Below are 111,509 nucleotides of genomic sequence, written 5' to 3'. Positions count from 1 at the left end.
TTCCTGCACGTCTCGACGCACGAGGTGGTGTGGCGATCGGACTTCGCCGTGCACCGGATCGACCTGGTGAGCGGCGCGTTCGCCGACGTGTGGACCGGGAAGCCGACACCCGAGAGTCTCAGCGCTCTCCTTCCTGTGGATGTGCACGACTCGACGCAGTACTGGGGGAGCCTCGATGGCGCGGTCCCGGCCCTGGGTGGGCCGGCCCCTAGGCTCAAGGCGGACCACCGGCCAGCGGTGACGCTCCCGGAGCTGGAGTCCTGGGGGCGGCTCAGCGCCGATGGCTCCTTCCTGCTGGCACCCTGGGAAGGGCGCGAGCCGCCCTCTCATGGTTCGGCGCTGGTGGACACCCGGACCGGAAGGATGTGGGTCCTGCCGGAACGGAACGCCTACCACTACCTCTCGTGGTCCTACGGGCACCTCGCCCTCGCGCTCGTGCATCACGACGACGGGAGTGGTGACGTGCTCCTGGCCTGCGACGGTGTCACGCACGCGTGCGACCGGCTCGTGCCCCGAGGCGAGGTGCTGCTGCCCGCCTCCTGACCCCCGCGGCTCCCGGCAGATGGTTTGGTCCTCGAAATGTCGACTCCGCGCGCCGCCGATCGACGTCGTGGTGGAGGCTGGGACCGACCCGGCCGGCACCCCAAGGAGTTCCGATGCGCTACCTGATGATTCACAAGATCGACGAGGCCCGCCCCGAGGCCTGGAACCCGAGCCAGGAGTTCCAGGACGCGATGGCCGACCTCATGAACGAGTGCGCCGAGTCGGGCGTGCTGCTCGCCGCCGAGGGCGTGACCCAGACCAAGGACGGTGCCGTCATCCGCAAGACGGAGGGCGCCGGCGTCTCCGTCACCGACGGGCCGTTCAGCGAGGCCCGCGAGGTCATCGGCGGCTTCGCCCTGGTCAACGTGTCGAGCAAGGAGGAGGCCGTCGAGCTCGCGTCGCGGTTCGCCTCGCTCTTCGACGAGGTCTCGGTCGAGGTGCGCCGCGTCTTCGAGTTCGAGGACGCCCCGCAGGGCTGAGCACGTATGCCGTCGGGCGGGGTCGCCGTCAGGCCGGCGCAGGCCGTGGCGTCGAGGCGCCCGGCGTCCCCGCGCGCCGGGCCATGAAGGCCGTGACGAGCTCGGCGACGCCGATGAGGACGAGCATGACGCCGGCGAGCCGCGCGAGCAGCACGAGTGACGAGCCGGGGAAGATCGCGACGACGAGGCCGGCGAGCACGGAGACGACGCCGCTCGCGACGAGGAACGTGCGGGCCGTTGCGCTGCGCCCGGCGCGCACGCCCTGCGCCACGGCGGCGACGCCCTCCGAGAGCCAGCCGGCGGCGATGACGATCGCGACGACGAGCAGCGAGGTGCCCGGCCGCAGCAGGCAGATGATGCCGGCGACGACCGACAGGGCGCCGAGGACCAGCGACACCGGCTTGAGCCAGGCGGGCTCGGTCGGCAGCAGCCGGCTCGTGGAGATGCGCAGCGCTCCGGCGACGACGAGCTCGAGACCGAAGGTGATCGCGACGACGAGCAGCGTGACGCCGGGCCACGCGAGCACGAGGACGCCGAGCACGATCGAGAGGATGCCGAGCGCGACCAGCGGCAGGGTCCAGTGGGACTCCTCGAGGGTGGCGCGGTGCCTGCCTCGGGCGCGAGCGACGCCGGCGCTCTGGCGCTCGGGGTCGGGCGACGTGGCGTCGGGGACGGTGCTCGACATGGTTGCTCCTGAGGGGTGAGGGCGGCCCGAGGTGCGGTCGCTCCCAGTCTGACCCCGTCATGGGTCGCGAACACCCCAAACCGCGCAGATCGCGCCACACCCACCAACGCCCGAGCCGTGGCATCCGCACAGGCCTACCGATAGCGTCGGCGAGGTGAACATCATCTTCGTGGAGCCGTCGTTCCCGGCGAACCAGCGCCGCTTCGTGCACGCGCTCGCCTCGGTGGGGGCCAACGTCTACGGCATCGGTGAGTCCGAGGAGGGGCACCTCGGCGACGAGGTCCTCGGGGCGCTGCGCGGCTACTACCGCGTCGGGTCGGTCACGAACGTCGACCAGATGGTCGAGGCGGTGCGCTTCTTCCAGGACAAGGTCTGGATCGACGCGCTCGAGGCGACGGTCGAGGCGCACACGATGCCCGCCGCCCAGGTGCGCGAGGCGTGCGGCATCCCCGGCACGAGCGTCCGCACGACGTGGTTGTGCCGCGACAAACCGTCGATGAAGGAGGCGCTGCGCCAGGCGGGTGTGCCGACGGCCGCGAGCGCTGCCGTCGACTCGGCCGGCGAGGCGCGGGCCTTCGCCGAGCGCGAGGGCTACCCGCTCATCCTCAAGCCGCGCGCCGGCGCCGGCGCGCAGGGCACGGTGCGCGTCGACGACGATCGCGAGCTCGAGGACGCGCTGGCGGCATACGGCCGCGAGGGGGCGACGTCGATCGCCATCGAGGAGTTCGTCGAGGGCCACGAGGGCTTCTACGACACGATCACGCTCGACGGGCACGTCGTGCACGACTGGGCGACCCACTACTACCCGAACGTGCTCGAGGCGATGCGCCACCGCTGGATCTCGCCGCAGTTCATCACGACCAACCGCATCGACGAGCCCGGCAACTCCTTCTACGCGGAGGTGCGCGAGCTCGGCCGGCGCGTCATCTCGGCCCTCGGCATCGAGACGTCGGCCACGCACATGGAGTGGTTCTACGGCCCGAAGGGCCTGAAGTTCAGCGAGATCGGCTGCCGCCCGCCGGGCGTCGGCGCGTGGGACGTCTACTCCGCCGCGAACGAGGTCGACGTCTACCGCGAGTGGGCGCACGTCATCACGCACCGCGCCCCCGAGCAGCAGATGAAGCGGACGTATGCCGCCGGCATCGTCGCGCTGCGCCCTGATCGTGACGGGTCGATCACCGGCTACAGCGGCATCGACGAGATCCAGGCGCGCTACGGCGAGTGGGTCATCGACGGCCACTTCCCGCCGGTTGGCCACGCCACGCAGGGGGTCGAGGCCGGCTACATGGCCAACGCATGGGTGCGGTTGCGCCACCCCGACTACGACACCGTCAAGGCGATGCTCGACGACGTCGGCAGCACCATCCGCGTGCACGCCGGCTGACGCGCGCACTCGATGACGACGATCCTGCTCGGGCCCCAGCGGTTCACGACGACCGTGGGCGCGATCGTGCGTTCCCTCGGCGTCGACGGGCCCATCGCCATGGTCAACTCCGGCTGGGAGGAGCGCGAGTCCGACGACGCCGAGCTCGCCGGCCACCTCGCCGGGCGGGGCGTCAACCTGCGCCTCTACCGCCGGGCGTTCGAGCTGCTGCAGGCCGACCACGAGCTGCGCGCCGTCGTGCTCGACCACCGGGCCCGGCACGACGAGCTGCGCGCCTTCTACGGCCTGCGCCTCCAGTCGGCCTGGGACACCGTCTTCGCGGTGCGCCACCGCACGTCGCGGCACGGCATCGGCGAGGGGGCGGAGCGGTCCGCGCTGCAGGCGCTGCGTGACGTCGACGACTGGTACGCGTACGAGGTGGCCCGGCTCGTCGAGCAGACGGCGGCCACCGACGTTCTCCGGGGCAGCGCGGCGCTCGCGGCCCAGCGCGCCGAGATCGCCGGGCTGCTGTCCTCCGCGGCGGCCGTCGTCGTGGCCGGCGGGCACGTCGGCCTGCTCATGGAGACCCTGCGGCTCTTCGCCGTCTCGATCCCCGCGACGACACCCGTCGTCGCCTGGTCGGCCGGCGCGATGGCCGTGTGCGACCCCGTCGTCCTCTTCCACGACTTCGCGCCGCACGGGGTGACCGCCCCCGAGGTGCACGACCGCGGGATGGGGCGCGTCCGCGGTCTCGTGCCGCTGCCCCACGCCCGTCGGCGCCTCGACCTCGACGACCGGGACCGGATGGCGGTCTTCGCGGCGCGCTTCCCGGCCCACCGCCTGGTGCCGCTCGACCCCGGCACGGTCATCCGGCTCGGCACCCACGACGCCGACGGTCGCGCCGTGCTCCCGGACGGTACGCGTGTGCTGACCACCGCAGGCACCGTCGTCACCGAGGGGGCCGCGTGAGCACCCAGGCCCGCACGGCGCGGCTCGCCGTCAACCAGCTGCGCCAACGGCTGCCGCTCGACGGGCCGGCCATCGACCGGTTCATCGAGCGGTTCGGCTGCCCCATCATCGAGGGCGAGCGCGCGACGTTCCTCTACCGCGGCGACGTCGACGAGGTGTGGGTTCGCCACCGCGTGGTGGGTCTGCCGGACCCGTTGCCGCTCAAGCGCATCGGCGAGTCGGACCTGTGGGCGGTGACGACGGTCCTGCCCGAGGGCTCACGGGTGGAGTACCAGATCGAGATCCGCAAGGGCGACCAGTACGAACGCTTCAACGACCCCCTCAACCCGCGCCTCGCGCACAGCCCGATGGGGTCGTCGTCGGTGTGCGCCGCGGTCGGCTACCGGGTGCCCGACTGGGTGGCGTTCGACCCCGAGGCGCGGCAGGGCACGCTCGTCGAGGAGCAGATCCGCAGCAAGGCCTTGCGCCGCGACCAGCCGGTGCAGATCTACCTGCCGGCGCGCTTCAACCGGGCCCAGCGCTACCCGCTGCTCGTCGTGCACGACGGCACCGACTTCCTCCAGTTCGCGGCGATGAAGACGGTGCTCGACAACCTCATCCACCGGCTCGACATCGACCCGCTCGTCGCCGTCTTCGTGCCGCCGCGCGACCGGCTCAAGGAGTATCCGAACCACGCACCGCACGCCCGCTTCATCGCGCGCGAGCTCGTGCCGCTGCTGACCCAGCGGCTGCCGCTCTTCGACACCCCGGAGGCCCGCTGCCTCATGGGCAGCTCGTTCGGCGGGATCGCCTCGCTGTCCACGGCGGTGCGCTACCCGGGCTACTTCGGCTCGCTCATGCTGCAGTCGGCCTCGCTCGTCTTCACCGACATCGGCTTCGACCACGGCGGCGGACCCGCCTTCGACCCGGTGGTGAAGTTCGTCAACCGCTTCCGCGAGAAGCCCTCCGCCGTCGTCGACCGCATCTTCATGACGTGCGGCGTCTACGAGCCGCTCATCACGCCGAACCGGTCGATGGTCCCCGTCTTCCGGCACACCGGCATGAAGGTGCGCTACACGGAGTCGCGTGACGGCCACAACTGGGAGAACTGGCGCGACCGCCTCGGCGACGGCCTCTCCTGGATCTTCCCCGGACCCCAGAAGTTCGTCTACGAGTGACGGGCACAACCCAGAAGGAAGGCAACCCATGAAGGTGACCGACCGGTGGCACTCCGACCGTCTCGGCCAGGACATCACCGTGGCCCGGTGGGGCACCTACGGGATGCCCGTGCTGCTCTTCCCCACCGCGGGCGGTGACGCCGAGGAGGTCGAGCGGCACAAGATGATCGCCCACCTCATGCCGCTCATCGACGCCGGCCGCGCCAAGGTCTACTCGTGCGACAGCGTCGCTGGCAAGGCGATGGCCGAGCGGGTCGGGTCGACGGAGTACCGGATGGCTCTCTTCAACGCCTTCCACGACGCCGTGGCCTCCGAGGTCATCCCCGCGATCCACTCCGACGTGGGCGGCAACCTGCCTGTCGTCGTCGCGGGGGCCTCGATCGGTGCCTTCAACGCGCTGGCCATCACCTGCCGCTACCCGCACCTTGTCGACTCGGCCGTCTGCATGAGCGGCACGTACGCCGTCGACAAGTTCATCGGTGGCCGCTTCACCGAGGACCTCTACTTCAGCTCGCCGCTGCACTTCCTGCCCGACCTCGACGGCCCGGATCTCGACGCGCTGCGCCACCGCATGGTCATCCTCGCGTCGGGCAGCGGCCGGTGGGAGGACCCGGGCGAGGCGTGGGCGGTCGCAGAGGTGCTCGGCGCCAAGGGCATCCCCAACCGCGTCGACGACTGGGGCCCGGCCTACGACCACGACTGGCCGACCTGGTGGGAGATGCTGCCGACGTATCTCGACGACCTGCTGCCGTGAGCCGCCGGCCCTTCCTGCTGCTCACCTCCCGCGTCGACGACGCCCTGGCCGAGCAGGAGCGCGAGGCGTTCCTGCGCCTCACCGGCCTGGGCGACGACGACGTCGTGCACCTGCGCATCGAGCAGGGCGCGTTCCTCCCCCTCGACGTGACGGCATACGCCGGGGTGGTGCTCGGGGGCAGCCCGTTCACCGTCAGCGAGCCGCGCGACTCCAAGTCGCCGGCCGAGCGCCGCGTCGAGGAGGAGCTGACCGTGCTCATCGGCGAGCTCGTCGAGCGGGAGGTGCCCTACCTCGGGCTCTGCTACGGCATCGGCGCGACGAGCCTCGCCCTCGGCGGGGTCGTGGACCGCACGTACGGCGAGCCCGTGGGCTCCACGACCGTACGCCTGACCGCCGCCGCAGCCGACGACCCGATCTTCCGCGCGCTGCCCGACACCTTCACCGCCTTCGTCGGGCACAAGGAGGCTGCGACCGAGCCCCCGCCGGGTGCCGTCGTCGTGGCCACGAGCGACCCATGCCCCGTGCAGGCCTACCGGGTGGGCCCGTGCGCGTGGGTGACCCAGTTCCATCCCGAGCTCGAGCTCGAGACGTTCGTCGAGCGCATCCGCGCCTACGCGCACCTCGGCTACTTCCGGCCCGACGAGCAGGACGCGATCATCGAGTCGGTGAGGGCGGCCGACGTGTCGCCGGCGCACGACGTGCTGAGGAGGTTCGTCGCCGAGTTCGCCTGACCCCAGGAGGCGCCGGGGCTACGTTGGGCCGGTGGAGGACCTCACGGCCATGGTCGGGCGGCTCGTCGAGGAGCACGGCTTCTCCGGAGTGGTCCGCGTCGACCGCGACGGCGTGATCGAGCACGCCTCGGCGCACGGTCTCGCCGAGCGGGCCTTCGAGGTGCCGAACACGCTCGACACGCAGTTCGGCGTCGCCAGCATCGCGAAGAGCCTCACCGCCATGACCGTCGTCAGCCTCGTGGCCGACGGCCGCGTCGGCCTCGGCGCCCGGGTGCGCGACCTGCTCGGCGACGAGCTGCCCGACATCGCGCCCGATGTCACCGTCGAGCACCTCCTCGCGCACCGCTCCGGCATCGGCGACTACCTCGACGAGGACCTGGACTTCGGCCCGTCCGACTACGTCATGACAAGGCCCGTCCACGAGTTCGTGACGACCGACGACTACGTGCCGTCGCTGCGCGGTCACCCGACGAAGTTCGCTGCCGGAGAGCGGTTCTCGTACTGCAACGGCGGCTACGTCGTGCTGGCCCTGGTCGTCGAACGCGTGACCGGGCGGCCGTTCCACGACGTGCTGGCCGAGCGGGTCTGCGTGCCGGCGGGACTCGAGCACACGGCATACCTCCGTTCCGACGAGCTGCCGGCGAGCGTCGCCCGCGGCTACCTCGACGACCACGGCCTGCGCACTAACGTGCTGCACCTGCCCGTGCGTGGCAGCGGTGACGGCGGCGTGCACACGACCGTCGGCGACCTCCACGCGCTGTGGGACGCCTTCGTCGGCGGACGGGTCGTCGACGAGCGCTGGGTCGCCGAGATGCTGCGGCCGCGCAGCGTCGACCCCGGGGACGGGCGCCGCTACGGTTTCGGCCTCTGGCTCGCGCCCGCCGGCGACGGCGTCGTCATGAACGGCTACGACGCCGGCGTCTCGGCACGCACGGCGCACGTGCCCAGCCGGTCGCTCACGTGGACCGTCGTCGCGAACACCAGCAACGGCATACGGCCGCTCGTCCGGCACCTGGGCGAGCGCCTCGAAGCCTGACGGCAGGCCCGTATCACCGGGCGCCGCGGCGCCCTCTGAGGGAGAGGCCTGTTCGCGGGGGCGGGCCCTGCTCCGAAGGACGGGCCCACCCATGAGCGTCACCGACGTCTTCCCACTCATCAAGGCGCCCGACGCCTGGCCGGTCCCCGTGGTGGCGACGATCGCGATGGTCTGCCTCGCCGGCCTCGACCTCGTGGGCGCGGTCCTCGCCAAGGAGTGGGCCGAGAACGGCAGCGTGCGCGCCCTCGTGCTCGGCGCGGGCGCCTTCCTCGTCCTCTTCTGGGTGTACGCGTCGTCGCTCCGGTATGCCGAGCTGGCCCTCGTCACGATGGGCTGGGTCGTCATGCTCCAGGTCGGGCTCGTGCTCGTCGACCGCTGGCGCTACGGCGTCGAGCTGCCCGTCGGCAAGTGGGTCGCCATCGGTGTGGTGCTTCTCGCACAGGCCTACCTCGTGCTGGCGCCGAGCGCCTCGCAGGCCGGGGCCACCGCGAGCGGCGGCTAGACTCTGGTGGCACTGGCAGGGGTGCACCGGGTTGCCGCGGCGCCACCTGCCATCAGTGTCTGCCCCTGTCGTTGCGCCCCTGCAGTCCCGTCCGGCACCGTCCCGGGCGTCCTCGAAGGAAGCCCATGCGTCGTCGTCCTGCCCGCCCCGCCCTCGTGGCGGCCGTCGGCGTGCTCACGCTGGCGGCGGCGGGCTGCACGACGAGCACGGCGCAGTCCTCCTCGACGGCCGGCGGCACCCCGGCGGCGACGTCCACGGTGTCGACCCCACCGGCCACGCCGACCACCCAGCAGAAGCAGCTCGTGGTCGGTGCCGTCTTCGACCACACGACACTGGACCCGACGCGCCAGTTCGACCGCACCGGAGCGATGCTCACGCACGCGCTCTACGAGACGCTGACGACCCTCGACGCCGACGACCCGACCAAGGTCGTCCCCGGCATGGCCGAGTACACCATCTCGCCCGAGGGCAAGTGGCTGACGATGCGGCTGCGCAAGGACCTCGTCTTCTCCGACGGCACACCCGTCACCACCGACGACGTGGTCTTCACGATCGAGCGGGCCAAGGGGCTCGGCGGACCCACCGCAGCGATGCTCGGCACCGTCGGCGTCACCAAGGTCGACGAGCGCACCTTCACGCTCACCTCGCCCGGCTCCAACTTCGCCCTGCCGGCGATCCTCGCCAACCCGGCCTTCGGCATCCTCAACGCCGCCGCGGTCAGGTCGCACGGCGGCACGATCGGGCCCGGCGACGAGGCCAGCGGCTACCTCTCGCAGCACTCGGCCGGTTCGGGTCCCTACGTCATCGAGAGCGTGCGCGGCACCTCCGAAGTGCGCCTCGCCGCGAACCCGATGTGGCGCGGCACCGCGCCCGCCTTCACCACGGTCGTCGTGCGCAACCTCGCGCCCGCACAGCAGCTCGACGCCGTCCGCACCGGCAGGGCGGACCTCGTGCTCGACCTGTCGCCGACGCAGGCCGACGGTGCCACGGCGCGTCCGCCGGCATCGGCGGTCACGGTGACCTCGATGCGGTCGAGCACGCTCACCTACCTCGCGCTCGACCAGAAGGCGGCCGTCAACGCGTGGACGGCCAACCCGCGGTTCGCCGAGGCGATCCGCCGCGGCGTCGACCGTGACGCGCTCGCACAGGCCGTCCCCGGCGCCGCGTCCGCTCCCGGCCTCATCCCGGCCGGCATCGTCGGCGCCCTGGACGACCTGCCTGCCTCGACGGGCGGGAACGGGTCGAGCGGGTCGAGCGGGTCGGGCGGGTCGGGCACGGGCACGGGCACGTCGGGCCCCAGCGGTCCGTCCGGCACCCCCGCGCCCACGACGACCTCGTCCTCGGCCGGCGCCCCGACCGGCGCCACCGCCTCTCCCACGACCCCGAGCGACGGCACGACCACCGGCGCCGACGGCCGCCCCACCCCGGTCGTGACCCTGCCGGTCGTGCCGGCCCACGACCTCACCGCTGCGCGGGCAGCCCTGCGCAGCTCGGGCTACAAGGGCCAGCCGATCCCCCTCACGTATGCCGCCGACGTGCCCATCCAGGGGCTGCCCGCCGGCACCATCGCCGCCGCCGTCGCCAAGCAGCTCGGCGAGGTCGGCATCAAGGTCCGACTCGACCCGCAGCCGGCCCAGAAGGCGCTCGCCGCCTACCGCGCCGGCCTCACGGGCCTCAGCCTGTGGGCGTGGAGCCCCGACTACCCCGACCCGGAGAACTACCTCGCCTTCGGGCCGGGTGGCCTGGTCGGCTCGCGCGCCGGCTTCGTGCCGGGCCTCGACCCGCTCGTCGACTCGCTCACCCAGAAGGCGCGCGACTCGATCGGTGACGACCGTCAGATCGCGTATGCCGCCTGGCAGCAGGCGATGAACAACCGGGGGCCGTTCGTCCCCCTTCTCCAGCCGTCCACGCGCTTCGCGAGTGGCGACCGGGTCGCGGCCGTGCCCGGCAACCCGGTCTGGACCGTCGACCTCGCCCGCATCCGCTGACCGGCGCCGGCATTCTCCCCTCTCCTCTCCGATCGAGAGAACGCTGAGTCACGCGCGTGGCTCCGATCGAGAGAACGCTCCGGCACCCGCAAATGGGGTGACGGAGCGTTCTCTCGTTCAGGGGATCTGCCGAGCGCGGGCCGCGGTCAGGTGGCAGGTGCCGTCGGCGGCGGCGTCGGTGCGGGCGATGCGGCGAGCCGGCCGCGCAGGGCTCGGCCGATCGACGAGCCGACGAGCAGGCCGAGCGAGATGGCGATGGCCACGCCGAGCAGGCCGAGGGCGACGTCGGTGGCCGACTCGCGACCGGCGGCCAGCTCGGTGACCCCGACGAGGCCCAGGCTGCCGGGAACGAGCAGCCAGAACGCGGGCAGGAAGAGGACGAGGCGCGGCAGCTGCGGGCGGCGCAGCTCGACGATGCTCGCCCCGAGGCTGGCCGCGATGGCGCCGAGGAAGCCCCCGAGGGCGATCGTGCCGAGCTGCTGCCCGGCGAGCTGCGCACCGAAGGCGAGGCTGAGGACGAGCAGGACCCAGCCCTGCATGCGCAGCGGGACGCCTTCCATGAGGCAGATGCTCGCGCCGATGAGCACGAGCCCGACCGGGGCGCCGGCCCAGCCGATGTCGTCGACGCGCTGGTTGACGAGGGTCGAGGTGGGCACCCGGAGCAGCGCGGTGGCCATGAGCAGGCCGAGCGCGAAGAGGCCGAGCTGCGCCAGCCCGTAGCTCAGCCGGGCCGACCCCGCCTGCATGTGCCCGGCCGCGAGCTCGGACATGCCGTTGACGACGAGGGCTCCGGGGAGCAGGACGGCGAGCGGCGGCAGCACGGTGCGCAGCGGTCCCGCGAGCAGCCCGGCATCGGCGGCGCCGAAGACGAGCAGCGACACGGCGAACGCGGCGAGGGTCGGGAGCAGCGCCTTGACCACTTCGTAGCGCTCGGCGAGCTGGACGAGCGCGAGGACGACGAGCGCCCCGACGGCCGCCGCGGCGACGTTGGCCCAGCCCGGCTGGAGGATGAGCGCGATGCCGACGGCCAGCACGGGCCAGGCGAGGGCCACGAGCCACGCGGGCTGCTGGACGGGGCGCCCTGTCGTGGCGGCGAGCTCGTCACGGGCGGCGGCGATCGTCAGCTCACCCACGACGAGCTGGTGGCGGATGAGGCGGACGCTGGCGGACTGGTGCAGGCGCAGCCCGGCCGCAGCCGAGCGGTAGGTGCTCGGGCCGCCGGGCGTGAGCGTGACCATGAGACCCGTGGGTCCGACGGCCGTCTGGACCTCGGGGTAGCCGAGGCGGGTGCTCACCTCGGCGAGCTCCTCCTCGATCTCCTGGACCGGCTGGCCGGTGGCGATCATGGCCGTGCCGAGCTCGGCCAGCAGGGCGCGGGTCTCGGTCTGCCCGTCCGCGTCCTCCTGCATGGTCGTCATCATGTCAGCGGACGACGCGCCCCGGAGGACGGTCCACTCGGTCCCGCGCCCTCCCCTCGCTGCGGCGCTCCGATCGAGAGAACGCTCCGTCACCTCGCATGGGTGACGGAGCGTTCTCTCGATTGCAGGAGAAAGGGGTGGGGGGCGGGCCGCGGGTGAGTTGCGTGCTGGGTCAGTCGACGCAGAGGCAGAAGGGGTGACCGGCGGGGTCGAGGAAGACGCGGAACGACTGGCCGGGCTGGTGCTCGTGCTTCGTCGCGCCGAGGGCCACGACCTCCTTCTCGGCGGCGTCGAGGTCGTCGACCATGACGTCGAGGTGCATCTGCTGCGGCACCTGCTGGCCGGGCCACTGGGGCGTCGTGAAGTCCGAGACCTGCTGGAAGCAGATGCAGTTGCCGGTCTCGGTGTCGCGGATCTCGGCCCAGTCGTCGGACGTCTTGATGGTCCAGTCGAGCATGGTGCCGTAGAAGGTGGCGAGCGCCCCGGCGTCGGGGCAGTCGAGGACGAAGCTGGGGTATCGGGCGATGGCCATGTACCGACGGTAGGCGCCCACCCGGACGATCGGCGTCCTGAAGTGGCAGGACCTCTCCCGCCGTTGCCGAGCGGACTCCCAGCGTGCGCCCCTACTCTCGGTCCATGGGTGCCGTCGACTTCATGCTCGAGCGACGCGTCGCTGCGCCCCCGGCCGAGGTGTTCGCGCGGCTGGTCGACATCGAGGCGTACAACCAGTGGATGCCCAGCAAGGGCAGCATCCGCCGGCGCTCAGAGCAGACGTCGACCGGCACCCCGGCGGTGGGCACGACCTACGTCGACCACACCCTCTTCGGCCCGACGCCCGGCGAGATCGCCGAGCTCGACGCGCCGCGCACCCTGACGTACCACTGGTGGGACCGCACGAAGTCCGGGCGGCTCAACATGGAGGGCTGGCCGGCATACACGCTCGAGGATGCCGGTGACGGCGCGACGCTCGTGCGCCACCACGTGTCGCTGCGCACGCACGGCGCGTACCACCTCGCGACCCCCGTGCTGGGCCTCATCGCCCGCCGCGAGCGCACAGCCGTGCTCGACGCGCTCGAGGCGTCTTTCCGGTCGACCAGCTGACCGCGCTCCGACAGGATCGGTGCGAAAAGTCCTGAGACCCCTGTCGAAGCGGCCGGCCGTCGTTCGACGTGGGGGTGAAGGACGGTCGACCGGACCGCCCGAGACAGAGGAGAACTGGGATGACGCACTACCTGCTCGCCGTGCACGGCCCTGCCGAGATGAACGAGTTCGGCAACTACGGCTCGAAGGAGGACATGGAGCAGGCGTTCGCCGACACGGGCGCCTTCAACGACAAGCTCAAGGCCGACGGCTACTGGGTGTTCGCCGGTGGTCTCGAGCCGGTGAGGCAGTCGACCGTGGTCGACGGCCAGGGCGAGCAGCCCGTCGTCACCGACGGCCCCTACCTGGAGGCCAAGGAGGTCATCGGCGGCTTCTGGGTCATCGACGCGCCGGACCGCGACACGGCCGAGCGTCTCGCGGCCGAGGGCTCGAAGGCGTGCCGCGGCAAGGTCGAGGTGCGCCCGTTCGGTGGTCTTGCCTGACGGCTACCTCCGGAAGCGCTGCTGGAGGTCGGCGTAGCCGATCGCCCCGTCGAGGAAGCCGAGCGTGCCGGTGTCGAGGAGCTCTCGGCCGGCGCGCTCGAGCATGCTCAGGGCGGCGCGGGCGAGGCTGCCGCCGAGGCTGACCCGCACGACACCGAGGGAGAAGAGCGTGCGGGCGTCGATGGTGTTGGCGAGGCCGGCGACGATGTTGAGCGGGCCGGGGATGGCCTCGGCGAGCCGGCGGATCGTGTCGGCGTCGACGACACCGGGGACGAAGACGCAGTCGGCCCCGGCGTCGAGGTAGCGCGTCGTGCGCCCGACCGTCTGGGCGAACACGTCGCCCTCGACGCCCGCGAAGTACGTGTCGGTGCGGGCGTTGACGACGAAGCTGCCCTTCGGTGCAGCGGCCCGTGCGGCAGCGATGCGGTCGACGGCCTCCTCGACGTCGAAGAGGCGCCCGCCGGTGATGTCCTCGAGGTTGGCGCCGACGGCTCCGGCTTGGACGGCGAGCTCGATCGTGCGACCGACGTCCTCGGGGGTGGCGCCGTAGCCGGCCTCGAGGTCGGCGGTCACGGGCACGTCGACGGCGGCGACGATGCGGCATACGTGGTCGAGCATCGCGTCGCGGGTCATGGGCCCGCCGTCGGGCACCCCGCTCGCCCAAGCGATCCCGGCGCTGGTCGTCGCGATGGCGGGGAAGCCGACCTGCTCGAGGATGCGCGCCGAGCCGGCGTCCCAGGCGTTGGGCAGCACGAAGCCCGGGCCGGAGTGCAGGCCGAGGAGGGCGCTGGCTTTGTCGGTCACGGGACTCTCGTCCTGCTCCCGGGTCTCGTGGTCAGCCACGCGTGCCTCCTTCGTCGGTCCTGTCTCACCCAGCATGCCGCGCGAGCCGGACGATCGGGTGTCTCGGCTAGTCGGTGGTTGGATCGGGACATGCGCATCTTCTTCACCGGTGGCAGCGGCAAGGCCGGCAGGCACGTCGCGCCGTTCCTCGCCGAGCAGGGCCACCAGGTCACCAACGCCGACCTCGTCCCGCTGGGCCACCCCGCCGTCGACGACCTCGCCGTCGACCTCACCGACGTCGGCGAGACGTACTCGGCGCTCGCGGGACTGGCGCGCTTCGACGAGCTGGAGCTTGCGACCAAGCCGGCATACGACGCCGTCGTGCACTTCGCCGCAGTCCCGCGGATCCTGCTCACGTCGGACGCGAAGACGTACGCGACGAACGTGCTCAGCACCTACAACGTGCTCGAGGCGGCGACGCGGCTCGGCATCCGGAAGGTGATCTTCGCGTCGTCCGAGACGACGTACGGCGTGTGCTTCGCGCAGGGTGAGCGCAGGCCGCTCTACGTGCCGGTGGACGAGGAGCACCCGACGGTGCCGGAGGACTCGTACGCAATGTCGAAGGTCGCGAACGAGGTGACAGCGCGCTCGTTCCAGGCCCGCACCGGCGTCGACATCTACGGGCTGCGCATCAACAACGTCATCGAGCCGCACGAGTACGCCGAGATGTTCCCGCCGTTCCTCGAGGACCCGACACTGCGGCGGCGAAACCTCTTCGCCTACATCGACGCTCGCGATCTCGGCCTCATGGTGCAGCGGTGCCTCGAGGTCGACGGGCTCGGCTACGAGGTCTTCAACGTCGCCAACGCCGACATGTCCGTGGCGGCGACGACCGACGAGGTGCGCGAGCGCTTCTACGACGGGGTCGAGCAGCGGCGGACGATGGGGCGCAACGAGACGTTCTACTCCATCGACAAGGCGCGCGACCTGCTCGGCTACTCGCCGCAGCACTCGTGGCGCGACGTGCTCGACGACCCGCGCGCGTCGTGAAGGCGGTCGTCTACGACGACTACGGGCGTATGCCGGTGGTGCGGGAGGTGCCGCCGCCCGCGTGCCCGGATGGCGGCGTCGTCGTCGCGGTCAAGGCCACGGGCGTATGCCGTTCCGACTGGCACGCGTGGAAGGGGCACGACCCCGTGGCGTTGCCCCACACGCCGGGTCACGAGCTGGCCGGTGTCGTGGCGACGGTCGGGTCTGGTGTGCGTGACTGGGCGGTCGGCGACCGGGTGACGGTGCCGTTCGTCTGCGGGTGCGGGCGCTGCTCGTGGTGTCTCGCCGGTGAGGCGCAGGTGTGTCCCGACCAGACGCAGCCGGGCTTCACGGGCCCGGGGTCGTTCGCCGAGCTCGTCGCGATCCACGGCGCCGACACGAACCTCGTGCGGCTGCCCGACTCGGTCGACTTCGTGACGGCGGCGTCGCTGGGCTGCCGGTTCGCGACGGCGTTCCGCGCGCTGACGACGCACGGACGGCTTGGTTCTGGTGAGTGGCTCGCGGTGCACGGGTGCGGCGGGGTCGGGCTGTCAGCGGTGATGATCGGCGTGGCGCTCGGTGCGAGGGTGATCGCTGTCGATGTGAATCTGGCTGCGCTGGAACGGGCTTCGTCGCTGGGAGCTGCTGGCGTCGTTGACGCCGGGACTGACGACGCGGCGGCGCTGGTGCGTGAGGTCACCGGAGGTGGCGCGCACGTCTCGATCGACGCCTTCGGTTCTCCGGCCACTGCAGTTGCCTCGGTGCGCAGCCTGCGCCGCCGTGGCCGGCACGTCCAGGCCGGGCTGCTGCTCGGCGCTGCGTCGACGCCGCCGCTGCCGATGGACCTCGTCATCGCCCAGGAGCTCGAGGTCTACGGCTCCCACGGCATGCCCGCCCGCGACTACCCGGCGATGCTCAGGCTCATCGAGGAGGGCGCCCTCCGACCCGCCGAGCTCGTCGGACAGGTCATCGGCCTCGACGAAGCCGGAGTCGCGCTCGCGACCATGGACCAGCCTGCATCGACCGGGATGACCGTCGTCCGCGTCTGACCTCAGCTCGAGGTCGTGAGCGTGCGCAGGCCCGCGCCGGTGAGCAGGGGCGTGGCCGCCTCGGTGCGGCCGGTCAGGAGCAGCAGGATCGCCGAGATCGGGCCCGCGATCTCGGGGCCGGTGCCGATCGTCCAGTCGGCGTCGGTTGCCGTCAGCGTGAACGACTCGAGCCGGCGCCTGGCCCCGAAGGCAAACGGCCAGCGGAGCTCCCAGATCCGGGTAGCCGCCGCGGCACCGGCGCGCGGTGGCGTGGGGACGTCGATGTGCAACGGGATCGCGATGTCCTGGGCGTGCACCAGGAGGTCCCACATCACGTTGGCGGGGCTGGCGGGGCGGGGCACCGTGCGCGACCCGGCGGTGCTGCGCAGGTCGTGCACGAGCTGTTCGGGCGTGCGCGTCGCGCGTCGTCGGCTGGCCATGGTGTTGAAGCGGGGGTAGTTGCCGCGAGCCTTCACGAAGTCGACCAGCAGGCTGCTCGGCGAGGGTGCGATGGGGATCAGGGTCACGTGGGCCGCGACGTCACGCACCCGCCAGCCGGCACACAATGACGGCTTCTCCCAGTCCGCTTCCGACAACCCAGCCAGCAGGTCCGCGAGGGCCAGCCGTTGCTCGGCGACCACCTGCCAGCTCTCGTCCATGCTCATGCGCGCCGTGGTGGTCATGATGCTCCTCCGGAGTCGAGCGCCTCACTCCAGATTAGACAGATAATCTGTCTATTGTCGAGGGTTTCGCCCGTCCAGATAGGGGTCGGTGACCTCACGCAACAGCGTCAGCGTCTCGCGCAGCTGCGCCATCCGCTCGGGCCCGATGTGCGCCAGCCATTGCGCCTCCGCCTCGGCGAGGGCCGGCAGGACCGCCTCTCTCGCGGCGTGGCCTCGCGCGGCGATCTTGACCAGCGAGGCTCGGCGGTCGGTGGGGTCGGGGACTCGTTCCACGTAGCCCGCGCGTTCCAGCTGCTCGACCAGGAAGGCGGCCGTCTGCTTGGTCACCTGGGCTGCCTCGGCGAGCTGGGAGACCCGCGACCCGCCGGGCTCAACTCGCGCTGCGATGCGTGCCTGGGCGAGCGTCATGTCGGTGAAGCCGGCGCGGGCGAGCCCTTCCATGTTCGCGCTCTCCATCGCCCGGGCGGCGATGAACAGCAGGACCCCGATGGGAAGGTCCTCGCTGTCCTGCTCGTCGGCCTGCGGCCGTGACGCATCCATGTGCCCGCCCCTAGCGACCGCCAACATCGGGAAGTAGTCAGCACAACCCTACTGGCCTCTCGTCGCCCGACTCCTGTCGTCGGGCGACGCGAGCCCGGGCTTCAGCAGCCGCAGCCCGCCGCCTTCGAGGACCCTCTCGTCAGGATGCCTGAGCCGGCAGCACCAGGAGTGTTCCGTCCTGAGGGCAACCACGAGGCGAATGAGCGGGTCTTCACAGGACGTGGTGAGCGACGAGCTTGTTCAGGTAGGCGACATCAGTCCTGCCGCTGAACTCGAACCTGACTTTCCCGAGACCTGAGAACCAGAGCTCCAGCTCGGCATCCAGGTCGAAGGTGCCTGCGGTCTCGACGGAGAAGGCCTGGATCTTCGTGATTGGGAGAGACGTGAAGTCCTTCTTCTTCCCCGTGATTCCCTGAACGTTCACGGCGATGATGCGCTTGCTGGTGAAGACGACGTAGTCGCGCATGCCCTTGTAAGCCACGAATGCTTGCTCACCCTCGACGAGCAGGGGGTCGATCTGGCCAGCGACCTGTCCGTAGTCGACCTGGCTGAGTTTCACGTAGCTGGCGTTCTGGAAGTCGATCATGCGCGAACCCTAACCCTCCGGTTCATCCGACATTCTTGGCCCACTGCGGCGTAAGTCGAGTCCGCCGTTTTTCATGTTCGCGAAGGGCATTCACCCTACGGTGTGCCCGTGGAGGGGGAAGTCGACGAGAAGCTCATGCGCCTGCGCTACGCGGGAGTATGTCGAGTCTGTGGAGCGGACCTTCCGGCCAAAGCCCAGGCGGTCTACGAGCGTACGAGCAAGACCGTCAGATGTGTCGCCCATGATGAGGGCAGTCCGACACCGGCACCGACCGCAGCGGCTCTTGAGCCACTTGACGTCGACGAGGTTGAGAGCGGCACTGCGGGAGCCTCGGCGCGGCGCGAGTTCGAGCGGCGCAAGGCAAAGCGCGAAGCACGCATACGGGGCAGGCACCCGAAGCTCGGCGGCCTCATCCTCGCGCTTTCCGACGAGCGGCAGTCGACGACTGCCTGGGATGTCGGCGCGGCGGGAGAAGAGCGACTCGGCAAAGGCCTCGACCAGCTGGCATCAGACACAGTTCGGCTGCTTCACGATCGCCGGATCCCGAAGAGCAGGGCGAACATCGACCACATCGCCGTGACCGCCAGCGGCGTCTACGTCATCGACGCCAAGAAGTACCGGGGCCGCCCTCGCGTCAAGGTCGAAGGCGGCTTACTCCGACCTCGCGAGGAGCGGCTGCTCGTCGGTTCGCGCGACTGCACGAAACTCGTCGACGGAGTGCTCAAGCAGGTGGATGTCGTGCGCGGCCTCCTCGACGTCGAGGTGCCCGTGCGCGGTGTGCTCTGCTTCGTCGAGGCGGACTGGCCGCTGATCGGCGGCGCGTTCACCACGCGAGGCGTGCAGGCACTCTGGCCCAGAAGGCTCTATCCGCAGCTGGAGGTCGAAGGCCCTCTGGCCGCCGATGTCATTGCAGAAACGCACCGAATGCTGGCCCGCGCTCTTCCCGCTGCCTGAACGGGCGAGCCGCGGAAGCCGACCGGGCAGCCGAATTGCACCGGATCAGCCGGGCACGTCCATGCCCCACCGGTTCATCACCTCGCGCAGCTCCGACGGGTCCGGTTCCGTCAGGAGGGCGAGCTCCCGGAAGAACCCGTCGATGCCGGGCAGGTGGAAGAAGACGAGTCGACTCGGCCCCTCGCCCGCGGCGGTGAAGCCGTGCAAGATTCCGCGCGGAACGAAGACGAACGACCCCGCAGGTCCGCGACGCAGCTCCGACCCCAGGCGGAAGTCGAAGGCCCCATCCACCACATAGAAGAGCTCGTCCTCGTCTCGATGCACGTGTGGCAGCGGCGCGAACCCTCCCGCCTGGAACGTGCCCTGAACGGCCGAGACCGCACCCCCGGTTCGGTGCGCCGGGACGGCAATGCTGAACGCGTTCGAGAAGACGTCGAGTGTCTCCGCGTCGTCAGGCGTCGACAGGAAGGCGTCGAGGCTCATGTCGCCAGTCTGTCGCCGTCGCGGGCCCGACCACAATGGCCCGGCGTGAGCCGTCCGCGGCGGGTTCGTCCATCATCGGCGGACCGCCCAGCAGATCGGCTACGGTCAGAGGGGACGGACGATGAGTCGCTCACAGTGGACAGTGAACCTATATGGAGGTGACGGTGGCTGGGGCCGGGGAGCTCATCTCGCGCCCGTCGCGGCTGCCGCGAGTCGGTGTGGTGCTGGCTGCCGGCCGGTCCGAGCGGATCAGCGCCCTGACCGGCGGTGGGTCGAAGGCGCTGCTGCGGCTGGGTGGCTTGACCCTGGTCGAGCGAGCGGTGAAGACCCTGCTCGCCGCCGGCATCGAGTCCGTCGTGGTGGTCGTGGGCCACAGTGCCGGGCCGGTCGCGGCACTCGTCGACGGCTTGGCACCCGGCCGGGTCCGGACCGCGTACGCGGAGCGGTGGCAGGACGGGAACGGCGCGTCGCTGGAGGCCGTCGAGGACCTGGTCGCCGGGGAGAAGCTCTTCGTGCTGCTCACCGCCGACCATGTCTTCGGCGACGGAGCCGTCGACCGGTTGTTGGAGGCGGGCGCGCCGGCCGTGCTCGTCGACCCCTCTCCGGGACCTGCCGCCTGGGAGGAGGGAACCAGGGTTCGGGTGGTGGACGGGGCCGTGGTCGCGTTCGGCAAGGCCCTCGACGAGCCCGGCATCGACTGCGGCGCGTTCCTGCTGCCCCCCGACATCTTCCGCTGCCGGGCAGAGGTCGCGCTCGAGGGCGACGACACCTTGGCAGGGGCTGTGACCCGGCTCGCCCAGGAGTCGCCGCTGCAGGTGGCTGCGCTGCCCGACGGCTGCTGGTGGCAGGACGTGGACACTCCCGAGGACGCACGGGCAGCGGCGGCCGCTCTGCGCGGCTCGCTCGGCAAGGATGCGGATGGGCCCGTCAGCCGCTGGCTCAACCGTCCCGTGTCGACCCGGCTGTCGATGCTGCTGGCCAGGTGGCGTCCTGACCCTGACGTCGTGTCGGTGGTCGCTTTCCTGCTCGGCCTGGCGGGCGCGGTGCTACTGGCCACGGGACAAGGCGTCGCAGGCGCGCTCCTGGTGCACGCAAGCTCCGTCGCGGACGGCGTCGACGGAGAGGTCGCCCGACTCCAGCTGCGGGGCAGGCCTCAGGGAGCGCTGCTCGACGGCGTGCTCGACCGCGTGGGCGACGCCGCGATCCTGGCTGGTCTGGGTCTGTGGGCCGTGGAGGCGCACGACCCCCGAGTCGTGCTGGCGCTCACTGTGGCGGCGACGGCCGGGGCCCTGCTGTCCATGGCGACGAAGGACCGCGCCGCAGCACTGGGACTGCCGCCGGCCCCCGAACGGGCGCTCGGTCTGCTGTTGGGTGGCCGGGACGGTCGGCTGTTCCTCGTAGCCATCGGCGCACTCTTCGGCAGCCCTCTGGTGGCTCTGGCGGCGGTCACCGCGACGTCCGCGATCTCCCTCGCCCTACGGGTGGCCTTCCTGCGGCGCCCGTCCTTGACCGGCAGCAGCGGCGGCGTCACCGAACCGACGTCTGAGGCGCCCGTCCCGTCCGAATGACCGGTTAGCCAGTAGGCACCACTCTTGGGCCTAGCGGCGTCGGCGCGTGAAGCGCATCGGGTCGAAGGCGGGAACGCTTGCGGCGGAACCTCGTTCGACGAGATCAGCCACCAGCGTCGCGGTGGGAGCCGCGAGGCTGAGCCCGAGCATGTTGTGCCCGGTCGCCACGACGACGCGGTCCGCGCCCGGTGCACAGCCGATGAGCGGCTTGCCGTCGGGCGTCATTGGACGCGGCCCGACCTGCTCGTCGGTGCTGGCGTCCCAGTCGACGCCGGTCAGGTAGGGCGCCGCCTTGCGCTTCATGACGTCGATGCGTCCGGCGCGCAGCCCCTCTGGCGTCCCGTCGAGCTCGACCATGCCGAGCACCCGCGTGCGGCCTCCCATGGGCGTCACGCCGACGTGGGTGTCGCCGAGCCGCAGCACGTGAGTCGGTGGGTGCTCGGGGTGGATGGTGAAGCTGTAGCCCTTGCCCGGGGTCACGTAGCCGTGGATGCCCAGTGGCCGCAGCAGCTGCTCGGACCAGGCGCCGGCGGCAATGACGGCGTGGCCGGTCTCGACGGTGCCGGAGCGCGTGGCGAGCTCGACGCGCGTGCCTCGCTGGCGCACCGCCAGGACCGGCGTGTCCTCGAGGACGCGTACGCCTCGTGACCTCAAGGACGAGCCGAGTCGGTCCACCAGCCGTGACGGGTCCAGCCACCGGTCGCCGCGATGGACGAAACCGAACTGGGCTGCGTCACCGAGACCCGGTTCGAGGCTCAGCAGCGCCCGCCGTTCCAGGATCGGCTCGGGCGGCGGGCAGAGGCCGCGTCGCGAGACGGAGAGGAGGGATGCCCGGGACGCCTCCGCCTCCTCGCGGGTCGGGTGCAGCATGAGGAACCCCTCGTCCTGCAGGTCGTCGATGACCCGAGCCGCGACCATCTCGTCGACGAGCGTGGCCGTGCGACGGTTGAGCAGGTCGAGATCGTCCCAGGACCGCTTGAACGTATGTCCGCCCGAGCTGGCCAGGAACCGCGCGAGGTAGCCCGCCACCCGCGGGAGCGCTCGCGCGCTCAGCAGGAAGCTGCCTTTCCCGGGCGAGACGAGCGAGCGTATGCCGTCGCGAACGACACCCCACGACGGGAGCGGGTCGCTGCGCGCGGGGCAGACCCAGCCTCCGTTGACGCGAGCCGCACCCCCGCCGAGCCCGCCTCCGGCTTCGACGACCGTGACGGCATACCCTCGCTCGACGAGCTCGTGGGCGCTGAACAGCCCGATCAGCCCGCCGCCGACGACGGCGACCTCACCGGCCGGCATCAGAAGCGCTGGTCCCGCAGGTCGCTCGACACGCGGGGCTCGGCCCGCGCGCTGAGCTCTGCCTCCTTGATCTGGGCGCGCCGGTCGTCGCCGGGTTCAACATCGGCATCCGGGTCGACGTGCGTCGGGTCGAGCACCCGCTTGAGGAAGGTGCGGGTGCGATGGTGCTGCGGGTCGCCGATGACGCGGTCGGGGTGCCCCTCCTCGACGATGACGCCGCCGTCCATGAAGATGACGCGGTCGGCGACCTCTCGCGCGAACGCCATCTCGTGCGTCACCACGATCATCGTCATGCCCTCGGACGCGAGCCGTCGCATCACCGCCAGCACGTCGCCGACGAGCTCGGGGTCGAGGGCCGAGGTCGGCTCGTCGAAGAGCATGAGGTCCGGCTCCATCGACAGCGCGCGGGCGATCGCGACCCGCTGCTGCTGGCCGCCGGAGAGCTGTGCGGGGAAGGCGTCGGCCCGTTCCGCCAGGCCCACCTTCTCCAGGTTGGCGCGGGCGATCTGCTCGGCCTGGGCCTTGTCGCGCTTGTGGACGACCTGCTGCGCGACGGTGCAGTTGTCGAGGACGGTCAGGTGTGAGAACAGGTTGAACTGCTGGAAGACCATCCCCATCCGGCTGCGCACTCGGTCGATGTCGCAGTCGGGGTCGGTGACGTCGATGCCTTCGACGCGGATCCTGCCGCCGCTGGGTTGCTCGAGCAGGTTGATGCAGCGCAGCAAGGTGGACTTGCCGGAGCCCGAGGGCCCGATGACGCAGACCACCTCGCCCTGGCTGATCGAGGTCGTGATGTTCGTCAGCACCTCGACCGACCCGAAGGACTTGCGTAGGTCCGTGATCTCGACGACCGCGTCGCCGGGCGCCGAGGACGTACGCGTGGGGGACGGGTGGGTCGTCATCGGGCCCTCGCAGACTTGGCTTCCATCCGCCGGACCGCGAACGTGAGCGGCAGCGTGATGAGGAGGTAGCAGAGGCCCGCGATGACGAGCGGCGTGAGGTTCGCGTTCGTGTTGGCGAGGTCTCGGCCGTATTTGGTCAGGTCGAACGACGTCGAGGACAGCCCGATGATGTACGCGAGCGAGCTGTCCTTGACGACGAGGATGAGCTCGTTCGTCAGCGGCGGGGTGACGATCCGGAACGCCTGCGGGAGAACGATCTTCCGCGTCGCGGCACCAGCCGGCATACCGAGTGACCTGGCCGCCTCGACCTGCCCCTTCGGCACGGCCTGGATGCCGGCGCGGATCGTCTCGGCCATGTAGGCGGCCGCGACGATGCCGAGCGCGCTCCACACCGTTCCGTAGATGCCGAAGGGGATCTCGAGTCCGGGGAAGGCGAGCGGGAGCAACCCGAAGGCCAGGAGCACGATGATCGCCGGCAGGCCCCGGAAGAACTCGATGTAGACCGTCGCAATCCAGCGGTAGGGACCGACGGACGACAGACGCATGAGAGCGAGGATCGTGCCCAGCACGAGGCCGAGGACGAACGCGCCCAACGCGTACACGGCCGTGTTGAGCAGGGCCCGGCCAAGCCCTTGCGTCAGGGTGTCGACGATCAGGTCACCCCGGAAGAAGACCTTCTGGATCTGGGGCAGGTCCGCGACCGACACGAGAATGACGACGGCGGCCACGAGGACGCCGTACTGGACCCACCGGATGCGCTGGGCCCGCTTGCGGGGCGAGAGCCTGCGCACTCGCCCCGCCGCTGCAGGAGACGTCACGGCAACGACCTCACGGGACGGTCGGCATGACGGCCGGGTCGGAACCGAACCACTTCTTGTAGCTCGCCTTGTAGGACCCGTCCTCGATGGACTTCTTCAGCGCCGCGTTGAAGGCGTCCTTGATCTTGGCGGCGTTGGGGTTGTCCTTCTGGAAGAGGAAGCCGTACTGCTCGCCGGTGTCGAACTCCTTGACCACCGCGAAGTCCGGGTTGGTCTTGGCGAAGTCGAGCAGCGGACCGTTGTCGTTGATCGCCGCGTCGACCCGACCGGACTGCACGCCGGCGATCTCGGTGGGCAGGTCGTCGAAGACGACGGTCTCGTAGCCGTTGGCGTCCTTGTTCTTGTCGCCGTACGCCTGACCGGTCGTGTCGGTCTGGACGCCGAGCTTCTTGCCCTTGAGGGACGACAGGTCGGTGATGCCCGCGGACTTCTTGGCCAGCAGAGCCTGCGTCGCGCTGAAGTAGGGCGTCGAGAACGCCACCGACTGCTTGCGCTTGTCGTTGATGGTGACCGCGCCCATCGCCATGTCGCACTTCTTCGCGGCGAACACGGCGCCAGAGGTCTGCGAGGCGAAGTCGATGTCGACGATGGTGACCTTGGACTGGCCCAGCTGCTTCGCAGCGTTCTGCGCCAGGTCCATGTCGAAGCCGACGACGTTGCCCGAGGCGTCCTTGAACTCGAACGGCTTGTACGACAGGTGGGTGCACACCGTGAGGGCGTCCGAGCTGACGAGCTGCGGACCGCCGGAGGGGTTGCTGCCGGTGCTGCCCCCGGAGTCGGAGCTCGAGCCGCAGGCGGCGAGGGCGAGAGAGGTGGCGGAGACGACCGCCGCGAAGCCGAGAAGGCGGGACCTGACCTGCGACATGAGTGTTCCTCCAAGGTTTGTCGGTAGCGGCGACACTACCCAGCGGGGCCCGGTCCCGGTACGACCACGACGGCACGGTCCGATAACTGGACGTACCGACTCACGACGCCTGTCCCGCCTAGCTTGCGGCGGACGTGTCGTACCAGCGCAGCACCCGCAGTGCCCTCAAGGTGTTCCACCTGCTCGGCGTCCCGTCGGGCTCCTCGAACCGGAAGTGGACCGCGCCGGCGTGGGTGTTCTCGAGCAGCCAACGGCCATCGGGTCGCCGCTGCGCGCGGACGTGCTCGACAGCCTCGGCCAGTCGCGGGTCCGCCCTGCCACCACGCAGGGCGAAGTACTCCGTCGCCTTGAGCACGTCGTAGCGCCAGCGTGGGGGAAACGAGAACAGCATCCACTCGGGGTTCACCACCTCGCCGGTGCGCAGCGACCGGAAGAGGTGGCGCCGGAGCAGGTACTCCTCTCCGTTCCGGCGAGCCAGACGGACCTCGTCGGATCCACCGGTACGGCGCTCCCACCGCAGCAGAGCGTCGATGACGGCCAGGGTGCTTGCGAAGGAGGACGGCGCCGGTCGCCTTTGCGCCCAGCAGTTCCAGCCGCCATCAGGCATCTGATCCGCCAGAAGCCGCTGCACCACGGTGTCGACGTCGACGCCCAGGTAGGTGCCGATGAGGATCGTGCCGGCGTTGATGCAGCAGTCCTCCTCGCCGGCGAAGAACGGGAGCCCGTCGCACTCCCAGCGACAGTTGCGGGCGACCAGGCGGGCGGTCTCCTGCATCACCGCACTGTCCGGGGCGACTCCCAGATGGCACAGGTCCAGCAGGACCTGGTAGGTCGCGGTCCACGGCTGGCCCGTCTCCGTCTCCGACCCGTCGGTCGGGGCCTCTTTGGGATCCTCACTGGCGGCCGGGAACGGCGGCGGCGGTTCACCGGCGGCCAGGGCCCGCGCAGTCTCCTCGGCGAAGGCGGCGGTGTCTGGGAAGCAGGCGCCGTTGGCCCACAGCCCATCAGGAGCGCGCAGCGCCAGCAGCCGAGCGCCCCAGCCCTCGTGCTCTACCCGAGCCCGCTCAGCAACGACCTCGGCCTCCGGGGCATCGACCAGATCGCGCAGCACCTGCCAGCGGATCGCAGAATCGCCCTGTAGCAGCCACCGCACAACGGGGTCGTCCTTGGTCAGCGGGACGGTCTGCGGTCGGTCGCGCCCCCTAGGTTCGCTTCGCTCCATCTTCAAACGTTAGTCGGGAGACGGGCACCCACCTGCCGATCGAAGGCAGCCCTGCTCATCTGGCCATTCACTCGAACCAACCCATCTGCGGCGGATAGACGCGACTGCGGAGACGGGGCCGGTGGCCTGCCGGTCCCTGTCATTTCGCGGTTGGTAGGTCCCAAGCGACGGGCTCGAGTTTGTGTTTTCGCAGGAAGTCATTTGCCTCGGTGAACGGGTGACAATCGATGAACCGCCGCTCTCTGGTTTTGCCCCAGACAGCTGGATGGGCGGATCGAATCACCGTGTGCGGTGGCTCGTCGATCGGGATCGACGTTGCTTTGCGGATGGCTTTTGATCCCCACAAGAGAAACGCGACATGCTCGCAATCCTCGTTAAGGACCTGCAGAACGAGATCGGTGAAATGCTCCCATCGCCGAGCGTGTGACCCGGGGTGGCCGTCCTCGACTGTGAGCGCCGTGTTGAGGAGGAGCACGCCGTTCTTTGCCCACGTGGACAGGTCGCCGTGAAGTGGTCGCTCGATCTGAATCGCTAGGTCGGTCTGAAGATTCGCATAGATGGTCCTGAGCGATCGGGGGATCGACGCCTCCTCCGGGACGGAGAAGGCGAGTCCGTTGGCCTGCCCGGGGCGCGGGTACGGGTCCTGCCCCAGGATCACTACTCGAACGTCCTTCAATCTGGTCAGGTGGAACGCTCGGAACACGTTGGAGCGCGCTGGGTAGACGGCCACAGGAGTCTGCTCATAGGTGTCAGCCACGAGCGCGTCAAGAGCCTCTTGGTCGAGCCCGCGTTTGGCCAGCGCGGTGGCCCAGTCCTTGGGGAGCTTGGACGCGTCCGACCGGGTGGTCATGAGTGCCTCCTTGGGCTGAACCCTCCTTGGCGGAATGGGGTCTCTCCCCATGCTCCTCCGCGTGAGGTGGCGATGAGCGCCCGAGTGCAAGATGTCACCCCGACGGCAGGGCGACAGGCGGCGAAGTGACGCACGTCCCGCCGAACTGGTGAGGGACTATTGCCGAGCGCGAGGTGTGTCGATTTCCGCGAAGGCCCCGCGCAAAGACTCGGTGACGTCGATACCTCTCGCGCACGACTCAATCTGACGGACGTTCACCCGGCGCTTGTGGCTTCTCGGCACTGTGTGGGACATGGCGACGACATCGTCGCGAGGCACTTCTCGCGCCCAGACCACCTCGTAGGACGCGCTATCAAAGATGGCGAAGACGAAAGCATCAGCCGTGTCGGCCTCGTCTTCGTCGACGGCGAACGGGGTGAACTGCTTGGCACGCTTCTCGCCTTCCTCGACGACGCGACACTTGACCTGCAACTTCCGCTTCCCGGCGCGCACGTCCCAACCCGCCTGCGAAGGATGACCTAGCTCGCCGCCATACGCACGAGCGACGATGGTCTCGGCCATCTCGCCAACAACATTGCGGGTGCGGATCACCTCCCGATCCCGAAGTTCAGCAACGACGAGACCTTGTAGACGCAACACCTCCTTCAACGTCAGGTCGGCCCAGGGGACGGCGGAGGAGTCTCGATCGTCAACAACGGCTTCCGCGCCTATTGCCATGACGTCACAGTAGTTCAGCCCATGGCGTCTCCGGCTACATCAAACGGGCTCCTCCCTCGACGATGAAATGCTGGCAGCCGTTCCTTGATCCGGACCCCAGCGGGTAGGTCGTGACGCGGCGAAGTGACGCGGGCCCTAGGGATACTTGGGTCAGAGATCGACTGCAGGGCGATACCCGTTCCCAAGCCCGCGCCATCGTGACGCACTCACAGTTGATGAGTCGCCGGAATATCGAGGTCGAAAACGAGTGGCACATGGTCACTTAGGTCGGTGCCGACCCAATCGACGAAAGCCCCCGACCTCAACAGATCGCAAGCGGTCGCGCCAAGTCTCGGGGATGAAGGCGTAGTCGACGTGGTAGCGCGGGCCGTAGGCCAGACGGTCACGCCAACATGGAAGGACTTTCAAGCCAACGGGGTCGCGACGACTGAACTTGGACAATGAACATGTGCCGACCGTGCTTGTCGGCGCCTCAGCTGCAAGAGCCGAACAAGAGTCAAGCTGTCTCGGACTCAATTGCCGTGATCAGATCTCGAATGAACGTGTAATGATCTGCTGAACTCAGTTCCGTCAATACCTTTACCCGGCCGCCCCCTAAATCAGACACTGTATGGGTTAACAATTCGATCTTCGCTGTCGACTGCCGTCCTGACGTCTTTTCGGTAACGCGCACGTCAATCTCTAGTCGGCGAGCCCCGATAGCCGTGGCATACTCACTCGACCCGGATGCACTTGACCTTGTCACGCCACCCATCTTCTCCGCCAAACCCGCTGGCTGCTTGAGTCCGGCAAGGAAGCTGGTGAAACCTGGCCGAAAAAGTTTGTCGAGAGGGAAGCCGAGATCGACCACAGTGGAGGTCATATAGGCGATCAACTCGACATGGGGCTCAAAATCGCGCCAAACTCGAGCAACGCCTGCGGAAGCCGACACCAGCACTGCAAGGCGCTTACACAAATACTCGGACTCGTCGGAACTGCCGTTCACTGACGCGCTGATGGTCTGTTCGCTGACAGCCAGCGACGAGATGGGGGTTATCCGTGACGTGTCAGGGATACTGAGGTGGCCACCTTGAAAGTATAAGACAGAGTCGTCGTCACTTAAGGTGTGCTTGATGAGTGATGACAGGTCTATTGAGCTGCGGACATCAGGCGGTACGCCTTTAAAGAGTTCGCTGGTATTTAGTTGTGCGCCAAACTCGGTCTGTACTGCCTTAACTAGCGCGCCCGGGTCGATGGACTCGCGCGGTATGAGCGCTGGCCACATGTTTAAGCTCGCACGCGAATATTCGTCCCGGATCACGGCGTTCCGCCCGGCGGACGATGAACGCTCCCGTTCGGCCTCTCGCAATGCCCTTCGAAGGTCATCTGGGGTGCCAGAACCTTGCCCGATGCTGTTGCTCGAAATGGTCATCACATACCCCCTGCCCTGGAGACTTGTTGCCTAACTTCATCTTGGCAAGTTCGGATTCTGGTCTGGGTCTCGTCGGAAAGTCCCGAACTGACTGCTTCACGCAGTAGTGCGACCACCTGGTCTCGCAAGCCATCGTCTAGGTAAAGAAACAAGCGTCTATTCGATATGTAGTCGCTTTCCGAGATGGACCCCTTTTCGAGCGTGTCCTGCAATAGTTCGTGGCACTTTTCTAGTGCATCTATCCTGCGATCCCGTACTGGCTCTAGGAAGCGCATCTCCGCCTCTCGCTTGCGTTGTGAGAGTTCGAGAATAAAGCGCTTCCGGGCGGCAGTCTGGGAGATGACTTGTCCGCAGAGGGCGGCGGCGGCGCCAATTCCCGCCCCGATTATCGTGTAAGCCTGCGGTTCCATCGCGCCCCTGTCTATATCGCGGCCCATGAACCGAGCCCTTCCGTCGACAGCCTAGTGCAGTGGGCATCGCGCAACCGGGATCACGGTGACGTGTGGTAAGTCGCGGCTAGCGTCCGCGGTGCTGGCACAAGGAGCGGTCATACGGTGACAGCGGGTCTCGTGCGGCAGCCCCACCCCGAGCCCACCGGTCCTACGGGAGCCGGGTTGACGGCTTGTCCGCATTGAATGGCTGTCGGCCGGGTAGGGCACGCCTGCCAGTCGTGCTTGCTTAGGCCTGACGAAGTCTCGCGGCTACGTCCGCGGCTCATGGGACGAGAGGCTGGACTTCGATGGTTCCCTGCTTCCCCCGCGCTCAGCCCGTACTGCGAATTGTGGTCGTGGCGTCCAAGGACGCACTTGTCCAGCCGTCCTCCTGCGAGCCGCAGAGTGTGTGGGCTGGGCCGCCTGCTTGGCAGCTCAGTTCGAGAGGGGGGGGGTGCGAACGGCCCGAGCAACACCACCAGCGTTCCATGAACACTAGGATCCCGGGCATGGTCCGTCTAGACGCCGCTGAACAACGTGCGGAACTGCAGCAGCAGCGACGCAGAGTTGACTTCGATTCCTACGACATCACTGTCGATGAACTCGTTCGACGTGTCGCAAAAGGCCGTATCGAGATAGCGCCGGCCTATCAGCGTCAGTTCCGGTGGGGTCCGGAGAGGCAATCGCGGTTGATTGAGTCTCTGCTTCTGGGCATCCCTGTTCCGCCGCTCTTCATGGCCACGAATGTGGAGGAGGACGAGGGCACCTCTTGGGAAGTGGTAGATGGCCTCCAACGGCTTCTCTCGCTCACCAACTTCTTGGGGAACGAACAGACGCGTCGTGTAGCACGCCTTGAGGGCCAGCCATTAAGGCTGCAGGGCCTCGAGATCCTTGCAGGGCTCGACGGATGCCTGGCAGCCGATCTTCCGGCCGACCTACGTGAGGGCCTCATCGATCGTCCCGTCAAGGTGATCGTGCTCAACGACAAGAGTGATCTACAGGTACGGTTCGACCTCTTTGAGAGACTCAACACAGGCGGCGTGCGCCTCACGGACCACGAGGTGCGAGAAGCCGTATACGCGGGCGAATTCGTTGACCTGCTAACAAATCTTGCGAAGACTACGCAGTTCCGGACCGTCGTCACGCTACCGCAGGGTCGGCAGGTAGACGGTACGCCGCAAGATTTCGTCCTGAGATTCTTCGCCTTTAGAGAGCGGTACCGGGAATTCGACCATTCAGTCAAAGACTTTCTGAACGGCTTCTGCCGAGACGCGGCCTCGACGCCCAATGTTGCGGTCCGCAGTGCCGAATTCGAGCGTACATTCCACTTCTTAGCTAAGGTCTTTCCCCGCGGTCTCCGCAGAGGGCGCCAGTCGACTACTCCTGTCAATGTTTACGAGGCAGTGTCCGTAGGTGCCGCCCTCGCGATAGATCAGACAGGAGATCTCGCCATGCCACTATCCACCGCGTGGGTGGAATCGGAGGAATTTCGTGGCCTGACGACGGGGGCAACAAATGACCGGCGGCGTGTTGCTGGCCGGATTGAGTTTGCCCGGGATCGCTTCATGGCAGGACAATGATCACCGTACAGTTGCACCTGGATGCCCTTAGTGACCGCATCGCCGTCGCGAACCGCTTGCTGGACGAAACTCACCCGGGCGGAGGCGGTGTGGGCCCAATCTCCCGTGAGGCCCGAGGGCTAGCGGTTGTTCTTCTCTTTGCAGCATACGAAAACCTGCTCACATCGCTTACGCGCACCCTCATCGAGGGTGCAATTCGATGCCGCGTCGGTAATGGGAGGCTCCGTCCAGGGCTTCGCGCTCTTGCTCTCGAGGGGGCAGCCAAGTCCATCCGAGATGTTTCGGAGAAAAAGTTGCATGTCAATGCCCTACCGACCTTGGTGGACCTTGCCGCGCCAGCGGGCCGACACTGTACGCTCGACCCGAGCAGCTTCCCCAGCGACGGTTCATTCATGAAGAGAAGCCAGATCGAGCTATGGTGCCGGACTTTTGAAGTCCCGCACCCCGCCGCATTGCTGCATCGGACATGGCCGGTGATCGACACGGTCGTGTCTGAGCGAAATGGAGTCGCCCATGGTCGCTTGACGCCGGAAGACGTGGGACGACGATATTCGGAAGCCGACATGCGGCAGTTGATTGCGAACTGGCACGACGATTGGAAGGACTTCCTATTGGCTGTTGCTGCCAGTGCGCAGAAACGCGACTTCTATCGGACTCCTTGAGGTGCATTCGATTGGCATCTCCCTGCACGATCGGGTCCTGCAAATGCTGGTCTAGCGGATGAAGGGCCGCCCTCGGGAAGTGGGCGCGAGTTGTAGGAGGTCGGTAAGGAGAAGGGGGCTGAGCGTCGGGCGGCCTGGAGACCGCACTGAGGGGCGCTGGGAGGTGCCCCAAAGTGGGCGGGGTGACGCGGGTTGCGACGGCAGTTCTCAGGCGGGTTTTCAACCCTCCGCGGGTAGGTTCACGACGTGAGTGACTTCAGAGGTGTGCCCCACGCAGCGGCTGTTTTCGGGCGGGCTGCCCACGTCCGGGGGCTCGTGCTTGCCGCCGGCGCCGGCCGCCGGATGGGCGGACCGAAGGCCCTGCTGCGCCGCAGCCCTGAAGAGCCGACCCTCGTCGAGTCCGCCGTCCACCTCCTCCACGCCGGCGGCTGTGCCGGCGTCACCGTCGTGGTGGGCGCCGCCGCCACTGAGGTGACCGACATCGTGAAGGCCCTCGGCCGCGACGTCGATGTCGTCACGTGCCCCGACTGGGACGAGGGCATGGGTGCCTCGCTCCGAGCCGGTCTCACCGCGCTGGCCCGGTCGACCCACGAGGGCGAGGGGTGTGTCGACGCGGTGCTGGTCACCCTCGTCGACCTTCCCGACCTGACACCCGAGGTCGTGGCGCGCGTCCTCGACGTGCCCGCCCACGTAGACAACGCCCACAGCGACCACGTCGACGAGACCGAACAGCCACACGGGGCACACCACTCGCTCGACCTCCGCGCCACGAGCGACCCCGAGCTGCGCGCGCAGCTCAAGCGGGCGGCATACGGCGGCGTGCCAGGCCACCCCGCGCTCATCGGTCGCGACCACTGGGAGGAGGCCGCTGCGACAGCCACCGGAGACCAGGGCGCCCGCACCTACTTCCGCACGCACGACCACGAGCTCGTCGAGTGCAGCGACCTCGCCACCGGCCGCGACGTCGACACGCCCGACGCGCTCAACACGTCGCGCTGAACGCCCCACGCTTCCGCGAGCAACGATCATCAGCGATGCTCAGGTCATGGACCCCCTCTTCGCGAGCCCCGACGCCGTCACGACCGCCCTCGGCGGCACCGGCTACCTCGCCGACGAGGCGCTCGCGACCGTCACCTTCCTCGCGACGAGGCTGAACCGCCCCATCCTGCTCGAGGGTGAGCCCGGCACCGGCAAGACCGCCCTCGCCGAAGCCCTCGCCCAGTCCCTCGACCTCAAGCTCATCCGCCTCCAGTGCTACGAGGGCATCGACGCGACGCAGGCCCTCTACGACTGGGACTTCCCGCGCCAGATCCTGCACCTGCGCACCGTCGAGGCGCTCAGCCGCGACGAGCACCACGACGCCAAGCAGCTCGAGGCCGAGCTCTTCGACGAGCGCTTCCTCCTCGCGCGCCCCGTCCTCCAGGCGCTGCGCGAGGCGCCGTGCGTGCTGCTCATCGACGAGATCGACCGCGCCGACGACGAGTTCGAGGCCTTCCTCCTCGAGGTCCTCAGCACCTGGCAGGTGACCATCCCCGAGCTCGGCACCATCGCCGCCAAGACCCCGCCGATCGTCGTGCTCACCTCGAACCGCACCCGCGAGCTGCACGACGCCCTCAAGCGCCGCTGCCTCTACCACTGGATCGACCACCCCGGCCTGGCCCGCGAGCTCGAGATCGTCCGTACGCGGCTGCCCGAGGTCTCCGAAGCCCTCGCCGAGCAGGTCGTCACCCTCGTCCAGCGCCTGCGCACGAGCGGCGAGCTCATCAAGCCGCCCGGCGTCGCCGAGACCCTCGACTGGGCGCGCGCGCTCGAGACCGTCGGCGCCACCCGCCTCGACCCCGAGGTCGCCGCCGCCACGCTCGGCGCCGCCCTGAAGTACCGCGAGGACTCCGAGCGCATCCGCGCCTCCCTCGACAAGCTGCTCACGGCCTGACGAGCCCGACCCGACCGCACCATGCCAAGCACCGACGCCCACGAAGACCTCGAGCCCGACGAGCTGCTGCTCGGCTTCGCCCGCGCCCTGCGCGCAGCCGGCCTCGCCGTCACCGCCGACCGCGAGCGCACCTTCCTGCTCGCCGCCGCCACCGTCGGGATGGGCGAGCGCGCGCACGTCTACTGGGCCGGCCGCTCGACCCTGACGAGCACACCCGCCGACTTCCCGGCATACGACGAGATCTTCGAGCGCTGGTTCGGCGGCGAGTCGATCCCCAAGGGCCGCAACGTCGACATCGTGCGTCCTCCGGTGCGCCAGGCTCCCCTCGACAGCGGCGAGGGCGAGGGCAGCAGCGACGACACCGACACCCTCGAGGCCCGCGCCAGCGCCCAGGAGGTGCTGCGGCACCGCGACGTCGCCACGCTCGACGCCGCCGACCGTGCCGCCGCCGCCCGCCTCTTCGCCTCCCTCGCGCCGCGAGCCCCTCAGAGAAGGGCCCGCCGCCACGTCCGCGCAACGAGTGGCACCGTCGACGGCCGCGCCACCCTGCGCGAGCAGCTGCGCCGCATGGGCGAGCCCGGCCGCGTCCACCACCGCCGCCGCGGCGTACGCCCTCGCCGCATCGTGCTGCTCATCGACGTCTCCGGGTCGATGAGCCCGTATGCCGACAGCCTCCTCCGCCTCGCCCACGCCTTCGTGCGCGCGGTGCCCCACGTCGAGGTCTTCACCATGGGCACGCGCCTGACCCACGTGACCCGCGCCCTGACCGAGCGCGACCCCGACCGCGCGCTCGCCGCCGCGGGCCGCGTCGTGCCCGACTGGTCGGGCGGCACCCGCCTCGGCGACTCCATCGGCGCCTTCCTCGACCGCTGGGGCCGGCGTGGTATGGCCCGGGGCTCCGTCGTCGTTGTCTTCTCCGACGGCTGGGAACGCGACGGACCGGAGGTGCTCGGTGAGCAGATGCGACGCCTCGCCGCGCTCTCGCACCGCGTCGTGTGGGCCAACCCGCACCGCGGCAAGGCCGGCTACGAGCCGGTGCAGCAGGGCATCGTCGCTGCCTTGCCGCACATCGACGACTTCGTCGCGGGCCACTCGCTCGCGGCGTTCGAGCAGCTGATCGAGGTGGTCTCCCGTGCGTGAGGTGATGGAAGAGCTGATGCAGTGGTGGTCGGCCGGCGAGACCGTCGGCGTCGGCACCGTCGTCGGCACCTGGCGCTCCGCCCCGCGGCAGCCCGGCGCGTCGATGCTCGTCGGCCCCGGCGGCGAGGCCGTCGGCTCCGTCTCGGGCGGGTGCGTCGAGGGCGCCGTCTACGAGCTGAGCCAGGAGGTCGTCGAGACCGGCACCCCCGTGCTCCAGCGCTACGGCGTCAGCGACGACGACGCGTATGCCGTCGGGCTGACCTGCGGCGGCATCCTCGACGTCTTCGTCGAGAAGGTGAACCGCGAGACCTTCCCCGAGCTGGGCGCCGTCGCCGACGACATCGCCGCCGGTCGACCCGTCGCCGTCGTTACCGTGATCGAGCACCCCGAGCCGGCGTGGGTCGGTCGGCGCGTGGTCGTGCACCCTGAGGCCGAGGGGCCTGACGAAGGCGACGACACGGCATCCGTGCTCGGCTCGCTCGGCAGCGGCCGCGCAGATGACGCCGTACGCGACGACGCGAGAGGGCTTCTCGCACAGGGACGCTCGGCGATCCTCACCTACGGCCCCGACGGTGAGCGTCGCGGCGAGGGCATGCGCGTCTTCGTCGCCGCCCACGCGCCCAAGCCGCGGATGCTCGTCTTCGGCGCCATCGACTTCGCGGCCGCCGTGGCGCGCGTCGGAAGCTTCCTCGGCTACTACGTCACCGTCTGCGACGCCCGGCCCGTCTTCGCGACGAAGACCCGCTTCCCCGGCGCCGACGAGGTGGTCGTCAGGTGGCCGCACGACTACCTCCAGAACGAGGTCGACGAGGGCCGCATCGACTCGCGCACGGTCATCGCGGTGCTCACCCACGACCCGAAGTTCGACGTGCCGCTGCTCGAGGTCGCGCTGCGGCTGCCCGAGGTCGCCTACATCGGCGCCATGGGCTCGAGGCGCACCCACGAGGACCGCCTTGCCCGGCTGCGCGAGGCCGGCCTCACCGACGACGAGCTGGCCCGGATGAGCTCGCCCATCGGCCTCGACCTCGGCGCCCGCACCCCCGAGGAGACGGCCGTCTCGATCGCCGCCGAGATCATCGCGCTGCGGTGGGGCGGGGCCGGCGAGCGGCTCGCAACCACCGAGGGCCCGATCCACCACCACCATCCCGCCCACGACCCGGAACCCTCGCACTGACCTCGCCCCGAGACGATCGAAAGAACACTCCGTCCCGTCAGCGAGGCTGCGCGGTCCCGCTCGCGGGGACGGAGTGTTCTTTCGATTGAACGGTCTCTGCTCAGTTGAGGCGGATCCACTGGTCGCCGGCGCGGCCCAGGCGAGCGCAGCCGCCCCCGTCGAGCACCGCGTCGAAGGCGTTGTACAGCGTGGTGATCGGCCGGTACGTCGCCGTGCACTTCGGGTCGTCCGCGGCGGTTGCGGTCACCCTGCCGTCAGGGGCGACCGACAGCCGACCCTTGCGGTTCCGGTCGGCGGCGGCAGGGTCGCGCACCTCGTACGCGCCCGCTGCCGTGATGGTGAGCACCCGACCCGTTCCCTTCAGCAGCCAGGTGCCCGCCAGGTCGCCCAAGCCCTGGACGGGAGTGGTCGCACGAGCGGCCCACACCGACGACAGGCCTTCGCTGGCGGGAGACATCGGCGAGATCCGGGTGAGGTCCCAGGAGTCACCCTTGGCGAGGTTGCACAGCCGGCCCTGCGTGGGCGTGCTCGTCACGACGGTCGCCCGCATGCGTCCCTCGTCGGTGATAGCGGCCGAGAAGCGTGTGGTGCAATCGGGAGCCTCGGTGTCAGTGGTCGTGAAGCCACCCGGAACCAGACTCAGCCGGTGCGTCGCCGACGGCAGGAAGAGGTCGTTGGGCCCCCCATCTATGGCGAGGGCTCCGGTGCGGAACGTCCAGAGCCACCCGGTCGGGTCCTGGCCCTGCTTCGGTTCCTCGCGCCAGATTCCGGCGAGGTCGGTCATGGTCGGCGTGGGCGCCAGGTCGGACGACGTGGTGGGCGTCGCGGCAGGTGCCGGTGTCGGTTCCGGTCCACTGCGGAGGGCGAGGGCGCCGAGGACCACGCCCGTCACTGCACAGGCAGCCACGGCCGCTTGGAAGATCCTGTTGCGCCGTCCTCTGCTCTGGGCCTGCTTCGCGGCCCGCTTCTGCTCGAGCTCCTGCTCGAGCCGGTTGACGTCCTGGGTAGTCATCTCGAGTCCTTCTCCGTGGCCGCGCAGCAGCTCGCTGACGCGGCGCTCGAACGTGCTCATCGTGATTCCTCCAGACGGGCCTGCAACGTGGCGAGGCCCCGGTGCGCATGGCGTTTGACGGAGCCGACACCGATCTCGAGGAGCTCGGCGGTCTCCCTCTCCGTGAGCTGGAGGTAGTAGCGGCAGGTGATGACCTCCCGCTGACGGCGCGGCAGCCCGCGCACCTGGTCCGCGAGCCGGCTCGCCTCGTCACGAGCCACGACGTCGGTCGCGGCGTCGGCGCCCGCCTGGGCACCGACGGCGCTGAGCTGCAGCTGCGGCTGCCCCCGCCGAGCGCTGTAGAGGCGCCGCTGGTCGGAGCGGCAGCGGTTGATGACGCCGGCGCGGAGGTAGGCCAGTGCCGACGCCTCGTCGCGCGGGGGCCAGTGCCGGAACAGCGAGAGGTAGACCTCCTGGACCGCGTCCTCGGCGCGCTCCCGGTCACCGAGCAGGCAGTAGGCGAGGCGGACCAGCTCGACGCAGTGCGAGCGGAACAGGCCGGTGAGCACCTGCTCCTTCGTGACGTGCGCTGCAGTCGACTCCATGCGGATCGCTCCCGTGGCCACTTCCCACCTCCGACGGACACCGTGTGTCAGAGGAGAAGTCGCTCGTCCTCCTGAAAGGTTGACACTCCCTGCGGATTTGTCGAGTGGCTCGCGAACCACAGGGGCCGCTGCGGGCCGTACGGTGAGGCACCCCCAGGTGACGAGGAGACGGTGATGAGGCGTTCGAGGTGGCTGGTCGCGCTGTCCGTGCTGGTGCTGGGGGCGTCCACCGCCTCGGCCGCACAGGCAGATCAGGGTGGCGTCGACCCCGTCCCCGGGCTGCCCGTCTACCTCGCTCTCGGCGACTCGGTCGCGAACGGCCAGGAGTCGGCGCCGCGTGTCGTCGACTACGCCACGACGGTCGCAGGCTGGCGCGCGAACGGCTACGTCGCCCAGCTCGCCGACACGCTGCGCGACCGGTTCGACTGCTCGCCGGCGCGGAGCGTCAACGCACGCTCCGGCTGCAGGGCCCTCCAGGTCGTCAACCTGGCGCGCTCGGCGGTGCCCGCCATGGACGGCCACCCCGCGCTGCCCGGTGTGACCACCCAGACGGTCATCGACGAGCAGCTGCCGCAGGCGACCGCCCTGCTGCGCGCTCGCAACCACGACGCCAACCCGCGCAATGACGTCGAGGTCGTCACGCTCACCGTCGGCGGCAACGACATCTTCGGCCCGATCACGACGGCCTGCCTCGGGCCCACCCCGGCGACCTGCCCCGCCGCCATCGGGGCGGCCTTCGCCGCCTTCTCCAGCAGGTATGCCGCGGTGCTGGGTCAGCTGCGCGAGGCCGCCGGTCCGGGCACGCCCATCGTGACCATGACGTACTACAACCCGCTGCGCTCGTGCGTGCTCGGTCAGGGCAACCCGGCGGCCGGCGCCTTCGCCGACTGGTTCCTCGAGGGCGGCACCCTGCCTGGGCTCGGCACGCTGCCGGCCGGCTTCAACGACCTCATCACCGCGATCGCGGCGCAGCACGGCGCGCGCACGGCAGACACGTTCGGCATCCTGGCCGGCACGGACCTCGTCGGCGGCGCCGACTGCCTGCACCCGAACCGGTCGGGCCACACGAAGATCGCGGCAGCCTTCGCCGCCCAGCTCGTCGGCTGAGGATAACCGAAAGAACACTCCGTCCCCGACTCGAGACCCGCGCGGGCCCGCTCGAAGTGGACGGAGTGTTCTTTCGATTGGAAGGGCGATCGTGCTCCGCTCCGGGGAGCAAGATCCGAGTACGCGCGCCCTATCTGCGTCGAGTGACGGGCCGGCGGCTCAAGTGCGAGGGCGCCAGCGCTTCCAGAGGGCGGTGGCCTGCGCGCGCACCTTGCCGTCGAAGCGCAGCTCGACCTCGACCGTCATCTGCGGCTCGTCAGCCGCCGTGACCGCTGCGAACAGCTCGACCGTGTCGTGCAGCGGCGCGGGCCGCAGGTAGCGCACGTCGAGCCCGGCCGTCACGTAGGAGAGGTCGGCGCCGGGCAGCGGCGGCCACCCGCCGCGCTCGGCCTCGAGCATGACCGCCGCGGCACTGTGGCAGTCGAGCACCGTGCCGATGATGCCGCCGTTGAGGTAGCCGAGGCCGTTGTCGTGCTCCGGCCACGGCGTGAACGTGGCCGTGACCCCGTCGGAAGCCGCGCCGCCGAGCGGGTAGCTCCTGAGCTGCAGCCCCTTGGCATTGGCCTGCCCGCAGCCGAAGCACGGCAGGTCGGGGTAGAGGCGCTCCTGGATGCTCAGCTGGCTGGACGAGTCGGGCATGGCGCACAACCTACACAGCGGCCTGCGTCACAGAATTGGTCCAACCTCTTGATGAGTTGACCCGTTGCCGGGCACAGTGGCCCCCATGAGTCAGAGTGGATTCGGCCCCGTCGCGCGACGCTCGGTGTCCGACGAGGTGTTCTCCGAGCTGCGCGACGCCGTGCTCACCGGCCGGTTCGCCCCTGGCGATGCCCTGCCACCCGAGCGCGAGCTCGCGGCCTCGTTCGCCGTGAACCGGCACGCCGTCCGCGAGGCCCTCCAGCGTCTCCAGGTCGCCGGCTTCGTCAAGGTCACCCACGGCGGCGGCACCCGCGTGCTCGACGTGCGCAGCAGCGCCGGCCTCGACCTGCTCGCCCACCTCGCCCGCTCCGGCGAGGGCCTCGACCCGACGATCCTGCGCGACGGCCTCGAGATGCGCCGCTGCATCGGCGTCGACGCCGCGCGCCTGGCTGCGACCCGAGGCACCGCGGAAGGGCACCAGCGCATCGTCGCCGCCGCGACGGCATACGGCTGCCCCGACATCGACGACGCCGACCGCACCTTCTGGCTCGAGGTCGTCGAGGCGAGCGGCAACTTCGCCTTCCGGCTCGCCCTCAACTCGCTCACCCACGCCATCGACGGCGCCCCCGGCTCGCTCGACGCGCTGCTCGCGGCCGACCGTGCCGACCTCGTCCCGCACGCGCCCCTCGCCGCCGCCATCGCGGAACGCGACGCCGACGCGGCCGCCCGCCTCGCCGACGCCATCCTCACCCAGGCCATCGACGTGTGGGCCACCCTCACCGACGGCGGCCGCACCCTCGACCACCTCACCAAGGGCGCGTGATGGTCGACCTCATCGTCACGGCAATTCCGTTCTTCATCGCGTTCATCGTCATCGAGGTCCTCTCGCTGTGGCTCGCCCCCGACGACGACGAGGTCGGCTACGAGGTGCGCGACACCGTCACGAGCCTGTCGATGGGCATCGGCAGCGTCGTCGTCGGCATCGGCTACAAGGCCCTGCAGCTCGTCGTCTACGCCGCCCTGTATGCCGTCACGCCGCTGAGGCTCGACACCTCGCTCTGGTGGGTCTGGGTCGTCATCTTCCTCGCCGAGGACCTCGCCTACTACTGGTACCACCGCAGCCACCACGAGGTGCGCATCCTCTGGGCCAGCCACGTCGTGCACCACTCGAGCCAGCGCTACAACTTCTCGACGGCGCTGCGCCAGACGTGGACCCCGTTCGGCGGCATCCCGTTCTGGGCACCCCTCGCGCTGCTCGGCGTGCCACCGTGGGCGATCTTCCTGCAGCAGTCGATCTCGCTGCTCTACCAGTTCTTCCTGCACACCGAGCGGGTCGGAAAGCTCTGGCGCCCAGTCGAACTCGTCATGAACACGCCGTCGCACCACCGCGTCCACCACGGGATGAACAACGGCTACCTCGACCGCAACTACGGCGGCATCCTCATCGTCTGGGACCGCCTCTTCCGCTCCTTCGAGCCCGAAGGTGAGCGCGTCGTCTACGGCCTGACGAAGCAGCTGCGCACCTACAACCCGCTCGTCGTCGCCACCCACGAGTACGCCTCGATCTGGCGCGACGTCAGGGCCGCCCGGTCGTGGCGCGACCGCTGGGGCTTCGTGCTCCGCGGCCCCGGCTGGCAGCCGGACACCGGGAAGCCCTGACGAGAGCGGTGTCGCGGGTCTACCGTGATCTCGCCCTCGGGGGACGAGTCGCGTCATCGCGCACACCCTCGAAAGGTCGCACATGAAGAAGATCTGGCTCACCCTCGTCGCCGTCCTCGCCCTGATGGTCGGCGCCACCGCGCCGGCCGGGGCGGTCACCGACGGCACCCTCGACGGCGACGGCCACCCGTACGTCGGCCTCATGGTCGCCCAGGACGCGGACGGCACGCCGCTCTGGCGGTGCTCCGGCACGCTGCTCAGCTCGACCGTCTTCCTGACGGCGGGCCACTGCACGGAGTCACCTGCCGCGCACGTCGAGATCTGGTTCCAGTCCGACGTCGAGAACGGTCGGCCCGGCAACGGCTACCCCAACAAGGGCCAGGCCAGCGGCACCCCGCACACCATCGGCACCTACGACCCGAACGCGTTCTTCCTCCACGACGTGGGCGTCGTCGAGCTCAGCACGCCGATGGAGATGTCTTCCTACGGCAAGCTGCCGAAGACCAACGAGCTCGACGCCCTCAAACCGCGCCGGTCCACGACCTTCACCTCGGTCGGCTACGGCCTGCAGAAGGCGTTCCCTGACGCTGCCTCGTTCAAGGACTCTGCCCTCAGGATCCGGATGGTCGCCCACCCGCACCTGCTGCAGATCAACACCGGCTTCACCGGTCCGCAGTCGTTGCTGCTGTCCAACAACGCCAACACCGGAGGCACCTGCTTCGGCGACTCGGGCGGTCCGAACTTCCTCGGCACCTCCGACGTCGTGGCCGGCGTGACCTCGTTCGGCCTGAACTCCACGTGCGGCGGCACCGGCGGCGTCTTCCGCACCGACCGCGCCGACGTGCTCGCCTTCGTCAACGGCTTCCTGAACTGAGCCCCTGAACGCCCCTGAACTGACGGCATGGCAGAGGGCGTATGCCGCGTGGCCGGGCCACACGGCATACGCCCTCGGTGTGCGTGGGGTGGGGGAGCGTCAGTGGGCGCTCGAGGTCTTCCAGAGGTTGATGCCGCCCTCGACGGCGTGCTGGTCGATCGTGTCGAGCTCCTCCTGCGAGAAGTCGAGGTTGTCGAGCGAGCCGAGGCTGTTCTCGAGCTGGCCCACCGACGAGGCGCCGATGAGCACCGACGTGACGCGCTCGTCGCGCAGGATCCACGCGAGCGCCATCTGCGCGAGCGACTGTCCGCGCTGCTTCGCCATCTCGTTGAGCGCGCGGATGTGCGTGAGGTTCTGGTCGGTCAGCAGGTCGGTCGACAGGGACTTGTCCTGCGACGCGCGCGACCCCTCGGGCACACCGTCGAGGTACTTGTCGGTGAGCATGCCCTGGGCGAGCGGGCTGAACGCGATGCAGCCGACGCCCTCCTCGCCGAGCACGTCGAGCAGGTCCTCCTCGACCCAGCGGTTGAGCATCGAGTAGCTCGGCTGGTGGATGAGCAGCGGGGTACCCATCGAGCGCAGGATCTCGATCGCCTCGCGGGTGCGCGGACCCGAGTAGCTCGAGATGCCGGCATACAGGGCGCGGCCCGAGCGCACCGCGGTGTCGAGCGCGCCCATCGTCTCCTCGAGCGGCGTCGTCTCGTCGAAACGGTGGGAGTAGAAGATGTCGACGTAGTCGAGGCCCATCCGCTGCAGCGACTGGTCGAGCGAGGCGAGGACGTACTTGCGGCTGCCGCCGCCCTGGCCGTAGGGGCCGGGCCACATGTCGTAGCCGGCCTTGCTGCTGATGATGAGCTCGTCGCGGTAGCGCTTGAAGTCCTGCGCGTAGATCGTGCCGAAGTTGCGCTCGGCGCTGCCGTAGGGCGGACCGTAGTTGTTGGCCAGGTCGAAGTGCGTGACCCCGAGGTCGAAGGCCCGGCGCAGCGTCGCGCGCTGGCGGTCGAGCGGCACGTCGTCGCCGAAGTTGTGCCAGAGGCCGAGCGAGACGGCCGGCAGGTCGAGGCCGGAACGGCCCGTGCGGCGGTAGGTCATCGAGTCGTAGCGGCTGCGGAGCGCCTGGTAGTCGTCGGCGTGGAGAGTCATGCACGACAGTCTTGCGTATGCCGCCCGGTGGGCCGAGAGCGCTCGCCCGGCCGGGTCCGCGGGACGGGTTCTCCCGGTGCCCTTGTGCAGCAGGGGAAGCCGAGCAAGACTCACCGTGGGGAAGTCAACTGCAGTGCGGCAGGAGGACAAACAGCAATGACCCGTATCAATGTGACCGTCGACGGGGTGCGCTACTCCGACGAGGTCGAGCCCAGGACCCTTCTGGTCCAGTACCTCCGCGAAGGACTCGGCAAGACCGGGACCGTCGTGGGGTGCGACACGAGCAACTGCGGTGCGTGCACCGTGCACCTCGACGGAACGAGCGTGAAGTCGTGCAACGTCCTCGCCGTCCAGGCGGACGGTCACGAGGTGACGACGATCGAGGGGCTCGCCACGGATGGCGAGCTCCATCCAGTTCAACGGGCCTTCCACGAGACCCACGCCCTCCAGTGCGGCTACTGCACGCCCGGCATGATCATGCAGGCCTGCGACCTCCTCAAGGAGAACGCCGACCCGAGCGAGCAGGAGATCCGCGAGGGGCTCGAGGGCAACCTCTGCCGCTGCACCGGCTACCACAACATCGTCAAGGCCGTTCAGCAGGCCGCCAAGGACCTCAGCTCGCAGGCGGTGGGCTCATGACGATCACCGAGGACCGGGCATCCGAGACCCCGGCGGCCGAGATCGGCAAGGCGCGCACGCGCAAGGAGGACCAGCGCCTCATCACCGGACGCACCCGCTGGACCGACAACATCCAGCTGCCCGGCATGCTGCACCTCGCCATGGTGCGCAGCCCCTTCGCGCACGCGACGATCAGCGCGATCTCGGTCGACGAGGCCAAGGGGGCGCCGGGCGTCATCGCCGTCTTCACCGGCGAGGACCTCAAGGACATCCAGGGCGTCAACATCACGGCCTGGCCGATCAGCGCCGACCAGAAGACGCCCGACCACCTGCCCGTCGCCGTCTCGCACGTCGCCCACGCCGGTGAGATCGTCGCGGTCGTCGCGGCGCGCTCGTCGGCCGAGGCCCGCGACGCCGCCGAGCTCGTCGACGTCGACTACGACGAGCTGCCCGCGGTGCTCGACCTCAAGGAGGCCGCCAAGGACGAGGTGCTCGCCCACCCCGACCTCGGCACCAACAAGAGCGCCTTCTGGCAGCTCGACTCGGCCGGACAGGGCTCGGGCGGTGACGTCGACGAGGCCATCGCCAAGGCCCGCGACGGCGGCATCGTCATCGAGCGCGAGTACCGCCAGCAGCGACTCATCCCCGCCTTCATGGAGCCGCGCTCGACCGTCGTCGACCCGACCGGCGAGCAGGTGACGATGTGGTCGGCCACGCAGGTGCCGCACGTCCTGCGCTTCTGCATCGCCGCGACGACGGGCCTGCCCGAGTCGAAGATCCGCGTCATCGCGCCCGACGTCGGCGGTGGCTTCGGCGGCAAGCTGCAGACGACGCCCGAGGAGTTCGCCACGCTCGCGGTCGCCCGCAAGCTCGGCAAGCCGTGCAAGTTCACCGAGACCCGCTCCGAGACGATGGTGAGCGGCCACCACGGCCGCGACCAGTGGCAGAAGCTGACGCTGGCCGCAGAGAAGGACGGCACCGTCACCGGGCTCAAGGTCGAGCTAATGGCCGACCTCGGTGCCTACGCCGCCATCGTCGGCGGCGGCGTGCCGGTACTCGGCGCGTGGATGTTCAACTCCATCTACAAGTTCGGCGCCTACCAGTTCAACACGACGAACTACTACACGAACAAGACGTGGGTCGACGCGTATCGCGGGGCCGGGCGCCCCGAGGCGACCTACGCCATCGAGCGGCTCATGGACGAGCTCGCCGTCGAGGTCGGGGTCGACCCGCTCGAGATCCGCGAGAAGAACTGGATCAAGCACGACGAGTTCCCGTTCACCACCGTGGCCGGCATGACCTACGACTCGGGCAACTACGAGGCGGCCACCGCCAAGGCGAAGGAGCTCTTCGGCTACGACGAGCTGCGAGCCGAGCAGAAGCAGCGCCGCGAGTCGAACGACCCGGTCCAGCTCGGCCTCGGCGTCTCGACGTTCACCGAGATGTGCGGCCTCGCGCCGTCCCGCATCCTCGGCGCCCTCAGCTACGGTGCCGGCGGCTGGGAGTCGGCGAGCATCCGCATGCTCGCCACCGGCACCGTCGAGGTCGTCACCGGCACGTCGCCGCACGGCCAGGGCCACGAGACGGCGTGGAGCCAGATCGTCGCCGACCGCCTCGGTGTGCCGTTCGAGAACGTCGAGGTGCTCCACGGCGACACCCAGATCGCGCCCAAGGGCATGGACTCCTACGGCTCCCGCTCGCTCGTCGTGGGCGGTGAGGCCGTCCTGCGCGCCGCCGACAAGGTCATCGAGAAGGCGAAGCCGATCGCGGCGCACCTGCTCGAGGCCAGCGTCGACGACGTCGAGTTCAAGGCCGGCACGTTCGGCGTCAAGGGCACCGACAAGGGCGTGACGATCTCCGAGGTCGCGCTCGCGACGTGGACCGGTCACAACCTGCCCGACGGCATCGAGCCGACCATCGACGCCGATGCGACCTTCGACCCCGACAACTTCTCGTTCCCGCACGGCACCCACCTGTGCGCGATGGAGGTCGACACCGAGACCGGTGCCACGAAGATGCGCAAGTACGTCTGCGTCGACGACATCGGCACCATCATCAACCCGCTCATCGTCGAGGGGCAGGTGCACGGCGGCCTGGTCCAGGGCATCGCTCAGGCCCTGTGGGAGGGCGCCGAGTACGACGACCAGGGCACGCTCGTCACGGGCTCCTTCGTCGACTACACGCTGCCCACGTCGGCCGACACGATCAGCTTCATCACCGACCACACGACGTCGCCGTCGACGTACAACACGTTGGGCACCAAGGGAGTCGGAGAGGCGGGCACCATCGCCTCGACCCCGGCGGTGGTCAACGCGATCGTCGACGCGGTGCGCCACCTCGGCGTCAACGACATCGTCATGCCGTGCACGCCCGAGCGGGTCTGGAAGGCCATCCAGGCCGGTGCCGCCGTCAACACCGAGGGTGAGCGCGACGCGGCGCCGCACTTCGACGAGGGAGCGCCCAACCAGGACCCGGCATCGGGTGCGAGCGAAGGGAGTGGCCAGTGATCCCCGCACAGTTCGACTACGTCGCACCGACCTCGGTGGCCGACGCCGTGGCCGCGCTCGCCGAGCACGGCGACGATGCCAAGGTGCTCGCCGGCGGTCAGTCGCTGCTGCCGATCCTCCGGATGCGCCTCAACGCACCCGGCGTCGTCATCGACCTCGGGCGCATCCCCGAGCTCCAGGGCGTGAGCGAGGACGGTGACCACCTCGTCATCGGTGCCATGACCACGTATGCCGCCGTGCTGGCCTCCGAGGCCGTGTCCACGCACGCCGCCCTGCTCAACAAGGCGATCGCGACCGTGGCCGACCCGCAGATCCGGCACCGCGGCACGGTCGGTGGCGCGCTCGTGCACGCCGACCCCGCCGGCGACGTCGGCGCCCCGGCGCTCGCGCTGGGCGCCGAGCTCGTCATCGCCGGCCCGGGCGGCTCCACGCGTACGGTCGCGGCCGAGGACTTCTTCGAGGACCTCTTCACCACGGCCGTCGGCGAGGGCGAGCTGCTGACGCAGATCCGCATCCCGAAGCACACCGGGTGGGGGGCGCACTACGAGAAGTTCGTGCGCGTCAGCCACCAGTGGTCGATCGTCGGCGTCGCGGCGACCGTGCGCAGCGAGGGCGGCTCGATCGCCGAGGCACGGGTCGGGCTCACGAACATGGGCTCGACCCCGTTGCGCGCCAAGGCGGTCGAGGAGGCGCTCGTCGGCAAGCAGGCCACCGACGAGGCGGTGCGCGAGGCTGTTGCGTCGGTCGCCGAGGGCACCAACCCGCCCTCCGACCTCAACGGCGACGCCGACTACCGCAAGCACCTCGCCACCGTGCTGACGCGGCGTGCGGTGCTCGCCGCGGCGGGAGCGTGATCGCCGGATGGAGCTGACGCACTCCTTCACCGTGCCGACCTCGGTCGACGACGCGTGGGCCCTCTTCATGGACCTCGAGCGCGTCGGCGGCTGCTTCCCAGGGGCGACCGTGACGGAGGTGACCGACGACGGCTTCTCCGGCACGGTCAAGGTCAAGCTCGGGCCGATCGCGCTCGTCTACTCCGGCTCGGGCTCGTTCGTCGAGCGCGACGACGCGACGCACCGCGCGGTCATCGAGGCGAAGGGCAAGGACAAGCGCGGCAACGGCACCGCCGGCGCGACGGTCTCGATCGAGCTGTCGCCCGACGGTGACGGCGCGCGTGCCGACGTCACCACCGACCTCGCCGTCACCGGCAAGCCGGCGCAGTTCGGCCGGGGCGTCATGCAGGACGTCTCCGACAAGCTGCTCCAGGCCTTCGTCGCCTGCATCGAGAAGCAGCTCGGCGCTGGCGGTGGCGAGGAGGTGGCTGCTGCCGCGCCGGCCGCGCCGGCCGCGCCGACTGCGGCGGCCGAGCCGGCCGCAGACGACTCTCCCGCAACGGGATTCGTCGAGACCGGGTCGGACGCGCTGGCAGCCGACACGGGCCCTCAGGCGGCGACGCCCGCGGTCCGAGCGGCACCGCCGCCGCGTCGGGTCACGTCCGACGTCGAGGAGGACGCCCCGCTCGACCTCGGGTCGGCCGTCATGCCCGTGCTCATCCAGAGGTACGCCGGCTACGCCGCAGCCGCCGCCTTCGGCGTCGTCCTCGGCTACCTCATCGGCCGAGGCTCGCGCGACACCTGACCGACCAACCCGATCGAGAGAACGCTCCGTCACGCCCCTGTGCGTGACGGAGCGTTCTTTCGTTTGGAGGGGTGGGGCTCCACTCCGTGATCGAGAGTCGGGCGTGAGCTCGGGGTCAGGGGTGGTGGAGCGGGGTGGCGACGAGGACGCTGATGTCGTCGTACTCCTCGCGAGCCGCGTCCCACCGTCCGCCGCACGTCGCGAGGAAGAGCCGCTCCGGGCCGCTGGTGTCGTAGAGGTGCGCGGTGGCCACGATGCGCGGGTAGTCCCGCTGGGCGTCGACGGCCGGCCACACCTTCGCCACCCGGTACGAGCAGACGGAGCCGTCCGGCTGCACGGTCTGGATGAGCTGCCCGGCCGTGGCCCGCGTCGGGAAGTCCTCACCGAAGACCGCCGACCCGTCGCGGTAGGTGTGCCCGTCGAGCAGCACCGTGCCCGCGCCGCTCCCGGGTCGCGGACCCTCGGCGTACCACCCGACCTGGCTGATGTCGGTCGGGTTCCCGAGACGGTGCACGCCGGTGCCGCCGCTCGAACGGTCCCTCTCGAGGCCGATCCTCTCGACGGCGGCATCCACACCGAGGGCGGGGTAGACGACGCGCTGCGGCGCTCCCGGACGGCAGGCCGTCCCCTCGGCCGGGGTGACGGGCGGGTGGGCTTTCGCTGTCGGATGAGCGGCTGCTTCGGCCTTGGCCAGCGGTCGGTCGACGAGGAACCAGACTCCGCCGCCCGCGAGCAGCGTCACGAGCACGGGCACCGCCGCGCGTCCGACAGACGCACGGCGGTGCTCCCGGTGTCGGCCGCTGATCAGTCGACCTCGACGGTGTCGCGCCGGCGACGGCGGGTCCGCAGGGCGAGCACGCCGCCGGCGAGCGCCAGGGCGCCCACACCGATGACGATGTCGAGCGGGCTCGTGCGGTCCGCCACCTGGCCCATGCCGCCTGTGTCGGGGGCACCCTCACCGAGGGCCGGGACGGGCGCGAACGCGACGGTCGCCGGCGCCTCGGCGACGGCGGCGTCCGCGACGACGGGCGGCGCCGGGTCGATGGCCGGCGTGCTCCTCGGGGCGGTGGCGCCGCCGGCGACGACGGGGCCGCTGCCAGGTGCGGTCGGGGCCGGGCTGGTGGTCACGGTGGCGGTCGGCGTCGGGATGGTGGCGGTGCCAGGGCGTGCGGACGTGCCGGTCGCCTCGCGCTGCTGCGTCGTCGGGCACTCGGTGGCGGGTGCCTCGTCGTCGAGCGACACCACGACAGAGAGGAACTGGCCGTCGGAGAAGGTGTCGCCGAGCGCGGGCGCCACACCGCGGTCGTTGGTCAGCGAGGCGGCGTCGACGTGGATCGGGTTCTTGCCGCCCTTGAGCACCTCGTCCGCACCGGGCTTGTGCACGTACTTGCAGACCCACACCTTGTGCGGGTCGCCGGGGGTCGCCGAGGCGGACGGAGCGCCGAGGCTCCACGTGCCCGCGGCGGCGAAGGTGGTGGCGACGAGGAGGGCTGCGGCGCGCGACGGCACGCCGGCATGGGTGGTTCTGGGCATCAGTGAGTGCGCTTCCGGGCAGGGCGGCACAGACCGATCGGGTCACGAGCCGCGAAGGTGGAGGGTGTTGTGACACAAGGAAACTCAGTGACCGTGAGGGCGGCCGGCGAACCGTGGCGAGGCGCCTGGCGCCTCAGCCGAGGGAGAACATACACGACCCGAACACGCTGCGCTGCTCGGGAGAGTGTCGCGTGCGCCACCCCGCTCGGGAGCGTTCGCGGCGCTCCTCTGCGATGGTGGAGTCATGTCACGAGTCCTTCTCATCGGCGGCCACGGCAAGGTCGCGCTGCTCGCCGCCCCGCTCCTCGTCGCCGACGGCCACGACGTCACCTCCGTGGTGCGCAATCCCGACCACGTCGCCGACGTCCAGGCGACCGGCGCGACCCCCGCAGTGGTCGACGTGGAGTCGGCGTCCACCGAGCAGCTCACCGAGCTCGTGCGCGGCAGCGACGTCGTCGTCTGGTCGGCCGGCGCGGGCGGCGGCAACCCCGCGCGTACGTATGCGGTCGACCGCGACGCCGCCATTCGCTCGATGGACGCGACGGCCGCCGCCGGAGTCAGCCGCTACGTCATGGTGTCCTACTTCGGCGCGGGCCCGGATCACGGTGTGCCGCAGGACAACCCGTTCCACGCCTATGCGGACGCGAAGACCGCGGCGGACGCGTACCTCGAGGGCACCGACCTCGCCTGGACGATCCTGCGCCCGAGCGCCCTGACGCTCGACGCGGCGACGGGACACATCGCCGCAGGCGAGGACGTCACGGCCGCGCAGGTCTCGCGCGACAACGTCGCCCACGTGATCCGGTCGGTCGTGTCGCACCCCGACTCGACGTCGCGGCGCGTCATCGCCTTCAACGACGGGCCGTCGCCGATCGACGAGGTCGTCGGCGGCGCCTGACCCGACTGGCCCGCCGGACCCGCCTCGTCAGTGCCGGGCGACGTGCTCGGCGATGACGAGGTCCTGCCACGCCATGCCGACGCTCTTGAAGACGTTCGGCCGGTCACCGGCTCGCCTGACCCGTCCGAGCACGACCTCCTGAAGGGTCTTCACGTCGTCCCAGTCGATCGCGCCCTGCGCGGCCGCGAGGATGACGTCGCCGGCCTCCCGGTGGGCGGTGGTGATGTCCTCGACGACGACGAGGGAGCGTCCGAGCAGGCCGGAACCCAGCTCACGGCGGTGCGCCTCGTGCGACCCGATCGCCACGACGCACGCGCCGTCGGCCACCCAGTCGTCGCCGAGCACCGGCGTGGCGGCGGACGTTGCCGTGACGACGACCTGCGCCTGCCGCACCGCGTCCTCGACCGCGGCGTCGTCGACGGTCAGGGCCCGCACGTCCAGCCGCCCGCTGCCCCTGAGGCTCGAGACCCGTTGGGCGGTGGACCGGGCGGCTTCGGAGCGCCGCCCCACTACCGTCACCGAGGCCGTATGCCGGATGGCGAGCAACGCCTCCACGTGACCGACGGCCTGCGGGCCCGTGCCGAAGACCACGGCTGCCTCGACCTCGGCCGGCGCCAGCGCGTCCATCGCGACCGCCGAGACGGCCGGCGTGCGCAGCGTCGTGACGGCGGAACCGTCGATGAGCACCGACGGGGTGAGGGTCTCGGCGTCCATCAGCACGTAGAGGGCCTGGATGCGCTCGAGGTCGCGCGCCGGGTTGCCGGGGGCGACGGACAGCACCTTGACTCCGGCCGACCTGCGGCCGACGGACGGCATGAGGAGCAGCTGCCCCTCGCCTGCGGGCACCGCCTGACGCAGCGGGTCGGCGGAGGGGTCGAGGCCGTCGGCCAGCGCCTGCCGCACCAACCGCCGGGCGCGGTCGGGCGTCAGCGACCGGCGAACCGTGGCGGCGTCGACCCAGCGTGGTTGTGGCATTGCTCGACTCTAGGTGGGGGCTGGCAGGAGCGTGCCCGCAGGGCTCGGGCCGGGCTGTGTGCGTGCCTGGCGGCGCTGGACGTACGCTCGACAGGTCGTCCACACCCCGGGCGGCAGCCGTCAGCGACGACACGAAGTCAGGACACCATGGCCCTCAGCGTTTTCGATCTGTTCTCGGTCGGTATCGGGCCGTCGAGCTCGCACACCGTGGGGCCGATGCGGGCGGCGGAGATGTTCGCTCAGCGACTGCGGGAGGACGGCGTGCTGGAGCGGGTGGCTCGGGTGCGCTCGCAGCTGTTCGGGTCGTTGGGGGCGACGGGGCACGGGCACGGCAGCGACAAGGCGGTGCTGCTCGGGTTGACGGGGGAGCGGCCCGAGTCGTGTGACCCGCGAGCGGTCGAGGGCCGGTTGGCGCAGATCCGGGCGAGCAAGCGTGTGTCGCTGTTGGGGGTGCACGAGATCGCGTTCGTCGAGGACGAGGACCTGGTGCTGCACCGGCGCAAGACGCTGCCGGTGCACCCGAACGGCATGACGTTCACCGCGCTCGACGCCGGCGGGCAGGTGCTCGCGGAGCGCACCTACTACTCCGTCGGCGGTGGCTTCGTCGTCGGAGGCGACGCGGACGGCGAGACGAAGATCGTCGCCGACTCGACACCGGTCGCCCACCCGTTCCGCACGGGTGACGAGCTGCTGGCGCACTGCAAGGAGACCGGCAAGTCGATCTCGCGGATCATGCTGGAGAACGAGCTCTCGTGGCGCACCGAGCAGGAGGTGCGTGACGGCCTGCTCGAGATCTGGCGCGTGATGAAGGAGTGCGTGCGCAACGGCATCGACACCGAGGGCGTGCTGCCCGGCGGGCTGCGGGTGCGGCGGCGCGCCCCCGAGCTGGCCCGCCGCCTGCGCCTGGAGGCCACGAGCGACGACCCGCTGCGCGGCATGGACTGGATCACCCTTTACGCATTGGCCGTGAACGAGGAGAACGCCTCGGGCGGCCGTGTCGTCACCGCTCCGACCAACGGCGCGGCCGGCATCATCCCGGCGGTGCTGCACTACTACGCGAACTTCGTCAACGGCGCGGACCGCGACGGCATCGTGCGCTTCCTGCTGACGGCGGGTGCGATCGGGGTCATCTACAAGGAGACGGCCTCGATCTCCGGGGCCGAGGTCGGCTGTCAGGGCGAGGTGGGTTCGGCCTGCTCCATGGCGGCCGGCGCCATGGCGGCCGTCATGGGCGGCACCCCGGAGCAGGTGGAGAACGCGGCCGAGATCGGGATGGAGCACAACTTGGGCCTGACGTGCGACCCGGTCGGTGGTCTGGTGCAGATCCCGTGCATCGAACGCAACGCGATCGCCTCGGTCAAGGCCATCACGGCCGCCCGCACGGCCATGCGCGGGGACGGGTCGCACGTCGTGTCCCTGGACAAGGTCATCAAGACGATGCGCGAGACGGGCGCCGACATGAAGGTCAAGTACAAGGAGACCGCCCGCGGCGGCCTGGCCGTCAACGTCATCGAGTGCTGAAACCCCGTGGGCACGCGAGGACGCCCTGACCCCGCCTCACCCACCCTGCAACACACCCGGTAGCGGTCAACCGCGCAGGGTTGCAACCACCGCGGCCTGACCGTTGTCGGGTGTGTTGCCAAGGGGGACGACGACGGCCGGGGGCTCCCGTGGAGCAGGTGGAGGTCACATGGCGCGGGCGAGGCTGCGCCGCAGGGCCCACGCGCCGACGGCCAGCGCGGCGACGGCCATCGCCGTGAGCACCCCGAGCTGCGGCAGCACGTCGACGAGCGTGCCGTCGCGGCGCTGGATCTCGGCGAAGGCCTCGTAGGCCCACGCGTGCGGTGTCACGTGGGCGACCCCGCGCAGCGTGTCGCTGAACACCTCGAGCGGAACCATGCCGCCGCCGAGACCGGCGAGCACCAGGCCCAGGCCGACCCCGAGCCCGCCTGCCGCGCCCTCGTTGTCGACGAGCGACCCGAGCACCATGGCGAGCCCGGCCGACACGGCACCGAAGACGAGCAGCACGAGACCGGTGAGCCAGATGTTCCCCCAGTCGACGCCGAAGAGCACCGAGGTCGCGACGACGATGTAGATGCCCTGCGCGAGAGCGATGACGAGCCGACCCCCGGCCTGGCCGAGCAGCACCTGGGCCGACGAGACGGGCGCCGCCATCGTGCGGGCGATGACGCCGTGGCGCCGCGCCTGGATGAGGGTCGCCGAGCCGGCGAGCGACGTGAGGAACGTGAAGAGCAGCAGCTGGGAGGCCGCGCCGACGTCGAACTGGCCGACACCCTGGAACTCGCGGGCCAGTGCGTCGACGTTCTCCACGCGCGTCGACGGCCCGGTCACCTGGGCACGCGCCGCATCCACGGCCGCCCGGGCTGCCGGCGCGGCGACCCCACGCCCGGTGAGCGCGGCGAGCTGGGCCTGGTCGAGCTGGAGGACGTCGACCGCTCCGCGCACGCGCTGCTGCACGGCGAGGGCATTGCTCGCCGAGCCGGGGACGACCTCGAGGGTGACAGGTCGTCCTGCGGCGAAGGCGGCGCCCGCGCCGTCGGGCACGAGCACGGTGACGGCCGCCCGGCCCCGCGACACCTGCTCGAGCACGTCCTCGCGCGAGCCGCTCGTGACCGCCAGCCCCTCCGACTCCAGCTGCGTCGTCAGGGCGGCCACCATCGCGCCGCTCTCACCGGCGACGGCGACCTTGCCCGCCGTCGCTCCGCTGCCGAACTGCGCACCGATGACGAGCACGAGCACGAGCGGGAAGATGAAGACGAAGAAGAGGTTCGAACGGTCGCGCAGGAAGCGCCGCAGCTCGGCGGTGACGATGGCGAGCACGGGCCTCACAGCGCGTCCCCCCGGTCCGGCACCACGCGCGAGACGCCGACCATGACCACCGCGAAGACGAGGAGGACCAGCACCGGCACGCCGATGTCGCCGACGCCTCCGCCGCCGGAGGTGATGCCGAGCCCGCGGATGAAGGCTCCCACCGGGTTCGCGTCGAGCAGGGTGCCGAGCACGCCCCCGGCGTTGAGCGGGAAGAATGCGCCTCCGGCGATGCCGAGCACGAGGGCCACGATGGACTGCGCGACGTTCGACTGCTCCGCGGTGCGTGCGATCCGCGCGATGACGAACGTGATCGAGGTGCCTGCCGTGACGGCGCCGAGGACGAGCACCGCCACCGCGAGCGGCGACCCGAAGTCGACGTCGAAGATCAAACTGCCGGCGGTCAGCAGCACGGTGGTCGCGACGACACCGAGGATGAAGCTGACCAGGGCCTTGGCCGCCACGATCAGCCCGGGGCGCATCGGCATGGAGCGCAACCGCGCAAGGGTGCCCTGCTCGCGCTCGTTGACGAGACCGAGCACACCGAACCCGACCGTGAAGAGCAGGAAGAGTCCGGCCTGGCCGGCGACGAGCGCCCCTGTCGTGGAGAGCTGCTCGTCGGACGCCCGGCCCTCCGTGAGGGCGATCGTCGGGGTCGCTGTCGCCACCTCCCGGCCGATGGCGGCGAGGTCGGAGGCCGGCAAGCCGACCCTGCCTGCGGCCGTCGCGGCCACCGTGGCCGCGCGGTAGCGGTCGACGGTCCCGGTCACGACCGAGATGACGACGTCGTTCTCGATGCCGCCGCCCCCGTCGACCACGGTGACGTCCTTCGGAGCGCCGTGCAGCAGCGCCGCCCCGAAGCCGTCGGGCACGGTCAGCCCGAGGTCCGCCTCGTCACCGGCCACCAGCCGGCGCACGTCCGAGGGCGAGACCGGCCGCACCCTGACGTCGAAGCCACCGGCGCCGTCGATGTCACCGAGCGAGCGCAGCGTGCCGACGAGGCTCTGCCCCGCCTCGTCGCCGACGGGCACGGAGACGGCGACGGTGACCGGCGTCAGGTCGCGGCTCAGGAGATTGCCGATGACGAGGTTGAGCACACCCATCAGGGCCAACGGCACCGCGATGCCGAAGATGAAGACCGACTTGTCGCGGGCCCGCTGCCGCAGGTCCGAGATCGCCATGGTCCAGAGCGGGCGCATCGTCTCGTCCTCAGTCCCGCAGGGCCTTGCCGGTGAGGTGCAGGAAGACGGACTCGAGGTCGGGCCGGGTGATCTCGACGTCGGCGAGGCTCATCCCCGCGTCCGTCGCCCGGGTGACGACCTGCGCGACCGCGCTCGGCGCGTCACCGACGGTGAGGCGCAGCTCGCGCCGGTCGACGTCGACCTGCGACACCGACGGCAGGGCCCGCAGCGCCTCGGCGGCGGCGTGCGTGTCGCCCGTGCCGGAGAGCCGGATGTGGTCGACGGCCCCGGTGAGGCGGACGAGCTCGTCGCGGGTCCCCTCCGCCTGCAGGACGCCGCTGTCGATGATGCCGATCCGGTCGCAGAGGCGCTCGGCCTCCTCCATGTAGTGCGTCGTGTAGAGCACGGCCATGCCCTCGACCGACAGCCGCTCGACCGACTCGAGGATCTGGTTGCGTGACTGCGGGTCCACTCCCACCGTCGGTTCGTCGAGGATGAGCAGCGTGGGCCGGTGGAGCAGGCCGATCCCGATGTTGAGCCGGCGCTTCATGCCGCCGGAGTACTCCTTGGTCGGGTCCTTCGCGCGCCCGGTGAGGCCGATGAGCTCGGTGACCTCGGCGACGCGGGCCGTGAGCTGCGGACCGGTCATCCCCTGGAGCCGGCCGAAGAGCACGAGGTTCTCACGGGCCGTGAGCTCGGGGTAGACGGCGAGGTCCTGCGGCACGAGGCCGATGTGGCGCTTGGGCGCGACGGCCGTGCGGCCCATCTGCTCGCCTGCGACGGTCACGGTGCCCTCGTCGGGCGCGATGAGCCCCGCGACCATCGAGATGATCGTCGTCTTGCCGGCGCCGTTGGGGCCCAGCAGGCCGTAGGTCTCGCCCGCGGCGATGCGGAACGAGACCCCGTCGACGGCGGTCAGGTCACCGAACCGGCGTACGAGGTGGTCGACGACGAGCACGTCGCCGCGTCCTGTCGGCTCCGCTGTGGCCCCGTCCGTCCGCACGATGCCCTCCGCCCCGCTCGTCGACGCTTCCACTACCGAGCGTAGGAGAGTCACCGTGGCGGCACCCGGGACATCCGTCACCCATCCCCGTGAGGTTCGACACCAGCGACGAGGTTGCCGGGGGCGTCAGCGGTGGTGGCTCTCCGACTCGCTCACCGGGTACGCCTGCCCGGCCACGTACTGGTCGTACAGCTCGGGAGTGCCACCGCCGGCCCGCACGACCTCGGCGAAGAAGCGCCCCGAGTCGCGCACGGTGCGCTGCTGCGTGTCGTGGTCGAGGGCCACCAGCCCGAAGCGCGGGCCCTCGCCCTCGTTCCACTCCCAGTTGTCGACGAAACACCAGTGGTAGTAGCGGTCGACCGGAACCCCTTGTGCCCGAACGTCGCTCACGACCGACAGGTGCTCCCACAGGTAGCGCGACCGGAACGCGTCGGCAGCGTCCGCCGTGCCGTTCTCGGTCACCCACACCGGCAGGCCGTACGTCTCCCACGCCCACCGGGCGGTCTCGCCCAGCCCGGCGGGGTAGACCTCCCACCCGAGGTCGTTGACGGGCACCCCGGGCGGAGTGCCGTCGTCGAAGCGCGTCACCGTCGTGCGCGAGTAGTAGTTGAGGCCGAAGAAGTCGGCGTACCGTCCCGTTCCCGAGCCGTCACCCTGCTTCGGTATGCCGGGTGGCCGGCGGAGCGGGGCCGTGAACTCCCCGGTCGTCATCGCACCCACGATCGCGTCCTGGAACAGGTGACGCATGGCGGGGGTCAGCAGCCGGTGCCACGGGTTGCGCGGGTTGCCGGGGCGGAAGGGCCGGAGGTGGTGGGCGACCCCCACCTTCGTGTCAGGTCCGGGCTGCAGTGCGTGGATGAGGGCGTACGCCCGCAGGTGCGCGGCCGCGAGCACGGAGTACACCCGCAGGCCCTCGCGGAGCGAGCGGTGGCCGGGTGGGAAGTCGCCGAAGACGTGGGCACCGGTGACGAAGACGTTGGGCTCGTTGACGGTGACCCACTCCGTGACGAGGTCGCCCAGCCGCGTCACGACCTGGGTGACGAACCGCTCCCACACCCACAGCGCGCCGGGCCCGAGCCACCCGCCGTCGCGCTCGAACCACAGCGGCTGGCTGAAGTGGTGGAGGGTCACCAGCGGGCGGATCCCCCTCTCGCGCAGGAGGTCCAGCTCGTCGCGGTAGTGCGCGAACGCTGCGTCGTCCCACTCGCCGGGCCGTGGCTCGAGCCGGGCCCACTCCACGCTCATCCGGTAGACCTGCACCCCGAGCGACGACATCAGCTCGGTGTCCTCACTACACCGGTTCCAGTGGTCGGTGGCGCGCCGCGGCGACGAGCCGTCACGGATCGTGCCGGGGCGGTCGGCCCAGTCGGTCCAGCTGCTCGCGACGTCACCGCCCTCGATCTGGGTCGCGGCGGTGGCCACGCCGAGCAGCACCCCGTCCAGCCGGAAGCCGTCCACGGTCGCCATGCCGGTCAACGTACCGGCCCGTCATGCGACAGACTGGCGCGCGTGGGTCACGTACCTGTCCCGGAGCACCGTGCCGCCGTCGAGCGGCTCCTCGGCGAGGGCGTCGTCGAGCGGGTCGCGCTCGACCGGCACGCCGCCGGTCGCCGCCTCGCCGGTGAGCTCGTCGCCGTCGACGACCTGCCACGCTTCGACTCGTCCGCCATGGACGGGTATGCCGTCCGGCCGGCCGATCCCGACCAGCGCGCCTTCCCCGTGGTGGGGGACGTGCCGGCCGGTTCTGCGCCGGGCTTCGAGCTGACCGACGGCCAGGCGGCACGGGTCATGACCGGCGCCCGGGTGCCGGTGGGCACCGTCGCGGTGGTCCCCGTGGAGCGCACCGACGCCGCCCCGACCGGGCCGGCGCCCGCCACGGTGATAATCGATGCCGCGCCCAGCGACGGCCAGCACGTGCGACTCCGCGGCGAAGACGTCTTTGCCGGATCGGTCATCGCCGCAAGGGGGTCCGAGGTGACGCCCGCCCTCATCGCTCTCGGGAGGTCTGCCGGCTGCACCGAGGTCGATGTCTGGGCTGCGACCCGGGTCGCCGTCGTGGCGACCGGGGCCGAGCTCGTGCGGGCCGAGAGCGACCCCGGGGCCGGCGGCATCCACGAGTCGAACTCCGACATGGTCGCCGCCCTCGCCGACGAGGCGGGCTGTGCCGTGGTGCGGGTCGAGGTCTGCTCCGACGAGCCCGACGAGCTGCGCGCCCTGCTCGACGCCCTCGACGCGGACGACGGTGTCGACGTGGTCGTCACGACCGGCGGCGTCAGCGCGGGCGCCTACGAGGTCGTGCGCCAGGTCTGCTCGCCGTTGCCGACCTTCGCCTTCGTGCACCTCGCCATGCAGCCCGGTGGCCCGCAGGGCCTCGGCCGCTACGGCTCGACACCGGTGGTGTGCCTTCCCGGCACCCCGGTCGGCGCCTTCGTGGCCTTCCACGTGCTCGTGCGTCCGGCGCTCGACCGGCGGCACGGCGCGCCCGTCCGACAGGCCGGCCGGGCGGCATACGCAGGCAAGACGCGACGGGCCCGCACGGGGCGGGTCCAGTTCGTCACCAGCGTGCTCGCACCCGACGGCACGGTGAGCGCCCCCGACGCACGACACCTCACGGCGCTCGCGACCGCGAACTGCCTCATCGAGGTGCCCGAGGCGGTCGACCAGCTCATCGACGGCGACGACGTGGTCGTCCACCACCTGTGACCGGGACGTGCTCGGGTCGGCCCTAGGCTGTCCGGCGTGAGCGCGACCCTCGTGGCCAAGGACCTCGCCGGCGGCCACGCCCACCGGACCCTCTTCGAGCACCTCGACCTCACGGTCGCGCCGGGTGACGTCGTCGGGGTCGTGGGTGCGAACGGTGCCGGCAAGTCGACCCTCCTGCGCCTGCTCGCCGGGCAGGACCAGCCGCTCGCCGGGTCGGTGACGACGGCGCCGTCGGACGCGTTCGTCGGCTGGCTGCCCCAGGAGCACGAGCGCCTGCCCGGCGAGACGGTCGCCGGGCACATCGCCCGACGCACCGGTGCGACCGCGGCGACCGAGGCGATGGAGGCCGCCGCCCACGGTCTCGGCGGCGACGACCCCAAGGCCGACGACGCGTACGCCGTCGCCCTCGACCACTGGCTGGCCAGCGGCGCCCCCGACCTCGACGAGCGCATCCCGCCCATGCTCGCCGAGCTCGGGCTCGACGTCGGCCCGGAGGCCCTCATGACCTCGCTCAGCGGCGGCCAGGCCGCTCGAGCGGCGCTCGCGGCCCTGCTGCTCAGCCGCTTCGACCTCGTGCTGCTCGACGAGCCCACCAACGACCTCGACCTCGCAGGGCTCGAGCGGCTCGAGTCGTTCGTCCACGGCCAGCGCGGCGGCGTCGTGCTCGTCTCGCACGACCGCGAGTTCCTCGCCCGCTGCGTCACCCGCATCGTCGAGCTCGACCTCGCTCAGAACTCCGTCGCGGTCCACGACGGCGGCTACGAGTCCTACCTCGAGGAGCGCGAGGTCGCACGACGGCACGCGCGCGAGGCGTACGACGCGTATGCCGGCACCAAGGCCGACCTCGAGGCGCGCGCCCGCACGCAGCGGGAGTGGTCGTCCAAGGGCGTGCGCAACGCGATGAAGAAGAGCCCCGACAACGACAAGAACCGCCGCGCGGCGAGCATCGACTCGGCGGAGAAGCAGGCGCGCAAGGTGCGCCAGATGGAGTCGCGGATCGCCCGGCTCGAGGAGGTCGTCGAACCGCGCAAGGAGTGGGTGCTGCAGTTCAACATCGCGGCGGCCCCGCGCTCGAGCACCGTCGTGTCGACGCTCAACGAGGCGACGGTGCAGCGGGGCGACTGGACCTTCGGGCCGGCCTCGCTGCAGGTGGAGGCGCGCCGCCGCGTCGGCATCACCGGGCCCAACGGTGCCGGCAAGACGACCCTGCTGTCGCTGCTGCTCGGGCGGGTCGAGCCCGACACCGGCAGCGCCTCGCTCGGGGCGTCCGTCGCGATCGGCGAGATCGACCAGGCCCGCACCGGGCTGCGCGAGGACCTGCCGCTCGGCGACGCCTTCGGAGAGGCCGTGCCGGACCTCGCACCCGCCGACCGGCGCACGCTGCTCGCCAAGTTCGGACTCAAGGCCGACCAGGTGACGAACCCGGTCAGCCGCCTCTCTCCCGGTGAGCGCACCCGCGCCGCGATGGCGCTGCTGCAGGCCCGCGGCGTCAACCTGCTCGTGCTCGACGAGCCGACCAACCATCTCGACCTGCCGGCCATCGAGCAGCTCGAGGAGGCCCTCGAGTCGTACGACGGGGCGCTGCTGCTCGTCTCGCACGACCGGCGCCTGCTCGAGAACGTGCGGCTCGACGAGCGCTGGCACGTCGAGGGGGGACGGGTCACCCGCCTCTGACACCCACCACCACTCGAGTGCTCATTTGCTTGCGTCGGGAACTGAGCACTCGACGGGTGTTGGGGAGGACGGGGCTCCCGGAGAGGGGGTCACCAGGTGCCGCGGTGCACGACCTCGTCGAAGGGGCGCCGGTTCAGCGTGTGGATGACGGCCAGGGGCTTGTCGGCGGGGTAGCCGACCGAGAGGACGTACGCGAGGAAGTGGCCGTCGGGGAAGCCGAGGACCGCTCTGGCGTGGTCCTGGTCGGCCGCCGCGGCGTGCCCCGTGCCGACGCCGAGGTCGGCCGCGGCCACCGTCATCGCGTAGGTGGCCTGCCCGAGGTCGTACTGCAGCAGCCCCGACTGGCGGTCGTCCTGCGGCTGGGGCGCGACGATCGCGATCGCGGCGGCCGCCCCGGCGACGTGTCTCGCGCCCTGCCAGACCTTCGCCAGCTCGCCGAGCTGCGCCTTGTCCGTCACGAGCACGAAGTCCCACGGCTGCCAGTTGCCCGCGGACGGGGCGCGTCGCCCGGCGTCGAGGATCCGGTCGAGGGCCTCGTCGGGGACCGGCTGGTCGGTGAACTGCCTGACGTTGCGTCGCGCCCTCAGGGCGTCCCAGGTCTCCACCGTGTCATCGTGCGCCCGCCGGGCCGGGCATGGCCACCATCCTGTCCAAGGGAGTGCTGCGCCACCTACGGCAGGTCGGGCCACGCCGCCAGGTCGACGAGGTTGCCGGAGGGGTCGGCCAGGGTGAACCAGTGCGGGGCGTGCGAGTCGTCGACGAGACGGCCGCCGGCCTGCACGGCCGCCTCGATGCGCCGGGCGACCTCGGCCGCCGACGTGCTGAGGTCGACGTGGATCCGCGCGGGCGCCTCGCGCCCGTCGTTCACGGCCTGGTTCCAGACGCCGGGCGCGCGGCGAAGCGGGTCGATGATGTCGGCGTCGGCGACCTGCTCGTAGCCCGTCACCGCCTGCCAGAAGGGGACCGACTCCATCCCGCCGTCGATCGCGATCTGGATCGACTGCAGGTGTGAGACGTCGCCGGCCAGGCCGACCTGTGCCGCGACCGCGGAGACCGAGGCGGCCAGACCGGCTGCGGCCTCGGGCAACCCGCCGGCGTCCCACGAGGAGGGCAGCCGCACCGTGACGCCTGCAGCCCGGAGCTCGAGGTCAGGGCCGTAGCCCTCCGGTGCCAGCTCCACCACCCGCGCGGCGAACTCGACCCTCCGCCGGGCGTCCGGGCACGGGAAGTGCGCCAGCGCCCCCTCGAACGTCAGGCGCCACTCGTCCGCTGACGCCACCGCGTAGAACTCGCCCGCCCCGATGACCGTCGTCACGTCGCCTCCCCGCCTCGGATCCTGCCGCCAACCTACCCGCGACGCCCCGGCAGCCCCAGTCACTCATCGAGGAAGCAATCCGCCCGGTGGACGGATTGCTTTCTCGCTGGGAGCCGTCAGCCGGGCGAGTTCGTCGGGTCGGCCACCCAGGGCCCGAGCGGCGGGTCCCAGGTGCGCACGACCCGGCGCAGCACGTAGCCCCCGAGCCAGTACGGGTCCTGGTCGAACGCAGAGGTCAGCTCCTGGAGCGAGTCCGCGGAGCACACGATCAGCGCAGCGTTCGCCGGCTCCTGGTCGGTGGGCTCGCCCTCGCTCACCTCGTCGGTGCCCGGCTGGTACATGCCGGCGACCAGCAGTCCGGGCAGGCTGGTGAGCCATTCTCGGTGCTCGGGCCGGATCGTCAGCATCTCGTCGACGTCGTCGGGATAGGTGTAGTGGACCGCGAAGATCGGCACGCTCGGTTCTCCAGTCGTCAGGTGGGTGGTTGGCAGCAAACCACGGCGGAGGGTCAGGTGGTCGTGATCCGGTGCCCGCCGGCATACACGTTGAGACGGGCGTCGCGCACGAAGCCGAGCAGCGTCATGCCCGCGTCGTCGGCGCACTCGACGGCCAGCGACGACGGCGCCGACACCGCCGCCAGCGCGGGGATGCCGGCCATGATCGCCTTCTGCACCAGCTCGAACGAGGCGCGCCCCGAGACGACGAGCACGCACCCCGTGCCCGGCACGCGGCCGTTCTGCAGCGCCCAGCCGACGACCTTGTCGACGGCGTTGTGGCGGCCGACGTCCTCGCGCACGACGAGCAGCTCGCCGTCGGCGGTGGCGAGCCCCGCCGCGTGCAGCCCACCCGTCTTGTCGAACGAGCGCTGCTCGCGCCGCAGCGCGTCGGGCAGCTCGACGACGACCTTCGCCGCGAGCTCCACCGGGTCGGAGCGCACGTCGAACGCCGACTGCGCGCGCAGCTGCTCGATGCTCGCCTTGCCGCAGACGCCGCACGACGAGTTCGTGAAGAACGCCCGGGTCGCCGAGGCATCGGGCGCGGCCACCCCGGCAGCCAGCGTCACGTCGATGACGTTGTAGGTGTTCTCGTCGAAGCCGCTCTCGCCCGACACGACGGCGCCCTCGCAGTAGCGCGCGAGCGCGATGTCCTCGACCGACCGGATCAGTCCCTCGGCCATGAGGAAGCCGTGCACGAGCTCGATGTCGTGCCCGGGCGTGCGCATGGTGACGGTCAGCGGCGTGCCGTTGACGCGCAGCTCGAGCGGCTCCTCGACGGTCAGCGTGTCGGGACGCGTGCTCGTCGACGGCGTCGCGACGTCGATCGTCGTGACCTTGCGCCGCACGGTGACCCGTCCCATGGGCCCAGCCTAGATCGCGTGCCAGACTCCGAGGGTGTCCAGCACCCCAGCGCCGACCTGCGTCGTCGTCGTGCTGACGGGCGGCGCCTCGCGACGGATGGGCTCGCACAAGCCGACCCTCGAGCTCGCCGGGCGGCCGCTCGTGGCCCGCGTCCTCGACGCCGCCGGCCCGCACCCTCCCGTCGTGGTCGGCCCCGGTCAGGGCGTCCCCGACGGGGTACCGGTCGTCATGGAGCGCGTGCCGGGCGGCGGGCCGGTCTCGGGCCTTGCGTATGCCGTCGAGGCCGTCCGCGCCGGCGTGACCCGGGTGCCCCACCCGGACGTCGTCGTCGTCCTCGCTGCCGACCTCCCGTTCGTCACGGCCGATCACGTCGAACGCCTCGTCGCAGCCCTCGAGCCCGACACCCTCGACTCCGCCGACCTCGCCGTCACCGTCGACGCCGACGGCCGCACCAACTGGCTCTGCGCTGCCTGGCGCACGGACGCCCTGCGAACCCGGCTCGCCGCGCTCGGGGACGTCGGCGACGCGTACGGCCGGAGCATGCGAGAGCTGTGTGACGGCATACGCACCGTGCACGTCGCCGACCCCGACGGGCTGGCCGCCGACGTCGACACCCCGGCCGACCTCCAGCGCGCTCGAGAGCGCGCTCAGAACAGCTTCGACTGACCGCTCGGCCACCCTCCGGACGGCCCGTCACGGCCTCAGAAGAGCCGCGCCGACCCCCGACTCTGGGAGGTCGCCCAAGCGGCTGTCTGCGGCGAATCCTCCTGCCGCCAAGTGTTTTCCCAGAGTTGTCGGACATTTGGCAAAGACTTGGTAAGCCCCGTTGACCGCGATTCTCGCTGCTGCGAACGTCGCGCTCGTTCTCGCCGGAATCTCGGTTCGTGAGATGGGGCGGGACTCCCTCCAGGCGGCCACCGAGCCGCATCCTGACAAGGAGTAACCAGTGAATCGACTGAAGTCCGGGCTGGCGACCGGAGGGCTGCTCGCCCTCGCTCTCGCCATCTCGCCGGCGATCCCGGCGGGCGCAGCGGCCAGTGCGGGACGCGACAAGGCGCCCGCCCCAGAGTCGCAGAGCCTGAAGGCGACCGAGCAGTCCCGAGCAGCATCCTCCGCGAGCGCCCTCGGGCTCGCGAAGGGCGAGAAGCTCGTCGTCAAGTCCGTCATCGCCGACGCGAACGGTGCGACCTCCGTGCGCTACGAGCGCACGCTCGACGGCCTGCGCGTCATCGGTGGCGACCTCGTCACCCACAAGGACGCGGCCGGCTCGGTCAAGAGCGTCACCTGGAACCAGCGCAAGAACGTCACCCCGGCGACCATGACGCCGACCGTCTCGAAGAGCACGGCCCACCAGGCCGGCCTCGCGGCGTCGAAGGCCAACAAGGAGACCGCCTCCGCCGGCGAGCTCGTCGTCTTCCAGTCGGCCACCGGACCCAAGCTCGCCTACGAGGTCATCACGGAGGGCATCAAGCCCGACCAGACCCCGACCCGCCTGCACACCATCGTCGACGCCACGAGCGGTGCCACCCTCACCAGCTGGGACGACATCAAGCACGGCACGGGCAACGGCATCTTTGTCGGCAACGTCTCCCTCGCGACGTCGGGCAGCGCAGGCAGCTACACGATGCGCGACACGCACGGCAACTACACGACGGACCTCAACCAGGCCACGACCGGCACGGGGACGACCTTCACCGACGCCGACGACGTCTGGGGCAACGGCCTGCAGAGCAACCGTCAGTCGGCCGCCGTCGACGCGCACTACGGCGCCGGCAAGACGTACGACTACTACAACACCCAGCTCGGCCGCGCCGGCATCTGGAACAACGGCACCGGCGCCCGCAGCCGCGTCCACTACGGCCAGAACTACGTCAACGCCTTCTGGGACGGCACGCAGATGACGTACGGCGACGGCTCCGGCAACGCGGCCCCGCTCGTCGAGCTCGATGTCGCCGGCCACGAGATGAGCCACGGCGTCACGGAGAACACCGCCAACCTCACCTACTCGGGCGAGTCCGGTGGCCTCAACGAGGCGACGTCCGACATCTTCGGCACGGCCGTCGAGTGGTACGCCAACAACCCGAGCGACGTGCCCGACTACCTCATCGGCGAAGAGATCAACATCAACGGCAACGGCACGCCGCTGCGCTACATGGACAAGCCGAGCAAGGACGGCGCGTCGAAGGACTGCTGGAGCAGCACGCTCGGCAGCCTGGACCCGCACTACTCCTCGGGTCCGCTCAACCACTGGTACTACCTGCTCTCCGAGGGCGCGGGCGCCAAGACCATCAACGGCGTGAGCTACAACTCCCCGGTGTGTGGCACGGCCGGCGCGGTCACCGGCATCACGCACCAGAAGGCGGAGAAGATCTGGTACCGCACCCTCGCGACCTACCTGACCTCCTCGAGCAACTACGCCGCCGCCCGCACCGGCGCGATCAAGTCGGCCAAGGACCTCTACGGCGCCGGCTCGGCCGAGTGCACCGCGGTCGAGAAGGCGTTCACAGCCATCGCGGTCGCCGCTACCTCCGAGACCTGCGGCGGCACCACGCCGCCGCCCACCGGCGGCTCGCTGACCAACGGCGGCTTCGAGTCCGGCCAGACCGGCTGGACCGGCACGTCGGGCCCGATCACGAACAACACGGGTCGCCCGGCCCGCACCGGTTCGTGGAAGCTCTGGCTCGGTGGCAACGGCTCCACGGCCTCCGAGAACGAGTCGCAGACCTTCGCGGTCCCGTCGACGGCCACGTCGCCGACGCTGACGTACTACATCCGCATCGACACGGCCGAGACCTCGACCACGACGGCGTACGACACCGCGACGGTCCAGATCAACGGCGTCACGAAGGCCAGCTTCTCCAACCTGACGACCCCGAAGGCGTCCTACATCACCAAGACGATCGACCTGACGTCCTACAAGGGCACGAACGTCACGCTGAAGTTCGCGGCGAGCGAGGACTCCTCGCTCCAGACGAGCTTCGTCATCGACGACGTGTCGACGAACTTCTGAGTGAAGGTCGCCTGACGCACCTCTGAGGTCGGTGTGCTGCCGGGTCCGCCCGGTGGCACACCGACCTCTTGCGTATGCCGTCGGGCCTGCGTGTGCCGTCGGGCCTGCGTACGCCGTCGGGCGCGGCCGCGTGCCCGGCTCAGGGGGCGGGGGCGACGACGGGCGGCGTCGGCGTCGTGCAGTGCGTCGTGGCGGGAGCCGAGAGCGTGACGTCGGAGACGAGGCTGCCGACGAGGCCCGCGATCTCGCCCAGCGAGGGGTCGCTGAGGTCGATGGCGCGCTCGTGGTCGTCGGTGACCGAGATGGAGATGGGGTCGCTCTCGGTCGCGGCGTTCGGGTCGAGCGGCGTGAACTCGTCGCTCGGCACCTCGGTGAGCGGCACGCCCAGGCGCAGGGTTGCCAGGAGCGTCACGAGCTGGCGCTGGACCGGCCCGGCGAGGGTGCAGATGCGCCCGTGCACCGATCGGGTCTCGACGCGCAGCCGGCCGTCGGCGTCGAGCACGATGCGGTCGTCGAAGCCGGCGATGCCGCCGGTGCGGTGGAGGACGAGCGGGAAGACGGGACTGTCGGACGTCGTGACCGCGCCGCCGCCGCTCGCGCCGAAGCGCTGCTTGGGCGGGGCCGTCGACGTCGCCGTCGACCGGTGCTCCGTGCCGGCAGGGGAGGTGTCACCGTCGGACACGACGGCCCCGCACCCCCCTGTCAGGAGTGCGGCAATGGTCATCCCCACGTACAGACCCGTACGCCCCATGGTGACCATGGTGACCCGTCGGGAGCGTCTGCGCACCGTGGACACGGACGATTTCTGGCAACGCTTGGGTGAATGTTTCAAGTGGCGGGCCTCGGCAAGCACGGGAATGCTCGGCGTCAGAGGTGTCTTCGGGCTCGGGGCCGTGGGCATCTCACCCGCAGAGCGCCTGCCCGTCGACGGACCCGTGTCGACGTGTAGAGCGCCTGCGGTCACCAGGCATACGAAAGGGACCAACGAGTGATACCCAACTCCACTCCACACCGATCAGCGGCACCCCGCCGAGTCCGTCGATCGCTCGCCTCGCTCGGGGCCGTCGCCGCCGTGGCGGCCGGCATGGCGATGGCGAGCCCGGCCGCACAGGCCGCCGACCCGTCCGTGACCGTCGGCGACGACGCCGGCAGCCGCGAGCGCGCCTTCGCGGCGGCGGCATCCGAGTTCGGCGTGCCGCGCACCGTGCTCGAGGCCGTGTCGTACGCGCAGACACGCTGGGACTTCAACCCCGGGCACAGCTCGTCCGGCGGCTACGGCCCGATGCACCTCGTCGACGCCGACCTCGGCTCGGCCGCGGAGGGCAAGGGCCTGGGCGACGCCCCGGCCGCCGACGCAGCCGCGCCGGTCGCCGACACGCTCGGTCGCGCGGCCGGCCTCACCGGGCTCGACGAGGCCGCCCTGCGCACCGACGAGCTCGCCAACATCCGCGGTGGCGCCGCGCTCCTCGCCGCCACCCAGCAGCGGCTCGGCCTGCCCACGGGCACCGACACCAAGGCCGGCGACTGGTACGCCGCCGTGGCCGACGCCTCCGGCTCGGCGCAGGAGGACGTCGCCGCAGCGTTCGCCGACGACACCTACTCGGTCATCGCCTCCGGCGCCTCGCGCCGCACGGTCGACGGCAAGGACGTGTCACTGCTCCCGTCGGCGGCCACGCCCCAGAAGGGCCAGCTCGACCGGCTCGGCCTGACGAAGAAGGCGAACAGCGCGCAGACCGACTGCCCGCCCGGGCTCGACTGCGACTGGGTGCCGGCGCCCTACAAGGACCTCGGCGGCGGCGACTACGGCAACCACGACCTCGCGTCGCGGCCGGTCTCACCGAAGATCACGAACATCGTCATCCACAACACCGAGGCGTCCTGGAACACGACGCTCAAGCTCGTCACGGACCCGACGTACCTCGCGTGGAACTACTCGCTGCGCTCGAGCGACGGGCGCATCGCCCAGCACCTCGAGCCCAAGGACGTCGGCTGGCACGCCGGCAACTGGTACGTCAACAGCCACTCGATCGGCCTCGAGCACGAGGGCTTCGCGGCCACCGGCGCCCAGTGGTTCAGCGAGCCGATGTACCGCTCGTCGGCGCGGCTCGTGCGCTACCTGGCGACGAAGTACGACATCCCGCTCGACATGCAGCACGTCTTCGGCCACGACCAGATCCCCGGCGTGACCCCCGCCAACGTGGCCGGCATGCACTGGGACCCGGGCCCCTACTGGAACTGGGAGCACTACTTCCAGCTGCTCGGCGCGCCGCTGCAGAGCCACGGCGTCGACGGCGCCCAGGACCTCGTCCGCATCCTGCCCGGCTTCGACGACAACGTGCAGACGGTCACCTCGTGCACGACGGCCGGCCAGCCGTGCCAGCCGCAGGGCACGAACTTCGTCTACCTGCGCACGGCCCCGTCCGAGACGGCTCCGCTCGTCAACGACATCGGTCGCAAGTCCAGCGGCGCCCCGTCGACGACGTCGGTCTCCGACATCGGCGCCCGCGCCCAGACGGGCCTCACCTTCGCCGTCGCCGACCGCCAGGGTGACTGGACCGCGATCTGGTTCAACGGCGTCAAGGGCTGGTTCCACAACCCGGCGAGCGACCCGACGGCCATCGCGGTCGGCGGCCAGTACGTCGTGCCGAAGGCCGGCCTCGCGAGGGTCCCGGTCTACGGCCGGGCCTACCCCGAGGCGTCGGCCTACCCGGCCGGGATCCCGGTGCAGTCGCTCGCGCCGCTGCAGTACCAGTTCACGGCCGGCCAGCGGTACGCCGTCGGTGACCTCACCGTCCCGACGAACTACTACCGCGCGACGACGTACTCGGCCACGACGCCGAACGACCACGTCGACGTCGTCGGCCAGGACCGCTACTACCAGGTCTCGCTCGGCCACCGCTTCGCGTTCGTGCGCGCTGCCGACGTCGACGTCGTGACCGCCAAGTAGCACCCCGGGTGACTCAGCAAAGTGCCCACTCGACGACAAACCTCGTCGAGTGGGCACTTTGCCGGTCCAAGACCCATCGAGTGGGCACTTTGCCGGGCCCTAACGTCGAGAGGGCACTTTGCCGGTCCAAGACCCATCGAGTGGGCACTTTGCTGAGCGGCAAAGTGCCCACTCGACTGTGTGTCAGCGCAGGTCGTAGGCCTTGAGGAAGCTGATGATGAAGGGGGCCGAGCCGGTCACGCCGTTGTCGCCGACCTCGTTGTAGGCGGCGATCGCGATGTCGCCGCGCCCCGCGACCATCCACGTGTGCGTGTCGGGCGGGTTCTTCGTGCCGAACTCGGCCGTTCCGGTCTTGGCGTACTCGATGCCCAGGGCCTTGAGCACCTTGCCCGAGCCCTCGTTGACGACGGCCCGCATCTCCTGGCGCAGCACCCCGGCCTCGGTGGGGCTGAGCGGCGTGGCGGGTGCCGGCAGCGCCGGAGCACCGGCGACGAGCTGCGGGCGCACCGTCTGTCCCTTCATCACGGACGCGACGACGAGGGCCATGGTGAGCGGCGAGGCCTCGACGCGGCCCTGCCCGATGAACGACGCGGCGTGCTCGACGACGTCGTCGGTCGGCGGCACCGAGCCGAGGAAGCCGGTGAACGGCAGGTCGAGCTTGTCGCCCATGCCCAGGGACTGTGCGGCCTTGATGAGGTCGTCCTGGCTCACCTTCTCGTACTGGCTGATGAAGGCCGTGTTGCACGAGAACGCGAGCGCGGTCTGCATGGTGATGTTGCCGAGCTTGTCCTTGGGGTAGGTCGTGTAGTTGCTGAACCGCCGACCGTTGACCGTGAGGGAGTCGGTGCAGGGCAGCGGGGTGTCGGCCGTCGCGCCCTTGCGCACGTTGGCGAGCGAGCTGGCGATCTTGAAGGTCGAGCCGGGGGCCACCTTGCCGGCGAGGGCGAGGGTCGAACCGTTCGCCGCCGGACCGATCGCCGCGGCCAGGATCTCGCCGGTGGAGACCCGCACGGCGACGAGCGCCGTCGGGTGGGCGGTCTGCTTCGCGAGGGCGGCCTCGGCCGCCGACTGGGCCTTGGCGTCGAGGGTGATCGTGAGCGGCTGTCCCTCGGTGGACTGCTCGGCGAAGAGCTCGCGCTTGTCGAGCACGCTGCCGTCGGCGCCGCGCTTGACGGCCTGCACCGCGAGCCCGGGCGTGCCCCGCAGCTGGGCGTCGTAGCGGAACTGCAGGCCGTTGGTGCCCACGCTGTCGCCGGCCTCGAGCGTGCCCTTGGAGTCCTTGACCTGCTCGGCCGTGGCCTCGCCGACCGAGCCGAGGATCGGGGCGGCGAAGGTGCGGCTCGGCCCGAGCACCTTCATGGCCGGAACCGTGATGGCGCCCTTGACCTTGGCGATCGCGGCACCGTTCTTCTCGATGACCGGGTCGGTCTCGCGCAGGGTCAGCCCCTCGACGAAGGCCTTGGCCCCGGCGGCGGAGACCTTCGCGGCATACCTCGTCGGGTCGATGCCGAGCAGGGTCGCGAGCCGGCGCGCGGACGCGGCGGCCCCGGCGCCGGCCACCTTCGTCTTGTCGATGCCGACGACCGCGACCTCGCGCTCGGTCATGACCTTGCCGCCGGAGGTGTCGACGATGTCGGCCCGTCGCGGCCACTTGCGGGCGATGGTGAGGGTCTCGTCGGAGGCCAGCTGCGGTGCCACGAGGGCCGGGTTCCACGCCACCTGCCAGGCGCCGTCGACGAGGGTCATCGCGGCCTTCGACTGGTAGCTCCAGTCGGCGCCGGCCTTCGAGACGTCCCACGTGGTGGAGAGCGTGGCGGTCGCCTTCTCGGACCCTTCGGCGTGGCTGACGTCGGTGACCGACACCGCCGGCCGCAGCGAGTCGAGGCCCTTGTAGGCGGCCTTGACGAACGTCCCGGCCTTGGCGGCGGTCGTGCCCTTGAGCGGGACCTTCGTGAAGTCGCCGTTCGCGAGGGCGGCGGCGAGGGCGCGCGCCGCGTCGTCGGGCTCGGGCGGCGAGTCGAACATCGAGCAGCCGGCCCCCATCGTCGCGACGAGCGCGCCGGACAGCGCGGTCGCGACGAACGAGCGGCGGCGTGATCCGGTCGATGAGCCGGTCCGTGAGCCGGAGCGTGAGCCGGAGCGTGAGCCGGTGCGAGGTCCCGAAGGCATGCGTCGAGGGTACGTGGCGCCACCCCCAGCGCCGGTCATCGACGGGTCGCGTCGACCTGCTCGCCCTCGGCGGCCGGCGTCGCGGCGCTCGCCACGGCGGGTCGCCCGGGCTCGCTGCCCGCCGGTCCCCTGCGACCGGAGCGGAGCCACAGCACGCCGGTGCCGACGAGCCCGACGGCCACGGCGACGGCATACGCACCCCACGGCTGGAACTCCGGCTGGAGCGCCCGGAGGAAGACGTCACGGCTGGCCTCGACGTGGTCGCGCAGGCCGTCCGGCAGGCCGGACCGCGGGCGCAGGTAGGCCGTGAGGTAGCCGAAGGCGGTCTGCGCGGCGGAGCAGGCGGCGACGAGGACGAGCACGAGGGGCCAGACGAGCACGCGCCCCGGCGAACGCACGCCGACCGGGGCGAGGGCCAGTCCGACGAGCACCGCGATGAGGGTCGTCGTCCACGCGAGCACGGGCAGGGCGCGCTGGGTGCCGACGAGCGCCACCGCGACCGCGCTCACCCACGAGCCGACGGCGACGGCGAGGGGCGCCGCGGCCAGGGCCCGGAACACCGGCCGTCCGAGCACGACGACGAGGCCGAGCAGCAGCCCCGCGACCGTGCCGACCACCGCGACGGCCAGCACGCCGACGAGCACGCGGTCGTCGCGGTCGAAGTCGTTGCCGAGCTGCCGGGTGGCACCGGCCGACTGGGCGACGGTGTAGGCCGCGGCGGCGAGGGTGCCGAGAGCCGCGGCGCCTGCGACGGAGAGGGTGCGTCCCTCGCGCGGTCGCACCCACAGGGCCGCGACCGCGGCGGCGAGCCCACCGACGAGGGTGACGACGAGCAGCAGGCCCATCCGGCCCGCCGTGAACGGCAGCAGGCTGAGGTAGCCGCTGGCGACCGACCCGGTCTCGATGTCGGAGGTCCAGTCGCGCGGCGAGCGCGCCCCCAACCCGTCGACGATCCACGGCAACGCCCCGACGACCCACCAGCCGGCCGCCGCGAGGAGCAGCACGGGCCACAGGAGGGTGCGGGCGTGCCGTCGGTGTGCCTCACTGCCGAAGCTGACGACCTTGTCCACGCGCAGATCCCAGCACGTCCGCCCGATCTGCGCCAATCGTCGCTATCGCTCGGGCCTCCAGAGCTGCACCGAGGCGACCGGCTCGAAACCCGCTCCGAGGAAGGCGCGGAGGGCGCGGGCGTTGCCCGGGGCGCAGGCCGCGACGACGACCTCGCCCTCGTCGACGAGCGTCAGCGCGTCGCGCACGACGTCGGTGCCGACGTGGTCCTTCGCGGGGTCGGTCTCGACGCCCACCTCGGGCAGCCCGCCGAGCCCCGTCGAGAGCGTCACGAGCGTGCGGTCGTCGGGGGCGGCGTACCCGAAGGTCGCCACCTCGCTGCGCACCGACGTCGCGTGCTCGGCGCGAGGGTGGTTGCGCAGGTCGCTGCGCGGCACGAGGGCCGGCTCGCCGCCGACGCCGCGGGCGACGAGGACGATGTCGAGCGCGTCGATCCACCCGCTGCCGGCGAGGCGCGACACGAGCCGCGGGCTGCTCGCGCCGCCGAAGCCGTCGGGGCCGAGCGAGCCCAGGGTCCCGTCGGAGACGTCGTCGTCGACGGCGAGGTACGCGTGCCCGGTGAAGGCGACGACGCCCTCCACTCCGTCGCGCCACGGGGCGACCCGCTGCCACCCGCCGTCGACGGCGGGGAAGTCGCCTCCGGACGCCTTGCTGAGGACTTCCGCGATGAGGTGCACGCCGTCCATCAAACCCGTGACGTCCGGCCCGCGCTCGCCGGGGTCCACCTGTTGGCACGGCGCCGTATGCCGTCACGCCGCCCCGGCGCTGCCGCCCCGCCACGTCCGCCGGGTAGGTTGTGGCCATGTCACGACCGCACGCGGCCGCCATCATCGAGGACACCGTCCACGAGCAGGTCGAGCGCGTGCTGCGCAGCCGCGGCTGGGGCAACCGCGTCATCACGCACGTCGGCTACGGCTCGTCGTCCTTCGTGCGCGTGTTCGCGCGGATCCTGCTGGGGCGCAAGGGTCGCGAGAGCACCGAGGGTCCTGAGAGCCGTCAGGACGCCACGGGCGCGATCAGCCCGGCGCACTACGACCGCGGCTGGCGGGCGTTTCTCACCTCTCCCGCGACCGGCGTGCCGGTCAAGGTCACGGTGGGCGACCGTGAGGTGTTCGGCCGGTCCGACCGCGGCGGGCACGTCGACGTCGTCGCCCGCGACCACGGCCTCCCGCCCGGCTGGCAGCAGGCCGTCGTCGAGGTGCAGGGGGCCGAGCCGGTCGCCGCCGACGTCTTCATCGTCGCCGACGACGTGCGCTTCGGGCTCGTGAGCGACATCGACGACACCGTCATCACGACGATGCTGCCGCGACCGATGATCGCCGCGTTCAACACGTTCGTGCGGCGCGGCAAGGCCAGGCACGCGGTGTCGGGCATGGCGCCGATGTACCGCCGCATCCTGTCGGCCCACCCCGGTGCCCCCATCGTCTACGTCTCGACCGGCGCGTGGAACACGGCGGCGACGCTCAACCGCTTCCTCGTCGAGAACGGCTTCCCGCTCGGGCCGCTGCTGCTCACCGACTGGGGCCCGACCAACACCGGCTGGTTCCGCAGCGGCCAGGACCACAAGCGCACGTGCCTGCACCGCCTCGCCCGGGACTTCCCCGACATCCAGTGGCTGCTCGTCGGCGACGACGGCCAGCACGACCCGCAGCTCTACGCCGAGTTCGCGGAGGCCCGCCCCGACCGGGTCGACGCCATCTGCATCCGGCACCTCTCGCCCGCCGAGCAGGTGCTGAGCAAGCCGATGAAGATCGACGCGCCGGTGCGCACCATGGGGCCGGTCAGCGTGTCGACGTTCTCGGCGCCCGACGGGCACCAGCTGCTGCGCGTCCTCGAGGAGCACGGGCGCGTCGGGCCGCCCGTCGCCGCCGACGAGCAGCCGTCACGGCCCCTGCGACAGCCCACCCGCTGACACCGCCTGATGGCAGACTGGCGCCATGCCTGAGCTGCCCGAGGTGCAGGCGCTCGTCGACTTCCTCGCCGAGCGCACGGCCGGGCTCGCCATCACCAAGGTCGAGCTCGCGTCGTTCAGCGTGCTGAAGACGTTCAACCCGCCGCCCCAGGCGCTCGAGGGCGTGCCGGTCGACGGCGTGCACCGGCACGGCAAGTTCCTCGACATCGATGCCGACGGCACCCACCTCGTCTTCCACCTGGCCCGCGCCGGCTGGCTGCGGTGGTCCGACCAGCTGCCGGCGACGGTGGTGCGTCCCGGCAAGTCCCCGATCGCCCTGCGGGTCAGGCTCTCCGACGGCTCGGGCTTCGACCTCACCGAGGCCGGCACGAAGAAGTCGCTGGCGGCCTACATCGTCAAGGACCCGGCCGAGGTGCCCGGTGTGGCGCGCCTGGGCCCCGACCCCCTCGCCGACGACTTCACGCTCGAGCTGTTCCGGTCGATGCTCGACGGCCGGCGCACCCAGATCAAGGGCCTGCTGCGCGACCAGGAGTTCATCGCCGGGGTCGGCAACGCGTACTCCGACGAGATCCTCCACGTGGCGAAGATCAGCCCGTTCGCCATCGCGGCAACGCTCGCCCCCGAGGTGGTCGACCGGCTGTATGCCGCGCTGCGCGACACGCTGGCCCACGCGGTCGAGACGGCGTCCGGCAAGCCGGCCAAGGAGCTCAAGGACGCCAAGCGCGCGGGCATGCGGGTGCACGCCCGCACCGGCGAGAAGTGCCCCGAGTGCGGCGACGTCGTGCGCGAGGTGTCGTTCGCCGACACCTCTCTGCAGTACTGCGCCACCTGCCAGACCGGCGGCAAGCCGCTCGCCGACCGACGAATGTCGAAGCTGCTCAAATAGGCGCGACCGACGAGTTCGTCCGGAATGCAACGCTTCGGCTGACGTGGTTGTCTTCACCGTCATGAAGCCGCTCCAGCGACACCTCACGTCCCCGCTCACGCTGCTCGCCCTCGGCGCCGTGCTCGTCACCGGCGCCTGCGGGCAGGCGAGCCCGTCCGAGAGTGCAGCCACACCTGCGGGTGGCGGCGCACCGGCGAGCTCGACGCCGGCGGCTGGCACGGCAGGCGGGTCCGGGCCGGCGAAGCAGACCGTGACCGCGGGAGGCGTGCGCCTCGAGGCCGAGATGGCACCGGGCGGGGCAGGCATCGCGGCGAGCCCGGGCCTCGTCGTCGACTACTCCCTGACCAACACCGGCTCGAAGCCCCTCGTCGCATACGACGTCGTGCCCGCTGACCTCGGCAGCGCGACCCTCCCCAAGGACGTCGACCCGCAGCACGCCTGGGTCTACGTCGAGTCGGGGGTGCTGCGCCTCAGCAAGCAGGGCTTCGCGACCGCGCCGGACGTGCGGTTCGCGGCCGCCCCGGTGATGGGCGGGCACACCATCGCGCCCGGTGTCACGGTCACGGGCAAGGCGTATGCCGCCACGCCTCCGAAGCTCGACGTGCCCGGTAGGTCGTTCGAGGCCCCCCGAACCCTCGTCGACCCGGCCGTGAAGCAGTGGCAGCTGTGCATCCAGGTCGACGACCGCGCCGCGCAGGCTCGGCCCTCTGCCGTCGGGGGCGGCGTCGTCGAGGTGGCGTCGATGGCTCCCGAGGGCGACCAGCTCGTGTGCACCCAGCCTGCGATGATCCCCGTCTCCTGACGAGGGCTCGAACCGTCAGGTCCGCCGGTCGGTCGCCAGCCCGGCCTCGACCCTGGCCACCGCCCGGCGGCTGCTCGCGAGGTGGTCGCGGAACTCGGCCGCCGCGCGCGCCGCGTCGCGGGACCCGAGCGCCGCCAGGATCGCCCGGTGCTCTGCGATGATCTCGCCCGGTTCGGCGTGCTGGTTGAGCAGCCAAGCCATCCGGCCCGCGACCGGCTCGATGATCGAGGTGAGCACGCGGCTGTCGGCGAGCTCGACGAGGGCGGCGTGGAAGTCGGCGTTGCAGCGCACCGCATCACCCGACCGTCCCGCGGCGAGGTGGGCCTCGGCCGTGCCGACGAGGTCGTCGAGGCGCGTCAGGCCGTCGTCGTCGAGCACGTCGACGAGCCGGTGGGAGAGCACGCCCTCGAGCGCCTCCCGCACCGCGAAGAGCATGGCGACGTCGTCGGGGTCCAGGCGGCGCACGACCATGCCGCGCGTGGCCCGTTCCTCGAGGAAGCCTTCACGCTCGAGGGTGCGCAGCGCCTCGCGCACGGGCACCCGGGACACACCGAGCTGCTCGGCGACGTGACGCTCGACGAGTCGCGTCCCGGGCGCGAGGTCGCCGGTGACGATGCGTTCGCGCAACGTCTGGGTGACCGATCCGCGCAGCGAGACGGCGTGCTCTGCATGTTCCTCACCGGTAGGCATTGACGCTCCTCTCGGGTTTGGTATACCAAATTGGTATACCAAAACTGCTCACCGCTGAGCGTATCCCCTGGAGGTCTCCCCATGTGCCTGCACGACCACGACGCCGTCACGACTCCTCCGCCCTCGGGCCTGTCCCGGCGCGGCGTCCTCGGGGGCGCCGCGCTCCTCGCCGGTCTGGGTGCCGCCGGGGTCGCCGCAGCCGCGCCCGCCGGTGCCGCCGGGCACGGGGGTGACGCCCCGGGTCGTGTCGGGTCGCTCCGTCCGACCGCGGCCCCGCCGCTCGTGGTCGAGGGAGGCTCGGTCGTCGACCCGCTCACCGGGCACGTCGTCGAGGACGGGGTGGTCGTCCTGCGCGACGGCAAGGTGCTCGCGGTCGGCAGCCGGGACGCCACCCGCCGCGCCGTCGCCGACGTCGGCTCGGCCGCGCGCCACATCGAGGCGAGCGGCCGCTGGGTGGTGCCGGGCCTCGTCGACGTGCACGTCCACGCCAACGCGCTCGCGGACGTGCGGGCCCTCGTGCACGCCGGCGCGACCTCCGTGCGCAGCGGGTCGTCCACCTTCTACCAGGACGTCGCCATGCGGTCGCTGCCCGACTACGCGCCGGGCCTCGCGCCCCGCATGCGCGCGGCCGGCGTCTTCGTCTCGCCGCAGCTCGGCGACTCGGCCCTCGCCGACCCCGACCTCGCGCCCTTGGCCGCCCTGCCCGGTGGAGTCACCTCGACCGTCGACATCGCCCACGTCACGAAGGTCAACGTCGCCCGCGGCGTCGACGTGGTCAAGACCCGCGCCAACCCCCGCGCCGGGCTCGCCGAGCAGGACCCGACCGAGCTCGTCTACGACCGCGAGCAGCTCTCGGCCGTCGTGCGCGCCGCCAGCGGTCGTCCCGTCCTCTGCCACGCGTACAGCGAGGAGGGCATCGACGGAGCGGTGCGCGCGGGCGTGCGCAGCATCGAGCACGGTGTCTTCGTCGGCGACGCGACCATCTCCGAGATGGCCCGCCGCGGCACCCACTTCACCCCGACGATGGCTGCGATCACCGGCATGATCGGCTCGAGCAACCCGGTGCTGGACGCGCGCGGCCGGGCCTACACGCCGGTGCTGCAGGCCGCCGTGCGCGAGGCGCACGAGCGCGGGGTCACGATCGTCGCCGGCACCGACTCGTTCGGCACCGACGTCGACCCCATCGGCTCGGAGGTGCGCCTGCTCGTCGAGGCCGGCCTCAGTCACCTCGAGGCGCTGCGCGCCGCGACGACGTATGCCGCCCGCCTCCTCGGCTGGTCGCGGCAGGCGGGGCGCCTCGTGCCCGGAGCCTTCGCCGACGTCGTCGTGGTCGACGCCAACCCGCTGGAGGTCGCCGACGCGCTGGAGCAGGTGCGCGTCGTCGTCGCGCAGGGCGCGGTCGTGCGCGAGTCCTGAGGGCCGGTGCCGGGCGGGCGGCCTCAGAAGTGCATGAACATGCGGCCGCCGCCCAGCGCGCCCAGGCAGCTGAAGAGCAGGGCCGAGCCCGGCCAGATGGCGGCGGCGACGAGACACCACGTCTTGGCGGCGCGCGCGGCCTTCTCCGCGCCGATCCAGTCGCCCTGCGCCCAGCGCGGCTTCACCTGGAGCGACTTGACGACCGCGACGATGCCGAGCGGCATGAAGCAGAAGATCGCGCACACGACCGCCCAGCCGAAGTAGCTCGTCGGGGGAGGCCCGACGCGCGGCGGGCCTGCCCAGGGCGGCGTGACGGCATACGGCAGGGGCGGCGCCGGCGGGACGGCAGGCGGCACGGGGTCAGCGCCCGTCGACGGACCGCTCGCCTGCGGCAGCGGGGTCGTGGGCGAGCCCGGGGTCGTGGGCGAGCCCGGGGTCGTCGGCCCGTCGAGCTGCGGGAGCCAGGCCGACCAGGAGTCCTGCGTCGGGTCCGGGGCGTCCGGGTCGCGCTCCCGGTCGCGGTCGTGCTCGTTCATCAGATGATGTTCGGCTCGCCGTCGGCCGAGAGCTGCTTGCCGGCACGCTGCCACTCGAGCATGCCGCCCTCGACGTTGGCGACGTCGTAGCCCTGGTGGATGAGCCACTGGACGGCGCGAGCCGAGCGGCCGCCCATGCGGCAGACGACGCCGACGGTGTCGTCGGTCTCGGGCAGCTCGTGCAGACGGCTCGGCAGCTCACCGAGCGGGATGTGGATGGCGTTGGGGGCGTGGCCCGCGGCCCACTCGTCGTCCTCGCGGACGTCGACGAGGACGGCGTCGTCGGGCAGCGCGGAGACAGTGGTCGTGGGAATGCTCATGTCCTTATCGTGACACGGAGTCCGGGAGGAACATCCGCGAGGAACATCCGGGAGGAACATCACGAGCGGCGCGAGGCGAGGGTGTTCAGCACCGCGGCCGCCTCTGCGGCGTCGTCGACGGTGACGACGACGGGCGGCTGGCCGATGCGCTCGACGACGAGGGCCTCGCCGGACCGCGTGACGAAGCCGCGGGTGCCGTCCTTGCCGATGCGCCAGCCGTACCCGCCGAACTCACGCAGCGGCGACACAGTGCCGGTGCGGGCCTCGGCGACCCGATCGAGCGGCACCCGGCTCCACGTGAGGAAGAGGCTCGTGACGCGCAGCCCCTCGGCGTCGACGACGACCCGCGCCGAACCGGTGAGCACGAGCAGCGCGACGATGACGACGGCGAGAAGGAGCAGCCACGGCATCCCGAGGACGGCGACGACGAGCAGCGGCGTGACCGCGAGGAGCACGACGAGCAGGATGCCGATGTCGGGCAGTGCCGCGTGCCCCGTCCAGGCGACGCGGGTGGTGTCGGGCACGTCGAGCCGCACCGCACCGGCGGGCACGGGTCGCGGCGTGCCGTCGAGGGCGGGGGGCCTCAGGCGTCCCCAGCGCCAGAGCCCGACGCCCACGACGGCGGCCAGCACGAGGGTGGGGAGCAGCCAGCTCACCGGGAAGGCCTGTGCCACCTCACCGGGTCGCTGCGACGTGAGGCTGCCGAAGAGCAGGCCACCGAGGAAGACGGCGACCGCTCCGCCGAAACCGGCGAGCGGGCCGCGCGCGCTCGGGTGCCACGCCGCGCCGATGACGACGAAGACCAGCGGGAGCAGCGCCGTCATCACCGACGCGGTGACCGCGGCCTCGGTCAGCGACGCGAAACGGTCGGGTCGGCCGCTCGTGCCCCAGTGCACGGCGACGCGCTCGGGCAGACGGTCGCGCACGGCATACGTGAGCAGGAGGCCGGCGACGGTGAGCACCGGCCCGACGAGGGCGCTCGCGACGAGGGCGTGGGTCGGTCGCCGGTCGGCGCCGGCGGAGGCGCTCGTGGCGGCTGGCGTGGTCATCGCTGGAACTCGCTCTCGATCAGTCGGGTGAGGTCGGTGGGGGTGGTGCCGGTGAGGCGGGCCTCGGCGACGAGGTCGGCGACGAGGGAGCGCAGCCGCGCGTCGCCGGCGGGATCGGTGGCCGTGACGACGGCGCCCCGCCCGCGGCGCAGGTCGATGAGGCCCTCGTCGCGCAGCGTCTGGTACGCGCGGAGCACGGTGTGGAGATTGACGTCGAGCACGCCCGCGACCTCCTTCGCCGAGGGCAGCCGGTCGCCGCGCTCGAGCCGCCCGTCCGCCATCTCACGGCGCACGCAAGCTGCGACCTGGACGTGCAGAGGCGTGCTCGACGTCGGGTCCACCTGCCACAACATAATTTGATTATCACTAGAATTATGCCGTGTTTGCAAGCCACTAGGGTGAGCGGGTGAAGATCCTGTCGATCCAGTCCCACGTCGCCTACGGCCACGCCGGCAACTCGGCCGCGGTCTTCCCGCTGCAGCGGCTCGGCCACGAGGTCTACCCCGTGCTCACGGTGACCTTCAGCAACCACACGGGCTACGGCTCGACGCGGGGGCCGCTCATCGCGCCGGCCGACGTCGCCGCGGTCATCGACGGCGTCGAGGAGCGTGGCGCCTTCCCCGCCATCGACGCCGTGCTGTCGGGCTACCAGGGCGCCGAGTCGGTCGGCGAGGTCGTGCTCGACGCCGTCGCCCGCGTCAAGGAGGCCAACCCGGCCGCCGTCTACTGCTGCGACCCCGTCATGGGTGACGTCGGCCGCGGCTTCTTCGTGCGCGAGGGCATCCCCGAGTACATGCGCGACCACGTCGTGCCGAAGGCCGACATCGTCACGCCCAACCAGTTCGAGCTCGAGTTCCTCGTCGGTCGCGAGGTGACGACACAGGCCGACCTCGTCGCGGCCGCGCGGGAGCTCGTCGCCCGCGGGCCGCGCGTCGTGCTCGTCACCTCGGCGCTGACGTCCGACACTCCCGAGGGCTCGATCCAGATGGCCTGCGTGACCGCCGACGACGCGTGGCTCGTCACGACGCCGATGCTGCCGATGACGGTGCGCGGTGGCGGCGACGTGACCGCCGCGGTGTTCCTCGCGCACTTCCTCACCGACGGCCCGCAGGTGGCGCTGAGCCGCACGGCGGCCACCATGTTCGCCGTCCTCGAGCGCACCCACGCCAGCGGCTCGGACGAGATGCTGCTCGTCGCCGAGCAGGAGGCCATCGCCGCTCCCGACGAAGTCTTCGAAATCTCGGCGATCAGTTGACCTCGACGCCCCGGTGGGCGTTATAGTCGCAACGCGCCGTTCCGCATGACCACCCCTGACCGTGCGGAACGGCGCTTTTTAATGCCCGAATTCGCTTGAATCCGAATCAAGTCACTTCGGTTCCCGGTCAGACGGTGGGCGGCCGACCAGAGCCCGCGACGCGCCGATGACGCTCTCTGCGGATGTCTCGGGTGAGGCGTAGAGAGACGTATAGCCTCCGATCGTGGACCCGATCACGAACCCGTACGCCCCGGGCGCGGGCCAGCGCCCGCCCGAGCTCGCCGGACGTGACGAGCAGCTGCGCACCTTCGACGTCGTGCTCGAGCGCATCGCCCGCGGCCGGTCCGAGCGGTCCATCGTGCTGACCGGCCTGCGCGGCGTCGGCAAGACGGTGCTCCTCAACGCGCTGCGCTCCTCGGCCGTGCGCGCCGACTGGGGCACTGGCAAGTTCGAGGCCCGCCCCGACCAGCGGCTGCGCCGACCGCTCGCCGCCGCCGCCCACCAGGCCGTGCGCGAGCTGGGTCACCCTCGCACTGACGACGTCGACCAGGTGCTCGGCATCATCAAGGCCTTCGCGCTGCGCGAGTCGCCGAACGGGGCGAAGCTGCGCGACCGGTGGCAGCCCGGCATCGACGTGCCGGCCGTCTCGGGTCGCGCGGACTCCGGCGACGTCGAGATCGACCTGGTCGAGCTCTTCACCGACATCGGCGGCCTCGCCGCCGACGTCGGCAAGGGCGTCGCCTTCTTCATCGACGAGATGCAGGACCTCGACCCCGAGGACGTCTCGGCCCTCTGCGCCGCGTGCCACGAGATCTCGCAGTCGGGTCTGCCGGTCATCGTCGTCGGGGCCGGACTGCCACACCTCCCGGCCGTGCTGTCGGCGTCGAAGTCCTACTCCGAGAGGCTCTTCCGCTACTCGCGCATCGACCGACTGCCGCGCGACGCGGCCGACCACGCCCTCGTCGGTCCCGCCTCCGAGGAGGGCTGTGACTTCACTCCCGAGGCCCTCGACGAGATGTATGCCGTCACCGCCGGCTACCCCTACTTCATCCAGGCCTACGGCAAGGTCGTGTGGGACGTCGCCCCGTCGTCACCGGTGACGGCGCAGGACATCCGCGTCGCCGTGCCCGAGGCCGAGTCGGAGCTCGCCGTGGGCTTCTTCGGCTCGCGCTTCGAGCGGGCCACGCCGGCGGAGCGCGAGTACCTTCGGGCCATGGCCGACGCCGCGATCGTGAATCCGTCACAGGAACAAGCGGATTCGCGGGGTGACGGTGGGGCGGAACCGGGCGCGGCGGCATACGACCGCGACGGGGTGCAGGAGCGCGAGGCGGTGCCGACCTCGGCAGTCGCCGACGTGCTCGGCCGCAAGCCCCAGTCGCTCTCGCCGGCCCGTGACGCCCTCATCAAGAAGGGCCTCATCTACTCCGGCGAGCGCGGCCTCATCGCGTTCACGGTCCCGCACTTCGGGCGCTACCTGCGCACCCAGGGAGTGTGACCCCGATGCAGCTGAAGCTGGAGCTGATCCCGCTGCCGGTCTCGGACGTGGACCGGGCCATCGAGTTCTACGAGGGCACGCTCGGGTTCACCAAGGACGTCGACGTGAGTCCTGCCGACGGGGTGCGGGTCGTGCAGCTGACGCCTCCCGGCTCGGGGTGCTCGGTCGGCTTCGGCACGGGCCTCGACGTGTATGCCGGCGAGCCGGGCAGCATCCGGGGCCTGCACCTCGTCGTCGAGGACATCGAGCAGGCGCGCGCCGAACTGGTCGGCCGCGGCGTGGAGGTCGGCGACATCCACGACTTCGGCGGTGGCGTGCGCGGCGCCGAGTTCGCCGACCCCGACGGCAACGGCTTCGAGCTGCAGGAGATGGCCTGGCGCAGGGGCGCCGACTACTAGTGGCGGTCCCGGTCATCCGCACGGAACGGCTGCTGCTGCGCGGGTGGACGCCGGACGACCGAGCGCCGTTCGCCGAGCTCAACGCCGACCCGGAGGTGATGGAGCACTTCCCGGCACCGCTCACCCGCGCCGAGTCGGACTCGTTCGTCGACCGGATCGAGCAGCACTTCGAGGAGCATGGCTTCGGCCTCTGGGTGGTGGAGGTCGGCGGGGAGTTCGCCGGCTACACCGGCCTGTCGATCCCCCGGTTCCGCGCGGACTGGATGGAGGCGCGGGAGCAGCCGGTCGTCGAGATCGGCTGGCGTCTGGCGCGATCCGTGTGGGGCATCGGCTATGCCACCGAGGCGGCACGGGCGTGCGCGCGGTTCGCCTTCGACGACCTCGGTCGGTCCGAGATCGTCTCGTTCACGGTCGTGGGCAACGCGCGGTCCCGTGCGGTGATGGAGCGCCTCGGGATGCGTGAGATCGCCGAGTACGACCACCCGGTCGCCGGCGGCGTCTCGATGCCGTCAGTCTGCTACCTGCTGGCCTGCCCGCCCGACGTCAGCCGATGAGCTCCTGGAGCAGCTCGACGGCGCGGCAGGCCGCGCTGTTGCCGGCGGGGTCGCGCACGACGGCCGCGATGTGCCGCACCGGGGTGGGGGCGGTGAGGGGCAGCACGCGCACCTCGGGCGGGATGATGCGTGCGGCGAGCTGGGGCACGGCGGTGATGCCGACGCCCGCCTTGACGAACGCGATCGCGGTGATGTGGTCCTGGGCCTGCACCGCGAAGCGGGGCAGGAACCCGGCGGACTCGCACGCGGCCGCGAAGATGCGCGAGCACGTCGTGTGGGGGAGGTCGTTGCGGATCCAGGTGTCGGCGGCGAGCTGCGCGAGGTTCACCTCGTCCTCGTCGGCGAGCGGATGGTCGGCGGGCAGGATCACGACGTAGGGGTCGACCGCGAGCGGTACCCGCTTCGAACCGGCCGGGTCCTGGGCGCCGGGGGTGTCGATGACGATGTCGAGGTCGAGCGTCGCGCCGGCGTACTCGGGGATCTCGGTGAGCACGAGCTCGAGCGTGAGGTCGGGCATCTCGGTGGTGAGGCGGCGGGCCAGGGTCGGCATCCACTCGGCCCCGGCCGAGGCGAAGTAGCCGATCGTCAGCAGCCCGGACCGGCCCTCGCGCAGGTCCTCGACGACGCGGTCGAGCCGGCTCAGCTCGCCCATGAGGTCGTTGGTGTTGGCGACGAGCGAGCGCGCCGCGGCGGTGGGGCTCAGGCCGCGGCCCTCACGCTCGAAGAGGGTCAGCCCGGTCTCCTTCTGCAGCGCGGAGATCTGCTGGCTGATGGCCGACGGGGTGTAGCCGAGGTTGTCGGCGGCGGCCTGGATGGAGCCGCTGGCCATGACCGAGCGGAACACCCGGATGCGGTGCGTGTCGAGCATGCTTTCATTCTACAGTCAGGCTTAAGGGTTGTGAAGTAAACATCGCTTGTGCTGAATAGTGCAAGGTTGGATCATAGAGGCATGACGACACGCATCCTCTCCCTCGGTTCCCTCCGCTCCTTCGCCTCCGCCGCCCGCCGCGGGCACCTCGCCGGCAGCTCCTGGCTCGCCGTCGACCGCGACCTCGACCGCGTTGCCGGCGACCTGCTCGCCGTCGCGCACGCCGACCCCGAGCGGCTCTCCGCTCCCGCCGTCGCGGCCCCCGTCGCGCCCGTGGACCTCTCCGCCCGACGCGCCCGCTCGGCCGCCGGAATCTCCGTGCCGCGCGACCACGCGCCCCACGCACAGGCCAGCTGACCGCGTACGCGAGTCGTCGCACACACCGCGAACGGCCGGTCGGGCACGAGCCCGGCCGGCCGTTCTGCACGTCCGGCGCCGGTGGGCGCCGCGAGCGAGCGAATCAGAGGTGGTGGAGCAGGAACGCAACCTCGTCGGTGACCACGCGGTCGAGGTGCTCGGGCGAGAAGCACCCGAAGTGGTCCATCGGGTAGCTGAGCAACTGTCCCTGCGGCGCCGCGGCGGCGGTCCGCTCGATCGGCGCCAGGGGCACCATGCCGTCCTGCTCGCCGACCTGGAGCAGGACGGGCACCGTGATGTCCTTCGCGCGGCGGACCGGGCGGTACCGGAACATCCCGAACACGGACGAGCTGTTGACCTCGTTGAGCCAGTCGGTGCCCGCGGTCAGCTGCTCGAAGCCGCGCACCGCCTCCGGGGCGGCGTTCGCGGCGAGCGTGCCTGGAGGGCCGGCGACCGGCACCGTGACGGGGCGTCGCGTGAGCACCTCCCTGAACGCGCGCCAGAGACCCCGCGCCACGACGCCGGGCGGCGCAGGGCGCAGGTTGAACGCGACCCCGTCGGCCACCGGGACGAGTGACACCACGGCCGCGACGCGTGGGTCGTCTGCGGCAGTCACGAGGGCGTGGCCGCCGCCGAACGACATGCCCCAGAGACCGATTCGGGCGGGGTCCACCCCGTCGAGGCCGCGCGCGTGGGCGACGGCGGCCCGCCAGTCCTCGAGCTGCTCACGCAGCGAGAACCACCGCCGCGGCTGGCCGCCGCTGTCGCCCCAGTGGCGGTAGTCGAAGGCCAGCGCGGACATGCCTGCGGAGACGAAGCGCTCTGCGTAGGCCGGTATGCCGTCGCCACGCGTCAGCGTGCCCCCGGGACCCATAACCACGCAGGCGAACGGCCCGGCGTCGCGATCCGGCCGGTAGAAGGTCGCCGCGCACTGCACTCCGCCGGACACGAACGGAACCTCGAGCCGTTCCATCCCTCGAGGCTAGTGACGATCGGTCGGCCCGTGCGCCGGTTTCGCTGCGCCGGGCAGGACGAGACGCCGGATCGACCGTCGGCAGCACCGGACCGGCACGCCCGAGTTCGCAACCTCGTGGTCCGGACGGCATGCTCGGGGCATGCCAGCGCCCCTCGACGTCCTGCTCGCCGTCACCGGCCTGGCGCTCCTCGTGGTCGCCCTGCGCACCTCCCGTGCCGAGCCGCGGCGCTGGCGCAGCGGAGTCCTGCTGGCCGGATCCCTCTGGGCGGCAAGCGTGCTCGTCGTCGACCTGCTCACCCCACTGAGGGCCCTGACGGCCGTGCTGGCCCTGCCGTGGCTCGCTGCCGCGGTGCTCGGGCTCCTCTTCGTGGGCAGCGCCGCCTCCGCGGCAGTGCGCGACGGCGCCAGCCTCGTGGGGTCGCTGGCGCTGCTCCTCGGCCTCGCGATGGTGGCGGCGACCGTCCTCGTGGCGGTCGCCACGGTCGGCGGTAGTCCGTGGCCGCTGGCCGCCACGATGGTCCTGCTGCTGCCGGGCTACCCCGGGCTCACCTTCCTCAGCTACCTGCTCTACTGCCTCCTCCAGCGGCGCGCCGATCCTCGCCCGGCGCCCCTCGCCGTCGTCGTGCTCGGCTCGGGGCTCGTCGAGGGGACCGTGCCGACGCTGCTGGCCAACCGGCTGGACGCGGCGGTCGAGGTCTGGCGGGCCGAGCGGGGTGCCGGGCGCGAGCCGCTCGTCGTCCCGAGCGGCGGCCAGGGCGACGACGAGCCGATGGCCGAGGGCGTGGCGATGTCGGCCTACCTCGTCGCGCACGGCCTGCCCACCGACGCGGTCGCCACCGAGGACCGGGCGACGACGACGGAGGAGAACCTGCTGCTGTCACGCGAGATCCTGCGCGCCCGCGGACTCGACGGCGACGGGCACCTCCGCGTCGTGACGAGCAGCTTCCACGTCGGGCGCTCGGCCCTCATCACCCGCCGGCTCGGGATCGACGCCGACGTCACCGGCGCACCGGCGGCCTGGCACTTCGTGCCGAGCGCGTTCCTGCGCGAGTTCCTCGCCGCCGTCACCTACCGCCCGCGCACCAACGTGGCCGGCCTTCTCCTGTGGGCCTTTTCGACCGCCCTCCTTGCGTATGCCGTCGGGCCGGGCTGAGCACGCCCGCCCGGCCCACCCGGGTCACCCCGTGGCGGAGTCGCCGACGTCCTTGGTGAGGTCGTCGCGAAGCACTCGTTTGAGCAGCTTGCCGCTCTGGTTGCGGGGAAGGCCGTCGACGAAGTGGACGGCCTTGGGCAGCTTGAACGGGGCCAGCGACCCGCGCGCGTGCTCGACGAGCTCCGCCTCGCTCACCGTGTGGCCCTCGCGCAGCACGACGACCGCCGTGACGGCCTCGACCCACCGCTCGTGCGGCGTCGCGATGACGGCCACCTCGGCCACGGCCGGGTGCGTGTAGAGCGCGTCCTCGACCTCGCGCGAGGCGACCATGACGCCACCGGTGTTGATGACGTCCTTGATGCGGTCGACGACGGTGAGGTGGCCCTCCTCGTCGCGGGTCACGAGGTCGCCGGAGTGGAACCAGCCGTCACGGAAGGCCTCGTCGGTGGCGTCCGGCTTGTTCCAGTAGCCGGTGCACAGCTGGGGCGAGCGGTAGAGCAGCTCGCCCGGCTCGCCGGCCGACACGTCGACGCCCTCGGGGTCGACGACTCGCGCCTCGACGAACAGCACCGTCCGCCCGCAGGCCTCGGGTCGGGCGGCGTGCTCCTCGGGCCGCAGCACGGTCGCGAGCGGTCCGATCTCCGACTGCCCGAAACAGTTCCAGAAGCCGAGGTCGGGCAGTCGCTGCTGCAGACGGTCACGCACGGGCACCGGCATGATCGAAGCGCCGTAGTACGCCTTGTGCAGCGAGCCGAGGTCGGCCGTGTCGAGCGCCGGGTGGTTCGACAGCGGCACCCACACGGTCGGGGCGAGGAAGAGCGACCCGATGCGCTGCGAGGCGACCTTCTCGAGAATCGTGGGCACGTCGGGCCGCGTGAGCAGGTGGTTCGACGCGCCCACCGCGAGGTAGGGCAGGAGGAAGACGTGCATCTGGGCCGAGTGGTAGAGCGGCATCGAGTGCAGCGGTGCGTCGCCCTCGCGCAGGTCGAGCCCGACGATGCACGACACGTACTCGTGCACGAGCGCGCGGTGGGTCATCATCGCGCCCTTGGGCTGCGACGTCGTGCCGGACGTGTAGAGCAGCTGCACGAGGTCGGTGTCCGACCGCTCGACCTCGAGGTCCGGCACGTCGCCGTCGCTCCAGAGCGGCAGCACCGCGCCGTCGGCGCCGTGGAGCAGCAGCACCTGCTCGAGCGACGTGCCCTCGCGCACTGCCTCGACCGCCTCGCGCAGCGCGACGTCGACGAGCGCCACCCGGGCGCCGGAGTCGCCGAGCAGGTAGGTGAGCTCGCGGCCGGTCAGGGCGTGGTTGACCGGCACGTGCACGAGCCCCGCGCGGGCGCAGCCGAGGAAGGCGAGCAGGTACGCGTCGGAGTTGAGTCCCACCGTCGCCACCCGGTCGCCCGCGGCGAGCCCGAGACCCAGCAGGTGCGCTGCCGCGCGGGTGACCGCGTCGTCGAGGGCGGCATACGTCCACGTGCGGTCCTCGAAGACGAGGGCCGTGCGGTCGGGGTGGCGCGCCGCACTGCGTCGCACGACGTCGTCGACGGTGCTCGACGTGGGGCTCGACGTGGGGCTCGACGTGGTGCTCGAGAAGGTGGCGTTCACTCGGTGTCTCCGTTCGGGGCGGCGAAGGCGGTGATGAGGGCGTCGGCCTCGGGGGTGGCCGAGAGGCGCGCGATGGTGGCGGCCTCCTCGGCGAGCTGGGCGGCATACGGCCGCTCGGGCGCGAGGCGCAGCAGCCGGGCCGCCTCGCCGACGGCCTCACGCGGCAGCGCGGCGATGCCGGCGACGACCTCGCCGGCGCGGGCCTCGAGGTCGTCGAGGTCGACCACCTCGGTCACCAGGCCCCAGTCGAGCGCCGTCGCGGCATCGAGGGTCGCCCCGGAGAGGAGGAAGAGCGCCGCCCGGCGGGCACCGACCGCCGCGGGCAGCAGGGCGCTCACGCCGCAGTCGGGCGACAGGCCCACCGACGGATAGGCCGCCACGAAGGTCGCGTGCTCGGCCGCGACGACGACGTCGGCCGCGAGGAGCAGTCCGATGCCGGCACCGGCCGCGGTGCCCTGGACGACCGCGACGACGGGGACCGGCAGGGCCCGCAGCGCGACGAGGGCGTCGTGCAGCACCCCGGCGAGCTCCGCGACGAACGCCGGTCGGTCGGCCGCGGCCGCCATGGCCCGCACGTCGCCGCCCACGCAGAAGAGCCGCCCCTCGGCGCGCACCACGACGACGTCGATGTCGCGGACGGTCCGGGCGATCTCGGTGACCGCGTCACGCAGCGCGGTGGCGGCCGGCAGGTCGAGGGCGTTCCCGGTGTCGGGACGGCCGAGCCGGATGGTGGCCACGCCGTCCGACACCGACAGGGGCAGCAGCGTCGTCACCCGGTCATCCTGCCCCGCCGCGGTTCCCGGGACCAGAGTCCGTCCTGCGGAGATGGGGAGCGCCGCGCCGAAACATGGGGAGCCGCACCCGATGTGACACCCCTTGCCCGAGCCGCACCCTGAGGGGGCGTCGACAAGCCGTCGGCGTCCCAGCACAGAGAGAAGGACAGATCCTCATGAAGCGGTTCCTCATCGAGCGCGAGATCCCCGGAGCCTCCACGCTCACGATGACCGACCTGTGCGAGATCGCTCGCACGTCCAACGCCGCCGTCGACTCGCTCGGTGTCCCCTACACCTGGGTCACGAGCTACGTCGCCGGCGACAAGATCTACTGCGTCCACGAGGCGGAGGACGCCGAGACGATCCTCGAGCACGCCCGCCGCGGTGGCTTCCCGGCCAACCTCGTCGCCGAGGTGACCAACGAGTTCGGCCCGCACACAGCGGAGTACGTCGCAGCCTGACCGGCGCGACGCGAGAGCGGAGAGGGGGGATGACCATGAACGACACCCAGATGTACGCGTTGCTCCACGAGCTGGAGCGGCGCCGGTCCGGTGGGGCCTGGGAGACGACGCGACAGAGACGCGACCGTCACCGGGGGCTGCAACGGAGCGCTCGGGAGATCTCGCTCGAGGTGCGCCGGCAGCGGCGCCACGGCGAGGCCGCCTGACCAGCGGGGGCGGGAGGCAGGGGGAGCCTCCCGCCCCCGACGTCGTGGCGGCGTGCGCCCGGCGGCCGGCGGCCGGCGGAAAGGGCGTGCCACGGGCGCCCGTGGAGCCCTACCCTCGACAGGGTGGGGCTCTTGGAGCGCGGGCCCGAGCTCGCGCGGCTCCGGCAGGCGCTGCACGACAGCGCCCGCTCGGGGCGGGTGGTCGCCGTCACCGGCGAGGCGGGAGCGGGCAAGACGAGCCTGCTCCGCGCGCTCACCGCTGCCCCGCTGGAGCCGGCACACACCAGGGTCGTACGCGGACTGTGCGACCCCCTCGCGACGCCGCGCCCGCTCGGCCCGGTCCGTGACGTGCTCACCGACCTCGGTTCCGCCGACGTCCCGGCCGCGCCCGCCCGCGGGGAGATCGAGGCCCACGTCACCTCGGTCGTCGGCAACGCGCCCTCGGTCGTCCTCATCGAGGACGCGCAGTGGATCGACAACGCGTCGGTCGACGTGCTGCGCCACCTCGTGCGCCGGATCGACGCGCTGCCCGTGCTGCTCGTGCTCACCTACCGCGACGGCGAGCTCGGCGCCGACCATCCGCTCAGGCCCCTGCTCGGTGACCTCGCCCGGCTCGAGAACGCCGAGACCCTCGCCCTCGCCTGCCTCAGCCGCGAGGCGGTCGCCACCCTGGTCGCCGGCACCGACCTCGACCCCGACGACGTGCACCGCCTCACGGGCGGGAACGCCTTCTACGTCAGCGAGGTCGCGCGCCACGCGGGGGAGGGGCTGCCCGCCTCGGTGCGTGACGCGGTGCTCGCGAGCACGAGCACCCTGGACGGCGACGACCTCGAGACCATGCAGCTCGTCGCCACCGCGCCCGACGCCGTCGAGGACCGGCTGCTGCCCGTGCTCGGGGTCGACGTGCCGCGGCTGCGCCGGCTCGAGTCGACCGGGCTGCTCGCCCGCACCCGCCGCGGCGTCGGCTACCGCCACGAGCTCGCGCGGCTGGCGGTCCGCTCGGCCATCCCGCTCGGGGTCGAAGTCGAGCTCCACCGTCGCCTCATCGACGCGCTCGAGCAGGTCGGCTCGACCGACCACGCCGTGCTCACCCACCACGCCGAGGCCGCTCACGACCGACAACGCACGAGCAGGTATGCCGCCCTGGCCGCCGAGGAGGCGGCGCGCACCGGGTCGCACACGGAGGCCGTCGCGTTCCTCACCCTCGCCCTCGAGCGCAGCGACGCCGGCCCGGCCGAGCGGGCGCGGCTGCTCGAGCTGCTCGGCGACGAGCAGTACATGGTGAGTCGGCTGCCGGAGGCCATCGCGACGCTGACGACGGCGACCCGGCTGTGGGAGCAGGTCGGCGACCCCGGCGGGCTGGCGGCCGCTCACGCGAGACGCGGCCTCATCGAGTACTACTCCGCGCGGCGGCGGGAGGCCGAGCTGCACGTGAGCCTCGCCACCGAGCGGGAGGACGCCCCGGCGTACGGCTCGGCGTGCGCCACCCAGGCCTACCTCGCCTACCGGCGCCACGACGACGAGGGCGCCGCCGCCAGCGGTCTCGCCGCCCGCGCGACGGCCGAGCGCACGGGCGACACGGCCGTGGGCCTGCGCTGCGACATCATCGAGGACGCCGCCGCCCTGCTGCGCGGGACGATCGCGGCCCGGGGTCGCCTGCTCCTGCACGCGGCCGTCGCGCTCGAGCGGTCCTACGACGAGATCGGCACGACGGCCTACAGCAACCTCTCCGCCATCGACATCGAGCACCGCCGGTTCCGTGACGCCGATGAGGTGCTCGCGCGGTCGATCCCGATCACCGTCGACCGCGACATCCCCGTGTGCAACCAGTGGCAGACCGCGATGCGATCGCGGCTGCACTTCCAACGAGCCCGGTGGGCCGCGGCCCTCGAGGACGCCGACCACATCATCGACGGACGGGGCATGCCGCTCTCAGCGATGTGGCCGCATCTCGTGCACGCCCTGGTCGCCCTGCGCACCGGTGACGGGGTCGACGCCGTGGCCGCGCACCTCGACGCCGCGTGGGCGCTCTCGCAGCGCCTGGACGAGCCGCTCGCCCACCTGCCCGTCCTGTCGGCCGTCGCCGAGAAGGTCTGGCTCACGGACGAACCCGATGCGCGGCTCGACGCGGCCGGTCCGACCCTGGCCCGGGTCGCGCACCTGCCCGGGGTGCAGTGGGCAGTCGGCGACCTCCTCGTCTGGCTGGCACGTCTGGGCGCTGCCGGGGTGCCGGGCGGCGAGCACTCAGCGGTGGCAGAGCCGTTCGCCCTCGAGCGGGCCGGCGACCACGCCGGAGCGGCGGCCGCGTGGCACGCGCTCGGCGCTCCCTACGAGCGTGCCCTCGCACTCGTCCACGGCGCAGACGAGACCGCGGCGAGCCGCGCCGTCGACGATCTCGAGGGGCTCGGCGCCGCCGCCACGGCCGTCCGGTGCCGCCGGTCCCTGGCCGACCGCGGGATGCGGGCCACGTCGGGCCGTCGGCGGGCGAGCACGCGCACGAACCCGTCGGGGCTGACCAACCGGCAGCTCGACGTCGCGCGGCTCGTCGCCCGGGGCCTGACGAACGCCGAGCTCGCCGACCACCTCTACATCTCGCCCAAGACCGCCGACCACCACGTGTCGGCCATCCTCACCAAGCTCGGCCTCAGCACCCGCCGCGACGTCGTGCGACGGGCCGTGGAGCTCGGCCTCGACTGATCAGGCACGGTCACCGGGTCACCGCAGCCAGACCATCGCGTGTGCAGCAGGAGGGGTCCTGACCCCACCTGCTGCACACAATGGCGCGACGCCTACCGGGCCGGCGGCATCACCTGAGCAGCGCCGCGATGCCGACCGCGCCGAAGGACACGATGAGCGCCACGACGGTGATGCCGGCCACCCAGAGGGCGCCGCGCTGCTCACCGTTCATGCGCTCCTTCCAGCCCAGCTCCTTGGCCACGCCGCGCACGAGGTCGCGACCCTCGCCGGCGCGGAAGGAGTAGTCGACGACCTTGCCCACCTTGCCCGTGTCGGCGTCGACGCCGAACTCGATGCGCCGCGAGTAGCTCATCACGCGACCGCAGCTGAACTTCTTGCGCGCTGTCAGGCGGACGCCGCCGTCACCTGCGGCCGCGCCGTAGGTGACTTGGTTGTCGACGTCGGTGATGCCGTAGCGTCCGTCGTCCTCGAGGTGGACCTCGTGCGTGAAGACGCGCTTCAGACGGTGGGCGGCGGTCAGGGTGAGCCAGCGCTTGCTGGCCACGTCGACGGTCAGGTCGAAGCCGTACGGCTGCTCCGTGACGGCATACGGCGTGCCCTCGGTGGCGCGACGGACACCGTCGATGAACTCCTGCTTGCTCGTCATGGGCTCCCCTGTGGTCGAACGGGTCCCGAGGCCAGCCCTCGGGACCCGCCTCAGGCTAGCCCTCGAGTCCGGCCTCGAGGGCGGCGATGATGCGCGGGCGCATCTCGTGCGCCCCGATGACGGCGTCGACGGAACCGACGGAGACGGCGCGGTGGATGCTGTGCACCGCGTCGAACTCCGACGCGACCTGGCTCAGCTTCTCGGCGCGCACCGACGTTCGCAGGTCGGCGAGCTCCGTCGCCAGGCGGGCGCGCTCGACACCCGACGCCGCCGCGACCTGCGCCTCCAGCTCGGTGATGCGCGGGTCGGAGGCGGTGCGGGCGTCGACGTCGCGCGAGAACACGACGGCCGCCGCCGGCGCCCCGCCGAGCACCGACGCGAAGGAGCCCTCGACGGCGAGCACGGTCATGCGCGGGTTGAGCGTCTTGGAGAAGACCACGAACGCGCCGCCGTGGTAGCGCGAGACGACGGTGAAGACGATCGGTCCGTCGAAGTTGACGATGGCCCGCCCGATCTCGGCGCCGTACTCGAGCTGCAGGGCCCGCATCGACTCCGGTGACCCGTCGAAGCCCGACAGGTTGGCCAGCACGACGACGGGCCGGTTGCCGCTCGCGGCGTTGATGGCCCGGGCGACCTTCTTCGACGAGCGCGGGAAGAGCGTGCCCGCCGTGTAGGTGTCGGGGCCGTCGGTGGGCGGGAACCCGCGCCGTGCCACGGACTTGCTCTCGATGCCGATGAGCGTCACCGGGATGCCCGCGAGGTGGGCGTCCTGCACGACGGCGGTCTCGGCGTCGGCCATGCCGGCCCAGCGCTCGAGCGTCTCGTGGTCCTGGTCGGAGACGGCGCGCATCAGCGTGCGGATGTCGAACGGCTTCTTGCGGTCGGGGTTGGTGAGCGAGCTGAAGATCTCGCCGACCGTCTTGAAGTCCGACCCCGGCGCGTCGTGCGGGTAGAGCGTCACGTCGCGGTGGGTCGGGTCGCTCGTCGGCACGCGCCGCGGACCCGACTCGCCCGGGGCGACGTACGCGTGGTCGTAGTGCGCCATGAGGATGTCGCGGGCGCCGGCGAGGTCCTTGGCCCAGTACTGCGCCTGGCCGTTGGGGCCCATGACGCGGTCGTAGCCACCGATGCCGAAGTTGTCCTCGGCGCTGACGCCGCCCGAGAAGTCGAGCGACTGCTTGCCGGTGAGCACCATGGCGCTGTCCGGCGTCATGACGAGGATGCCCTTGGTGTGCATGAGCATCGTCGCCTCGGCGTTCCAGTAGGGCTGGGCGCCGACGTTGATGCCGGCGACGACGATGTTGATCTCGCCGCCCGCCTGCGTGAACTCGATGATCCGCTTGAGGGCGCGAGCCACCCAGTCCATGTTCTCGGTGCCGGAGTCCATCGAGATGCGGGCGCCCGCCGACAGGGAGTACCACTCGAGCGGCACGCGCATCTGCTCGGCGAGGTCGATCGCCGCGATGACCCGAGCGCACTCGGCCTCGGCGACCGAGCCGAGCGACCGCAGCGGGTCGCCCGACAGCACGACGCGGGTCACGCCCTCGGGGTGGCGCACGGTGGGCGACGTGACGACGGCGACGATGATGCCGGCCTTGTTGAGGCCCTGCGGGCGGTCGACCGGCACGAGCGCGCCGGTGTCGTCGAGGTCGTGCTCGACGACGGTGCCGCCGTCACCGGCGATCATCGACTGCAGCTCGTACGGGTAGACGAGCCCGCGGCGGCGGGCCCGGACGACCTTCGACGCGTAGTCGTCGAGGGGCTTGAGCGGCTCGGTGGGCGGGGCGCCGACGGAGGCGACGACACCCGAACCCGGCTGGTAGTAGAAGCGACCCGCGATGGCGAGCGGCGCGGCGTCGGGCGTGCCGGCGACCGTCGCCTGCACGAGCACCTCCTCGATGCCGGCCCCGGCGGTGACGGGGGCGATCTTGCTGCGCAGCGCCGTCAGCTGTCCCAGGTCGGCCTCGATGGTCGGCCAGATCTGCACCCACACGTGGTTCATGTCGAGCTTCGAGGCTCGTTGGCCGCGCGAGGCGCGGACCCGTCGGATCGCCTCGAGGCAGTTCGCGATCGCGCGCTCGACGTGCGGCAGGCCGGAGACCTGCCCGGCCTCGTCGCGCACGACGACGACCTGGCGCACCTGGGCGAGGGCGACGAGACGCGTGTCGTCGGGGTTGTCCTTGGCCACGCACTCGTAGAGCAGCACGTCCTCGGGGGCATCGAGGCGCGTCACGTCGAACGCCGAGAGCCGCCACAGGTTGAGGCGTCGACCGACCATCGGGTGCACGCCGCGGACGAGGCGGTCCTCGACGAGGGCGCCGTCGACCGGCCGGAACGTGAAGTAGTCGACGTGGCGGTCGGTGCCACCGCTGACGCACACCGCGACGCGGCGGGTGTCGTGCGCGAAGGGCAGCTCCTGGAGCAGCGCCGCGAGACGGTCGCTCGCCTCGTCGGGCGACTGCGGCTCGTCGGCCCAGCGCAGGTAGAGGTCGACGACCGACTGGCTGCCCTCGGTGCGGGCCCACACGTCGGCCGAGACGGCCGCGTCGAGGGCGCTGCCGGGCACGAGCTCGTCGACGGAGCCGATGCTCGTCGTGAGGTGCGTCGGCCGGTCGTCGAGGGTGTAGTCGGCCGTGGCGAAGGGCCGGCCGCCCTCGGTGAAGGTGCGCAGCGCGTGCAGCTCGTGCTCGCGGTAGTGGCGCTTGATGAGCACCTCGAGCATCGGCTCGTGGCGCTGCAGACCCGTGTCGCTGTCGACCGACTCGTGCAGCCGCTCGGCGAGGAAGCGCACGATCTGCTCGGGGATTGCGGCGAGCTCGTCGACGCGGGCGGTGCGATCGGGCGCCTCGGGGTCGGCGGCGAGCGCGGCCACCTTGTCGCGGACTCCCGAGAGCACGCCCGCACGGTCCTCGTCGACGAGGGGCTGGTCGAACCAGCGGAACCGCACGCTGCGGGCGAGGTCGCCGATGACGGGGAAGCGCAGCTGGGTCGCGACGACGAGGCGGTCGAGCGCGTCGCGGGCGGCGACGTCGAGCGGCGCCGCCGGGATGGGCTCGGCCAGCCACCGCTGGAGGATCGACGTCGCGAGCTGCACCTCGGGGGCCGAGCGCTGCTGCGCGAGGAAGATGCGGAAGACCGCCTCCTCGAGGTCGGGCGTGCGCTCGAAGTCGGTGACGCCGTAGTGGCGCAGCACGCGGGCGAGCTTGTCCTGGAAGTCGGCCGAGAGCCCGGCGCGGTCGACGTCGAGGCTCTGCAGGTAGGAGTGGAAGTGCTCGCGGGGGCTGTGCACGAGCAGCTCGGTGTGGCGCTCCTCGGCCGCCGGGCGGTTGCGGCTCAGCTCGGCGAAGTCGGTGATGAGCTCGAGGATCGCGATCTCCTCGGCGAGCGGCACGGCGCCTTCCGAGGCGACGGTGTCGCGGGCGTCGAGGTAGCCCGAGAGCATCCGCGCGTCGCCGCTCGGGTCGCCGTCGAAGCCGAGGACGCTGGCGGAGAGGTCCTCGATGCCGCGGACCACCCGCTCGCGGGCGGTCGCGGTGTGGGCGCTCGAGTCGGGCAGGTCGAGGTCGACGGCTGCGTCGTCGGCAGCCGCGTCGGCGACCTCGGCCTCGTCGCCGGTGGGCTCGAGGCGCACGAGCGGCGCGCCCGTCTCGACCTGGCTGCCCACCGCGACGAGCAGCTCGCGCACCCTCGCGGGGAACGGCGCCGGCAGCACCGTCTCCATCTTCATCGACTCGAGCACGAGCACGGGCGCGCCCGCGGCGACCTCGGCGCCGACCTGGACGGGGGTGGCGACGACGAGCGCGGGCGCGGGGGAGCGCACGACACCGCCTTCGTCGCGGCTGACGCGGTGGGTGACGCCGTCGACCTCGATGAGGTGGACGGGGCCGTGGGTGGCGGTGACGAGGCGGTGGGAGCGCCCCTCGACGACGATGCGGCCGGCATACTCGTCGATGCGGTCGATGGTCGCGTCGACGACGTGCGGCTCGGCGCCGTTGGTGATGCTGACGCGGTAGCGGTGGCCGGCCGTGCGCAGAACCATGACCTTGTAGGCCGTGCCGCGCAGCTTGAGGTCGATGGCGCGGCCGACGGCGTGCTGGACCTGCGGGCGGCCGCCGCGCGCCGACTCGAGCAGGCGGGCCCGCTCGATGGCCTCGGCGTCCTCGTAGGCCTCGATGCCGGCGGCGACGAGCGCGATGCCGGAGTGGCGGTGCGAGACGAGGCGGCCCTCGGCCCGCACGCGGTCGATCCAGCCGGTGTCGGCCGAGCCGTCGATGATCTCGGGCTGGTCGAGCAGGTCGAGGATGAAGCTCTTGTTCGTCGAGCCGCCGTCGATGACGACCGTCGTCTCAGCCATGGCGCGGCGCAGGCGGGCCAGCGCCTCGTCGCGGTCGCGACCGTAGGCGATGATCTTGGCGATCATCGAGTCGAAGTCGGCGGGGATCGAGTCGCCCTCGCCCACACCGGTGTCGACGCGGATGCCGGGGCCGGCGGGGAACTGGAGCAGGCTGATGCGGCCCGGGCTGGGCGCGAAGTCGCGGTCGGGGTCCTCGGCGTTGAGCCGGGCCTCGACGGCGTGACCGCGCTCGGTGGGACGTCCCTGCGGGAGCTCGTCGAGCCGGCCGCCGTTCGCGACGTGGATCTGCAGCTTGACGAGGTCGGTGTCGGTGACGGCCTCGGTGATCGGGTGCTCGACCTGGAGGCGGGTGTTGACCTCGAGGAAGGCGAAGAACTTCTCGCCCGGGTGGTAGAGGAACTCGACCGTGCCGGCGCCGGCGTAGCCCACGGCGATCGCGAGCCGCTCGGCGCTGTCCTTGACCTCCTGAGCCTGATCGGCGCTGAGCACCGGCGAGGCGGACTCCTCGATGACCTTCTGGTTGCGGCGCTGCACGGAGCAGTCGCGCACGCCGACGGCCCACGCGGTGCCCTGCCCGTCGGCGATGACCTGCACCTCGATGTGGCGGGCGCCGGTGACGAGCTTCTCGAGGAAGACGACGCCCGAGCCGAAGGCGCGCTCGGCCTCGTCGCGGGTGCGCTCGTACGCGTCGGTGAGGTCGGCGTCGGAGTCGACGCGGCGGATGCCGCGGCCACCACCGCCGGCGGTCGCCTTGAGCATGAGGGGGTAGCCGATGCGCGCGGCCGCGGCCTTCGCCTCGTCGAGGGTGTCGACGCCGCCGCGGCTCCACGGCGCGACGGGCACGCCGACCTCCTCGGCGATGAGCTTGCTGCCGATCTTGTCGCCGAGCTTGGTCATCGCCTCGGCGCTCGGCCCGATGAAGGTGACGCCGATGCGGTCGCACAGCTCGGCGAAGGCCGGGTGCTCGGCGACGAAGCCCCAGCCGACCCACGCCGCGTCGGCGCCGGTCTCGCGCAGGGCACGCTCGAGGACGGCGTAGTCGAGGTAGGGCCGCGCCGAGGCCGGCCCGAGGTCGTACGCGTGGTCGCTCTCGCGCACGAACATGGCCCGCCGCTCGCCCTCGGTGTGCAAGGCGATCGTCTCGATGCGGTGACCGCCGGGGCCGGCGCCCGCGTTGAGGTCACGCACGGCGTGGATGAGGCGCATGGCAGCCTCACCGCGGTTGACGATCGCGATCCGCGAGATCATCGAGCAGGTCTCCTTCGTCGTGCTTGCGCCCGGCAGGGCGCGTGGCGCTCGTCACGCCACACCCGCAGCCTTCCACTCATCCATGGCGACCCGCGAGTAGACATCGCCTCGACATCACGCAGGATTGCCGTCACGCCTCGTGGAACCGTCTCTCCACGGCTCGCATCTGCCAGACTGCGCCGGCCGGACGGGCGGCGACAGGAACGGGTCCGACGGCCCGACGACAGGGGACCGACATGCTCAGACGCTCCATCGCCGCAGTGCTCCTCGGTGGCATCGCCCTCGCCGGGTGCACCTCGTCCGACGCCTCGTCGTCCGGGGCTGCGGCGCCCGACCGCGCGGACCAGCTCTGGAAGCAGCGCACCGACTTCGTCGGCGACAACTCCCGTGTCATCTGGCTGACGCGGGCGGCCGGCTTCGGCCCCGACGGCTCCTACACGATCTCGCTGCAGACCGCCAGGAAGCCGTACGGCCTCACCATCACCTTCGACGAGGACCTGCCCAAGCCGGTCGACAGCATCGACTTCACGTCGCCGTCGACGCTGCTGCTCGGGACCATCGGCAACCTCGGCACGGTGCACGTCGAGGCTCCCGGCCGGTCGTTCGACCTCACGTCCGCGCAGGCGAGCACGCAGCTCGGCTACGACGTGAAGAGGCTCGGCCGCGACCACGAGCAGCTGACGGCCTACGTGGACGCGCTCGACGACTGAGGCCGGTGGGGACTGACACCGGCGGCCGATAGCGTTCTCGCTCGTGACCACGATCGACGACGTCAGGCAGGCCGTCCGCACCGCGTCCGAGGTGTCGCTCGACGTCGTCCTCGGCCCGATGAAGTCCGGCAAGAGCCTCGCGCTCGTCTCGCTGCTCTCGCCCCTGCAGTTCACGCGCGTGCGTCACCGCGTCTACCAGTCCGAGCGGCACGTCCGTGACGCCGGCGTCACCTCCCGCAGCGGTGGCAGCCTCACCACGACCAAGGTCACGAGCCTGCACGAGGCTCTCGACGAGCAGCTCGACGTCGTCGCCGTCGACGAGGTGCACATGTTCGACCTCGACGACGTCGCGGTCGTCGACCGGCTGCTGCGCCGCGGCACCCGTGTCGTCGTCGCGGGCATCGACCTCGACCACCGGGGCGAGCTCTTCGCGCCGGTGCGGGCACTGCTCGAGCTCGGGCCCGACACCGTGACCTACCGCCGTGCAGTGTGCGACCAGTGTCGCGACTTCAGCGCCACGCACACCCAGGTGCTCCGCTCCGGCGAGCCGTTCCTCGACCACCTCGGCGGCTCCGAGGCCCTGCCCGACGACGGCACCTTCACCTACGAGGCGCGCTGCCGCTCGTGCTTCGTGCGACCAGCGACGACCTGACCCGCCCTCTCGGGCGCGCCGGGGTCCTCACGCCGGACCCTCGCTCGCCGAGGTCGAGGCCGTCGCCGCGCTCAGGCCCTGACGTGGACGAGCGGCTCGCCGGCGGTGCCGTTGACCAGCAGTGCCGCCCGCTCCCACGGGCGGTCGGCGGCGAGGAAGGGCTCCTCCGACGCGGCGTACTCGTCCCAGAACGCCTCGGCCTCGGCGGGCGTCCGGCCGAGCTCGACGTCGCGTCGTAGCCCGCGCTCGCGTGCGAGGTCACGGTCCGACTGCACCCACACGATGGCGTCCGCGTGGTCGGCGATGGACGCACGGCCCGCGCCGACCCCCTCGAGGACGAGCACGCGTACGTCGTCGGGCACGCGCACCTGCCCGTCACGGTCCCTGGCGACCCAGCCGGGCGGCCGGTAGGAGACCTCCTCGCCGCGGCGCCAGGGCCCGATGACGTGCTCGATCGCGAGGTCGTCCCACGCCGTCAGGTCGTGGTGCCAGGCGAGGTCGTCGGCGTGGACGACGGCGCCGCCGAGCAGGTGGGCCGCCCGCTCGGCGAAGGTCGTCTTGCCGCCGCCGGATCGTCCGTCGACGAGCAGCACCGGCCGGTCGCTCGTCAACAGGTCGCTCAGGGTCGCGGTGAGGGTCGCGTCGTCCACGGGCTGCCACGACGCGACCTCGGGCTCCTCCGGGTGCAGGTGCATGCCCGCGAGTATGCCGTCAGGGAGCCGGGTCGGGCTCGTGCGTCGTGACGATGTCGTGGGCGGCCGCCCAAGCGGTGATGTCGCGCCTCTCGATCGCCGTGGCCATGAGGTCGGGGAAGCGGTCGGGCGTGCACGCGAAGGCCGGCACCCCGACCGCCGCCAGCGCCGCTGCGTGGTTCGCGTCGAAGCTCGGCCGCCCGGAGTCGCTGAGCGCGAGGAGGGCGACCATCGTGGCTCCCGAGGCGACGATGGAGGACGCGCGACGCACCATCTCCTCGGCGATGCCGCCCTCGTAGAGGTCGCTGATGAGCACGAGGATCGTGTCGGCCGGCTGCTCGATGAGTCCCTCGCAGTAGGCGAGTGCCCGGTTGATGTCGGTGCCGCCGCCGAGCTGGACGCCGAAGAGCACGTCGACGGGGTCGTCGAGCTCGTCGGTGAGGTCGACGACGGCCGTGTCGAAGACGACGAGCTTGGTGTCGACCGACCGCAGCGACGCGAGCACGGCGCCGAAGACGCTGGAGTAGACGACCGACTCGGCCATCGAGCCGGACTGGTCGATGCAGAGGATGATCCGCCGCTCGACGCGGTGCGCGCGCCGGGCGTAGCCGACGAGGCGTTCGGGCACGACCGTGCGGTGCTCGGGCTGGTAGTGCTTGAGGTTGGCCGCGACCGTGCGGTTCCAGTCGATGTCGGAGTGCCGCGGCCGGCGAGTGCGCGCGGCCCGGTTGAGCGCGCCGGTGACGGCCTGCACCGTCTCGGCCCGCAGGCGTTCCTCGAGCTCGTCGGTGACGACGCGCACGACCGCCCGGGCCGTGGCGCGGGAGCGCTCCGGGATGACGCGGTTCAGGCCGACGAGCGTCGAGACGAGGTTGATGTCGGGCTGCACCGCCTCCATGAGCTCGGGCTCGAGGAGCAGCTGGGTCAGGCCGAGCCGATCCATCGCGTCGGCCTGCATGACCTGCACGACCGACGACGGGAAGTAGCCGCGGATGTCGCCGAGCCAGCGCGCCACCTTGGGCGCGGACGCGCCGAGCCCGCTGCGGCGCTCGCCGTCGTAGAGCTCGCGCAGCGCCTCGTCGCGCTTGAGGTCGTCGGCGTCGAGGCTCGCCGCCTCGCCGATGCCGTCGGACTGCTCGCCGCCGAGCACGAGCCGCCAGCGGGTCAGCCGGTCGCGTTCCTCGCTCACGAGGCCACCTCCAGTCCGAGCAGGCGGGCGACGGCCGCGATGGCGGGGGCCGCGCGGTCGAGGTCGACGTCGGTCGACGACACCGAGGAGGTACGCGTGCCGCTGGCCAGGTCGCGCAGGTGTCCTCCGATGAGGCGGCGTTCGGCGGGCTGGTAGCGCGAGAAGGTACGACGCACGAGGGGCAGCAGGTCCTCGAACGACTCCTCGGACGCCGCGACGAGCCACTCGTCGATGATCTGGAGCAGGTCGTCGCCGTGGACGAGGAGCAGCGCCTCGCCGGTGAGGAAGCCGTCGAGCCAGGACGCGGCGACGGGCGCGGGTGTGCCGGGCGACAGGCGCCGGCTCAGCCGGGCGGCAGCCTCGGCGTGCTCGAGCAGCCCGCCGTCGAGCAGCAGGCGGTTGACCCGGCCGGACACGGCCCCGTGGATCACCTCGTCGCGACCGACGGCGAGCAGGGCCTCGTGCCACGGGTCGCGCAGGTCGTCGCGGTCGACGAGGGCGATGCCGCGGTGCGCCGCCTCGACGGCCTTGCGCATGCGGTCGGCGCTGTCGTCGTCGAGGCTCGCGCAGGCGGCCCGCAGGCCGATCGACGCGCGCACGACGACGGTCTGGAGCACGTGCGTCACGTCGGCGACGTCGACGCCGCGGACGTCGCCGTAGCGGCACGTGCGGGCCAGCGGCTCGACGGTCTCGAGGAGGGCCTGGGTGTCGTGCTGGCGCGCCGTGCGGTCGGCGAGGGCGGCGACGACGGCGCGCAGACCGTCGGGCAGGTCGGCGAGGAGGCACTGCTCGATGAGGCTGCCGAGCACGCCCAGGTCGGAGGCCTGCCCGGCCTCCTCGGCGACCTTCGACTCGGCGGCGCTGCGAACGGTCGTTCCGTGCAGGCTCGCCTCGATGACGGCGACGGCGAGCTCGGGGGTCCACTCGAGCTCCCACGCCTCCTTGAAGGTGCCCGTCGACCGGCCGGCGTCGACCTGGGCGCCCCAGTGGACGTCGAGGACGGCGAGCCGGTGGAGCAGCACCGAGCGCGCCAGCTGCGACTCGCGGCGGAGGTCGAGCTGGACGACCGCCGACGTCGCGGAGACCTTGAGCCGCAACGACTTCTGCAGCTTGGCGAGGTCGCTCGCGAGCGGCACCATCGGCGTCGACTCGGGCACCCGGCCGAGCTCCTCGCCGATGACGAGCGTGCGGTCGATGAGCCGCAGCGGCAGGTCGGCGCCCTCGGTGAGCACGGCGCGGGCGGCGTCGGTGAGCTCGCTCAGCCCGACGGACGGCCGACCCCGCACGGCGGCCAGCGCGCCCGCGAGCCTGGTCGCCTCGACGACGGATGCCGTGGACGCGTCGAGGTTCTCGCCGCGCAGGGCCCGCGCGACGCGGACAAACCACGACGGCACGACCTCGTCGTCGGGAGTGACGAAGAGGTGCTGGTACCACCCCGGCGAGCGGACGCCGGCACCGTAGCCACTGGCGTACGCGAGCCGGCCGGAGCTCCACGGCGCCCACGTCGCGGCGACCTTGACCTTCGGCAGCTTGCTGAGCAGCGCGTTGTCGCGGCCGACCGGCGGGAACGCCGCGGGGTCGAGGGCAGGCGCGTGGTAGGCGCCGCAGACGAACGCGACCCGCTCGCGGCCGGCCTTGATCTCAGACCGGATCACCTTGCGCATGAACGCTTCTCGTCGGTCGTCGTCGTCGACGTCGAGGTCACCGCGCACGCCCTGCATCGCCTCGCGGAGGTGGGCGAAATGGGCGAGCGACGAGGTGCGCCGGTGCTCGATCGCGTCCTCCCACCAGCGCTCGGGGTCGTCGTAGCCGGCAGCCGTCGCGAGCGCCGTGATCGGGTCGGGTCGACTGCCGCGACGTCGCCGATGACGCCGCTCGCTCTCGTCGTCGTCCGAGCCGTCGTCCGAGCCGTCGGGGGTGCCGTCGGGGGTGCCGGCGAGGAAGTGGGTCGCCGGCAGGTCGGCGAACCGGACGTCCACCTCGTGCGCGAGCGCCCACTGGAGCGCCACCCACTCGGGCGAGAACACCGCGAACGGGTAGAAGGCGGCCTTCCTCGGCTCGTCGACGGCGTAGACGAGCCCGGCGACCGGGGGCACGAGGTCGGGGTCGGCGGCCAGCGGGATGAGGGCGTCGAGCTCGGGCGGCCCCTCGATGAGGACGAGGTCGGGCTGCAGCTCGTCGAGCGCCTGCTCCACCGAGCGCGCCGAGCCGGGTCCGTGGTGCCGGACGCCGAGCACCTCCACGCGGGTCATCTCAGCCGAGCTCGCGGCAGGCGCGGTAGAGGTCGGTCCACTCGGGGCGGTCCTTGACGACCGTCTCGAGGTACTCCTGCCAGACGATGCGGTCCTGGACCGGGTCCTTGACGACGGCGCCGACGAGCCCGGCCGCGACGTCGTCGGCGCGCACGACGCCGTCGCCGAAGTGCGCTGCGAGCGACAGCCCGTTGGTCATGACCGAGATCGCCTCGGCCGTGGACAGCGTGGCCGACGGCGACTTCACGGTGGTGCGCTGGTCGGCGGTGACGCCCGCGCGCAGCTCGCGGAAGACCGTCACGACCCGCTCGATCTCGGCGAGCGACTCGAGGCCGGCGGGCAGCTCGAGCGAGCGCCCGAGGGAGTCGACTCGGGTGCGCACGATCTCGACCTCCTGCTCGAGCGAGTCGGGCAGCGGCAGCACGAGGGTGTTGAAGCGGCGCTTGAGGGCCGAGGACAGGTCGTTGACGCCCTTGTCGCGGTTGTTGGCCGTGGCGATGACGTTGAAGCCCTGCTGCGCCTGCACCTGGGTGTCGAGCTCGGGGATGGGCAGCGTCTTCTCCGACAGGATCGTGATGAGGGCGTCCTGCACGTCCGCGGGGATGCGGGTGAGCTCCTCGATGCGCACGAGCGCGCCGGTCTCCATGGCCCGCATGACGGGGCTCGGCACGAGCGCGGCGCGGGTCGGGCCCTCGGCGAGCAGCCGGGCGTAGTTCCAGCCGTAGCGCAGCGACTCCTCCGGAGTGCCGGCCGTGCCCTGGACGACGAGCTTCGACGACCCGCTGACGGCGGCGGCGAGGTGCTCGCCGACCCACGTCTTCGCGGTGCCGGGCACGCCGAGCAGCAGCAGTGCCCGGTCGGTCGCCAGTGACGCGACCGCGACCTCCATGAGCCGGCGCGACCCGAGGTACTTCGGCGTGATCTCGGTGCCGTCGTCGAGGGTGCCACCGAGCAGGTAGGTCGTGACGGCCCATGGCGACAGCCGCCAGCGCGGCGGACGGGGGCGGTCGTCGGAGGCCGCGAGCGCAGCCAGCTCGGCGGCATACGCGTCCTCGGCGTGGGCCCTCAGGACGGTTGCGGACGTGGGGGATTCGCTCATCTGAAGGCCTCGGTGATCGATCGCTTGACGGAGTGGAACTGGAGCAGGTTGCGCAGGTTGGTCGACAGTGCCTGGTCGCCGCCGGCCTCGGCGACCCAGCGCTCGAGCGGGTCGAGCGAGACCGGGTGCAGTCCGGCGAGCAGGTGCGGCATCGTCGCGAGCACCATGGCCGAGCCGACCTTGGAGGCCCGCAGCCGCGAGAGCAGCGCCACGCTGAAGTCGGGTGACCACGGCGGGTCGACGGCCCCCACGACGGCGCCGAGCTCGTGCACCCGGTCGGTGGTGGCGTCGACGCGCTGCAGGGCCACGCGCTCTCGCGCCTCGCGCGGCAGGGCGGGCACGAGCGTCGCGTCCCAGCCGCGCTCGAGCAGCGCCGCCGCCCACACCGGGTCGCGTCGCGCCCGCACGGCCCGGCGTAGGCCGGCCAGCACGTCGGGCTGCTGCGCGTCGGTCAGTCGCTTGACCGTCGTCGCCGGATCGGCGCCGGTCAGCTCGGACCACACCTCGAGCGGGGCGCCGGCGCTCAGCTGCTCGAGCCACCACCCGCGAGCGGAGCGGCGCGGGGGCGGCTTGCCGAGCCCGTCGCGGACGGCGGCCGGATCGGGCTCGTCGGGCAGGGTGACGTCGACGCCGCGTCCGAGCATGCCGGTGCGGTGGACGAGAGGCCGAAGCCGCTCGGCCATGCGGGCGGCGCGCCGCGACCCCGGGAGGGCGTCGAGCAGCTCCGCGGCCACCTCGCGCACGGTTCCGGCGCGGTCGTCGAGGGCCGCCTCGAGCAGTGCCTCGTCGTCGGCGCCGAGACCCACCCGCAGCGCCTCGAGGTGCGAGCGCCGGTCGCGGGCGGAGTCGGTCGACCACGTCGACTCGACGAGTGCGCGGGCATCGGCGGCGTCGACGGCGCGTGCCGACGCGAGCACCGCGACCCGGTCGGTCGACGAGAGGCGTGCCCAGTCGTCGGCGGCAGGAACGGCTCCCGACACCCGCGACGCCGTGCGCGCCTCGGCCCCGGCGGTGGCCTCGGCCACCCATCCCCACTCCTCGCGCAGCGCCGCGAGCCAGCGTCCACGCTCGCCCAGGACCGCCGCCGCTGGTCGCCGCAGCTCACGTGACGCAGTCGCCATGCCGAGCAGCAGCGGCAGCACGACGGGCGGCACGCGGCAGCCGGCGTCGTCGGCCGCGCGCAGCCAGTGCACGAGCAGGCCCACGCGCTGCGCGGCCCCCGCCGGTGGCTGGGTCAGCACGAGCTCGAGCAGCTGCACGGCTCGCCGCGGCGCGACCGGACGGGTCTCGTCGGGCGCGGCCGCCGGCGGTGCTGCGTGGTCGAGCCGCCGGCCCGCCCGGAGCGCCGCCCCGCCGAGCGCGGCCGCCTCGAGCAGCGCCTCCTCGCGCGGGCCGGGCACCTCTCGGGGGCGCACCCCGGCGGGGCCCAGGTCGGGCAGGTCGGGCACGGCCCGGCGGGCGGTGCCGAGCAGCGCAGCGTTGCCGACCTCGCGCCACCACGTGTCGACGCCGGACATCGGGTCGGTCACAGCCCCATCACCTCGCCGTCGACGACGACGGTGAGCGGCCGCAGCCGCGCCTCCTCGAGCTCACCGAAGAGCCGGGTGGGCCGGCCTCCCGTCACCGCGAGCAGCGCCCACACGTCGGCGTCGTCGGCGAGGGCCACGCTGGCCCCCTCCGCGTCGACGACCCGGTCGAGCCCGACCCTGGCCTCGTCGAGGACCACCGGGCAGCGCCGCGCCCACGGGTTGAGCCCCCAGGCGGCCGCAGCCGCGGACCGCGCGTGCTCGAGGGACGCGCCGGACGGCATACGCCCCGGGGCGTCGGCGACGACGGGCTCGTCGACGAAGAGGGCACGGCGCACGGCCGCCCCCGGGTAGCGGGCGAGCGTCGCGTCGAGGCTCGACCCGACGATGCGGGCGACGGGCAGCACCTGCCCGCCGGCCGCGAAGTCGAGCACCTGCACGGTCTCGCCCGTCGCGTGCCCGCGCAGCCAGGTGCGCTGTTGCTGGAGCCGGCCGTCGTCGGTGCGGTGGGCGCCGAGCACGAGCCACCGGTCGGTGACCGCGTCGCCGCGCCGCACCGACTCGCTGCTCACCGACCACCCGAGGTAGGCGCGGAGGTCGCCGACCTGGTCGTCGCCGAGCGACTCGCGAGCCGCCCACGCCCGCGTGGCCGTCCACCACCGCCCGAGCGCCACGAGCAGCCGCTCGGCCCAGTCCGGTCGCCCGCTCACAGCCCCGCCGACCGCCCGCACGTCGTCGGCGAGCCCGGGCAGCTGCGCATCGACGAGCCGGGCGGCGGTGCCGTCCCACCACGCGTAGGACTGCTGGCGGGCCGACGCCGTGCCGCTGCGGGCGAGGTCGGTGAGCCAGCGGGCGAAGTCGTCCATGCCGCCGTCCATGAGCGCGAGACGCTCCTCGAGGCGCTTCGCCGCAGCAGCGGGGTCGGGCGTACGCGTGGGGTGGGCCGCGTCGCCGGCCGCCTTGGCGCCTGCCCGCGCCGACCGTTCGGCTGCCCACTCCTGCGCGAAGCCGGCCGCCTCCGCGGCGTCGGCCACGGCCCCCGAGCCGTCGACCCAGAGCAGCAGCAGCGCCAGGCCGTGCTTGCACGGGAACTTGCGGCTCGGGCACGAGCACCGGAAAGCGGGCCCGGTGAGGTCGACGCTCACCTGGTAGGGCGTCTTGCCCGAACCCTGGCACTTGCCCCAGACGAGCACGTCGGTCGACCCCGTGTCGGACCACGGACCCGGCCGCGCGAGCCTGCGGGCAGCCGCCAGCGACGAGGCGTCGGGGGCCAGGCCGGCCACCTGGGCTGCGGTCCAACGAGTCCATCGGGTCATGACTGGCACATCATGACCCACACCTCCCACAGCGCGGGGAGGTCGGGACGGACGCCGTTCCGACAGGCCGATATGTCCGTTTCGTGCCAGAGTGGCCGGGCCGGAGCCGACCGGCCCCGGCGGACACCGCGATCGCTCCCGACTCGGGGGAGGGCGGTCCGTCACAGGAGGCTCACCCATGCGCCAGCTCCGCACCCTCGTCGCCGCCGCTGCAGCCGTCGTCGCCCTGGCGACCGCCCTGCCTGCCGCCGCCCACGAGCCCTGGGACGACGGGAGCATCCCGCCACCTCCACCGGCCAGCGCGGCCGACGGCTTCAGCAGGGACATGCACCTGCTGAGCACCGACAAGCACACCGGTGGGGTCAACTCCGACCTCGCCTTCAAGGGGACCCTCGCCTTCGCCGGGCACTACGGCGGGTTCCGCGTCGTCGACCTCGCCGACCCGGGCTCGCCGGTCGAGCTCGCCGACGTGCACTGCAACGGGCCGCAGGGCGACGTCACGGTGCACGGCGACCTGCTCTTCCTGTCGGTCGACACCCCGCAGAGCACCGTCGGCTGCGAGGGCTCGCGCAACGTCACGGCGACGACGCCCGGCGCGTTCGAGGGCGTCCGGGTCTTCGACGTCAGCGACCCGGCCGACCCGGTGTTCCTCCAGGGCATCCGCACCGACTGCGGCTCGCACACCAACACGCTCGTGCCCGCCGACGGCGGCAAGGCGTACGTCTACGTCGCCTCCTACCCGCTGTCCGCCAGCGGCATCGGTCCGGACTGCCAGCCCCCGTTCGAGAAGATCTCGGTGATCGAGGTGGACGGCACCGACGCGGCTGCCGGCCGCTCCGCGCGCGTCGTGGCCGAGCCGACGGTCAAGGGTGTCGACTACTTCGGGGCCAAGCAGGGCGTCACGCCGTTCTTCGCCTGCCACGACATCACGGTGCTCGCGCCGAAGAAGCTCGCGGCGGCGGCCTGCCTGTCGCAGGGCCAGCTGTGGGACATCTCGAACCCGCTCCAGCCGGTCGTCACCGCGAACATCGACACCCCCGACGTCGACATCTGGCACTCGGCCGCGTTCACCCCGGACGGCAGGTACGTCACCTTCGGTGACGAGTACTTCGGCCCGGCGAAGGAGCCGTTCGGCGCGCTGTGGACGTACGCGGTCGCCGACCCGTCGCGGGCCCTCAGCCACCTCCGCATCCCCCGGGCCGAGCCGAGCACGTACCACAACTTCAACTACGTCCCGCTGGCCGACCGCTACGTGCTCGTGTCGTCGGCGTACGGCTCCGGCACGTCCGTCGTCGACCTGACGAACCCCTCTGCTCCCAAGGAGATCGGCTACTACGACATGCAGTCCAACCAGTGGTCGACCTACTGGTACAACGGGCTCATCGTGGCCAACGACATCTCGCGTGGCGTCGACACGCTCCGCTTCAGCAACAAGGCCGTGGCCGGGGCGAGGCAGCTGCCGATGCTCAACCCGCAGACGCAGACCTACCTGCTGGGCTGACCCGGCAAACCCGTGGCGTCCGCGTCGAGGCGTGCGGCCTCGGCGCGGGCGCCGCCACGTCCGACGGGAAGGCCGCGCCCTCCGGGCAGCACGACGAGCGCCCCGACGAGGGCCAGGGCCGCCAGCGCGGCGACGGCGCCGACGACGCCGACCCAGCCGAGTCCCGACCACGCGTAGCCCAGCACCCAACCCACGACGGCCGAGCCGCTGTAGTACGCGACGTTGTAGAGCGCCGTGGCCTGCGCGCGCCCGGTCGTCGCGCGAGCCCCGACCCAGGCCGAGGCCGTGGCGTGGGCGGCGAAGAAGCCTGCGGTGAGCACGAGAAGACCGCTGACGACGGCGACCAGCGCTCCCGCGAGCGTCAGCCCGGCGCCCGTCGCCATGGTGAGCGTCCCGGCCACGAGCACCCGCCGTCGCCCGAACCTCGGCACGAGACGGCCGGTCAGGCGCGAGCTGACGGTCCCGGCGGCATACGCGGCGAAGATCAGCGACCCGACCGTGGCGGGGAGGGCGAACTCGGGCCCCTCGAGCCGGAAGGCGAGGTAGTTGTAGATGGCGACGAACCCGCCCATGAGCAGGGCACCCTGCACGTACAGGGCGACGAGGGCCGGGTCGCGCAGGCTCACCCGTATGCCGTCGGCGACCGACCGCGCCGTCGCGCCGGACGGGCGGTAGCCGCGGGCCTTCGGCATAAGGCGCAGGAAGACGGCGGAGGCGACGGCGCAGACGACGGCCACGGTGAGCAGGGCGGGTCGCCAGCCCACGAGGCCGGCGAGCGGGCCGGCGACGAGGCGGCCGGCGGCGCCGCCGACCGTCGTGCCGGAGATGTAGGCAGCCGCGGCCGCCGCGGTGTGGCGGGCGTGCACCTCGTCGTGCAGGTAGGTGACGGCGAGCGCCGGCAGCCCGCCGAGCGCCATCCCCTCGACGAGACGGAGCGCCAGCAGCACCTCGATGTTCGGGGCGACCGCGACGAGCACCCCGAGGGCGGTCGAGGCGACGATCGCGACCTGCATGGCCCGGAGGCGGCCCACCCGGTCGGCGACCCACGACCACGGCAGCACGGCGACGGCGACGCCGAGCGTGGCGACCGACACCGAGAGCGCGGCATCGGCCGGGCTGACCCCGAGGCCGCGGGCGAGCGTCGGCAGCAGGCCCTGCGGGGAGTAGAGCTGCGCGAAGGTGGCGATGCCGGCCGCGCCGAGGCCGGCGAGGATGCGCCGGTACTCGCGGCTCTCGGGCAGGTGGCCGTCCCAGGACATGCGTTTCTCCTATGTCAAGCCGCTGCCGTGAGGCAAGGGGCTTGACGGTTGTGGTGGTCGGCGGTCAGGAGGTTGAAGACGGTTCGTGCGAGGCGTCGTTTGAGGCAGCGGAGGGCTTCGGTGCGCGACTTTCCCTCGGCCAGCTTCTTGTCGTAGTAGGCCCTGCCGAGGGAGCCGGTCAGGCGGATCTGGGTGATGGCGATGCGGTGCAGCGCGCAGTTGAGCTGACGGTTGCCGGATCGGGTCATCCGGACCCGGCCCCTGCTGTTTCCGGACCAGACGGGGATGGGCGCGACCCCGGAATGCCGCGCGAACTGCGCCTCACCGGTGAACCGGGTGATCCCGGCGG

107 protein-coding genes (1 of these 107 running past the window's edge) are annotated in these 111,509 nt (G+C 71.6%); 53 read left to right on the top strand and 54 right to left on the bottom strand.

Going from position 1 to position 111,509, the window contains the following annotated elements:
• Together ACXR8F_RS04560 and ACXR8F_RS04555 are read left to right on the top strand one after the other, a co-directional pair.
• On the top strand, positions 1-543 hold the final stretch of the coding sequence (locus tag ACXR8F_RS04560; RefSeq protein ID WP_458798935.1) for a hypothetical protein. 591 nt of this gene lie to the left of the window's left edge; 543 of the gene's 1,134 nt are visible here — the last part of the coding sequence; the start codon falls outside the window, past its left edge; the stop codon is at positions 541-543.
• A 113-nt stretch (positions 544-656) separates the two neighbouring features.
• The gene (locus ACXR8F_RS04555; protein ID WP_458798934.1) at positions 657-1,022 is read left to right on the top strand and encodes a YciI family protein; all 366 of its coding nucleotides are present in this window, start codon (positions 657-659) and stop codon (positions 1,020-1,022) included.
• A gap of 28 nt (positions 1,023-1,050) precedes the next feature.
• Here ACXR8F_RS04555 and ACXR8F_RS04550 read toward each other — a convergent pair whose 3' ends face one another.
• Positions 1,051-1,707, bottom strand: a complete 657-nt coding sequence (locus ACXR8F_RS04550) for an HdeD family acid-resistance protein (RefSeq protein WP_458798933.1) — start codon at positions 1,705-1,707, stop codon at positions 1,051-1,053.
• Positions 1,708-1,861: 154 nt separating this feature from the next.
• On the opposite strand from ACXR8F_RS04550, the gene ACXR8F_RS04545 reads away from it, so the two are divergent.
• The 8 genes from ACXR8F_RS04545 to ACXR8F_RS04510 all read left to right on the top strand — a co-directional run bounded on the left by ACXR8F_RS04545 (position 1,862) and on the right by ACXR8F_RS04510 (position 10,207).
• The gene (locus ACXR8F_RS04545) at positions 1,862-3,091 is read left to right on the top strand and encodes an ATP-grasp domain-containing protein (protein WP_458798932.1); all 1,230 of its coding nucleotides are present in this window, start codon (positions 1,862-1,864) and stop codon (positions 3,089-3,091) included.
• Positions 3,092-3,103: 12 nt separating this feature from the next.
• Positions 3,104-4,039 (top strand): hypothetical protein, encoded by a 936-nt coding sequence (locus tag ACXR8F_RS04540; RefSeq protein ID WP_458798931.1) that lies wholly within the window; start codon positions 3,104-3,106, stop codon positions 4,037-4,039.
• On the top strand, positions 4,036-5,196 hold the full coding sequence (locus tag ACXR8F_RS04535) for an alpha/beta hydrolase-fold protein (protein ID WP_458798930.1): 1,161 nt from the start codon (positions 4,036-4,038) through the stop codon (positions 5,194-5,196). The genes ACXR8F_RS04540 and ACXR8F_RS04535 overlap by 4 nt, the downstream gene beginning before the upstream one ends.
• Before the next feature lie 28 nt (positions 5,197-5,224).
• On the top strand, positions 5,225-5,950 hold the full coding sequence (locus ACXR8F_RS04530; protein WP_458798929.1) for an esterase family protein: 726 nt from the start codon (positions 5,225-5,227) through the stop codon (positions 5,948-5,950).
• On the top strand, positions 5,947-6,681 hold the full coding sequence (locus tag ACXR8F_RS04525) for a glutamine amidotransferase (RefSeq protein ID WP_458798928.1): 735 nt from the start codon (positions 5,947-5,949) through the stop codon (positions 6,679-6,681). The genes ACXR8F_RS04530 and ACXR8F_RS04525 overlap by 4 nt, the downstream gene beginning before the upstream one ends.
• Positions 6,682-6,712: 31 nt before the next feature.
• Positions 6,713-7,717 carry a serine hydrolase domain-containing protein gene (locus ACXR8F_RS04520; RefSeq protein ID WP_458798927.1) on the top strand — a complete coding sequence of 335 codons (1,005 nt, stop codon included), beginning with the start codon at positions 6,713-6,715 and terminating at the stop codon, positions 7,715-7,717.
• Positions 7,718-7,808: 91 nt separating this feature from the next.
• Positions 7,809-8,219: a hypothetical protein gene (locus tag ACXR8F_RS04515; RefSeq protein ID WP_045188770.1), complete on the top strand. Its 411-nt coding sequence runs from the start codon at positions 7,809-7,811 to the stop codon at positions 8,217-8,219.
• Positions 8,220-8,344: 125 nt separating this feature from the next.
• Positions 8,345-10,207, top strand: a complete 1,863-nt coding sequence (locus ACXR8F_RS04510; RefSeq protein ID WP_458798926.1) for an ABC transporter substrate-binding protein — start codon at positions 8,345-8,347, stop codon at positions 10,205-10,207.
• Positions 10,208-10,353: 146 nt separating this feature from the next.
• Here ACXR8F_RS04510 and ACXR8F_RS04505 read toward each other — a convergent pair whose 3' ends face one another.
• Positions 10,354-11,625 carry a threonine/serine exporter family protein gene (locus ACXR8F_RS04505; protein WP_458798925.1) on the bottom strand — a complete coding sequence of 424 codons (1,272 nt, stop codon included), beginning with the start codon at positions 11,623-11,625 and terminating at the stop codon, positions 10,354-10,356.
• A 172-nt stretch (positions 11,626-11,797) separates the two neighbouring features.
• Positions 11,798-12,157, bottom strand: coding sequence for a VOC family protein (locus tag ACXR8F_RS04500; protein WP_458798924.1), 360 nt, complete (start codon positions 12,155-12,157; stop codon positions 11,798-11,800).
• Positions 12,158-12,261: 104 nt separating this feature from the next.
• On the opposite strand from ACXR8F_RS04500, the gene ACXR8F_RS04495 reads away from it, so the two are divergent.
• Both ACXR8F_RS04495 and ACXR8F_RS04490 read left to right on the top strand, forming a co-directional pair.
• Complete coding sequence (locus ACXR8F_RS04495) at positions 12,262-12,726, top strand: SRPBCC family protein (RefSeq protein ID WP_458798923.1); 465 nt, start codon at positions 12,262-12,264, stop codon at positions 12,724-12,726.
• Positions 12,727-12,845: 119 nt separating this feature from the next.
• A complete protein-coding gene (locus ACXR8F_RS04490; RefSeq protein ID WP_045188767.1) occupies positions 12,846-13,208 on the top strand; it encodes a YciI family protein in 363 nt (120 codons plus the stop codon).
• A 3-nt stretch (positions 13,209-13,211) separates the two neighbouring features.
• Here ACXR8F_RS04490 and ACXR8F_RS04485 read toward each other — a convergent pair whose 3' ends face one another.
• Positions 13,212-14,051, bottom strand: coding sequence for an isocitrate lyase/PEP mutase family protein (locus ACXR8F_RS04485; RefSeq protein WP_458798922.1), 840 nt, complete (start codon positions 14,049-14,051; stop codon positions 13,212-13,214).
• 90 nt (positions 14,052-14,141) lie between these two features.
• Between ACXR8F_RS04485 and ACXR8F_RS04480 the strand changes: the two genes are divergently transcribed.
• Together ACXR8F_RS04480 and ACXR8F_RS04475 are read left to right on the top strand one after the other, a co-directional pair.
• Positions 14,142-15,041 carry an NAD-dependent epimerase/dehydratase family protein gene (locus ACXR8F_RS04480; protein WP_458798921.1) on the top strand — a complete coding sequence of 300 codons (900 nt, stop codon included), beginning with the start codon at positions 14,142-14,144 and terminating at the stop codon, positions 15,039-15,041.
• A complete protein-coding gene (locus tag ACXR8F_RS04475) occupies positions 15,038-16,069 on the top strand; it encodes a zinc-dependent alcohol dehydrogenase family protein (RefSeq protein WP_458798920.1) in 1,032 nt (343 codons plus the stop codon). The genes ACXR8F_RS04480 and ACXR8F_RS04475 overlap by 4 nt, the downstream gene beginning before the upstream one ends.
• 2 nt (positions 16,070-16,071) lie before the next feature.
• Here ACXR8F_RS04475 and ACXR8F_RS04470 read toward each other — a convergent pair whose 3' ends face one another.
• The 3 genes from ACXR8F_RS04470 to ACXR8F_RS04460 form a co-directional block, all read right to left on the bottom strand.
• Positions 16,072-16,731, bottom strand: a complete 660-nt coding sequence (locus ACXR8F_RS04470) for a maleylpyruvate isomerase family mycothiol-dependent enzyme (RefSeq protein ID WP_458798919.1) — start codon at positions 16,729-16,731, stop codon at positions 16,072-16,074.
• A gap of 51 nt (positions 16,732-16,782) precedes the next feature.
• Positions 16,783-17,271, bottom strand: a complete 489-nt coding sequence (locus ACXR8F_RS04465) for a MarR family winged helix-turn-helix transcriptional regulator (RefSeq protein WP_458798918.1) — start codon at positions 17,269-17,271, stop codon at positions 16,783-16,785.
• A gap of 211 nt (positions 17,272-17,482) precedes the next feature.
• Entirely contained in the window at positions 17,483-17,857 is a 375-nt protein-coding gene (locus ACXR8F_RS04460; protein ID WP_458798917.1) for a PH domain-containing protein, read from the bottom strand.
• Between the two features lie 108 nt (positions 17,858-17,965).
• On the opposite strand from ACXR8F_RS04460, the gene ACXR8F_RS04455 reads away from it, so the two are divergent.
• Positions 17,966-18,811, top strand: a complete 846-nt coding sequence (locus tag ACXR8F_RS04455) for a nuclease-related domain-containing protein (protein ID WP_458798916.1) — start codon at positions 17,966-17,968, stop codon at positions 18,809-18,811.
• 45 nt (positions 18,812-18,856) lie between these two features.
• Here the strand turns inward: ACXR8F_RS04455 and ACXR8F_RS04450 are convergent, their stop codons facing one another.
• The gene (locus ACXR8F_RS04450; RefSeq protein WP_458798915.1) at positions 18,857-19,294 is read right to left on the bottom strand and encodes a cupin domain-containing protein; all 438 of its coding nucleotides are present in this window, start codon (positions 19,292-19,294) and stop codon (positions 18,857-18,859) included.
• 152 nt (positions 19,295-19,446) lie between these two features.
• Between ACXR8F_RS04450 and ACXR8F_RS04445 the strand changes: the two genes are divergently transcribed.
• Positions 19,447-20,862: an NTP transferase domain-containing protein gene (locus ACXR8F_RS04445; RefSeq protein ID WP_458798914.1), complete on the top strand. Its 1,416-nt coding sequence runs from the start codon at positions 19,447-19,449 to the stop codon at positions 20,860-20,862.
• Positions 20,863-20,892: 30 nt separating this feature from the next.
• Here the strand turns inward: ACXR8F_RS04445 and ACXR8F_RS04440 are convergent, their stop codons facing one another.
• The 8 genes from ACXR8F_RS04440 to ACXR8F_RS04405 form a co-directional block, all read right to left on the bottom strand.
• Positions 20,893-22,155 (bottom strand): NAD(P)/FAD-dependent oxidoreductase, encoded by a 1,263-nt coding sequence (locus ACXR8F_RS04440; RefSeq protein WP_458798913.1) that lies wholly within the window; start codon positions 22,153-22,155, stop codon positions 20,893-20,895.
• A complete protein-coding gene (locus ACXR8F_RS04435; RefSeq protein WP_458798912.1) occupies positions 22,155-23,057 on the bottom strand; it encodes an amino acid ABC transporter ATP-binding protein in 903 nt (300 codons plus the stop codon). Before ACXR8F_RS04435 ends, ACXR8F_RS04440 begins: the two co-directional genes overlap by 1 nt.
• Complete coding sequence (locus ACXR8F_RS04430; protein WP_458798911.1) at positions 23,054-23,875, bottom strand: amino acid ABC transporter permease; 822 nt, start codon at positions 23,873-23,875, stop codon at positions 23,054-23,056. The genes ACXR8F_RS04435 and ACXR8F_RS04430 overlap by 4 nt, the downstream gene beginning before the upstream one ends.
• Positions 23,876-23,885: 10 nt before the next feature.
• On the bottom strand, positions 23,886-24,740 hold the full coding sequence (locus tag ACXR8F_RS04425; RefSeq protein WP_458798910.1) for an ABC transporter substrate-binding protein: 855 nt from the start codon (positions 24,738-24,740) through the stop codon (positions 23,886-23,888).
• 118 nt (positions 24,741-24,858) lie between these two features.
• Positions 24,859-25,962 (bottom strand): prenyltransferase/squalene oxidase repeat-containing protein, encoded by a 1,104-nt coding sequence (locus tag ACXR8F_RS04420; protein WP_458798909.1) that lies wholly within the window; start codon positions 25,960-25,962, stop codon positions 24,859-24,861.
• 139 nt (positions 25,963-26,101) lie between these two features.
• Entirely contained in the window at positions 26,102-26,812 is a 711-nt protein-coding gene (gene ung, locus ACXR8F_RS04415) for a uracil-DNA glycosylase (RefSeq protein ID WP_458798908.1), read from the bottom strand.
• 156 nt (positions 26,813-26,968) lie between these two features.
• Entirely contained in the window at positions 26,969-27,529 is a 561-nt protein-coding gene (locus tag ACXR8F_RS04410; RefSeq protein WP_458798907.1) for a hypothetical protein, read from the bottom strand.
• A 496-nt stretch (positions 27,530-28,025) separates the two neighbouring features.
• The gene (locus ACXR8F_RS04405; RefSeq protein ID WP_458798906.1) at positions 28,026-28,940 is read right to left on the bottom strand and encodes a hypothetical protein; all 915 of its coding nucleotides are present in this window, start codon (positions 28,938-28,940) and stop codon (positions 28,026-28,028) included.
• Positions 28,941-29,880: 940 nt separating this feature from the next.
• Here ACXR8F_RS04405 and ACXR8F_RS04400 point away from each other — a divergent pair.
• From ACXR8F_RS04400 to ACXR8F_RS04375, 6 genes are all read left to right on the top strand, one after another.
• Complete coding sequence (locus ACXR8F_RS04400) at positions 29,881-30,951, top strand: GmrSD restriction endonuclease domain-containing protein (protein ID WP_458798905.1); 1,071 nt, start codon at positions 29,881-29,883, stop codon at positions 30,949-30,951.
• Positions 30,952-31,343: 392 nt separating this feature from the next.
• A complete protein-coding gene (locus ACXR8F_RS04395) occupies positions 31,344-31,613 on the top strand; it encodes a hypothetical protein (protein WP_458798904.1) in 270 nt (89 codons plus the stop codon).
• A gap of 246 nt (positions 31,614-31,859) precedes the next feature.
• A complete protein-coding gene (locus ACXR8F_RS04390; RefSeq protein ID WP_458798902.1) occupies positions 31,860-32,612 on the top strand; it encodes a nucleotidyltransferase family protein in 753 nt (250 codons plus the stop codon).
• A 46-nt stretch (positions 32,613-32,658) separates the two neighbouring features.
• Positions 32,659-33,546, top strand: coding sequence for an AAA family ATPase (locus tag ACXR8F_RS04385; RefSeq protein ID WP_458798901.1), 888 nt, complete (start codon positions 32,659-32,661; stop codon positions 33,544-33,546).
• Between the two features lie 21 nt (positions 33,547-33,567).
• Entirely contained in the window at positions 33,568-34,686 is a 1,119-nt protein-coding gene (locus ACXR8F_RS04380) for a vWA domain-containing protein (protein WP_458798900.1), read from the top strand.
• Complete coding sequence (locus tag ACXR8F_RS04375; RefSeq protein ID WP_458798899.1) at positions 34,679-35,860, top strand: XdhC family protein; 1,182 nt, start codon at positions 34,679-34,681, stop codon at positions 35,858-35,860. Before ACXR8F_RS04380 ends, ACXR8F_RS04375 begins: the two co-directional genes overlap by 8 nt.
• 100 nt (positions 35,861-35,960) lie before the next feature.
• Here ACXR8F_RS04375 and ACXR8F_RS04370 read toward each other — a convergent pair whose 3' ends face one another.
• Both ACXR8F_RS04370 and ACXR8F_RS04365 read right to left on the bottom strand, forming a co-directional pair.
• A complete protein-coding gene (locus tag ACXR8F_RS04370; protein WP_458798898.1) occupies positions 35,961-36,932 on the bottom strand; it encodes a hypothetical protein in 972 nt (323 codons plus the stop codon).
• Positions 36,929-37,456 carry an RNA polymerase sigma factor gene (locus ACXR8F_RS04365; RefSeq protein WP_458798897.1) on the bottom strand — a complete coding sequence of 176 codons (528 nt, stop codon included), beginning with the start codon at positions 37,454-37,456 and terminating at the stop codon, positions 36,929-36,931. The genes ACXR8F_RS04370 and ACXR8F_RS04365 overlap by 4 nt, the downstream gene beginning before the upstream one ends.
• Positions 37,457-37,630: 174 nt before the next feature.
• On the opposite strand from ACXR8F_RS04365, the gene ACXR8F_RS04360 reads away from it, so the two are divergent.
• Positions 37,631-38,563 carry an SGNH/GDSL hydrolase family protein gene (locus ACXR8F_RS04360; protein ID WP_458798896.1) on the top strand — a complete coding sequence of 311 codons (933 nt, stop codon included), beginning with the start codon at positions 37,631-37,633 and terminating at the stop codon, positions 38,561-38,563.
• A gap of 159 nt (positions 38,564-38,722) precedes the next feature.
• On the opposite strand, the gene ACXR8F_RS04355 is transcribed toward ACXR8F_RS04360, so the two are convergent.
• Positions 38,723-39,202, bottom strand: coding sequence for a PaaI family thioesterase (locus ACXR8F_RS04355; RefSeq protein ID WP_458798895.1), 480 nt, complete (start codon positions 39,200-39,202; stop codon positions 38,723-38,725).
• Positions 39,203-39,287: 85 nt separating this feature from the next.
• Here ACXR8F_RS04355 and ACXR8F_RS04350 point away from each other — a divergent pair, with 85 nt between their 5' ends.
• The 3 genes from ACXR8F_RS04350 to ACXR8F_RS04340 all read left to right on the top strand — a co-directional run bounded on the left by ACXR8F_RS04350 (position 39,288) and on the right by ACXR8F_RS04340 (position 41,735).
• Complete coding sequence (locus ACXR8F_RS04350) at positions 39,288-40,025, top strand: FadR/GntR family transcriptional regulator (RefSeq protein ID WP_458798894.1); 738 nt, start codon at positions 39,288-39,290, stop codon at positions 40,023-40,025.
• Positions 40,025-40,861: a sterol desaturase family protein gene (locus ACXR8F_RS04345; RefSeq protein WP_458798893.1), complete on the top strand. Its 837-nt coding sequence runs from the start codon at positions 40,025-40,027 to the stop codon at positions 40,859-40,861. Before ACXR8F_RS04350 ends, ACXR8F_RS04345 begins: the two co-directional genes overlap by 1 nt.
• An 82-nt stretch (positions 40,862-40,943) precedes the next feature.
• Positions 40,944-41,735 (top strand): trypsin-like serine protease, encoded by a 792-nt coding sequence (locus ACXR8F_RS04340; protein WP_458798892.1) that lies wholly within the window; start codon positions 40,944-40,946, stop codon positions 41,733-41,735.
• A gap of 99 nt (positions 41,736-41,834) precedes the next feature.
• Here the strand turns inward: ACXR8F_RS04340 and mgrA are convergent, their stop codons facing one another.
• Positions 41,835-42,878, bottom strand: coding sequence for an L-glyceraldehyde 3-phosphate reductase (gene mgrA, locus ACXR8F_RS04335; RefSeq protein ID WP_458798891.1), 1,044 nt, complete (start codon positions 42,876-42,878; stop codon positions 41,835-41,837).
• 156 nt (positions 42,879-43,034) lie between these two features.
• Between mgrA and ACXR8F_RS04330 the strand changes: the two genes are divergently transcribed.
• The 4 genes from ACXR8F_RS04330 to ACXR8F_RS04315 are packed head-to-tail and all read left to right on the top strand — an operon-like array spanning position 43,035 to position 47,641.
• Positions 43,035-43,517, top strand: coding sequence for a (2Fe-2S)-binding protein (locus tag ACXR8F_RS04330; protein WP_045192842.1), 483 nt, complete (start codon positions 43,035-43,037; stop codon positions 43,515-43,517).
• On the top strand, positions 43,514-46,003 hold the full coding sequence (locus ACXR8F_RS04325; RefSeq protein ID WP_458798890.1) for a xanthine dehydrogenase family protein molybdopterin-binding subunit: 2,490 nt from the start codon (positions 43,514-43,516) through the stop codon (positions 46,001-46,003). Before ACXR8F_RS04330 ends, ACXR8F_RS04325 begins: the two co-directional genes overlap by 4 nt.
• The gene (locus tag ACXR8F_RS04320; protein ID WP_458798889.1) at positions 46,000-46,857 is read left to right on the top strand and encodes an FAD binding domain-containing protein; all 858 of its coding nucleotides are present in this window, start codon (positions 46,000-46,002) and stop codon (positions 46,855-46,857) included. Before ACXR8F_RS04325 ends, ACXR8F_RS04320 begins: the two co-directional genes overlap by 4 nt.
• A 7-nt stretch (positions 46,858-46,864) precedes the next feature.
• Positions 46,865-47,641, top strand: a complete 777-nt coding sequence (locus ACXR8F_RS04315; protein WP_458798888.1) for an SRPBCC family protein — start codon at positions 46,865-46,867, stop codon at positions 47,639-47,641.
• A 115-nt stretch (positions 47,642-47,756) separates the two neighbouring features.
• Here the strand turns inward: ACXR8F_RS04315 and ACXR8F_RS04310 are convergent, their stop codons facing one another.
• Both ACXR8F_RS04310 and ACXR8F_RS04305 read right to left on the bottom strand, forming a co-directional pair.
• Positions 47,757-48,395 (bottom strand): class F sortase, encoded by a 639-nt coding sequence (locus tag ACXR8F_RS04310; RefSeq protein WP_458798887.1) that lies wholly within the window; start codon positions 48,393-48,395, stop codon positions 47,757-47,759.
• 50 nt (positions 48,396-48,445) lie between these two features.
• The gene (locus tag ACXR8F_RS04305) at positions 48,446-49,174 is read right to left on the bottom strand and encodes a hypothetical protein (RefSeq protein ID WP_458798886.1); all 729 of its coding nucleotides are present in this window, start codon (positions 49,172-49,174) and stop codon (positions 48,446-48,448) included.
• Positions 49,175-49,418: 244 nt separating this feature from the next.
• Here ACXR8F_RS04305 and ACXR8F_RS04300 point away from each other — a divergent pair, with 244 nt between their 5' ends.
• Complete coding sequence (locus ACXR8F_RS04300; protein ID WP_458798884.1) at positions 49,419-50,072, top strand: NAD(P)-dependent oxidoreductase; 654 nt, start codon at positions 49,419-49,421, stop codon at positions 50,070-50,072.
• Positions 50,073-50,099: 27 nt separating this feature from the next.
• On the opposite strand, the gene ACXR8F_RS04295 is transcribed toward ACXR8F_RS04300, so the two are convergent.
• Complete coding sequence (locus tag ACXR8F_RS04295; protein ID WP_045192849.1) at positions 50,100-51,047, bottom strand: ornithine cyclodeaminase family protein; 948 nt, start codon at positions 51,045-51,047, stop codon at positions 50,100-50,102.
• Positions 51,048-51,194: 147 nt separating this feature from the next.
• Between ACXR8F_RS04295 and ACXR8F_RS04290 the strand changes: the two genes are divergently transcribed.
• Positions 51,195-52,568, top strand: coding sequence for an L-serine ammonia-lyase (locus ACXR8F_RS04290; RefSeq protein WP_045192852.1), 1,374 nt, complete (start codon positions 51,195-51,197; stop codon positions 52,566-52,568).
• A gap of 165 nt (positions 52,569-52,733) precedes the next feature.
• On the opposite strand, the gene ACXR8F_RS04285 is transcribed toward ACXR8F_RS04290, so the two are convergent.
• From ACXR8F_RS04285 to ACXR8F_RS04270, 4 genes are all read right to left on the bottom strand, one after another.
• Entirely contained in the window at positions 52,734-53,897 is a 1,164-nt protein-coding gene (locus tag ACXR8F_RS04285) for an ABC transporter permease (RefSeq protein WP_458798883.1), read from the bottom strand.
• The gene (locus tag ACXR8F_RS04280) at positions 53,894-55,075 is read right to left on the bottom strand and encodes an ABC transporter permease (RefSeq protein ID WP_458798882.1); all 1,182 of its coding nucleotides are present in this window, start codon (positions 55,073-55,075) and stop codon (positions 53,894-53,896) included. Before ACXR8F_RS04280 ends, ACXR8F_RS04285 begins: the two co-directional genes overlap by 4 nt.
• 10 nt (positions 55,076-55,085) lie before the next feature.
• The gene (locus ACXR8F_RS04275; protein ID WP_045192854.1) at positions 55,086-56,060 is read right to left on the bottom strand and encodes an ABC transporter ATP-binding protein; all 975 of its coding nucleotides are present in this window, start codon (positions 56,058-56,060) and stop codon (positions 55,086-55,088) included.
• 126 nt (positions 56,061-56,186) lie between these two features.
• Entirely contained in the window at positions 56,187-57,527 is a 1,341-nt protein-coding gene (locus ACXR8F_RS04270) for a glycoside hydrolase family 1 protein (protein ID WP_458798881.1), read from the bottom strand.
• Positions 57,528-57,569: 42 nt separating this feature from the next.
• Here ACXR8F_RS04270 and ACXR8F_RS04265 point away from each other — a divergent pair, with 42 nt between their 5' ends.
• Positions 57,570-58,763: a molybdopterin molybdotransferase MoeA gene (locus ACXR8F_RS04265; protein WP_458798880.1), complete on the top strand. Its 1,194-nt coding sequence runs from the start codon at positions 57,570-57,572 to the stop codon at positions 58,761-58,763.
• 36 nt (positions 58,764-58,799) lie between these two features.
• Entirely contained in the window at positions 58,800-60,437 is a 1,638-nt protein-coding gene (locus ACXR8F_RS04260) for an ABC-F family ATP-binding cassette domain-containing protein (RefSeq protein WP_458798879.1), read from the top strand.
• 89 nt (positions 60,438-60,526) lie between these two features.
• On the opposite strand, the gene ACXR8F_RS04255 is transcribed toward ACXR8F_RS04260, so the two are convergent.
• The 4 genes from ACXR8F_RS04255 to fdhD all read right to left on the bottom strand — a co-directional run bounded on the left by ACXR8F_RS04255 (position 60,527) and on the right by fdhD (position 63,109).
• Positions 60,527-61,042 (bottom strand): nitroreductase family protein, encoded by a 516-nt coding sequence (locus ACXR8F_RS04255; protein WP_458798878.1) that lies wholly within the window; start codon positions 61,040-61,042, stop codon positions 60,527-60,529.
• 65 nt (positions 61,043-61,107) lie between these two features.
• The gene (locus tag ACXR8F_RS04250; protein ID WP_458798877.1) at positions 61,108-61,752 is read right to left on the bottom strand and encodes a VOC family protein; all 645 of its coding nucleotides are present in this window, start codon (positions 61,750-61,752) and stop codon (positions 61,108-61,110) included.
• A 116-nt stretch (positions 61,753-61,868) separates the two neighbouring features.
• A complete protein-coding gene (locus ACXR8F_RS04245) occupies positions 61,869-62,207 on the bottom strand; it encodes a YciI family protein (protein ID WP_458798876.1) in 339 nt (112 codons plus the stop codon).
• 53 nt (positions 62,208-62,260) lie between these two features.
• On the bottom strand, positions 62,261-63,109 hold the full coding sequence (fdhD, locus tag ACXR8F_RS04240; RefSeq protein WP_458798875.1) for a formate dehydrogenase accessory sulfurtransferase FdhD: 849 nt from the start codon (positions 63,107-63,109) through the stop codon (positions 62,261-62,263).
• Positions 63,110-63,143: 34 nt separating this feature from the next.
• Here fdhD and mobA point away from each other — a divergent pair, with 34 nt between their 5' ends.
• Both mobA and ACXR8F_RS04230 read left to right on the top strand, forming a co-directional pair.
• Positions 63,144-63,776 (top strand): molybdenum cofactor guanylyltransferase, encoded by a 633-nt coding sequence (gene mobA, locus ACXR8F_RS04235; RefSeq protein ID WP_458798874.1) that lies wholly within the window; start codon positions 63,144-63,146, stop codon positions 63,774-63,776.
• A gap of 280 nt (positions 63,777-64,056) precedes the next feature.
• Entirely contained in the window at positions 64,057-66,120 is a 2,064-nt protein-coding gene (locus ACXR8F_RS04230) for a M4 family metallopeptidase (protein ID WP_458798873.1), read from the top strand.
• Positions 66,121-66,259: 139 nt separating this feature from the next.
• Here ACXR8F_RS04230 and ACXR8F_RS04225 read toward each other — a convergent pair whose 3' ends face one another.
• Positions 66,260-66,802 (bottom strand): hypothetical protein, encoded by a 543-nt coding sequence (locus tag ACXR8F_RS04225; RefSeq protein ID WP_458798872.1) that lies wholly within the window; start codon positions 66,800-66,802, stop codon positions 66,260-66,262.
• A gap of 402 nt (positions 66,803-67,204) precedes the next feature.
• Between ACXR8F_RS04225 and ACXR8F_RS04220 the strand changes: the two genes are divergently transcribed.
• Positions 67,205-69,067 (top strand): N-acetylmuramoyl-L-alanine amidase, encoded by a 1,863-nt coding sequence (locus ACXR8F_RS04220; protein ID WP_458798871.1) that lies wholly within the window; start codon positions 67,205-67,207, stop codon positions 69,065-69,067.
• A 183-nt stretch (positions 69,068-69,250) separates the two neighbouring features.
• Here ACXR8F_RS04220 and ACXR8F_RS04215 read toward each other — a convergent pair whose 3' ends face one another.
• Genes ACXR8F_RS04215 through ACXR8F_RS04205 form a run of 3 tightly spaced genes read right to left on the bottom strand, consistent with a single transcriptional unit; the run spans position 69,251 to position 72,981 of the window.
• Positions 69,251-71,236 carry a penicillin-binding transpeptidase domain-containing protein gene (locus ACXR8F_RS04215; protein WP_458798870.1) on the bottom strand — a complete coding sequence of 662 codons (1,986 nt, stop codon included), beginning with the start codon at positions 71,234-71,236 and terminating at the stop codon, positions 69,251-69,253.
• A 35-nt stretch (positions 71,237-71,271) separates the two neighbouring features.
• Entirely contained in the window at positions 71,272-72,306 is a 1,035-nt protein-coding gene (locus ACXR8F_RS04210; protein WP_458798869.1) for a hypothetical protein, read from the bottom strand.
• Between the two features lie 42 nt (positions 72,307-72,348).
• The gene (locus ACXR8F_RS04205; RefSeq protein WP_458798868.1) at positions 72,349-72,981 is read right to left on the bottom strand and encodes an N-acetyltransferase; all 633 of its coding nucleotides are present in this window, start codon (positions 72,979-72,981) and stop codon (positions 72,349-72,351) included.
• A 125-nt stretch (positions 72,982-73,106) separates the two neighbouring features.
• On the opposite strand from ACXR8F_RS04205, the gene ACXR8F_RS04200 reads away from it, so the two are divergent.
• The 3 genes from ACXR8F_RS04200 to ACXR8F_RS04190 are packed head-to-tail and all read left to right on the top strand — an operon-like array spanning position 73,107 to position 75,904.
• Positions 73,107-74,216, top strand: a complete 1,110-nt coding sequence (locus ACXR8F_RS04200; RefSeq protein WP_045192866.1) for an App1 family protein — start codon at positions 73,107-73,109, stop codon at positions 74,214-74,216.
• A 25-nt stretch (positions 74,217-74,241) separates the two neighbouring features.
• The gene (locus tag ACXR8F_RS04195; protein WP_458798867.1) at positions 74,242-75,102 is read left to right on the top strand and encodes an Fpg/Nei family DNA glycosylase; all 861 of its coding nucleotides are present in this window, start codon (positions 74,242-74,244) and stop codon (positions 75,100-75,102) included.
• A 43-nt stretch (positions 75,103-75,145) separates the two neighbouring features.
• A complete protein-coding gene (locus tag ACXR8F_RS04190; RefSeq protein ID WP_458798866.1) occupies positions 75,146-75,904 on the top strand; it encodes a hypothetical protein in 759 nt (252 codons plus the stop codon).
• 15 nt (positions 75,905-75,919) lie between these two features.
• Here the strand turns inward: ACXR8F_RS04190 and ACXR8F_RS04185 are convergent, their stop codons facing one another.
• Positions 75,920-76,594: a GntR family transcriptional regulator gene (locus ACXR8F_RS04185; RefSeq protein WP_458798865.1), complete on the bottom strand. Its 675-nt coding sequence runs from the start codon at positions 76,592-76,594 to the stop codon at positions 75,920-75,922.
• An 81-nt stretch (positions 76,595-76,675) separates the two neighbouring features.
• On the opposite strand from ACXR8F_RS04185, the gene ACXR8F_RS04180 reads away from it, so the two are divergent.
• The gene (locus ACXR8F_RS04180; protein WP_458798864.1) at positions 76,676-78,010 is read left to right on the top strand and encodes an amidohydrolase family protein; all 1,335 of its coding nucleotides are present in this window, start codon (positions 76,676-76,678) and stop codon (positions 78,008-78,010) included.
• A gap of 23 nt (positions 78,011-78,033) precedes the next feature.
• On the opposite strand, the gene ACXR8F_RS04175 is transcribed toward ACXR8F_RS04180, so the two are convergent.
• Genes ACXR8F_RS04175 through ACXR8F_RS04160 form a run of 4 tightly spaced genes read right to left on the bottom strand, consistent with a single transcriptional unit; the run spans position 78,034 to position 80,268 of the window.
• Entirely contained in the window at positions 78,034-78,546 is a 513-nt protein-coding gene (locus tag ACXR8F_RS04175) for a CD225/dispanin family protein (RefSeq protein WP_458798863.1), read from the bottom strand.
• Positions 78,546-78,866, bottom strand: a complete 321-nt coding sequence (locus ACXR8F_RS04170) for a rhodanese-like domain-containing protein (RefSeq protein WP_458798862.1) — start codon at positions 78,864-78,866, stop codon at positions 78,546-78,548. The genes ACXR8F_RS04175 and ACXR8F_RS04170 overlap by 1 nt, the downstream gene beginning before the upstream one ends.
• A 59-nt stretch (positions 78,867-78,925) precedes the next feature.
• Positions 78,926-79,915, bottom strand: coding sequence for a DUF1648 domain-containing protein (locus tag ACXR8F_RS04165; protein WP_458798861.1), 990 nt, complete (start codon positions 79,913-79,915; stop codon positions 78,926-78,928).
• Positions 79,912-80,268, bottom strand: a complete 357-nt coding sequence (locus tag ACXR8F_RS04160; protein WP_045192873.1) for a GntR family transcriptional regulator — start codon at positions 80,266-80,268, stop codon at positions 79,912-79,914. The genes ACXR8F_RS04165 and ACXR8F_RS04160 overlap by 4 nt, the downstream gene beginning before the upstream one ends.
• 53 nt (positions 80,269-80,321) lie before the next feature.
• On the opposite strand from ACXR8F_RS04160, the gene pdxY reads away from it, so the two are divergent.
• The 4 genes from pdxY (at position 80,322) to ACXR8F_RS04140 (ending at position 83,617) form a co-directional block, all read left to right on the top strand.
• Positions 80,322-81,170, top strand: coding sequence for a pyridoxal kinase PdxY (pdxY, locus tag ACXR8F_RS04155; RefSeq protein WP_045192874.1), 849 nt, complete (start codon positions 80,322-80,324; stop codon positions 81,168-81,170).
• A 223-nt stretch (positions 81,171-81,393) separates the two neighbouring features.
• The gene (locus ACXR8F_RS04150) at positions 81,394-82,665 is read left to right on the top strand and encodes an ATP-binding protein (protein ID WP_045192875.1); all 1,272 of its coding nucleotides are present in this window, start codon (positions 81,394-81,396) and stop codon (positions 82,663-82,665) included.
• A 5-nt stretch (positions 82,666-82,670) separates the two neighbouring features.
• Complete coding sequence (locus ACXR8F_RS04145; protein WP_045193010.1) at positions 82,671-83,063, top strand: VOC family protein; 393 nt, start codon at positions 82,671-82,673, stop codon at positions 83,061-83,063.
• Positions 83,063-83,617: a GNAT family N-acetyltransferase gene (locus ACXR8F_RS04140; protein ID WP_458798860.1), complete on the top strand. Its 555-nt coding sequence runs from the start codon at positions 83,063-83,065 to the stop codon at positions 83,615-83,617. The genes ACXR8F_RS04145 and ACXR8F_RS04140 overlap by 1 nt, the downstream gene beginning before the upstream one ends.
• On the opposite strand, the gene ACXR8F_RS04135 is transcribed toward ACXR8F_RS04140, so the two are convergent.
• Entirely contained in the window at positions 83,607-84,485 is an 879-nt protein-coding gene (locus ACXR8F_RS04135) for a LysR family transcriptional regulator (protein ID WP_458798859.1), read from the bottom strand. The genes ACXR8F_RS04140 and ACXR8F_RS04135 overlap by 11 nt on opposite strands.
• A gap of 81 nt (positions 84,486-84,566) precedes the next feature.
• Here ACXR8F_RS04135 and ACXR8F_RS04130 point away from each other — a divergent pair, with 81 nt between their 5' ends.
• Positions 84,567-84,842: a hypothetical protein gene (locus tag ACXR8F_RS04130; RefSeq protein ID WP_458798858.1), complete on the top strand. Its 276-nt coding sequence runs from the start codon at positions 84,567-84,569 to the stop codon at positions 84,840-84,842.
• 103 nt (positions 84,843-84,945) lie between these two features.
• On the opposite strand, the gene ACXR8F_RS04125 is transcribed toward ACXR8F_RS04130, so the two are convergent.
• Complete coding sequence (locus ACXR8F_RS04125; protein ID WP_458798857.1) at positions 84,946-85,815, bottom strand: alpha/beta hydrolase; 870 nt, start codon at positions 85,813-85,815, stop codon at positions 84,946-84,948.
• Between the two features lie 142 nt (positions 85,816-85,957).
• On the opposite strand from ACXR8F_RS04125, the gene ACXR8F_RS04120 reads away from it, so the two are divergent.
• Complete coding sequence (locus ACXR8F_RS04120; protein WP_458798856.1) at positions 85,958-86,971, top strand: YdcF family protein; 1,014 nt, start codon at positions 85,958-85,960, stop codon at positions 86,969-86,971.
• Between the two features lie 24 nt (positions 86,972-86,995).
• On the opposite strand, the gene ACXR8F_RS04115 is transcribed toward ACXR8F_RS04120, so the two are convergent.
• Complete coding sequence (locus ACXR8F_RS04115) at positions 86,996-88,579, bottom strand: fatty acyl-CoA synthetase (RefSeq protein ID WP_458798855.1); 1,584 nt, start codon at positions 88,577-88,579, stop codon at positions 86,996-86,998.
• Complete coding sequence (locus ACXR8F_RS04110) at positions 88,576-89,352, bottom strand: enoyl-CoA hydratase/isomerase family protein (protein WP_458798854.1); 777 nt, start codon at positions 89,350-89,352, stop codon at positions 88,576-88,578. Before ACXR8F_RS04110 ends, ACXR8F_RS04115 begins: the two co-directional genes overlap by 4 nt.
• 176 nt (positions 89,353-89,528) lie before the next feature.
• Here ACXR8F_RS04110 and ACXR8F_RS04105 point away from each other — a divergent pair, with 176 nt between their 5' ends.
• The 3 genes from ACXR8F_RS04105 to ACXR8F_RS04095 all read left to right on the top strand — a co-directional run bounded on the left by ACXR8F_RS04105 (position 89,529) and on the right by ACXR8F_RS04095 (position 92,716).
• The gene (locus ACXR8F_RS04105; protein ID WP_045192881.1) at positions 89,529-89,813 is read left to right on the top strand and encodes a DUF4242 domain-containing protein; all 285 of its coding nucleotides are present in this window, start codon (positions 89,529-89,531) and stop codon (positions 89,811-89,813) included.
• Positions 89,814-89,848: 35 nt separating this feature from the next.
• On the top strand, positions 89,849-90,019 hold the full coding sequence (locus ACXR8F_RS04100; protein WP_458798853.1) for a hypothetical protein: 171 nt from the start codon (positions 89,849-89,851) through the stop codon (positions 90,017-90,019).
• A gap of 123 nt (positions 90,020-90,142) precedes the next feature.
• Entirely contained in the window at positions 90,143-92,716 is a 2,574-nt protein-coding gene (locus tag ACXR8F_RS04095) for an ATP-binding protein (protein WP_458798852.1), read from the top strand.
• Between the two features lie 109 nt (positions 92,717-92,825).
• Here ACXR8F_RS04095 and ACXR8F_RS04090 read toward each other — a convergent pair whose 3' ends face one another.
• Both ACXR8F_RS04090 and ACXR8F_RS04085 read right to left on the bottom strand, forming a co-directional pair.
• Positions 92,826-93,362, bottom strand: a complete 537-nt coding sequence (locus ACXR8F_RS04090) for a hypothetical protein (RefSeq protein ID WP_458798851.1) — start codon at positions 93,360-93,362, stop codon at positions 92,826-92,828.
• Positions 93,363-93,417: 55 nt separating this feature from the next.
• A complete protein-coding gene (locus ACXR8F_RS04085; RefSeq protein WP_458798850.1) occupies positions 93,418-98,964 on the bottom strand; it encodes an ATP-binding protein in 5,547 nt (1,848 codons plus the stop codon).
• Between the two features lie 236 nt (positions 98,965-99,200).
• On the opposite strand from ACXR8F_RS04085, the gene ACXR8F_RS04080 reads away from it, so the two are divergent.
• Both ACXR8F_RS04080 and ACXR8F_RS04075 read left to right on the top strand, forming a co-directional pair.
• Positions 99,201-99,674: a DUF4825 domain-containing protein gene (locus ACXR8F_RS04080; RefSeq protein WP_458798849.1), complete on the top strand. Its 474-nt coding sequence runs from the start codon at positions 99,201-99,203 to the stop codon at positions 99,672-99,674.
• A 43-nt stretch (positions 99,675-99,717) separates the two neighbouring features.
• On the top strand, positions 99,718-100,326 hold the full coding sequence (locus tag ACXR8F_RS04075) for a thymidine kinase (RefSeq protein ID WP_458798848.1): 609 nt from the start codon (positions 99,718-99,720) through the stop codon (positions 100,324-100,326).
• A gap of 71 nt (positions 100,327-100,397) precedes the next feature.
• On the opposite strand, the gene ACXR8F_RS04070 is transcribed toward ACXR8F_RS04075, so the two are convergent.
• From ACXR8F_RS04070 to ACXR8F_RS04045, 6 genes are read right to left on the bottom strand one after another with little or no spacing between them, the layout of a single operon-like run.
• Positions 100,398-101,021 (bottom strand): uridine kinase family protein, encoded by a 624-nt coding sequence (locus ACXR8F_RS04070; RefSeq protein WP_458798847.1) that lies wholly within the window; start codon positions 101,019-101,021, stop codon positions 100,398-100,400.
• 16 nt (positions 101,022-101,037) lie between these two features.
• The gene (locus tag ACXR8F_RS04065; protein WP_458798846.1) at positions 101,038-102,207 is read right to left on the bottom strand and encodes a vWA domain-containing protein; all 1,170 of its coding nucleotides are present in this window, start codon (positions 102,205-102,207) and stop codon (positions 101,038-101,040) included.
• On the bottom strand, positions 102,204-104,459 hold the full coding sequence (locus tag ACXR8F_RS04060) for a DUF5682 family protein (protein ID WP_458798845.1): 2,256 nt from the start codon (positions 104,457-104,459) through the stop codon (positions 102,204-102,206). The genes ACXR8F_RS04065 and ACXR8F_RS04060 overlap by 4 nt, the downstream gene beginning before the upstream one ends.
• 1 nt (position 104,460) lies before the next feature.
• Positions 104,461-105,558: an ATP-binding protein gene (locus ACXR8F_RS04055; RefSeq protein WP_458798844.1), complete on the bottom strand. Its 1,098-nt coding sequence runs from the start codon at positions 105,556-105,558 to the stop codon at positions 104,461-104,463.
• Positions 105,555-107,087 carry a DUF5691 domain-containing protein gene (locus tag ACXR8F_RS04050; RefSeq protein ID WP_458798843.1) on the bottom strand — a complete coding sequence of 511 codons (1,533 nt, stop codon included), beginning with the start codon at positions 107,085-107,087 and terminating at the stop codon, positions 105,555-105,557. The genes ACXR8F_RS04055 and ACXR8F_RS04050 overlap by 4 nt, the downstream gene beginning before the upstream one ends.
• Positions 107,084-108,400, bottom strand: a complete 1,317-nt coding sequence (locus tag ACXR8F_RS04045; protein ID WP_458798842.1) for an SWIM zinc finger family protein — start codon at positions 108,398-108,400, stop codon at positions 107,084-107,086. The genes ACXR8F_RS04050 and ACXR8F_RS04045 overlap by 4 nt, the downstream gene beginning before the upstream one ends.
• A gap of 178 nt (positions 108,401-108,578) precedes the next feature.
• Here ACXR8F_RS04045 and ACXR8F_RS04040 point away from each other — a divergent pair, with 178 nt between their 5' ends.
• Positions 108,579-109,901: an LVIVD repeat-containing protein gene (locus ACXR8F_RS04040; RefSeq protein WP_458798841.1), complete on the top strand. Its 1,323-nt coding sequence runs from the start codon at positions 108,579-108,581 to the stop codon at positions 109,899-109,901.
• On the opposite strand, the gene ACXR8F_RS04035 is transcribed toward ACXR8F_RS04040, so the two are convergent.
• Both ACXR8F_RS04035 and ACXR8F_RS04030 read right to left on the bottom strand, forming a co-directional pair.
• Positions 109,886-111,160, bottom strand: a complete 1,275-nt coding sequence (locus ACXR8F_RS04035; protein WP_458798840.1) for an MFS transporter — start codon at positions 111,158-111,160, stop codon at positions 109,886-109,888. The genes ACXR8F_RS04040 and ACXR8F_RS04035 overlap by 16 nt on opposite strands.
• Positions 111,161-111,174: 14 nt before the next feature.
• On the bottom strand, positions 111,175-111,509 hold a 335-nt coding region (locus ACXR8F_RS04030; protein ID WP_458798839.1), incomplete at its 5' end, for a transposase.

It is taken from the genome of Terrabacter sp. AAH1 (genome assembly GCF_054456855.1).
This window is presented reverse-complemented; position numbering and strand designations above follow the sequence as displayed.

Excerpts from the sequence above, each read along its gene's own strand:
- ACXR8F_RS04160 (WP_045192873.1), bottom strand. The coding sequence starts at position 80,268 with ATGTTGTGGCAGGTGGACCCGACGTCGAGCACGCCTCTGCACGTCCAG.
- ACXR8F_RS04055 (WP_458798844.1), bottom strand. The coding sequence starts at position 105,558 with ATGAGCGAATCCCCCACGTCCGCAACCGTCCTGAGGGCCCACGCCGAG.
- ACXR8F_RS04220 (WP_458798871.1), top strand. The coding sequence starts at position 67,205 with ATGGCGATGGCGAGCCCGGCCGCACAGGCCGCCGACCCGTCCGTGACC.
- ACXR8F_RS04355 (WP_458798895.1), bottom strand. The coding sequence starts at position 39,202 with ATGCCCGACTCGTCCAGCCAGCTGAGCATCCAGGAGCGCCTCTACCCC.
- ACXR8F_RS04450 (WP_458798915.1), bottom strand. The coding sequence starts at position 19,294 with ATGAGCCTCGACGCCTTCCTGTCGACGCCTGACGACGCGGAGACACTC.
- ACXR8F_RS04395 (WP_458798904.1), top strand. The coding sequence starts at position 31,344 with ATGAAGAGAAGCCAGATCGAGCTATGGTGCCGGACTTTTGAAGTCCCG.
- ACXR8F_RS04165 (WP_458798861.1), bottom strand. The coding sequence starts at position 79,915 with ATGACCACGCCAGCCGCCACGAGCGCCTCCGCCGGCGCCGACCGGCGA.
- ACXR8F_RS04340 (WP_458798892.1), top strand. The coding sequence starts at position 40,944 with ATGAAGAAGATCTGGCTCACCCTCGTCGCCGTCCTCGCCCTGATGGTC.
- ACXR8F_RS04540 (WP_458798931.1), top strand. The coding sequence starts at position 3,104 with ATGACGACGATCCTGCTCGGGCCCCAGCGGTTCACGACGACCGTGGGC.
- ACXR8F_RS04085 (WP_458798850.1), bottom strand. The coding sequence starts at position 98,964 with ATGATCTCGCGGATCGCGATCGTCAACCGCGGTGAGGCTGCCATGCGC.
- ACXR8F_RS04510 (WP_458798926.1), top strand. The coding sequence starts at position 8,345 with ATGCGTCGTCGTCCTGCCCGCCCCGCCCTCGTGGCGGCCGTCGGCGTG.
- ACXR8F_RS04080 (WP_458798849.1), top strand. The coding sequence starts at position 99,201 with ATGCTCAGACGCTCCATCGCCGCAGTGCTCCTCGGTGGCATCGCCCTC.
- ACXR8F_RS04120 (WP_458798856.1), top strand. The coding sequence starts at position 85,958 with ATGCCAGCGCCCCTCGACGTCCTGCTCGCCGTCACCGGCCTGGCGCTC.
- ACXR8F_RS04345 (WP_458798893.1), top strand. The coding sequence starts at position 40,025 with ATGGTCGACCTCATCGTCACGGCAATTCCGTTCTTCATCGCGTTCATC.
- ACXR8F_RS04195 (WP_458798867.1), top strand. The coding sequence starts at position 74,242 with ATGCCTGAGCTGCCCGAGGTGCAGGCGCTCGTCGACTTCCTCGCCGAG.
- ACXR8F_RS04170 (WP_458798862.1), bottom strand. The coding sequence starts at position 78,866 with ATGAGCATTCCCACGACCACTGTCTCCGCGCTGCCCGACGACGCCGTC.
- ACXR8F_RS04280 (WP_458798882.1), bottom strand. The coding sequence starts at position 55,075 with ATGCGCCCGCTCTGGACCATGGCGATCTCGGACCTGCGGCAGCGGGCC.
- ACXR8F_RS04215 (WP_458798870.1), bottom strand. The coding sequence starts at position 71,236 with ATGCCTTCGGGACCTCGCACCGGCTCACGCTCCGGCTCACGCTCCGGC.
- ACXR8F_RS04440 (WP_458798913.1), bottom strand. The coding sequence starts at position 22,155 with ATGCCGGCCGGTGAGGTCGCCGTCGTCGGCGGCGGGCTGATCGGGCTG.
- ACXR8F_RS04420 (WP_458798909.1), bottom strand. The coding sequence starts at position 25,962 with ATGGAGCGAAGCGAACCTAGGGGGCGCGACCGACCGCAGACCGTCCCG.
- ACXR8F_RS04325 (WP_458798890.1), top strand. The coding sequence starts at position 43,514 with ATGACGATCACCGAGGACCGGGCATCCGAGACCCCGGCGGCCGAGATC.
- ACXR8F_RS04435 (WP_458798912.1), bottom strand. The coding sequence starts at position 23,057 with ATGACGACCCACCCGTCCCCCACGCGTACGTCCTCGGCGCCCGGCGAC.
- ACXR8F_RS04385 (WP_458798901.1), top strand. The coding sequence starts at position 32,659 with ATGGACCCCCTCTTCGCGAGCCCCGACGCCGTCACGACCGCCCTCGGC.
- ACXR8F_RS04445 (WP_458798914.1), top strand. The coding sequence starts at position 19,447 with ATGGAGGTGACGGTGGCTGGGGCCGGGGAGCTCATCTCGCGCCCGTCG.
- ACXR8F_RS04290 (WP_045192852.1), top strand. The coding sequence starts at position 51,195 with ATGGCCCTCAGCGTTTTCGATCTGTTCTCGGTCGGTATCGGGCCGTCG.
- ACXR8F_RS04505 (WP_458798925.1), bottom strand. The coding sequence starts at position 11,625 with ATGACGACCATGCAGGAGGACGCGGACGGGCAGACCGAGACCCGCGCC.
- ACXR8F_RS04060 (WP_458798845.1), bottom strand. The coding sequence starts at position 104,459 with ATGACCCGCGTGGAGGTGCTCGGCGTCCGGCACCACGGACCCGGCTCG.
- ACXR8F_RS04130 (WP_458798858.1), top strand. The coding sequence starts at position 84,567 with ATGACGACACGCATCCTCTCCCTCGGTTCCCTCCGCTCCTTCGCCTCC.
- ACXR8F_RS04100 (WP_458798853.1), top strand. The coding sequence starts at position 89,849 with ATGAACGACACCCAGATGTACGCGTTGCTCCACGAGCTGGAGCGGCGC.
- ACXR8F_RS04500 (WP_458798924.1), bottom strand. The coding sequence starts at position 12,157 with ATGGCCATCGCCCGATACCCCAGCTTCGTCCTCGACTGCCCCGACGCC.
- ACXR8F_RS04300 (WP_458798884.1), top strand. The coding sequence starts at position 49,419 with ATGTCACGAGTCCTTCTCATCGGCGGCCACGGCAAGGTCGCGCTGCTC.
- ACXR8F_RS04135 (WP_458798859.1), bottom strand. The coding sequence starts at position 84,485 with ATGCTCGACACGCACCGCATCCGGGTGTTCCGCTCGGTCATGGCCAGC.
- ACXR8F_RS04125 (WP_458798857.1), bottom strand. The coding sequence starts at position 85,815 with ATGGAACGGCTCGAGGTTCCGTTCGTGTCCGGCGGAGTGCAGTGCGCG.
- ACXR8F_RS04365 (WP_458798897.1), bottom strand. The coding sequence starts at position 37,456 with ATGGAGTCGACTGCAGCGCACGTCACGAAGGAGCAGGTGCTCACCGGC.
- ACXR8F_RS04555 (WP_458798934.1), top strand. The coding sequence starts at position 657 with ATGCGCTACCTGATGATTCACAAGATCGACGAGGCCCGCCCCGAGGCC.
- ung (WP_458798908.1), bottom strand. The coding sequence starts at position 26,812 with ATGACCACCCGGTCGGACGCGTCCAAGCTCCCCAAGGACTGGGCCACC.
- ACXR8F_RS04350 (WP_458798894.1), top strand. The coding sequence starts at position 39,288 with ATGAGTCAGAGTGGATTCGGCCCCGTCGCGCGACGCTCGGTGTCCGAC.
- ACXR8F_RS04495 (WP_458798923.1), top strand. The coding sequence starts at position 12,262 with ATGGGTGCCGTCGACTTCATGCTCGAGCGACGCGTCGCTGCGCCCCCG.
- fdhD (WP_458798875.1), bottom strand. The coding sequence starts at position 63,109 with ATGGGACGGGTCACCGTGCGGCGCAAGGTCACGACGATCGACGTCGCG.
- ACXR8F_RS04145 (WP_045193010.1), top strand. The coding sequence starts at position 82,671 with ATGCAGCTGAAGCTGGAGCTGATCCCGCTGCCGGTCTCGGACGTGGAC.
- ACXR8F_RS04480 (WP_458798921.1), top strand. The coding sequence starts at position 14,142 with ATGCGCATCTTCTTCACCGGTGGCAGCGGCAAGGCCGGCAGGCACGTC.
- ACXR8F_RS04180 (WP_458798864.1), top strand. The coding sequence starts at position 76,676 with ATGTGCCTGCACGACCACGACGCCGTCACGACTCCTCCGCCCTCGGGC.
- ACXR8F_RS04405 (WP_458798906.1), bottom strand. The coding sequence starts at position 28,940 with ATGACCATTTCGAGCAACAGCATCGGGCAAGGTTCTGGCACCCCAGAT.
- ACXR8F_RS04380 (WP_458798900.1), top strand. The coding sequence starts at position 33,568 with ATGCCAAGCACCGACGCCCACGAAGACCTCGAGCCCGACGAGCTGCTG.
- ACXR8F_RS04470 (WP_458798919.1), bottom strand. The coding sequence starts at position 16,731 with ATGACCACCACGGCGCGCATGAGCATGGACGAGAGCTGGCAGGTGGTC.
- mgrA (WP_458798891.1), bottom strand. The coding sequence starts at position 42,878 with ATGACTCTCCACGCCGACGACTACCAGGCGCTCCGCAGCCGCTACGAC.
- ACXR8F_RS04200 (WP_045192866.1), top strand. The coding sequence starts at position 73,107 with ATGTCACGACCGCACGCGGCCGCCATCATCGAGGACACCGTCCACGAG.
- ACXR8F_RS04425 (WP_458798910.1), bottom strand. The coding sequence starts at position 24,740 with ATGTCGCAGGTCAGGTCCCGCCTTCTCGGCTTCGCGGCGGTCGTCTCC.
- ACXR8F_RS04460 (WP_458798917.1), bottom strand. The coding sequence starts at position 17,857 with ATGATCGACTTCCAGAACGCCAGCTACGTGAAACTCAGCCAGGTCGAC.
- ACXR8F_RS04370 (WP_458798898.1), bottom strand. The coding sequence starts at position 36,932 with ATGAGCACGTTCGAGCGCCGCGTCAGCGAGCTGCTGCGCGGCCACGGA.
- ACXR8F_RS04360 (WP_458798896.1), top strand. The coding sequence starts at position 37,631 with ATGAGGCGTTCGAGGTGGCTGGTCGCGCTGTCCGTGCTGGTGCTGGGG.
- ACXR8F_RS04105 (WP_045192881.1), top strand. The coding sequence starts at position 89,529 with ATGAAGCGGTTCCTCATCGAGCGCGAGATCCCCGGAGCCTCCACGCTC.
- ACXR8F_RS04315 (WP_458798888.1), top strand. The coding sequence starts at position 46,865 with ATGGAGCTGACGCACTCCTTCACCGTGCCGACCTCGGTCGACGACGCG.
- ACXR8F_RS04465 (WP_458798918.1), bottom strand. The coding sequence starts at position 17,271 with ATGGATGCGTCACGGCCGCAGGCCGACGAGCAGGACAGCGAGGACCTT.
- ACXR8F_RS04070 (WP_458798847.1), bottom strand. The coding sequence starts at position 101,021 with ATGCACCTGCACCCGGAGGAGCCCGAGGTCGCGTCGTGGCAGCCCGTG.
- ACXR8F_RS04400 (WP_458798905.1), top strand. The coding sequence starts at position 29,881 with ATGGTCCGTCTAGACGCCGCTGAACAACGTGCGGAACTGCAGCAGCAG.
- ACXR8F_RS04270 (WP_458798881.1), bottom strand. The coding sequence starts at position 57,527 with ATGGCGACCGTGGACGGCTTCCGGCTGGACGGGGTGCTGCTCGGCGTG.
- ACXR8F_RS04090 (WP_458798851.1), bottom strand. The coding sequence starts at position 93,362 with ATGACGAGCAAGCAGGAGTTCATCGACGGTGTCCGTCGCGCCACCGAG.
- ACXR8F_RS04550 (WP_458798933.1), bottom strand. The coding sequence starts at position 1,707 with ATGTCGAGCACCGTCCCCGACGCCACGTCGCCCGACCCCGAGCGCCAG.
- ACXR8F_RS04530 (WP_458798929.1), top strand. The coding sequence starts at position 5,225 with ATGAAGGTGACCGACCGGTGGCACTCCGACCGTCTCGGCCAGGACATC.
- ACXR8F_RS04040 (WP_458798841.1), top strand. The coding sequence starts at position 108,579 with ATGCGCCAGCTCCGCACCCTCGTCGCCGCCGCTGCAGCCGTCGTCGCC.
- ACXR8F_RS04490 (WP_045188767.1), top strand. The coding sequence starts at position 12,846 with ATGACGCACTACCTGCTCGCCGTGCACGGCCCTGCCGAGATGAACGAG.
- ACXR8F_RS04410 (WP_458798907.1), bottom strand. The coding sequence starts at position 27,529 with ATGGCAATAGGCGCGGAAGCCGTTGTTGACGATCGAGACTCCTCCGCC.
- ACXR8F_RS04175 (WP_458798863.1), bottom strand. The coding sequence starts at position 78,546 with ATGAACGAGCACGACCGCGACCGGGAGCGCGACCCGGACGCCCCGGAC.
- ACXR8F_RS04330 (WP_045192842.1), top strand. The coding sequence starts at position 43,035 with ATGACCCGTATCAATGTGACCGTCGACGGGGTGCGCTACTCCGACGAG.
- ACXR8F_RS04305 (WP_458798886.1), bottom strand. The coding sequence starts at position 49,174 with ATGCCCAGAACCACCCATGCCGGCGTGCCGTCGCGCGCCGCAGCCCTC.
- ACXR8F_RS04045 (WP_458798842.1), bottom strand. The coding sequence starts at position 108,400 with ATGACCCGATGGACTCGTTGGACCGCAGCCCAGGTGGCCGGCCTGGCC.
- ACXR8F_RS04035 (WP_458798840.1), bottom strand. The coding sequence starts at position 111,160 with ATGTCCTGGGACGGCCACCTGCCCGAGAGCCGCGAGTACCGGCGCATC.
- ACXR8F_RS04295 (WP_045192849.1), bottom strand. The coding sequence starts at position 51,047 with ATGCCACAACCACGCTGGGTCGACGCCGCCACGGTTCGCCGGTCGCTG.
- ACXR8F_RS04185 (WP_458798865.1), bottom strand. The coding sequence starts at position 76,594 with ATGCCTACCGGTGAGGAACATGCAGAGCACGCCGTCTCGCTGCGCGGA.
- ACXR8F_RS04515 (WP_045188770.1), top strand. The coding sequence starts at position 7,809 with ATGAGCGTCACCGACGTCTTCCCACTCATCAAGGCGCCCGACGCCTGG.